Here is a 114,692-nt window from a genome sequence, read left to right as displayed (position 1 = left end):
TGCGCGTGGTCGAGGTGATCCCGGGCAAGTCCGTGGTGGGCCTGGAGATCCCCAACCAGGAGCGCGAGATCGTGGCCCTGCGCGAGTTGTTCGAGTCGCGCCATTACGCCAACGGCGGCTCGGCCCTGACCCTCGCCCTGGGCAAGGATATCGGCGGCGGGCCGGTCACCGCCGACCTGGGCAAGATGCCGCACCTGCTGGTCGCCGGCACCACCGGTTCGGGCAAGTCGGTGGCGATCAACGTCATGATCCTGTCCATGCTCTACAAGGCCACGGCCGAGCAGGTGCGGTTCATCATGATCGACCCCAAGATGCTGGAACTGTCGGTCTACGAGGGCATCCCGCACCTGCTGGCGCCGGTGGTCACCGACATGAAGGAGGCGGCCAACGCCCTGCGCTGGTGCGTGGCCGAGATGGAGCGCCGCTACAAGCTGATGTCCAGCCTCGGCGTGCGCAACATCGCCGGCTTCAACCGCAAGGTCTCGGAGGCCGCCGCGCGCGGCAAGCCGATCCCGGACCCGCTGGTCGAGGCCGCCCGCGGCGACGACGACGACACCGAGGTGCCGACCCTGGAGCCGTTGCCCGCGATCGTGGTGATCGTCGACGAACTGGCGGACCTGATGATGGTGGTCGGCAAGAAGGTGGAGGAGTTGATCGCCCGGCTGGCGCAGAAGGCGCGCGCGGCGGGTCTGCACATGATCCTGGCCACGCAACGGCCGTCGGTGGACGTGATCACCGGCCTGATCAAGGCCAACATCCCCACCCGCATCGCCTTCCAGGTGGCCTCGCGCGTGGATTCGCGCACGATCCTCGACCAACAGGGCGCCGAGAGCCTGCTGGGCCACGGCGACATGCTGTTCCTGCCGCCGGGCACGGGCATGCCCGCGCGCGTGCACGGCGCCTTCGTGGACGACCACGAGGTCCACAAGGTGGTCGAGTACCTCAAGCAGGTGGGCGCCCCCGACTACAACGAGGAAATCCTTGCCGGCGTTCCGGAGTCCGACGGCGGCGGCGGGGCCGGCGGCGACGGCGAGGAGGACGATCCGCTCTACGACCAGGCGGTGGCGGTGGTCACTCAGAGCCGCAAGGCCTCGATCTCCTACGTGCAGCGGCGACTCCGGGTCGGCTACAACCGGGCCGCGCGCCTGGTGGAACAAATGGAGGCGGCCGGCGTCGTAGGGCCGCTGGAGGGCGGCGGCAGCCGCGAGGTGTTGGCGCCCCCGCCGCCCGCGGACTGACCGCGGCCGGTTCAGACAGCGTTCAGCCGTTCCGCCTAGGCTGGGTGACAGGCACCCCCACAGGGATATCTATGCGAATCGCACGACAGTTTCTCGCCGGCCTGCTGGCCGTATGCGCGGCGACCGCCGCCACGGCGCAGCCGCGGGCCCTGGCGGATTTCTACACCGAGGTGGACGATCTGCGGGCCGACTTCGAGCAGGTCCAGGTCGACGCCGACGGCGAGGTCCTGCAATCGGCCGCCGGCATCTTCCTGCTCGACCGGCCGGACCGTTTCCGCTGGGAATACCGCGAGCCGTACCGCCAGATCATCGTCAGCGACGGTAGCGCCTTCCGTTTCTATGATGTCGACCTGGCCCAGGTCACGGTGCGCGCGGTGGACGACACGCTGCGCACGACCCCGGCCCAACTCTTGGCCGGCGGTGCCGATTTGGACCAGGCCTTCGCCATGGAGACCCTGGCCGGCAAGGGGGACGATCTGACCTGGGTACGGTTGATCCCCCGCGCCGACGACAGCGATTTCCGCGAGATACGCATGGGCCTGAGAAGTGGCCGCCCGGTCAGCCTGGAACTCGATGACCAGCTCGGCCAGACCACCCGCATCCGTTTCCACGATATCCGCGTGAATACCGGCATCGACGACGGGCGCTTCACCCTGGAAGTGCCCGAGGACGTCGACGTGGTCGACGCCCGCGGGTCGGGGAATGCGCCGTGACGGCCGGCCGCGACCTCCGGCTGGCCCGGCTGTGGCGCGGGTTGGGCTATGCCGGTATCGCGATCCTCCTGGTCGGCTGTCTTTGGCCGCAACCCGGGGTCGCCGGCGGTGCGGGCATCGACAAGCTGCTGCATTTCGCCGCCTTCGCCCTGCTGGCGGGCTGGTTCGGGGCGGTGCTCGGCATGGGCCGCTACGCCGCCGTGGCGGCCGGCCTGGCCGTGCTGGGGCTGGTTATCGAGGCGCTGCAGTGGCTGACCGGCTACCGCAGCGCGGAACTGATGGACTGGGTCGCCGATGTCGCCGGCGTCGGAGTGGGTCTGGCCCTGGCGCGGCCGCTGGTCGCGCCCTGCCTGGGATATATTGACGGCCGTGTCGCGGCAACACGAAATCGGGCTTGAGCGCGACGGCGGCGCGGAGGCGGGTCGGCCGCTGGCCGACCGCATGCGGCCGCGCGCGCTTGCCGACTTCGCCGGACAGGCGCATATCCTGGGGCCGGGCAAGCCCCTGCGCCGGGCGCTGGAGGCCGGCCGTCTGCATTCCATGATCCTCTGGGGGCCGCCGGGTACCGGCAAGACCAGCCTGGCGCGGCTCCTGGCCGAGCTGTCGGATATCCGCTTCGTGCAGATATCGGCCGTGATGGCCGGCGTGAAGGATATCCGCGCGGCGGTGGCCGAGGCCCGCGAAGCACGCGCCGCCGGCGGCCGGGGTACGCTGCTGTTCGTCGACGAGGTCCACCGTTTCAACAAGGCGCAGCAGGACGGTTTGCTGCCCTACGTCGAGGACGGGACCGTGACCCTGGTCGGCGCCACCACCGAGAATCCCTCGTTCGAGGTCAACAACGCGCTGCTCTCGCGTGCCCGCACCTATGTCCTGAAATCCCTGGACGCCGGCGACATCCGGGCCCTGATCGATCGCGCCCTGGCGGACGGCGAGCGCGGCCTGGGCGGGACGGTGACCATGGCGGAGGCCCTGCGGGACCGCCTGGCGGCGCATGCCGACGGCGACGCCCGGCGCGCCCTCAACCTGCTGGAACTGGCCGCGGACGTGGCCGCGATCCGTGCCGAGGAGGACGCGGACGACGGGGCCCGGGAAATCACCGAAACCGATCTGGACGAGGTCCTGCGCGAGGGTCTGCGTCGCTTCGACAAGGGCGGCGATTACTTCTACGACCAGATCTCGGCCCTGCACAAGTCGGTGCGCGGCACCGATCCCGACGCCGCCCTCTACTGGCTCTGCCGCATGCTCGACGGCGGCTGCGATCCCCTCTACCTGGCGCGCCGCGTCGTGCGCATCGCCAGCGAGGATATCGGCAACGCCGATCCGCGGGGCCTGCGCCTGGCGTTGGATGCTTGGGAGACCTTCGAACGCCTGGGCAGCCCGGAGGGCGAGCTGGCGATCGCCCAGGCGGTGGCTTACCTGGCCTGCGCGCCCAAGAGCAACGCCGTGTATGCCGCCTACAACGCCGCCCTGCGCGACGCGCGTGAGCGCGGCAGCCTGGAGGTGCCCCTGCACCTGCGCAACGCCCCCACCAAGTTGATGAAGGGGCTCGGGCACGGCGCCGGCTATCGCTACGCCCACGACGAGCCGGATGCCTACGCCGCGGGCGAGACCTACCTGCCGGACGAGTTGGCCGGCACCCGCTACTACGAGCCCGTCGACCGCGGCCTCGAATCCAGGATCCGGACGAAGCTCGCCCGGCTGCGCGGCGAGGATGACACGGCTGGCTGACGGTCGTGCCGCGCGCGGCCGCCGCGCGGGTGCGCTAGGCTGTGCGTCCGCAGCCAGCTATACGCTCCGCGATGGCCACAGCCGACACCATCATCGTCGCCGACGATCACCCCCTGTTCCGTTCCGCGCTGGAGCAGGCCGTCACGCAGGTCGTGACCGGCGCGGAGATCGTGTCGGTGGCCACGTTCGAGGCCCTGCAGGACGCGATCGACAGTCACGACGACGCGGACCTGCTGCTGCTCGACCTGAACATGCCCGGCTGCCGGGGTTACGCCGGACTGGTCTATGCCCGCGGCCGCCAGCCCGGGCTGCCGGTGGTGGTGGTGTCGGCCTACGAAGACCCGCAAGTGGTGCGCGGTGCGATCGATCACGGTGCCTCGGGCTTCATCCCCAAGTCCGCCGGCATGGGCACCATCGTGGAGGCCCTGACGGCGGTGCTGGACGGCGCCGTGTGGGTGCCGGGCGGGCAGCAGGGCGCGCGGCGGGGCACCACCGCGGCCGACGACACGGCCCGGCGTCTGGGCAGTCTCACGCCGCAGCAGATCCGCGTGCTGCTGATGCTCACCGAGGGCATGCTCAACAAGCAGATCGCGATCGACCTGGACATCTCCGAGGCCACGGTCAAGGCGCACATCACGGCGATCCTGCGCAAGCTGGGCGTCTACACCCGGACCCAGGCGGTGATCGCCGCGCGCAGCCTGGAGATCGACTGGGACGCGCTCGCGCAGCGCGCCCTGGCATCCGATCCCGACGCCCCCGGTAGCTGACTCAGACCGCCGCGGCCCGCGGCCCGTCGCGCAGGATGCGGGTCAACGCCGCGCGCAATGCGGCCGGCTTCACCGGCTTGTGCAGGAGCGGATGGCCGTGCGTCCGGGCGTGGCGGCGCAGCGCCGGATCGCGGTCCGCCGTGATCACGATGCCGCGCAGCTCGTCGCCCCAGCGCTCGCGCAGCTCGTCGAGCAGGGCGAGGCCGTTGCCCTCGCCGCGCAGGTGGTAATCGACGATTACCGCGTCCGGCGGATCCGCGGGCAGTGCCGCGCGTCCCGCGGCGACATCGACCCGGCAGCCCCAGCCCGTGAGCAGCGCCTGCAGGCCGTCCCGCACGCCCGCGTCGTCGTCGATGCACAGCAGCCGCAGGCCGGCCAGGGCGTCCGGCGGCGCCCAGTCGCCCGCGGCGGGCGCCGCCGCGGGATGCCGGCCGCGGGGCACGCGCAGGGAGAAGCAGGTGCCCCGTCCCGGTTCCGAGCGGACATCGATGGGATGATCCAGGAGGCGCGCCATGCGTTCGGCGATGGCCAGGCCGAGCCCCAGCCCGCGGCTGTTGCCGCGCGGGCGGTCGATCTGGTGGAACTCCTCGAAGATGGCCTGGAGCTGATCGCCGGGGATGCCGGGACCGGTGTCCCAGACCTGGATCTCCACGCTGTCGCCGCGCCGCCGGCAACCGAGCAGGATGCGGCCGTGATCCGTGTAGCGCACGGAGTTGGCGAGGAAGTTCTGCAGGATCCGTCGCAACAGGTGGCGGTCGCTGCGCACCGCGGCACGGCAGGTCACGGTGCGCAGATCGAGGCCGCGCTCGGCGGCGAGCACGCCGAACTCGGCCGCCAGGCCGTCCAGCATCGCGTCGAGGCCGAAGTCGGCGATCTCCACCTCCCAGGCGCCGGCGTCGAGCTTGGAGATATCGAGCAGCGAGGAGAGCAGTTCCTCGGCGGATTGCAGCGAGCGCTCGATATTGCCCGCCAGGGCGCGGGGATCGCCGGACCGGCCCTCGATCAGGGCCGACGCGAACAACCGCGCCGCGTTGAGCGGCTGCAGCAGGTCATGACCGGCCGCGGCCAGGAATCGTGTCTTGCTGAGGTTGGCGCGCTCGGCCTCGTCGCGGGCGCGGCGGGCCTCGCTCTCGGCGCGGGCCCGGTCGCGGTTTTCCCGACGCAACTCGGCGTTGGCGCGCGACAGGGCCCGGGTGCGCTCGGCGACGCGCTGTTCCAGGGTCTCGTTGATCTCGCGCAGGGCCGCCTCGGTGCGCTTGTGCTCGGTGATGTCGCTGAAGGTGGTGACAAAGCCGCCGCCGGGCATGGGGTTGCCGTGCATCTCCAGCACGGTGCCGTCGCGGCGGACCCGCTGGAACACGTGCGGCCGGCCCCGCTGCATGAAGTCCAGGCGTTTGCGCACGTGCTCCTCGACGTCGCCGGGCCCGCATTCCCCGCGTCCGGCGTTGTAGCGGATCAGCTCGGCCACCGGGCGGCCCACGCAGACCAGGCCCTCCGGATAGTCGAACAGCGCCAGGTAACGCTTGTTCCATGCCACCAGGCGCAACTGGTCGTCCACCACCGAGACGCCCTGGCTGATGTTGTCCAGGGCGGCGTGCAGCAGGGTGCGGTTGAAGTGCACCGCCTCGGCGGTGCGGTCCAGCACGTCCACCACATCCTCGATCGCGAGGTCCTTGTGGCGCAGCGCCGATACCAGCACCAGGCGTGCCGAGGCGCTGCCCACCACGCCCGCCAGCAGGCGTTCGCAGAAGCGGATCAGATGCGGCTCGGCGGGGGTGCCCGCGTGCAGCGTCACCTCGTGCCGGCGGGCGTAGTCCGCCAGGGCCGCCTGTGCCTGCTGCAGGCCCAGGAAACGCTGCAGCAGGACCTGCATGTCGCCGACGTTGGCGGCGGTGTGCAGGGCGGGCAGGGCCTGGGCCGTGTGCCGGGGATTGTCGAGGTCCACGAACGCGGTGGCCTGCATGCGCTCGACCAGACTGCGACCGCCGTTCAGGGAGACCGCGGCCAGCACGCCGATGTTGGCGCACAGGCTCCAGAACACGCCGTGGGTGAGCGGATCGCCGAGCGTCAACCCGAACAACGCCTGGGGCCGCAGCCAGTCGATCCCGCCCGGACCCTCGCGGACCAGGGTCTCGGCGATCCAGCCGGCCGCGGCGAGATCGGGCAGCAGCAGGGTGTAGGTCCAGACCCCGAATCCGGCCACGATGCCGGCGAGCACGCCCCGGCGCGCCAGGCCGCGCAGGTACAGGCCGCCGATCAGCGCCGGCAGGAATTGCATGATCCCGGCGAAGGAGAGCAGCCCGATGGCGGCCAGCGTGGCGAAGCTGCCGAAGTAACGGTAGTAGAGATAGGCCAGCGCGAGGATCGCCAGGATCACCCCGCGCCTTATCGCCAGGAGCAGCGCGCTGACGTCGCCGTCGCGTCCGGGGCCGCCGCGGCGCAGCAGCACCGGCATGATCATGTCGTTGCAGACCATGGTCGCCAGCGCCACGCTGGCCATGATCACCATGCTGGTGGCGGCCGAGACGCCGCCCAGGAAGGCGAGCAGCGCCAGACCGTGGGTGTCGGCCGACAGCGGCAGGGCCAGGACGAAGCGGTCGGCGTTCACGCCGCCGTCCGGGAAGATCAGCAGGCCGGCCGCCGCGATGGGCATGACGAACAGCCCGAACGCCGCCAGGTACAGCGGGAACAGCCAGCGCGCGGTGCGCAGGTCGCCCACGTCGGTATTCTCCACCACCGCCACGTGGAACTGGCGCGGCAGGCAGAAGATCGCCCCCATCGCCAGCAGGGTGGTGGTGACGAAGCTGCTGGTGATCGGCGATGCGCCGCCGTACATGGCTGCGAACCGCGGATCCCGCCAGGCCCGGCCCAGCAGATCGCCGACGCCGCCGAACAGGCCCCAGGTCACGAAGGCGCCGACCGCCAGGAAGGCGGTCAGCTTCACCACCGACTCGAAGGCCATGGCGTAGATGATCCCCTGATGGCTCTCGCTGTTGTCCACGTGCCGGGTGCCGAACAGCATCGAGAAGGCGGCCATGGTCAGGGCCACGTACAGCGCGGTGTCGCGCCAGGGCGGGGGCGGGTCGCCGCCGGTCGCCGGACCGTTCGCGGCGCCGCCGGTGAGGGTGTCGTAGGCCAGGGACACGCCCTTGAGCTGCAAGGCGATGTAGGGAAGGATGACCACCACCGCCACGCCCGTGACCAGCGCCGCGAGACCCTGGGTCTTGCCGTACCGGGAGGCGATGAAGTCCGCGATCGAGGTGATGTTCTGCTGTTTGCTGACCCGGATCATCTTGCGCAGCACCGGGGCCAGGACCACGAGCGCGAGGATCGGTCCGAGATAGATGGGCAGGAAGTCCCAGCCGCTGGAGGCCGCGCGGCCGACGTTGCCGAAGAAGGTCCAGGAGCTGCAGTACACCGCCAGCGAGAGGGCGTAGATCAGCGGCCGGCTGCCGGCACGGCCGTGCGATCGGGCCCGGGCGTCGCCGTAGTGGGCGATGGCGAACAGCACCGCCACATAGCCCAGCGATGCCAGGATCGGGATCCAGGGGCTCACGCCGCCGGTCTCCGCGCGTCCGCGCCGCTGCTAGGATAACGGCCGGGCCGGCCGCAGGCGCGCCGCGGCCGGCCCGTTCCGCCGCCGGCGCGCCGCAGGACAGGGATCGGGCCGACATGCTTTGGGATATCGTCTTCGTCGCGGCGACCGCGGCCGTCGCCTATCACGGCATCACCTGGCGCGACGAGGCCGGGGAGAGCGACACGGTGCGGCTGCTGTTCGGCTGTATCGCGCTGTTGTTCTGCCTGCGCGTGCTGTTCGGCGAGCTGCTGGACGTATTCTGAGAGGTCACATCTCATACGGCTTCTGGGCGTTGTCCGCCTCCTTCAGGCGCAGCAGCCGCTCGTCCTCGGGCTTGGCCAGCTCCGTGCGCAGATAGGCCGCGCGCTCGGCGATGGTCGGCGGCTTCTCCGGCTGGTTGCGCAGGAAGCGGGTCAGCCAGCCCGGTCCCTGCGCCAGTTCCGGCTCCAGCTCAAGGGCCCGCTCGTAGTCGGCCAGCGCCTGACGGTGCCGGCCCATGCGGTCGTTCAGGATGCCGCGGTTGGCGTACGCGGGTCCGAAGGCCGGGGCACGTCCGATGGCGCGGTCGTAGGCCGCCAGGGCCGCCTCGTCGCGGCCGAGCTGCATCAGGGCGCGGGCCTTGCCGCGCAGGGCATGGAGATGTCCCGCATCGGTCGCCAGGGCGTCCTCGTAGGCGGCCAGGGCCCGTTCGTAGGCGCCGTCCTTGAAGGCGCGGTTGCCGGCCAGGTAGGCGTTATCGCCCGGCTCACGCTGCGCGAACAGACCGTCGTAGGCGGTCCAGCCTAGCCAGAGCAGGCCCAGCGCGATGGCGGTGTATTTCAGGAAGGCGTACAGACGGTCATCCATACGGCGGCCATCCCAGCATCTGCAGGTTGAACAGCAGGGCGGTGGCGGCGCTGATGAGCACGCCCAGAAAGCGGGCGCGGGTGCCCTGGCCGCGGACCTCGTCTTCGTGCAGCGGCGCCCCGCGGCGCCGCTCCAGGCGCCGCACCGACAGCGCCCAGATCAGCCGCGTGACCGGCAGGTACAGCAGGGCCGCGAGCACGGCCACCGATCCCCAGAAATACAGCATGGCATCAGGTTACCGGCGCGGCGGAGCGGACGCAGCCGCGCCGGCCGCCGCTCAGCGTCCGCCGACCGTGCCGGAGGCGGTGTCGCCGGCGACGTCGCCGATGTCCTCCTGCAGCACCTCGATCTCGCGTTCCGGCATGGTGGACATGCGCATGTGGATCGCCAGGAACCACATCATGCCCACGCCCAGCACCCACCACAGGATCTGCCAGGCCCAGATCGAAGGCATGCCGAAGACCCAGGTGGCGGGATCGCCGGGGTCGCCGAAGATCGTGTTGCCGATCACCGCCCCCGGACCGATGGCGAAGAAGAACCAGGCCAGGGTCACGATCCAGGCCACCGGCACCAGCGGCTTCTTGGCCGCCGGCAGGCCGGCGTGCTCGCGCAGGAAATCGTGGAACACCATGCGCCGGGCGCGGTCCTCGGGATTCTGCGTGAACGCCGAGACCAGGATGGCCAGACCCAGGTTGAAGATGATGCCCCAGCCGGCGGCGTGGATGGTCAGCGGCCAGCGGCCCCAGGCCTCGATGCCGAACCACTGCACGCCGACCCGCTCGGTCAGGGTGACCGCCACGAGGCCGGCGATCAGGCCGGCGTTGACGCCCTGACGCGTGAGCCAGGGCCACCAGCAGGTGGCGATCAGGGCGGGCCACATCTGGAAGCCGTAGGCCACCGCGAGACCGCCGAGAAGCACCAGGGCGTCGGTGGCGGAGGTCGCCACCCAGAGGGCGGCGAACACGATGAATGCCACGCCCAGGCGTCCCCAGAGTTTCTGCACGTTATGCGAGGCGTTCGGTATCAGGTAGCGCTTGAGGATGTCGCGCGTGAGCATGCCGCCGGCGGTGGACATGTAGGCGGCGCCCGTGGACTGCATCGCCGCCAGGGCGCAGACCGCCAGCAGGCCCATGAGCCAGGGCAGGGTCTCGCCCATCAGGTTGATGTACTGCGGCACCAGCGCGCCCTGCTTGCCCTCGTAGTCCATCAGGTCCTGGCCGTCCAGCAGGGGGCCGAAGACGTTGGTCACGGCCTCGGGATGGGCCGCCAGGAAGCCGGCGTTGGCCCCGAGCAGGTGTGCCCCGAGTCCCTGGATCGCCGTGAACACCATCAGGATCAGGCCGATGCCCAGGGCCGAGGCCCAGACCTGCTGGATCGGGAAGGGCCGCGGATCGGTGTTGGAGTAGGCCCACATGCTGAAGGCCGGCGCCGACTGGATGCCCATCAGCGCGAACATGTAGGTCAGGATCATGATCCCGGTCCAGGCGCCGCCGGTGGCCGACGGGCCCTCGCTCACGAACTGGATCACGCCGGGGATCGCCACGTAGTGGGAATGCCCGTCCGGTGTGCGCTTGCCGTCGTACTGGGCCAGGGTGGCGATGCCGTCGTTGAGCGCGCTCCAGCCGCCGACGTTGATCAGGGCGATGCAGCCGATGATGACGATGCCCAGGGCCAGCAGGATGGCCTGGGCGCTGTCGACGTAGGCCACCGAGCGCAGGCCGCCGGTGGCGACGTACACCAGCACCACCATCGACAGCATCCACATGCCCGCCTCGATCGACAGGGCACCGTCGGTGAGCACGTTGAACAGGAAGCCCGAGGCGCGGAACTGGATGCCGGTGTAGGGAATGGAGAAGATCAGCGCCACCAGCACCACCAGCAGCCGGATCAGGTCGGAGCGGAAGTAGTCGGACATCATCTCGCCCGGCGTGACGTAGCCGAAGCGCTTGCCCAGCATCCACTGACGCTTGAGGAACATGACGCCGGTGAACGGGATGGTGATGGCGTAGAACGAGGCGTAGGCGTACTGGAAGCCGTCCACGTAGAGCAGGCCGGGGTGGCCGACGAAGGTCCAGCCGGAGAAGGAGGTCGCCGTGCCCGCCAGGACGAACACCCACAGCGACAGCTTGCGGCCGCCGATGAAGTAGTCGCTGGCCGTTTTCGCGGTGGCCATCCCCTTGAAGCCCATGTACAGGCAATATGACCAGTAGAGGCCCACGAAAACGATGAGCCACAGGATTTTCGGGTCCATGGTTCCACCCTCTCTTTATCGTTCAGTCTCCCCGGCGCCGCGTCGCCGCGGCACCCGCACCCGGTACGCAAGGTAGCAGAGCGCCGCGCGAACGCCAGCCCCGACTTTAGTCTGAGCGCGGGCGGCGGGCGCCGGCCCCGGCCTGCAAGCGTCCCCCACGGCGCCTATAATGCGCGCCGGTTCCATGCTCGGGGCAGGCGATGCTCGATTCCAAACTGCTGCGCAACGACCCGGAGGCGGTGGCCGCCGCACTGGCCCGCCGGGGATTCCGCCTGGACGTCGACCGGCTGCGTTCCCTGGAGGAACGCCGCCGCGAGCTGCAGACCCGGTCCGAGAACCTGCAGGCCGAACGCAACAAGCGCTCGAAGGCGATCGGCCAGGCCAAGGCCGCGGGCGAGGATATCGAGCCGCTCAAGGCCGAGGTGTCGGGCCTGGGCGACGAGCTGGCGCGGGCTAAGGCCGATCTGGACGCGGTGGCCGCCGAATTGGACGCCATCCGCTGGGGGTTGCCCAACCTGCCGCACGACTCGGTGCCGGACGGCGATAGCGAAGACGACAATGTCGAGGTCCGGCGCTGGGGCGAGCCCGCGGCGTACGATTTCGAGGTGCGCGACCATGTGGATCTCGGCGCGGGTCTGGCCGGCATGGATTTCGAGGCCGCGGCACAGATCACGGGCGCGCGCTTCGTGGTGCTCTCGGGCCCGCTGGCGCGGCTGCACCGCGCCCTGATCCAGTTCATGCTGGACATCCACACCCGCGAGCACGGCTACCGCGAGGTGTACGTGCCCTATATCGTGCGCTCGGAATCCCTGCGCGGCACCGGCCAGTTGCCCAAGTTCGGCGAGGACCTGTTCCGGCTGACCGACCCGGAGGACTTCTATCTGATCCCCACCGCCGAGGTGCCGGTCACCAATCTGGTGCGCGAGCGCATCCTGGAGCCGGAGCGTTTGCCGTGCCGCTTCGTGGCGCACACGCCGTGCTTCCGCGCCGAGGCCGGGGCCCACGGCAAGGATGTGCGCGGCATGATCCGCCAGCACCAGTTCGAGAAGGTGGAGATGGTGCAGGTGGTGCGCCCGGAGGAGTCCTACGCCACCCTGGAGGCCCTCACCGGCCACGCCGAGACCGTCCTGCAGCGCCTGGAATTGCCCTACCGCGTGGTGACCCTGTGCGCGGGCGACATCGGCGCCGCGGCCGCCAAGACCTACGACCTGGAGGTCTGGCTGCCGAGCCAGGACACCTACCGCGAGATCTCCTCCTGCAGTAATTTCGAGGCGTTCCAGGCCCGCCGCATGCAGGCCCGCTGGCGCGACCCGGAGACCGGCAAGCCGGCCCCCGTGCACACCCTCAACGGTTCCGGCGTGGCCGTGGGGCGGGCCCTGGTGGCACTACTGGAGAACCACCAGCAGGCCGACGGCAGCGTGCACATCCCCGAGGCCCTTCAGCCCTACATGGGCGGCGACACCGTGCTGCGTGCCGAATAAAGACTAACCACAGAGGCACAGAGGACACAGAGCATTTGAAAGGTGTGAAGTGTCGGGGACGAAATGCTTTTACATTCGTCTTGCGTGACCTGCTCTCATTAGTGCAAGTACTTCCTACTTGCCTCTGTGAGCTCTGTGTCTCTGTGGTTAATGGCTTTTATTGGCACCCAGCAAACGTATCCCACGATTACTCGCGTGGCACCTGAGGCCAGAGTTCGTCGAGCAGCCGCCGATAGCCGTCGCCGGGATGAGCCGCAGCCGCGCGTTCCACGATCTCCGGCGTCAGGTGCGGCGCGAACATCTCGATGAAGTCGGTCATGTAGCCGCGCAGGAAGGTGCCGCGGCGGAAGCCGATGTGGGTGGTGCTGGGTTCGAACAGGTGGCTGGCGTCCAGCCGCACCAGGTCCTCGTCCTCGGCGGGGTCGTAGGCCATGTTGGCGACGATCCCCACCCCCAGCCCCAGGCGGACGTAGGTCTTGATCACGTCGGCGTCCACCGCCGTCAGGACCACGTTGGGCGACAGGCCGTGGGCGGCGAAGGCCTGGTCCAGGTGCGAGCGGCCGGTGAAGCCGAAGGTATAGGTCACGATCGGGTGTGCGGCGATGTCCTGCAGCCGCAGACGCGACACCGACGCCAGGGGGTGGTCCGGCGGCACCAGCACGCCGCGGTTCCAGTGATAGCAGGGGAGCATGATCAGCTCCTCGAAGTGCTCCATGGCCTCGGTGGCGATGGCGAAATCCACCTCCCCGGAGGCCGCCCAGCTCGCGATCTGGGGCGGCGAGCCCTGGTTGAGATGCAGGGACACCCTGGGATAACGGCGCTTGAAACGCTGGATGGTCGGAGGCAGGGCATAACGGGCCTGGGTGTGGGTGGTGCCGATCGCCAGTTCGCCCGTATCCGCCGCCTGGAATTCGTCGGCCGCCCGCTTGACGTTCTGGACCTCGTTGAGGATGCGCCGCGTGATCTCCAGGATGCGCTCGCCGGCCGGCGTGACGCGATCCAGGTGCTTGCCGTTGCGGGCGAAGATCTGGACCCCGAGTTCGTCCTCCAGTAGCCGGATCTGCTTGCTGATGCCCGGCTGGGACGTGTGCAGGTGCTCGGCGGCTGCGGTGATGTTGAGATCGCGCTGGGCCACCTCGTGGATGTAGAGCAGTTGCCGCAGTTTCATGATCGGACCTCGCGCGGACGGTTTTATATATTGGAATGTTATTAAATTATAAATATATATTGCTTTTTATTAAAACGGGTAGCTGCTATCGTCGCCGCCCATGATCGAAGCGGGCTTGTTCGGTTTCACCCTCGCGGGTCTCGTCGTCGGTTTCGCCGTGGGCGTGACCGGGGTCGGCGGCGGCTCGCTGATGACCCCCATCCTGATCCTGCTGTTCGGCTTTTCGCCGTCCGCGGCGGTGGGCACGGACCTGTTGTACGCCGCCGGCACCAAGAGTTTCGGCGTCTGGCTGCACGGCCGCCAGCGGACCGTGGACTGGCGCATCGTGTCGCTGCTGGTGGCCGGCAGCGTACCCGCGGCCCTGCTCACTATCGCGGCGTTGCACACGGTGGGTATCGACGAGACCGTGGAACGGATCATGACGCTGACACTCAGCGCCGCGGTCGTGGCCACGGCGCTGCTGACCCTGTTCCGCCAGCGCCTGATGGCGATGGTCAGCGATCGTGCCGTGCCGGCCGCGGCCGGCGCCGATGTCCGCCGGCGCCTGCGTACGCCCATCACCATCGCCGGCGCCGCACTCCTGGGCGTGTTGGTCACGCTGTCGTCGGTGGGGGCGGGCGTGCTGGGCACCACCATGCTGTTCCTGCTGTATCCGCGCCTGCCCGCCGTCAAGGTCGTGGGCTCGGACATCGCCTACGCGGTGCCGCTGACCCTGGTGGCCGGCCTGGGGCACATCAGCCTGGGCACCACCGATTTCGAGGTGCTCGCCTACCTGCTGCTCGGCTCCCTGCCGGGCATTTTCCTGGGCACCCGGCTCGGTTTCCAGCTGCCGGACCGTGTGCTGCGTCCGACCATCGCCTGCCTGCTGATCCTGGTCGGCGCCAGCCTGCTTTTCGACAACGTCGCCAGCGCCTTCGCCGGCTGATGGCTTAAGCTGTTGCGGTATCCCCGACACCGGAGGCTTCTGGATCGCGATGGCGTCTGACAAGGGACGTGTCTGGCTGGTGGGCGCCGGTCCCGGCGATCCCGAGTTGCTGACCCTGAAGGCGGCCCGCCTGCTGCGCGAGGCCGACGTGGTGCTGTACGACAGTCTCATCGCCCCCGAGCTGCTGGAGATGATCCCCGAGGGCACCGAGCGCATCCACGTCGGCAAGCGCGCCAGCCGTCATACCCTGCCGCAGTCCGACATCAACGTCCTGATGGTGCGTCTGGCGGGCGAGGGCAAGCGGGTTTTGCGTCTCAAGGGCGGCGATCCGTTCATCTTCGGACGCGGCGGGGAGGAGATCGCGGAATTGGCCGATGCCGGCATCGATTTCGAGGTCGTGCCGGGCGTGACCGCGGCCCAGGGCTGCGCCGCTTACGCCGGCATCCCGCTGACCCATCGCGATTACGCCCAGTCGGTGCAGTTCGTCACCGGTCATCTCAAGGAGGGCGACCTGGACCTGGACTGGCCCGCGCTCACGAAACCGGGCCAGACCGTGGTCTTCTACATGGGTCGCACCGCCCTGGATCTGATCTGCCGGCGGCTCTACGAGCACGGCCTGCCTCGGGACTGGCCGGCGGCCATGGTCATCGACGGCGCCACGCCGTTCCAGCGGGTCGTGGTCAGCGACCTCGCGGGTCTGCCGGAGGCCGTGGCCGAGCGCGCGCCGCACGGCCCCAGCCTGATCGTCGTGGGCGAGGTGGTGCGGCTGCATCGCCGGCTGGGTTGGTATCGGGCATGAAAAAGGGCCGCCCCGCCGGGCGGCCCCGTCATTCATTACACCGCCTCGGGGCCGGTCTAGTCTTCGCCCATGAACGCGCCCAGCAACTGCAGTAGGCTCAGGAACAGGTTGTAGATCGACACGAACAGGGTGACGGTGGCGCTGATGTAATTGGTCTCGCCGCCGTGCACGATCTCGCCGGTCTGGTACAGGATCAGGCCGGACATGAGCAGCACGAACATCGCCGACACCGCCAGCGACAGGGCCGGGACATTGAAGAGCACCGCGCCCAGACCGAGGACGAACGCCACCAGGATGCCGACGAACAGGGCGCCGGCCCACTGGTTGAAGCGCCGCCCCGAGGTCAGCGCATAGGCCGACAGGCCCAGGAAGATGGCGCCGGTGCCGCCCATCGCCAGCATCACGATCTGGCCGCCGTTGGAGAAAGCGCCGATGTAGGCGCTCAGGATCGGCCCGAGGGTGTAGCCCATGAAGCCGGTCAGGCCGAACACCGTCACTAGGCCCCAGCCGCTGTTCTTGGTCTTCTCCACCGCGAACAGCAGGCCGAAGTAGCCCACCAGCGTGATGATCAGGCCCGGGTGCGGGGCGTTCACCGCCATGGCGACGCCGGCCACCGCGCCCGAGAACAGCAGGGTCAGGGACAGCAGCGCATAGGTGTTGCGCAAAACCTTGTTGGTCGCCAGCGCGGACTGCGCGCGATCGGCGGTAAGCGTGCGTTGGTCGGTCATCGCCTCTTCCGGTCGTAGGGATATCCGCTGGAAGGATATCATCGTGTCGATGGGTAGACAGCAGGCATCGCGTCGGGTTCGCAACCTCGCGCTGACGGCGGCCGTGGTGCTGGCGGCGGCGGCGCTGGTGCTCTCGCGCCAGCCGGGGCTCCCGCAACCTGTGCCGGGCGGCGCGATCCCCGGCGGGTATCCGTCGGCCCCGGCGGACACCGGTATCCGGCGCCTGGAGAATCCCGGCTTCACCGTCGGTTACTCGGCGGATCGCGGCGCGCCGTTGTGGGTGGCCTACCGGGCCCGGCACGTGGCCCGCGCGACCGTCCACGGACGCCCGGCCTTCGCCGCCGATCCGCGGGTGCCGGGTGCGCCGGGACCGGACGCGCGAGTCTTCGGCCGCGGCCACGACCGCGGTCACATGGCCCCCAATTACCTGATCGCCAACCTGTACGGCCGCGACGCCCAGCGGGCGAGCTTCCGCATGACCAACATCACGCCGCAGCGGCCGCGCCTGAACCAGCTCCTCTGGCAGCGCCTGGAGGAAATCGAGGCCGACAACCTGGCGCGGCACCATGGCGGGTTGTGGGTGACGGTCGGGCCGATCTACGACGAGGCCGGCGCGACGTTGCCGGCGGCCTTCTACCGCATCTGGACCGACGCGACGCCGGACGGGCCGCGGGCGCTGGCGTTGCGGGTGCCGCAGGACGTGCGCGGCGACGAGCGTCTGGATGCGTTCGTGGTCAGCGTCGACCGGATCGAGGCCGAGACCGGCCTGGATTTCCATCCGGCGCTGGCGCCGGATGTCGAGAAGGCGGTGGAGGCGGTGCCGGGCGACGCCGCCGAATGGGGGCTGGCGGCGCTGGCCTGTTTCCCGGCTCGCTACCGCGAGGACTGGCAGGGACGCGACGGCATCCGGTTGGATTTCGAGCGCTGCGATTGATGCCCGGGGGTCAGTCTTCCCGATCGACGATCCGTCGTGCCAGCCAGTGCAGCCCTCCGGCCGCGGCGCCGAACGGTGCCAGGGCGTCGCGGGCCTCGCGATAGAGGTCGCGGGCGCGGGCGCGGGCCGTGTCCAGGCCCACCATGCTGGTGTAGGTCGGCTTGCCGCGGGCGGCGTCGGCGCCACGGCTCTTGCCCATGGCGGCGGGATCGCCCGATTCGTCGAGGATGTCGTCCTGGATCTGGAAGGCCAGGCCCAGGCACTCGGCGTAGCGCTCCAGGGCGGCGAGCCGCGATGTCTCGGGCGCCGGCCCCGCGTGGCAGGGCATCAGCACCGAAGCCCGGATGAGAGCGCCGGTCTTGCGGCGATGCATGGTCTCGACTTCGTCGAGGCTCAGGGCGCGACCGGCGGCCGCGAGGTCGATCGCCTGGCCGCCGGCCATGCCGCGCGAGCCCGCGGCCTCGGCCAGCAGTTCGACCTGGCGCAGGCGCTGGGCCGGGTCGCCGGCCGCCTCGTCCCGCGCCAGGATCCGAAAGGCGAGGGTCTGTAGCGCGTCGCCGGCGAGGATCGCGGTCGCCTCGCCGAAGGCCTTGTGGCAGCTCGGCTTCCCCCGGCGCAGGTCGTCGTCGTCCATCGCGGGCAGATCATCGTGGACCAGGGAATAGGCATGGATCAGTTCCACGGCGGCCGCGGCGGCGTCCACCCGTTCCGCGGGACGTTCCAGGGCCTCGGCGGTGGCGTAGACGAGCAGGGCGCGCAGGCGCTTGCCCCCGTCCAGGGTGGCGTAGCGCATCGCCCGGTGGAGGTCGCGGGGCGGCTCGTCCGCCGGCGGCAGGTGGCCGTCGAGGACCGCCGCCAGCCGCGTCGGGTAGCCGGCGGCCGACTCGGCGAAGCTCATTCCCCGGGGTCGCCGTCGTCGAACGCCGCGACGGCGTCGCCATTGCCGTCCTCGCGGTCCAGGAGCTGCTGCACGCGCAGCTCGGCGGTCTTGAGCGCGTTCTGGCAATCGCGCGCCAGGGCCACGCCGCGCTCGAACTTCTCCAGGGAGGCCTCCAGGCTCAGGTCGCCGGACTCCAGGTTCTCCACCAGGGTCTCCAGCTCGGCCAGGGATTTCTCGAAGTCGGCCAGGGCCCGGTTGTCGGGGCCGGCCGCTTGGCTGTCGTCGTCGCTCATGCCGTTCGCGTCCTGATCGGGATGCCGTAGTCTACCCGCGAGGCGGGGGCGGCGTCAGGGCGGCATGCCGGGCTTGCCTGGGCGCCGCCGTTGGCTTACTGTCCGGCGCCGTCACTCCGGGCCATCCGGCCACACGCGCGCCAGGACGATCAGCGAGCATGGGTTCCAACTACGACGCCGTCGACATCGAGGTGCTATCCGGGCTGGACCCCGTGCGCAAACGGCCGGGGATGTTCACCGATACCGCCCGGCCCAACCACCTCGCCGCCGAGGTGATCGACAACAGCGTCGACGAGGCGCTGGCCGGTCACTGCCGGACCATCGACGTCACCCTGCACGAGGACGGCTCCCTGGAGGTCGCCGACGACGGCCGCGGCATGCCCGTGGACGTCCACCCCGAGCACGGCGTGCCCGGCGTCGAGCTGATCATGACCCGGCTGCACGCCGGCGGTAAGTTCTCGCACAAGCAATACCGTTTCGCCGGCGGCCTGCACGGCGTGGGCGTGTCCGTGGTCAACGCGTTGTCCACTCGCCTGACCGTGGAGGTCGTTCGCGGCGGCAGCCTCTACCGCATGGCCTTCGCCGGCGGCGAGGTCGCCGAGCCGCTGACCGAGGCCGGCGGCGCCGGCAAGCGCCGCAGCGGCACCAGCCTGCGCTTCTGGCCGGACCCGGCCTATTTCGACAACCCGCGTTTCGCCGCCGGCCGGCTCAAGCACCTGCTCCGCGCCAAGGCGGTACTGTGTCCGGGACTGACCGTGCGTTTCACCGACGCCGCGGCCGGCGAGACCGAGACCTGGCAGTACGAGGACGGCCTCGGCGAATATCTCGCGAGCGAGCTCGCCGAGGTGCCGCGGCTGCCGGAGAAACCCTTTACGGGCAGCCTGGAGTCCGAGCGCGAGGCGGTGGACTGGGCCGTGGCCTGGCTGCCGGAGGCCGGCGAGGGCGGCGGTCCGGCCGACAGCTACGTCAACCTGATCCCGACGCCGGCCGGCGGTACCCACGTCAACGGCCTGCGCGCCGGCCTGACCGAGGCGGTGCGCGAGTTCTGCGAGTTCCGCAACCTGCTGCCGCGCGGGCTGAAGCTCGCGCCCGAGGACGTCTGGGACGGCTGCAGCTTCGTGCTGTCGGTCAAGCTCGCCGATCCACAGTTCGCCGGCCAGACCAAGGAGCGCCTGGCCTCGCGCTCGGTGGCGGCTTTCGTCTCCGGTGTGGTCAAGGATGCCTTCTCGCTGTGGCTGAACCGCCATCCCGAGAGCGGCGAGGCCCTCGCCGAGCTGGTGATCGGCAACGCCCAGCGCCGGGTCAAGAAGGCGCGCAAGGTCACCCGCAAGCGGGTGGTCTCGGGGCCGGCCCTGCCCGGCAAGCTCACCGACTGCGTCTCCGACGACCCGGCCCGCACCGAGCTCTTCCTGGTGGAGGGCGACTCCGCCGGCGGCTCGGCCAAGCAGGCGCGCGACCGCGAGTTCCAGGCGGTGATGCCGCTGCGCGGCAAGATCCTCAACGCCTGGGAGGTGGACCCCGCGGAGATCCTGGGCTCCCAGGAGATCCACGACATCAGCGTCGCCCTGGGCGTGGAGCCGGGCGCGATGGACCGCTCGCGCCTGCGCTACCACAAGATCTGCATCCTGGCGGACGCCGACTCCGACGGCCTGCATATCGCCACGCTGCTGTGCGCGCTGTTCCTCAAGCATTTCCGGCCCCTGGTCGAGGACGGCCGGGTGTTCGTGGCGATGCCGCCGTTGTATCGGATCGACGTCGGCAAGGACGTGTTCTACGCCCTCGACGAGGAAGAACGCGAAGGCACGCTCGACCGCATACGCGCCGAGAAGCGCAAGGGCAAGGTCAGCGTCACCCGCTTCAAGGGGCTGGGCGAGATGAGCGCCCTGCAGCTTCGCGAGACCACCATGGCGCCGGAGACCCGGCGCCTGGTCCAGCTCACCCTGGACGAGGAGGCCGCGGACGGGCTCCTGGACATGCTGCTGGCCAAGAAGCGCGCCGCCGACCGTCGCGACTGGCTGGAGCGCAAGGGCCACGAGGCCGAGGTTTGAACTTAGTGACTAACCACAGGGACACAGAGGCACAGAGAATTAAGATATAAAACACGAAAGGCCCGAAGATCACGAAGCTGCGGGAGCGCCGCTTCGCTGCGCGAATCCGCCCGGCGCGGCGTAGCCGAGTTCCTGCAGCAAAGCTCTGTGCCTCTGTGGTTAATGAATCCATGACCGAAACGACTGAACACGGCGCCGAACGAGAAACGCTGAGCGCGTTCGCCGAGAAGGCGTACTTGAACTACGCTATGTACGTGATCCTGGACCGCGCCCTGCCCAACGTGGGCGACGGCCTCAAGCCCGTGCAGCGGCGGATCGTGTACGCCATGTCCGAGCTGGGCCTGTCGGCGGGCAGCAAGCCCAAGAAGGCGGCGCGCACCGTCGGCGACGTGATCGGCAAGTTCCATCCGCACGGCGACGCCGCCTGCTACGAGGCCATGGTGATCATGGCGCAGCCGTTCTCCTTCCGCTATCCGCTGGTGGACGGGCACGGCAACTGGGGCACGGCGGACGATCCCAAGTCGTTCGCGGCCATGCGCTACACCGAATCGCGGCTGACCGACTACGCACGCCTGCTGCTCTCGGAATTGGGGCAGGGCACGGTCGACTGGCACCCCAACTTCGACGGCACCCTGGACGAGCCGTCCGTGCTGCCGGCGCGCCTGCCCAACGTGTTGCTCAACGGCGGCACCGGCATCGCCGTGGGCATGGCCACCGACATCCCGCCGCACAACCTGCGCGAGGTGGCCGCGGCCTGCATCCGCCTGATCGAGGACCCGGACGCCGACGTGGACGCGCTCTGCGAGCACGTCCTGGGCCCGGATTTCCCCACCGACGCCGAGATCATCTCGCCGGCCGAGGAGATCGCGGCCATCTACCGGACCGGCAACGGCATCGTGCGCATGCGTGCCACCTGGCAGCGCGAATCCGGCGGCGACATCGTGATCGACGCGCTGCCGTACCAGGTCTCCGGCGCCAAGGTGCTGGAACAGATCGCCGCCCAGATGCAGGCCAAGAAGCTGCCCATGGTCGCGGACCTGCGCGACGAGTCGGACCACGAGAACCCGACCCGGCTGGTGATCGTGCCGCGCAGCAACCGCGTGGACGTCGAGCGGCTGATGGCGCACCTGTTCGCGACCACGGCGCTGGAGAAGGGCTACCGCGTCAACCTCAACGTGATCGGGCTGGACGGCCGCCCGCAGGTCAAGGATCTCAAGGGCATCCTCACCGAGTGGCTGAGCTTTCGCACGGATACCGTGCGGCGACGGCTGCAGTACCGTCTCGACCAGGTCGTGGACCGGCTGCATATCCTCGAGGGTCTGCTGGTCGCCTATCTGAACATCGACGAGGTGATCCACATCATCCGCACCGAGGACGAGCCGAAGCCGGTGATGATGGAACGCTTCGGTATCACCGGCACCCAGGCCGACGCCGTCCTCGACCTCAAGTTGCGCCACCTGATGCGGCTGGAGGAGCAGAAGATCCAGGGCGAGCGCGACGAGCTGGAGACCGAGCGCAAGTCGCTGGAGGGCATCCTGGGCTCGCGCAAGAAGCTGAGCCGCCTGATCGCCGACGAGATATCGGCCGACGCCGATGCCTACGGCGACGACCGCCGCAGCCGCCTGGTGGAGCGCGGCGAGGCCCGCGCCCTGGACGAGAGCGAGCTGCTGCCGACCGAGGCGGTCACGGTGGTGCTGTCCAGCCAGGGCTGGATCCGGGCCGCCAAGGGGCACGAGGTGGATCCGGCGGCGCTGAGTTTCCGTAGCGGCGACGAGTTCGCCGCCGCCGCCCGCGGCCGCAGCAACCAGCCGGCGGTGCTGCTGGATAGCACCGGCCGCAGCTATGCCGTGCCGGCGCACAAGCTGCCGTCCGCGCGCGGCCAGGGCGATCCCCTGTCGAGCTGGCTGAATCCGCCCGACGGCGCCGGCTTCGTGGGCGTGCTCATGGGCGAGAACGACCGCCGCTGCCTATTGGCCACGGATGCCGGCTACGGCTTCGTGGCGCGCCTGGGCGATCTGGTCTCCCGCAACCGCGGCGGCAAGGTGGTGCTGACGGTGCCCAAGGGTGCGGCCGTGCTGGCGCCGATGCCGCTGGAGGGTGCGGTCGCCGATCACGAGCTGTGCGTGGTGAGCGACGCGGGCCGCCTGCTGTGCTTCCCCCTGGCGGATCTGCCGGAGATGGCCAAGGGCAAGGGCAACAAGCTGATCGGACTCAAGAAGGGCGAACGGATCGTCGCCGTGTGTGCCCTGGCGCCGGACGCGGCCCTGCGCCTGGAGAGCGGTAAACGCCACCTGAACGTCAAGCCCTCGGACCGCGAGGGCTACCGCGGCAACCGCGGCGCGCGCGGCCGCCTGCTGCCGCGCGGCTTCCGCCAGGTGCACGCCGCCTCGGCCGCCGAATGACCCGATGCGGTTCTGTGACGAACCACGGAGGCACAAGGACAAAGCAAGATCATTAACCACAGAGTCACAGAGCGCACAGAGAATAAAAAATATGCGAGTAAGCCTGTGTTGAACTCTCTGTGTCCTCCGTGACTCTGTGGTTGGTCTTGCAATGCAATGAGACATTAACCACAGAGACACAAAGCGCACAGAGACAAAAGAGACGGGTAACCCTTCTGGATTCTCTGTGTCCTCTGTGACTCTGTGGTTCGTTTCAGGAACAGCTTGAAACCTTCCCTGTCCGCCGCTATCTAAGAGCGGGTTACGACAACGACGTCTACCGGAGTGCTTTCCCGATGACCAAGCGCATCGCTCTGTTTCTCGCCACGAATCTGGCCATCATCCTGGTGCTGACCGCCTTCATCCAGATCTTCGGCATCGACCGTTGGCTGGCGGCGCAGGGTGTGGGCAATTACACCGGCCTGCTGGTGCTGGCGACGATCTTCGGCATGGGCGGCTCGTTCATCTCCCTGGCCATCTCCAAGTGGATGGCCAAGCGGATGATGGGTGTCCGCATCATCGAGCAGCCGCGCGATTCCGCCGAGCAGTGGCTGGTGAGCACCGTGCAGCGCCAGGCCCGCCAGGCCGGCATCGGCATGCCCGAGGTCGGCGTGTTCGATTCGCCGGTGATGAACGCCTTCGCCACCGGCATGAGCAAGAACAACGCCCTGGTGGCGGTCAGCACCGGCTTGCTGCACAACATGGACCGTGACGGCGTCGAGGCGGTGCTGGGCCACGAGGTCAGCCACATCGCCAACGGCGACATGATCACCATGGGCCTGCTCCAGGGCGTGCTCAACACCTTCGTGATCTTCTTCGCCCATGTGCTGGCGCGCATCCTGATGCGTGACGAGCGCGGCGGGGGACTGGCTTACTTCGGCGTGGTGATCGCCCTGGAACTGGTGTTCGGTCTGATCGCGAGCATCATCGTGGCCTGGTATTCGCGCTACCGCGAGTTCCATGCCGACGCCGGCGGCGCCCACCTCGCCGGCCGCCGCAAGATGGTGCTGGCCCTGCAGTCGCTGCAGAAGACCTACGGCGAGAGCGACATGCCCAAGGAGATGGCGGCCTTCGGCATCTCCGGCCGCCTGGGGCAGGGCTTCGCCAAGCTGTTCGCCACCCATCCGCCCCTGGCCGAGCGCATCGCCGCGCTGGAAAGCGGCGGGCGCTGATCGGCACCGGCGTCCGGCCTCGGGGCCGGACGCCGCCAATCACGAATTACCGATAACGCCCGACGAATCAGGCCACGTTGGTGCCCGCGGCCTCGGCCTCCGGCTCCTGGACCAATTGCCCCTGCACGTAGTTGATGCCGATCTGCCAGAGGCGCGCCATGGTGTTGGCGTCGGCCACCTGCTGGGCGATCAGGCGCACACCGCGTTCGCGGGCCGCGCGGACCGCCTCGGCGACCGCCGGATCGCCCTGGTCGCCGGCCAGGGCTTCGGTGACCGTGGCGTCCAGCTTGGCGAAATCGGCGGAAATCCGTTCCAGTAGCTGGATCGACTTGCCGGTGCTGCCGAAGCGCTCGATGGCCAGCGCCACGCCCTGCGCCTCCAATCCCTCGGCGAGCTGCTGAGCCCGGCGGACGTTGCTGCGCAGCGCCTCCTCGGTGACGCTGAAGCGCAGTTCGTCGGGCGGAAAGCCGAGGCCGGCCAGGCGTCCCTCGAGCCAGTCCAGGAATTCCGGCGCCTCGTTGAGGGTGGCCTCCGAGAGCTGCAGGAAAAACGTGCCGCGGGCACCGCGCTCGTGGCGCTGCGCCAGTAATTCCAGCACCTTGCGTACCGCGATCCGGTCGATCTCCGACAGTAGTTCGTGCCGGGCCGCCGCCGCGAGGAAGTCCGCCGGCCTGATCAGGTCGCCTTGGTCGTCCGCCAGCCGCAGCAGCACGTCGAAGTGTTCCGTGTCGTCGCCCTCCAGGCTGGCGATCGATTGGTAGGCGAATGTCAGCCGGTCCTCTTGCAGGGCCCGGCGCAGGGTCTCCAGGTGCTCGCGTTCGGCGGCCTCGTCGGATACGCGATGCTCGGACTCCGCCTCCAGGACCACCTGGTTGCCGCCCGCGGCGGCGGTGTCGCGGGCTTTGCGCATGGCGCCCAGAAGCAGGGTCTCGCGGTTCTCGCCGGGCGGCGTGGCGCTCACCGCGATGGTCACCGTCAGCGACACGGAGGCGTCGTCGTCGCCGAACACCTCGTCGTCTATGGCCGCCCGCAGCCGCTCGGCATCGGCCCGGAGCGACTCCGCCGAGCGGGGCCCCGTCAATACCACGAACTCGCCGGGACCGTAGCGGAAGCAGCTATTGTCGTCGTCGACGGCATCGAGCAGGAAGACGGCGGTCTCGTCCACGATGGCATCGGCCCGCGACAGGCCCAGCCGGGACTGCAGGCCCGCGAGGTCGTCGATCACCACGAAATACAGGCCGCCGGTCTCCTCGGGACGGGAGAGGGCGTGATAGAGGGCCTGCCGCGCGTCGCCGGCGCCCGCCCGCGGTCGTGGCCGGGACTGCGGGATCAGCACCTCGACCGCGTCCTCGTCGTCGATCCGGACCAGCCGGCAGTGCATGAGCACGTCGCAGTGGGAATCGTCGGCGCACTGGCCCCGGAAACGGATGGGTTCGCCGTCGTCCTTGCCCTTGCGGCAGTCGCTGAGCTTCTTCTTGACCCGATCGCGGTCGTCGGGGACCACCAGGTCCATCAGCGGGACGCCTTCCAGCTCCGCCGGCGATTCGAACCCGAAAAGCTGGGCATAGGTGGGATTCAGCGCCGCATGGATGCCTTCCTGGAGCGTGGCGCGGGCGTCCTGGCTTTCCGTCAGAACTTCTTCCAGGCGGCGCTCGAGCCCGGCCGCCCGCTGGCGTTCGATCCCGGCCTCGGCGCGCAGGGCGACAACCTCCAGTTCGCGTCCGAGCACCACGGTCAGCAACTCGGGCGCACCCGGCGGAACCACCGCGCGGGCGCCGCCGCGGATCAGGGCGGCACGGGTATCGGTATCGGCGTCCAGCAAGAGAACCACGGGCGTGCCGGGCGCGGCGTTCAGGCACAAGCCCAGAAGGCGTTTGGGCGTGTCCTCGCCCTCGTCGTCCGGATGGCAGCAGATCAACGCGGGCGTGTGATCGGACAGATAGGTACCCAGCTCGCCCGGGCGGTCGAGCCAGTCGACGCGTACGTTGCGGCCGGCGTCGCGCAGCGGTGTCTCGATGCCGGAGGCATCCTCCTGGGACGGCGCGATGGCAAGAATCAGGGTCTCGCCGTTCTCCGGGCTCGACGCTGTCTGAGATGACAAGGCGGTAACCTCCGCGATCAGCCGTGCGTGGTGTCCGTCCGCTGGAATCCGATCAGCGTCTTGCTGGGCTCGCCCGGGATTTCACGGGCGAGACGGGGCAGCAAATAACCGGGTGTCCGCGCCGCCAGGCTCTGCCAGAGCCGTCGGGCCTCGGCCGGCGGCACCTCGAAGTGCGCGGTGCCGGCGGTGCGGTCCAGAAGGTGCAGATAGTAGGGCATCACGCCGCATTCGAACAGACGTTCGCCCAGTTCGGCCAGTACCGACTCGTCGTCGTTCACCCCGCGCAGCAATACCGCCTGGTTCAACAGGACGGCGCCGGCGTCGCGCAGCCGCGCCAGGGCCGCCGCCACCGTGGCGTCCAGCTCGCGCGGGTGGTTGGCGTGGATCACCACCACCCGCCGCAGGCGGCCGCGCCCGAACCAGTCCAGGAAGGCATCGTCGATCCGTTCCGGCAGGACCACCGGGTGGCGCGTGTGGATGCGCAGGCGGCGCAGGTGCGGGATGGCGTCCAGGGCCGTCGCCAGCTCGCCCAGGCGGCGGTCCGACAGCGACAGCGGATCGCCCCCGGACAGGATGATCTCGGTCAGGCTGGTATCCGCGGCGATGCGGTCCAGGGCCCCGCGCCAGGCGCCGCGGGCGGCGTTGGCGTCGGCGTAGGGGAAATGGCGCCGGAAGCAGTAGCGGCAGTGCACCGCGCAGGCGCCGGTGGTCACCAGCAGCGCGCGGCCGTGGTATTTGTGCAGCACGCCGTCGCCGGACAGGCTCCCCAGGTCGCCCACCGCGTCGGCCGAGAAGCCCGGCACGTCGTCGTGTTCGGCATCCAGCGGCAGCACCTGCCGCAACAAGGGATCGTCCGGATCGCCGCGCCGCATGCGGGCGGCGTAGCCGCGGGGCACGCGCAGCCCGAACAGCGCCGCCGCCCGGCGCGCCGCCGGCAGCATCCCGGCCGGTAGCGCCAGCAGGCGGATCAGCTCCGCCGGGTCGGTGATGGCGTCGCGCTGGGCCTTCTGCCAGGCCGGGGGCGTTTGCGATAGACTACGCGGCCCTTGCGGCGGCGCGGCTGCGGGTAGGGACGCGGTCGTGCTCATGCCGGCAGTGTAGGCGGGCGGGACAGCCGCGGCAAAGGGGCGCGACCGGCGCGGCGGCGACCGCCGGGCACGGATCGACAGTTAGCAATCACCAGGCAGTGGAACGACCAATGGCGACGTACAGCACCAACCAGTTCAAGGGCGGACTCAAGATCATGCTCGACGGCGACCCCTGCGCGATCGTCGAGAACGAGTTCGTGAAGCCGGGCAAGGGCCAGGCCTTCAACCGGGTCAAGATCCGCAACCTCAAGACCGGTCGCGTGATCGAGCGCACCTTCAAGTCCGGCGACACCGTCGAGGCCGCCGACGTCATGGACGTGGACCTGCAGTTCCTCTACAGCGACGGCGAGTTCTGGCACTTCATGGAGCCCAACACCTTCGAGCAGTACCAGGCGGGCGAGGCCGCCGTGGGCGATGCCGCCAAGTGGCTGAAGCCGGAGGACGTCTGCCACGTCACCCTCTGGAACAATGTGCCCCTGTCGGTCGACGCCCCCAACTTCGTAACCCTCAAGGTGACCGAGACCGACCCGGGCGTGCGCGGCGACACCTCCAGCGGCGGCAACAAGCCGGCGACCATGGAGACCGGTGCCGTGGTGCGCGTGCCGTTGTTCATCGAAGAGGGCGAAATCCTCAAGATCGACACCCGCAAGGGCGAGTACGTTTCCCGCGCCTCGGGCTGAACGCGGCGCGGCCGTGGACGACTGGCGCCCCAGCGCCGCCCCCGCGACCCTGCGGGCCCGCGCCCGGCTCCTGGCCGATATCCGCTATTTCCTCGCCGACCGGGGCGTGTTGGAGGCGGACACTCCGGCGCTGGCCTCCGCCGGCGCCACCGATCCGCATCTCCACAGCCTGCGGGCCGGCGGCGGCTATCTGGTCACCTCGCCCGAGTTCGCGCTCAAACGACTGCTGGCGGCCGGCAGCGGGCCGGTCTACCGGCTCGGCAACGTATTCCGGGCGGGCGAGTCCGGGCGCTGGCACAACCCCGAGTTCTGCATGCTGGAATGGTACCGGCCCGGCTGGGACCAGGATCGGCTGATCGCGGAGATCGGCGATCTGTTCGCCGGCCTGGGCGTGCCGGCGCCGGCGACCGCGACCTATGCCGATGTCTTCCGCGCCGCGGTCGGGTTCGATCCGCACGCCGCGGATGCCGCCGCGCTGCGGCGCGCCGCCGAGGCCGATTCGCTGGCGCCCGACGGCGCCCCGGACGATGCCGCCGGGGAGAGCGCCCGCGGATTCTGGCTGGATCTGCTGATGTCCGCCCGCGTGGCCCCGGCGCTCGGCGACGGGCGGCCGCTGGTGGTCACCGGCTTTCCCGCCTGCCAGGCGGGCCTTACCCGCGGGCACCCGGACCGGCCCGCCGAGGCGTTGCGCTTCGAGGTCTACTGGGGAGGTGTGGAGCTGGCCAACGGCGGCGAGGAACTGACCGACGCGGGCGAGCTGCGCCGTCGCACCGACGCCGACCTGGCCGCGCGCGAGGCCGCGGGCGAGCCGGGGCCGCCGCCCGACCCGTACCTCGCCGCGGCCATGGCGCACGGCCTGCCGGCCTGTAGCGGGGTCGCGGTCGGGGTCGACCGGCTGTTGGCGTTGCTGATGGGGTTCGATCGCCTGGCGGACGTGCTGCCGTTCGCCGCGGATCGGGTCTAGGTTCCCTAAACACCGTCCGCGATTCGGCCCAACGGACAGCCCATGCGCAGGGTCATGCCGGCCTGCAGGTTCTCGTCCCAGGCCACCGCGCCGGGGCCGAATAGCAGCACCACCGTGGAGCCGAAGTGGAACGCCCCCAGCTCGTCGCCGCGTTCGAGATGCACGCCTTCGCCGCCGGCGGCGAAACTGTCGTGGCGCGGCTGCCGGCGGTGGGGCGGGGTGACGTTGCCCGACCAGACCGTGCGGATGCCGCCCACGCCGAACGCTCCCACCAGCACGGCGGCCATGGGCCCGCAGGCGGTGTCGAACAGGGTCACCAGCCGCTCGTTGCGCGTGAACAGGCGCGGTATGGCGCGGACGCTGGCGGGATTGACGCCGAACAGGCGCCCCGGCACGTACAGGGTGTCGCGCAGGCCGCCGCCCACCGGCATGTGCACGCGGTGGTAGTCCGAGGGGGCCAGGTAGAGGGTCGCGTAGCGCCCCGCGAGAAAGGCCGCCGCCCATTCCTCGCGCCCCCCGAGCAGGTCGGTCACGTCGTAGGCCGCGCCCTTGACCTGGAACAGCCGGCCGCGCTCGATCGCGCCGAAGGCGCCCAGGCGGCCGTCCACCGGACAGGCGATCGCGTCGGGATCGACGGGCAACGGGCGCGCGTCCGCCGCCAGCCGCCGGGTGAAGAAGGCGTTGAAGGTCGGGTAGGCGGCCGGCTCGGCGCTCTCGGCTTCGCGCAGATCGACGCGATAGACGCGCACGAACAGCCGGATCAGGAGGTTCTTGAAGCGAGGGGCGCGCGCCTCGGCCAGACTGTGCAGCAGGCGTGACAGCAACCGCGTGGGCAGGCACCACTGCAGCAGGGCGAACAGGCGGTCGAGCGCGCCGGCCTCGGGACTCGCGCCGCCGGTATCGTCGTTCGCGGCCATGTCAGCCTCCCGTCAGGCCGGCCAGGTCCGCGGCCAGCGTGCCCGGATCGTGCGGCGGGCTGAAATACGCCACCGCCCGCGCCTCGGGGTCGACCAGCACCAGGGCGCCGCTGTGGTCGACGGTGTAGTCGCCGGCCTCGACGTCGCCGACATAGCGGAAGGGGACGTAGAGGGCGGCGGTCAGGCGTTCGATCTCGGCCCGCGGTCCGGTGACGCCGACGAAGGCGGGATCGAAGTAGTCCAGGTACGCGCGCAGCGCCTCGGGGTCGTCGCGACGCGGGTCCACCGACACCAGCACCACCTTCGGCGGCGCGTCGCCGCGCGCGGCCATGGTCTCGCGCACGCCGGCGAGCAGGCCCAGGGTGTTCGGGCACACGTCCGGGCAGTGGGTGAAGCCGAAGAACAGCAGGTGCCAGTCCCCGGTCAGCCGGTCGGTGCCGAAGGGCTCGCCCGCGGCCGACACAAGTTGCACCTCGGGCAGGGGACGCGGCTCGGAAAGCACCGTGGCGGCTTCGGCCTGCGGCGTGGCGGAACCGGCTCCCAGCAGGACCCGGCCCAGGGCCAGTCCCGCGGCGAGGGCCGCCACGGCCGCCACGATCCAGAACGCGGTACGGGTCGTCGATGTACGGGTGTTCATGGGGCGGCATTATCTCACAGCGCCGGGGCGCGGCCGGCGCCCCGGCGGCCGCTTCTGTCATAATGGCGGCGACCTTCAGCCGCATTCGGCCATGACCAAGACAGACGATTCCGACGACACGCTCCGGGACTCCCTGCTGACGCCGCGCGACTGGATTCGGTGGGGCGCATCCGCGTTCAACGCCGCCGACCTGCGCTTCGGCCACGGCAGCGACAACGCCCTGGACGAGGCCGCCCACCTGACCCTGTTCGCGCTGCATCTGCCGTTCGACATCGCGGACAGCTATCTGGATGCGCGCTTGGCGCCGTCCGAGCGCATGGCGGTGCTGGCGCTGCTGCGGCGACGGCTGGCCGAACGCCGGCCGGCGCCGTACCTCACCGGCGAGGCCTGGTTCGCGGGCCTGCCGTTCGACGTCGACGAGCGGGTGATCATCCCGCGCTCGCCGATCGCCGAGATGATCGAGGACGGTTTCCAGCCCTGGCTGGGCGAACGCGAGCCGGCCCGGATACTGGATCTGTGCGCGGGCTGCGGCGCGATCGCCATCGCCTGCGCCTATGCCTTCCCGGACGCCGAGGTCATGGCCACCGAGCTGGACGAGGGCGCGTTGGCCGTCGCCGAGCGCAATATCGAGCGCCACGAGATGGCGCCGCGCCTGAGCCTGCGCCGGGCGGACCTGTTCGACGGTCTGGACGGCGAGCGCTTCGATCTGATCGTGACCAACCCGCCGTACGTGAGCACCGAGGAGTGGCGCGGGCTGCCGGACGAGTACCGGCACGAGCCGGAATTCGCCTTCACCGGCGGCGAGGACGGGCTGGGGCTGGTCGCGCGGTTGCTGGCCGCGGCGCCCGACCACCTGACCGAGGACGGCCTGCTGGTTTTGGAGGTGGGCAACACGGCCTTCGAGATGGAGGCCCGGTGGCCGGACCTGCCGGTGGCCTGGGTCGACCTGGAGCGCGGCGGCATCGGCGTCGGCGTGATCGAGGCCGAGGACCTGTCCGCCTGGCTGGAATCCGGCGGCCTGCGGCCGGCGCGGGGGACCGGCACGTGAGCGGCAACACCTGGGGACGTTCCTTCACGGTCACGACCTTCGGCGAAAGCCACGGGCCGGCGCTCGGCTGCGTGGTCGACGGCTGCCCGCCGGGGCTGGCCCTGGCCGAGTCCGATCTGCAGCGCGACCTGGACCGGCGGCGCCCCGGCACCTCGCGCTGGGTCACCCAGCGCCGCGAGGCCGACGAGGCCCGCATCCTGTCGGGGGTGTTCGAGGGCGAGACCACCGGCACGCCGATCGCGATCCTGATCGAGAACACCGACCAGCGCTCGCGCGACTACGGCAAGATCAAGGACGTGTTCCGGCCCAACCACGCCGACTACGCCTACCTGCAGAAATACGGCCGCCGGGACTACCGCGGCGGCGGCCGCTCCTCCGCCCGCGAGACCGCGGCCCGGGTCGCCGCGGGCGCGATCGCCCGCAAGTACCTGCACGAGCGGCTGGGCATCGTCATCCGCGGCCGCCTGGCCCGGATGGGCGAGATCGCCGTCGAATGCCGGGACTGGTCGGCGGTGGACGACAACCCCTTCTTCTGCGCGGACCCCGAGCAGGTGCCGGCACTGGAGGATTACATCAACCGCCTGCGCAAGGACGGCGACTCGGTCGGCGCCCTGATCGAGGTGGAGGCGCGCGGCGCGCCGCCGGGTCTGGGCGAGCCGGTCTTCGATCGCCTGGATGCCGACCTGGCCGGGGCGTTGATGAGCATCAACGCGGTCAAGGGCGTGGAGATCGGCGACGGCTTCGGCGCCGTCGGTCAGCGCGGCTCGGAACACCGCGACGAGATGAGCCCGGACGGCTTCCTGAGCAACCACTCCGGCGGCGTGCAGGGCGGCATCAGCACGGGCCAGCCGATCGTGGCCCGGCTCGCGCTCAAGCCGACCTCCAGCATCGTGATCCCGGGACGGACCGTGGACACCGACGGCCGGGCCACCGACATGCGTACCACCGGCCGCCACGACCCCTGCGTCGGCGTGCGCGCCACGCCCATCGCCGAGGCGATGGTGGCGCTGGTGCTGATCGACCACTGGCTGCGCCACCGCGGCCAGAACGCGGACGTGGAGCCGCCGCTGGCCCCGATACCGGGCGGGGCGTGAGACCGCCGGCCGGCCGACCGCTACCGTTCCCGCCATGACCCCCGGCCTGCCCTACAAGCGGCTGGGCGCCTTCTATCTGTTCTGGTTCGGGTCGCTGGGCGCGCTGCTGCCCTACTGGAGCCTGTTCCTGCGGGATGCCGGCCATTCCGCCGAGCGCATCGGCTGGATGTTCGCCATCCTGATGGGCACCAAGATGGTGGCGCCCAACGTCTGGGGCTGGGTCGCCGACCATCACGGCCATCGCCTGCGGATCATCCGGCTGGCCACCGGCGTGGCCGCCGTGTTCTTCCTGGGCATGCCCTTCGTCGACCCGTTCTGGGCCCTGGCCCTGCTGATGGTCGGCTACGGCTTCTTCGCCAACGCCGCGCTGCCCCAGTTCGAGGCCGTCACCTTCAACCACCTGGGCACGCGCGAGCGCGAGTACGGCCGCATCCGGCTGTGGGGCTCGGTGGGCTTCATCGGCTCGGTCCTGGTGCTGGGACGATTGCTGGATATCTTCCCCTCGACGCTGGTGCCGTGGTGGATTCTCGCCGCGCTGACCGGGCTGTTCGCGGTCGCGTTGAGCGTGCCCGATCCCGGCGACGGGCGGCCCGCCCGCCACGGCGAGCGGCTCCGGCAGGTGCTCAAGCGCCCCCAGGTGGCGAGCCTGCTGGCGGTGTGCTTCCTGGTGCAGTTCAGCCACGGGCCCTATTACGCCTTCTTCTCCATCTACATGGAGGGCCACGGCTACACCCGCGGCACCATCGGCGTGCTCTGGGCGCTGGGGGTGATCGCGGAGATCGGCGTCTTCGCCATGCTGCCGCAGCTCATCGACCGTTTTGGCCTGCGCGGCCTCATGCTGGGCGCGGTCGCCGCGACCGCGCTGCGCTGGAGCCTGCTGGCGGCCTTCCCGGAGCGCGCCGGGGTCGTGGTACCGGCGCAGGTGCTGCACCTGGCGAGCTTCGGTATCCACCACGGCGTCGCGGTGAGCCTGGTCCACCGATTGTTCAGGGGGCGCCTCCAGGGCCGGGGCCAGGCGCTCTACAGCAGCCTGAGCTTCGGCGCCGGTGGCGCCGTGGGTAGCCTCTGCAGCGGCTATGTCTGGGCGGCGGCGCCACCCGCCGCGATCTATGTGATGGCCGCGGCCGCCGCGGGGCTGGCCTGGCTGATCGCATTGGCCGGGTTGCGGCATCTGCCCGGGCGGGCCTGAAGGGCCTGTTAACCCTTCCCGCGTGCGCCGCGACGGCGGGAGGCACCTCGATAAACGGCCAGCAAGAACATGGACCACAGAGGCGCACGGAGACACACGGAGGGAACGAGGCCCCTGCATATGAATATTGCCCGGAAGCCGCAAGGAAGCCTGCCCGGGACACGAGCCAGAGCTCCCGTCAAAAACCTCTGTGCGCCTCCGTGCGCCTCTGTGGTTGCATGTCCCGCCAACCAGAGCCTGTGGCGCTGGATATGCGAAGCGTTGCCAACCTACGGTCCGGAACGAACGCAGTCGGCGTTTGATCATGCATCATGATCGACGCATGGATGTCGCCGAAGTCTGGGTCTGGCTGACGGGTGCTCGGCTACCGGCCGGACGGCTCACTCGTTCCAGTTGATTTTGTATACACCCTCTGACCCGTCAATCCAGGCCCAGCGCCTGGAGCATGGCGCGGGCGGCGTTCGAGAGCCGGCGCCCGGGGTGGTAGACCGCGCCCAGGCTTCGTTGCAGCGCCAGATCCGGCATATCGAGCGGCTTCAGTTCGGGGTCGCGGATCGAGGCGGGCAGGGCGCTCCAGCCGAGGCCGACCGCGGTCAGCACCTTCAGCGTCTCCAGGTAGTTGCTCGCCAGGCGCATGCGGAACGTGACCCCGTGCGCCGCCAGGGCGTCCGCCACCAGGGCGTAGGTGGTGGTATCCGGCTCCGGCAGCAGGGCGGGGTAGTCCGCCAGGTGCCGGGGTTGGGGCGCGGCCGTCGACGCCAGCGGATGGTCGTGGGCGACGAAGATGCGCATGGGGTCCGCCCAGACCTCGCGCTGGATCAGGTCGGGCCGCGGCGGCTGCGGCAGGGTGATCACGGCCAGCTCCATGTGACCGCGGGCGACGGCGTCGCAGGCCGCCTCCGAGCCCAGGAAATCGATATCCAGATCCACGCCCGGGTAGTCGCGCACGTATCGGCGCAGCACCGGCGGCATGCGGTGCAGGCCGACGTGATGGGACAAGGCCAGGCCCAGGCGGCCCGAGACCTGCTGCGACAGACTGTCCAGGGCCCGCTGGCCGTCCTCCATCTCCGCCAGCAGCCGGCGCGCGTGCGGCAGGAAGGCGCGACCCGCCTCGGTGGGGGCGATGCCGCGGCCCACACGGTCGAACAGATCGTGGCCGAGCTGTGTTTCCAGGGCGGCGATGCGCTTGCTCACCGCCGGCTGCGTCAGGTGCAGGGCGGCCGCGGCATCGCGCACCGAGCCCAGCTCGCAGACCGCCACGAAGGCCTCCACCACGGACAGTTGCATATCGTGATCCGGACTATGATTTCCGAAAGGTTATCGTATATTTAAAAAAGATTCATTTGAGTTAATCATGGCGCGCCCCTATGCTATGCGGCGTCAGACAAACCGGATGCATGCCGTGAGCGGGAAAACCCTGTACGAGAAAATCTGGGACGAGCACACCGTCCGCGACCTGGGCGGCGGCACGGCGCTGTTGTACATCGACCGTCAGTTGGTGCACGAGGTCACCTCGCCGCAGGCTTTCGAGGGCCTGCGCCTGGCCGGGCGCGATGTCTGGCGGCGCAGCGCCAATCTCGCGGTCCCGGATCACAACGTGCCCACCATCAAGCGCATGATGGGCATCGAGGACCCGATATCGCGGGCCCAGATCGAGGCTTTGGAGAAGAACTGCGAGGACTTCGACATCCGGCTGTTCGGCATGGGCGATCCGCGCCAGGGCATCGTGCACGTGATCGGCCCGGAGCAGGGCGCCACCCAGCCCGGCATGACCGTGGTCTGCGGCGACTCGCACACCTCCACGCACGGTGCCTTCGGCGCCCTGGGCTTCGGCATCGGCACCTCCGAGGTCGAGCACGCCCTGGCGACCCAGACATTGGTGCTCAAGCGCGCCAAGACCATGCTGGTGCGGGTTGAGGGCAAGACTGCGCCCGGGATCACGGCCAAGGACATCATGCTGGCGATCATCGGCGAGATCGGCACCGCCGGCGGCACCGGCTATGTCATCGAGTACGGCGGCGAGGCGATCCGCGACCTGTCGATGGAAGGCCGCATGACCTTGTGCAACATGTCCATCGAGGCGGGCGCCCGCGCCGGCATGGTGGCGGTCGATGACAAGACGGTCGAATACGTCCGTGGCCGCCGCTACGCCCCCGAGGGCGAGGACTGGGACCGCGCCGAGCGCTACTGGCGGACCCTGGTCAGCGACGACGACGCCGAGTTCGACCGCGTGGTCACCCTGGACGCCGCCTCGATCCGGCCGCAGGTGAGCTGGGGCACGTCCCCGGAGATGGTCGCGCCGGTGGACGGCGCCGTGCCCGACCCGGATACCTGCGACGACCCCACGCGCGCCGAAAGCTGGCGCAAGGCCCTGGAATACATGGACCTGAAGCCCGGCACGCCGATCACCGACATCGCGGTGGACAAGGTGTTCATCGGCTCCTGCACCAACGCCCGCATCGAGGACCTGCGCGCCGCGGCCGTGTACCTGCGTGGCAAGCGCATCGCCGACAACATCAAGCTGGCGATGGTGGTGCCCGGTTCCGGCCTGGTGAAGCAGCAGGCGGAGAAGGAAGGACTCGATCGGGTCTTCAAGGCGGCGGGCTTCGAATGGCGCGACGCCGGCTGCTCCATGTGCCTGGGCATGAACGCCGACCGACTGGAGCCGGGCGAGCGTTGCGCCTCGACCTCGAACCGCAATTTCGAGGGTCGCCAGGGCCGCGGCGGACGCACGCACCTGGTCAGCCCGGCCATGGCCGCGGCCACCGCGGTGCACGGCCATTTCGTGGACATCCGCGAGCTGGCCGAGACCCGCGAGGCGCTGAGCGCCTGAGCCGCCCCGATCACCCGACAACCGTCCCGCGCCGCGGCGCGGGACCCGAGGGACCAGAATCATGCAACCGTTCACCACGCATACCGGGATCATGGCGCCGCTGGACCGCGCCAACGTGGACACCGACGCCATCATCCCCAAGCAGTTCCTGAAGTCGATCCGCCGCACGGGCTTCGGCTCGTTCGCGTTCGACGAATGGCGTTACCTGGACGCCGGCGGCCTGGACGTGGACCCGGCGTCCCGCCAGGAGAACCCGGACTTCGTGCTCAACGACCCGCGCTACCGCGATGCCAGCATCCTGTTGGCGCGCGAGAACTTCGGCTGCGGCTCCTCGCGCGAGCACGCCGTCTGGGCGCTGGTGGACTTCGGCTTCCGGGCCGTGATCGCCCCCAGCTTCGCCGACATCTTCTACGGCAACAGCTTCAAGAACGGCCTGCTGCCGATCGCGTTGCCCGCCGACGAGGTCGAGACACTGTTCCGGGCCGCCTCCGGCGACGAGCCGGCGCGCGCCGAGATCGACCTGCCGGCGCAGACGGTACGCCTGGAGGACGGCCGCGAGTTCGCTTTCGACATCGACGCCTACCGCAAGAACAACCTGGTTCAGGGACTGGACGATATCGGCATCACCCTGCAGTATGCCGACGCGATCCGGGACTACGAGGCCCGCCGCCGCGAGGCCAAGCCCTGGCTGTTCCGCGAATTGTAATTAATACCGTGATTCGTGATTCGTGACTGGTGATTCGCCCTTGCCGATCGCGAATCACCGATCACGAATCACCAATCACGTGACGAAGGAGACAGAATGACCGCGAAGGTTCTCGTGCTACCGGGCGACGGCGTCGGCCCGGAGATCTGCCGCGAGGCGGTTCGGGTACTGGAAGCCCTGAACCACGACCACGATCTGGACGTGACGCTGGACGAGGCCGTCGTCGGCGGCGCGGCGGTGGACGCCGTGGGCGATCCGCTGCCGGCCGACACGCTGGCGAAGGCGAGGGAGGCGGACGCCATCCTGTTCGGCGCCGTGGGCGGCGCCAAGTGGGACAAGCTCCCGCGCGAGCAGCGTCCCGAGAGCGGTCTGCTCAGCCTGCGCTCGGAGCTCGGCCTGTTCGCCAACCTGCGGCCGGCGATGCTGTATCCCCAGCTCGCCCACGCCTCGACCCTGCGCGAGGACGTGGTCTCCGGACTGGATATCATGATCGTGCGCGAGCTCACCGGCGGCATCTATTTCGGCCAGCCGCGGGCCACCCGCACCGACGTCGGCGGCCGCCGCCAGGCGGTCAACACCATGCTCTACACCGACGAGGAGATCGAGCGCATCGCCCGGGTGGCCTTCGATATCGCGCGCCAGCGCAACGGCCGCCTGTGCTCGGTGGACAAGGCCAACGTGCTGGAGGTCTCCCAGCTCTGGCGGGACGTGGTCAACGAGGTCGGCAAGGACTATCCGGACGTCGAGCTCTCCCACATGTACGTGGACAACGCCGCCATGCAGCTCGTGCGGGCGCCCAAGCAGTTCGACACCCTGGTCACCGGCAACCTGTTCGGCGACATCCTGTCGGATATCGCCGCCATGCTCACCGGCTCCATCGGTATGCTGCCGTCGGCGTCGCTGGACGAGGCCGGCAAGGGTCTGTACGAGCCGGTGCACGGCTCGGCCCCGGACATCGCGGGGCAGGGCATCGTCAATCCCCTGGCGACCGTCCTCTCCGTGGCCATGATGCTGCGTTATACCCTCGGCCGGGGCGATCTCGCGGAAAAGGTGGAGCACGCGGTGGGGCACGTGCTGGACCGCGGCCTGCGCACCCGCGATATCATGGACGACGAAAAGCAGGTCGCCGGCACCGGCGAAATCGGCGGCGCGGTCGTCGACATGCTGCAATGATATCGCATAACGGCATATTTTTCAGAATCTTGTAAACAAATTCTAACCCTGGACCTCATATGACCAAGGTATTCGATGTCGCCGTCGTCGGCGCCACCGGCGCGGTCGGCGAGACCATGCTCCGGATCCTGGAGCAGCGGGATTTCCCCGTGCGCAATCTCTACCCCCTGGCCAGCGCGCGCTCGGCCGGCAAGGAAGTTTTGTTCAAGGGTCGCAAGTACCGCATCGAGGACCTGGCCGAGTTCGACTTCGCCAAGGCCCAGATCGGTCTGTTCTCCGCGGGCGGCTCGATCTCCGCGGAATTCGCGCCCAAGGCCGCCGAAGCGGGTTGCGTGGTGGTGGACAACACCTCCCACTTCCGGCGCGAGCCGGACGTGCCCCTGATCGTGCCCGAGGTCAACGCGCACGCCATAGGCGGCTATACCCAGCGCGGTATCATCGCCAATCCCAACTGCTCCACCATCCAGATGCTGGTGGCGCTCAAGCCGCTGCACGACGCCGCCCACATCGAGCGCATCAACGTCGCGACCTACCAGGCGGTCTCCGGCTCGGGCGCCTCGGCGATCCGCGAGCTGGCCGACCAGACCGCGCGGCTGCTCAACGGCAAGGAGATCCAGCCGCCGGAAAGCTATCCCAAGCAGATCGCGTTCAACGTGCTGCCGCACATCGATGTCTTCCTGGACAACGGTTACACCAAGGAAGAGATGAAGATGGTGTGGGAAACGCGGCGCATCCTGGAGGACGACAGCATCCAGGTGAATCCGACCGCGGCGCGCGTGCCGGTGTTCTACGGCCATTCCGAGGCGGTGCACATCGAGACCCGCGAGAAGCTGACGGCCGCCCGGGCGACCGAGCTGTTGTCGAGCTTCCCCGGCGTCACGGTGCTGGATACGCGCGAGCCGGGCGGGTACGCGACCGCGGTCACCGAGGCCGCCGATACCGACGCCGTCTACGTCAGCCGTATCCGCGAGGACATCTCCCATCCCAACGGGTTGGACCTTTGGGTGGTGTCCGACAACGTGCGCAAGGGTGCGGCGCTGAACAGCGTGCAGATCGCCGAAATCCTGATCCGGGACCACCTCTGATCCGTTCCGGGTCCTGCGCATCCGCCGGGGGCAGGGAAGCCCCGCTTTTCCGCGATAAATCAAGTTCCTGCGCGTCTCCATCCATTGATGGGGTGCCCCGCGTGGGTTATAAAGGCCGTTCGAGGGGAGAATAGGATCAGCATGCGCAAGCTCATCCCGGCCGTTGTCGCACTTCTTGCCGCCGGCGCCAGCCACGCGCTCGGCTTCGGCGAATTGACGTTGCAGTCGGCCCTCAACCAGCCGTTCGACGCCAGCGTGACGCTGCTGGCCGTTAAGCCGTCGGAGCGCGATTCGGTCGAGGTCCGCATCGCCGAGCCCGAGACCTTCGAGCGCTTCGGGGTGGCGCGCAGCGCCGCGCTCGACGACATCGAGGTCGGCGTGCGGCCGGCCGGCGGCGACCGCATGCGTGTCGAGCTGCGCTCTCGACGGCCGGTGCGCGAGCCCTTCGTCACGCTCCTCCTGGTCGCCGACTGGGACGGCGGTCGCGCCCTGCGCGAGTACACGGTGCTGCTCGATCCGCCGGTGGAGGCGCCGGCCACGCGCGCCGAGAGCAAGCCCGAGCCGGCCCCCGCGCGGGACACGGCGGCGACGGGTGGTGGCGCCGAGAGCGGACAGGGTGCCCGGCCCGCCGCCTCCCCCGAGCCGGCCCCGGCGCCGCGGACAACGGCGAATGCCGAACCCGAACCGACGCCGCAACGGGCACCGAGCCCGCCCGCCGCGCCGGCCGAACGGGTGGGCGCGGAAGAACCGTCCTATCGCCGCTACGGCCCGGTGGCGCCGGACGAGACCCTCTGGAGCATCGCCTACGAGCTGCGGCCGGATCCGGCGATCTCCATGGACCAGATGCTGCTGGCCATCTATCAGTCCAATCCGCAGGCCTTCGAGGGCAACATCAACCGCATGCGCGCCGGGACCATGCTGATCATCCCGGACGCGGAAGAAATACGGCAGATCGACCGGACGGTGGCCCGCCAGGAGATCGCCGACCAGAAACGCGAATACGCACGCTCGGGGCCCGGCACCGCGGCCTCGGCGCGCGCCGAGGCGGACGACGCCAGCCGGCCGCAACCCACCGGCGAGGCGCCGCCCGGCGGTGGTGAACTTCGTCTGGAGCCGCCGAGCGACGAGGCCGCCGAGCCCGAGCCGGAAACCGCCACCGCGACCGCCACGGACGAGGGTGAGCCCGCCACCGCGGACGAAACCGCCGATGCGGGCGAGCGCATCGCGGAGAACGCCGCGGCCACCGCCCGGGCGTTGGCCGATGCGGCCGCGACGGACGGCGGCGCCGCGGACGGGCAGACCCCGGCCGGGGAAACCGCCGACATCGATGCGGCGGCGGAGACGGATGATGCCCCCGCCGGAGGCGAGAGCAAGACGCCCGATGCCGAGGGCGCGGAGACTGTCCCGGAGACGGGCGAGCCCGAGACTGCCGCGCCGGCTGCGGAGGTCGCCAGCGACCGGGACGAGGCCGAAGGTACGAGCGAGACCGGGGCCGCCGCCGGAGAGCCGGCCGCGGGCGCCGGCGAAACGGCATCGTCGGAGGCCGCGGCGGAGACCGCGCCGGTGGGCGCCGAATCGGTCATCCCGGAGGGCACGGCCGGATTGCTGACGCCGCGCAACCTGCTGCTGGCGCTGGGGGTGCTTGTTCTCGCCGGTCTGCTCGCGGTCTGGCTGCGCCGCCGCCAATACAAGCCGGTGCCCGCCGATTTCCAGGCGGAGACGATCGGTCAGGCCGGCGCGACCGCGCCGGCCTTCGATGCCGCGGACCGGGCCGACGAGGCGCAGACGGCGAGCGAGCACAGCTCGGTGCCGGAGTTGTTGGCCGATGCCGACAGCTACATCGAGCACGAACTCTACGACGAGGCGCTGGCCGCCCTCGAGGTGGGGCTCGAGGAGCATCCGGGCGAGCCGGCCCTGCGCCGAAAGATCCTGGAGGTGCAGTACTACGCCGGCGCGCGCGATGCGTTCGTGGAGGCCGCGGAGCGGCATTTCCCCACGCCCGACGAGGACGATCCGGATTGGCGGACGGTGGCCGCGATGGGGCGCGAGATCGCCCCCGACGAGCCGCGCTTCGCCGGCGTGCCGGCCGAGGCGAGTCCCGTGCACGGTCCCGGTGCGCCGGGGCCGGATGCGGATACGCCGCTGTTCGAGGACGATGCCGACTATGCCTCGGAGCCGTCGCCGGACTCGCGGCCGGACGAAGACTGGCAGCCGGAGACCCCGGCGGTCTCCACGGTCGACGAGCCCGGCGAATCCGATCGCGATGATGACGCTTTCCGTCAGGCCGACGAGGGCGAGTTCGACCTCGACTTCGATTTTGGCACGGACGACGCGCCGGCCGCCGGAGGCGGGGACGAGCGGTCCCGCGACGACCTGCCGGAGCCGGATACCGGCGAGTCCCGGGAGGATGATGCCGGGACGGCACCGGCCGCGTCCGCCGATGACGACGAAACGGCCGACGGCGGGCCGGGGGACGACGCCGGCGACCGCGATACCGCGAGTACGCCGCCGAGCCTGGACATCGACCTGTCCGATTTCGATCTCGGCGACGAGGAAACCGGCAGCGCCGCCGGCGACGAGGAACAGACCGGCGCGGACAAGGACGAGACCGCCGGCGATGACGACGAGTTCGCGGACTTCGACCTGGACGAGCTGACCCTGGACTCGGACGAGGGCGGGGACGAGACACGGACCGCCGACAAGGAGGCGGTCGGGTCGGACACCTTCGGAGAGTTGGAGGAACCGGTCGGACCCGACGAGAGCGGCGGGGACGATCTCGAGCTCGGCGAGGGTTTCGACCTGGACGATGCGGACCTCGGACGCGAAGCGCCGGCGTCCGGCGATACGCCGGAGGAAACCGGGACCGCCGGCGACGAGATGCTGTCGCCCGGGACCGAGCCGGAGGAAGGCGACGCCGGCATCGCGGACGACGAGACCGGCGAGCCGGCGGGGGCGTCCTCGGACGCGGACGACGACGAGGTCGCCACCCAGCTCGATCTCGCCCGGGCCTATCTGGACATGGGCGAGCCCGACATGGCGCGCAGCCTGCTGGACGAGGTCAAGTCCAAGGGCAATGCCGAGCAGCGGCGCGAGGCCGAGGAACTGCTGGGCAGGGCGGGCTAGCCCCGGCTTCGACCAGCGGCAGGACGATCATCGCGACGGATGCCGACTGAGCGCATCGCGGCCTGCGTCGAGTACGACGGCACCGCCTACAACGGCTGGCAGCGGCAGCCGCACGCCCCCAGCGTGCAGGCCCGCGTCGAGTCGGCCCTGTCCCGGGTCGCCGACCACCCGGTCGCCGTGGTCTGCGGCGGGCGCACCGACGCCGGGGTGCACGCCCTGGGTCAGGTGGTCCACTTCGACAGCCAGGCCCGCCGCCCCGACCATGCCTGGGTCTTCGGCGCCAACAGCAACCTGCCGTCCGATATCAGCCTGCGCTGGGCACGGCCCGTGCCGCCGGATTTCCACGCCCGCTACACGGCGGTGGCGCGCGAGTACCGCTATCTGATCCTCGATCATCCGGCGCGCTCCGCGTTGCTGGGGCGACGCGCGGCGCACTCGCGCCATCGGCTGGACGCGGCGGCCATGCACGAGGCCGCCCAGGCCCTGCTGGGCGAGCGCGATTTCAGCGCCTTCCGTGCCGCCGGCTGCCAGTCGAACACGCCCATGCGCCGGGTGGAGCGGGTGCGTGTCCGCCGCTCGGGCGATCTCGTGATCATGGATATCCGGGCCAACGCCTTCGTTCATCACATGGTGCGCAACATCGCCGGCAGCCTCATGGTGGTCGGTCGGGGTCTGCAGCCGTCGGCCTGGATCGCGGAACTCCAGGCCTCGCGCGACCGGCGCCTGGGCGGCGCCACGGCGCCGGCCCACGGGCTGTATTTCCGGCACATCGAGTATCCGCCGGCATACGACCTGCCCGAGGACACGGCCCCGCCCGCGGGCGCCCCCGCGGTGATAGAATGACGGTCTGTGCTGCGTACCCGTATCAAAATCTGCGGCATCACCCGCCCCGAGGACGCCCGGGCGGCGGCCGAAGCCGGCGCGGATGCCGTCGGCCTGGTCTTCTACGCCCATAGCCCGCGGGTCCTGGACCTGCCGGCGGCGCGCGAGGTGGTGGCCGCGGTGCCGCCGTTCGTCAGCCGGGTGGCGTTGTTCCTGAACCCGGCGGCGGCCGACGTGCAGGCGGTGGTCGATACCCTGCGGCCGGACCTGCTGCAGTTCCACGGCGAGGAATCGCCGGAGTTCTGCGGCTGCTTCGGCGTGCCCTACATGAAGGCCGTGCCCATGGGCGATCCGGACACCGATCCGGCGGCCTACGCCGAGCGTTTCGCCGACGCCCACGCGCTGCTGCTGGACAGCCACCGTGTCGGCGAGGCCGGCGGCCGCGGCGAGGGTTTCGACTGGGCCCGCGGTGGCGGGCAGGCCAAGCCGGTGGTGCTGGCGGGCGGCCTGGTGCCGGACAACGTCGCCGACGCCATCCGCCGCACCCGACCGTACGCGGTGGATGTCAGCAGCGGGGTGGAATCGGCCCCGGGCGTCAAGGACGCGGACCGGATGCGTGCCTTCGCCGAAGCCGTGAACAGGAGCGATCGTGAGCGCTGAGACCCTTCCCAAGAACGACCACGCCTGGCGCGGGTTGCCCGACGTGCGCGGCCATTTCGGCCCGTACGGCGGCCGCTTCGTGGCCGAGACCCTGATGGCGCCGCTGGACGAACTCGCCCGGGCCTATGACGACGCCCGGCAAGACCCCGAGTTCATGGCCGAGCTGGAATCCGACCTGCGCGACTACGTGGGCCGGCCGACGCCGCTGTATTACGCCGAGCGGCTCACCCGCAAGGCCGGCGGCGCGCAGATCTGGCTCAAGCGCGAGGACCTGAACCACACCGGCGCGCACAAGATCAACAACACCGTGGGCCAGGGCCTGCTCGCCGCGCGCATGGGCAAGACCCGCGTGATCGCCGAGACCGGCGCGGGCCAGCACGGGGTGGCCAGCGCCACCGTGGCCGCGCGCCTGGGGCTCAAGTGCGTGGTCTACATGGGCAGCGAGGACATGCGCCGGCAGTCGCCCAACGTCTTCCGCATGCGGCTGCTGGGGGCCGAGGTGGTGCCGGTCGACGCCGGCTCCCGCACCCTCAAGGACGCCCTCAACGAGGCCCTGCGCGACTGGGTCGCGAACGTGGACGACACCTTCTACATCATCGGCACGGTCGCCGGTCCGCATCCGTACCCGGTGATGGTCCGCGACTTCCAGGCCGTGATCGGCCGCGAATCGAGGGCCCAGATGCAGGAGCGCCGCGGCCGGCTGCCGGACGCGCTGGTGGCCTGCGTCGGCGGCGGCTCCAACGCCATCGGCCTGTTCCACCCGTTCCTGGACGACGAGGACGTCGCCATTTACGGCGTCGAGGCCGGCGGTGACGGCATCGCCAGCGGTCGCCACGCGGCGCCGCTGTCCGGCGGCCGCTCCGGGGTGCTGCACGGCAACCGCACCTACGTCATGCAGGACGAGAACGGCCAGATCAGCGCCACCCATTCGGTCTCGGCCGGCCTGGATTATCCGGGCGTCGGCCCCGAGCATGCCTGGCTCAAGGACATCGGCCGCGCGCGCTACGTGAGCGTCACCGACAGCGAGGCCCTGGCCGCCTTCCACGACCTGACCCGCATCGAGGGCATCATGCCGGCGCTGGAAAGCGCCCACGCGGTCGCCTACGCGATGAAGCTGGCGGCGGAGATGTCGCCCGAGCAGACCATCCTGGTGAACCTGTCCGGGCGCGGCGACAAGGACGTGGCGACCGTGGCCGAGGCCGAGGGTATCGAACTGTGAGCCTGCTGGCGCAACGCTTCGAGGCCCTGCGGGCCGACGGCCGCAAGGCACTGATCCCCTACATTACCGCGGGCGATCCCGAGCCCGGCGCCACCGTCGGCCTGCTGCACGCCCTGGTGGCGGCCGGCGCCGACGTGCTGGAGGTCGGGGTGCCGTTCTCCGATCCCATGGCCGACGGTCCCGTGATCCAGGGCGCCTGCGAGCGGGCCCTGGCGCACGGCACCAGCCTGCGCGACGTGCTCGCCATGGTCGCCGAGTTCCGCGAGCGCGACGCCGAGACCCCGGTGGTACTCATGGGCTATCTCAATCCGGTGGAGGCGATGGGCCTGGCGCGCTTCGCCGCGGCCGCCGCCGAGGCCGGTGTGGACGGCGTACTGGTGGTCGACCTGACCGCCGAGGAGGCGCCCGAGGTCACGCCGGTGCTGGCGGAGGCGGGCCTGGACGCGGTACGCCTGATCGCGCCGACCACCTCCGAGGCGCGTCTGGCCACCATCTGCGACCAGGCCGCCGGGTTTCTCTACTATGTCTCGCTCAAGGGCGTGACCGGTGCCGCCAGCCTGGACGTGGGCGCCCTGGACGCGCGCCTGGAGGCCGTGCGCCGGCACACGACGCTGCCGGTGGCCGTCGGCTTCGGCGTGCGCACGCCGGAGATCGCGGCGGCCGTCGCCCGGGTCGCGGACGCGGTGGTGGTCGGCAGCGCCCTGGTGGCGCGGATCGCCGAGCTCGCCGGGCAGGATGCGGCCCGCGAGCGGATCGAGGACGAGGTTTCGTCGCTGCTCGCCGACATGCGGCGGGCGATGGACGCGACAGCGGTATCGGAGGCTTCCGAATGAGCTGGCTGGAAAAGCTGATGCCCTCGCAGATGCGCAGCGACAGCGCGGCGAGCAAGAAGAATGTTCCCGAGGGCCTCTGGACCAAGTGCGGCGCCTGCGGCGCGGTGCTCTACCGCGCGGAGCTGGAGCGGGCCATGCAGGTCTGCCCCAAGTGCAATGCCCATCAGCGCCTGTCCGCGCGCGAGCGGCTGGCCTGGTTCCTGGACGAATCGCCGCGCACCGAGGTGTCCGGCGGTCTGGAGCCCAAGGACCCGCTCAAGTTCCGCGACAGCCGCAAGTACCGCGACCGCCTGAGCCAGGCGCAGCGCGACACCGGCGAGCGCGAGGCCCTGGTCGCCATGCAGGGTGAGCTCAACGGCCTGCCGCTGGTCGCCTGCGCGCTGGATTTCCGCTTCATGGGCGGGTCCATGGGCAGCGTGGTGGGGGAGAGCTTCGCCCGTGCCGCCAACGTCAGCCTGGGCAAGGGTCTGCCGTTCGTGTGTTTCGCCGCCAGCGGCGGGGCGCGCATGCAAGAGGGCCTGTTCTCGCTGCTGCAGATGGCCAAGACCAGCGCCGCCCTGACGCGGCTGTCCGAGCGCGGCATCCCCTATGTCTCGGTGCTCACCCATCCGACCATGGGCGGCGTCGCCGCCAGCTTCGCCATGCTCGGCGACGTGATCATCGCCGAGCCGGGCGCGCGCATCGGCTTCGCCGGACCGCGGGTGATCGAGCAGACCGTGCAGCAGAAGCTGCCCGAAGGTTTCCAGAGCAGCGAGTTCCTGCTGGAGCACGGCGCCATCGACATGATCGTCGATCGCCGCGACATGCGCGACAAGGTGTACGGCCTGCTGGCGATGTTCACGCACCGCCAGGTCGAGGCGGAGCCGGCCGCGCAGTGAGCGTGCCCGCGGATGACGCCGGCCGGCGTCTCCGGGCGTGGATGGCGCGGATCGAGTCCGCGCATCCGCGCAGCATCGACATGGGCCTGGACCGTGTCGGCGCGGTCGCCGACCGGCTCGAACTGAGACCGTTCCCCGCCACCGTCCTTACCGTCGCCGGCACCAACGGCAAGGGCAGTTGCGCCATGATCCTGGAACGGCTGCTGTCCGCGGCCGGCCGGCGCGTGGGCACCTACACCTCGCCGCACCTGGTGCGCTACAACGAGCGCGTCCGGGTGGCCGGCACGGAAGCCGACGACGACGCCCTGTGCGAGGCCTTCGAGGCGGTGGAGGCCGCGCGCGGCGACATTCCGTTGACCTATTTCGAATACGGCACCCTCGCGGCACTGCTGGTCTTCCGTGCCGCCGGGGTGGACACCGCCGTGCTGGAGGTGGGCATGGGCGGCCGCCTGGACGCCGTCAATATCCTCGACGCGGACGTCGCCGCCATCACCAGCATCGGCCTCGACCATGCCGACTGGCTGGGTGACACGCGCGAGGCCGTGGGCCGCGAGAAGGCCGGCGTGCTGCGCGGCGGCCGGCCGGCGGTCTGCGGCGACCCGGACCCGCCCGCGAGCGTGCTCGCCGCGGCCCGTGAGATCGGCGCCGAGCTCCATCTCGTCGGCCGCGACTTCGCCCTGGACGTCGGCGACGACGGCTGGCACTGGCGGGACTGGCGGGGCGCGACGGCGACCCTGCCGCCGGCGGACGAGCTGCTGCCGGACAACCTGGCGACGGCCCTGGCGGTGCTGACCGCCGCGGAAGCGATGCCGGCGCCGGATGTCCTGTCGTCGGCACTGCGCGGCTACGCCGTGCCCGGACGCCGGCAGACGGTGCCGGGCGAGGTGCCCGTGGTGCTGGACGTGGCCCACAACGCCGAGGCTGCCGCCGTGCTGGCGGCATGGCTGGCGCGGCGCCCGGTCGCCGGGCGCACCCACCTGGTGCTGGGCATGCTACGCAACAAGCCGGTGGCGGCCGTCGCCGCGGCGCTCGCGCCGCACGTGGACGGGATTCTCGCGGCCGGACTGCCCGGCGTGGACCGCGGCCTGTCCGGGGCCGAGCTGGCGGCGCGCTTGCCGAATCCGGCCGCGGTGCACGAGGATGTGGCGCGGGCACTGGCGGCCGCCCGGGCGCGGGCGGCCGCCGGCGACCGTATCCTGGTTTGCGGCTCGTTCTACACGGTCGGGGCGGCGATGGAGGCGATGGCATTGTGAACGAGGTGATGAAGCGGCGGCTGACGGGAGCCGCGGTCCTGGTGGTCCTGGGCGTGCTGGTACCGTTCGGGCTGGTGCAGTGGCTGGACGGCACCGACACCGGTGGCGGCGAGGACGTGCGCGTCTACGAGATCACCCCGGACGGCGGGGCGCGGCCGATCTCGGAGACCGCGTCCGATCCGGGCGCGGCCACGGGCGGCGGCAACGCCGCGGATACCGCGGACCGGGGCGAGCCGGCATCGGCGGTTCCGTCTGAACCCGAGTCCGAAGCCGAGCCCGGCCCGACCGTCGATGACCGGGAAACGACCGCGGACGCCGAGCCCGCCCCCGCCCCCGAGCCCGAGCCCGAGCCCGTCAACGTACCGACCGGCCCCGCGCCGCCCGCCGAGGACGAACCGGCCGGTCCCGCTTGGTCCGTGCAGGTCGGCAGCTTCCGCTCGGAGGACAACGCCCGCGGCCTGATGCAGACCCTGGCGGCGGATTTTCCGGCGTTCTACGCCGAGGGCGAGGTGGACGGCACCACCTACTACCGCGTGCGGGTCGGCCCCTATCCGAGCGAGGCCGAGGCCGAGAGCGCCGCCGAGGCGCTCAAGGCGCGCGGCCGCAGCGCCCAGGTCCGGCGGGAATCGCCCTGAACGCGCGCCGACCAGGCGTAGTTTGCTAAAATATGACCATGAGCCATCCCCGGGCCGGGGCATGATCTGGATCGATTACGCGATCCTCGCCGTCGTCGCCTTGTCCGCGATCATCGGACTGTTCCGCGGCTTCTTCCGCGAGGCGGTGGGACTGGCGACCTGGATTCTCGCCTTCTGGCTGGCCTATCGCCTGGCGGGATTCGGCGCCGGCCTGCTGGAGGCCTGGATTTCCGTGCAATCGGTGCGGCTCGGCGCGGCGTTCGGCATCGTGTTCATCTCGGTCCTGGTGCTGGGCGCGATCATCAATCACCTGATCGGTAAACTCGTCTCGGAGACCGGTTTCACGGGCACGGACCGCGCCCTCGGCGGCGTCTTCGGGGTTCTGCGCGGTATCGCCGTGCTGGTCCTGCTGGTGCTGCTGGCGGGCCTGACGCCGGTGCCGCGGGATGCCTGGTGGCACCAATCGGTGTTCGTCGGGCACCTCCAGGCGGGCGCCGTCTGGGTGCGGGACCGGCTGCCGGCCGATCTCGCCGCCGCGATCGATTTCCGGGAGGCCGGCGACGGCGCGCAGGACGCGCCACCGGCCGGCTAGCGCCTCATTCACAACGTGGGCAGACATCATGTGCGGTATCGTCGGCATCGTATCCAACGGCCCGGTCAATCAGGAGCTCTATGACGCCCTGACCGTGCTGCAGCACCGCGGACAGGACGCCGCCGGCATCATCACCACCGACCACGGACGGCTGTTCCTGCGCAAGGACAACGGCCTGGTGCGCGACGTCTTCCGCACCGATCACATGCTGCGTCTGCAGGGCAACGCCGGGGTGGGGCACGTGCGCTACCCGACGGCGGGCGCGGAATCCTGTGCCGAGGCACAGCCGTTCTACGTCAATACGCCCTACGGCATCTGCCTGTCCCACAACGGCAACCTCACAAACGCCGGCCAGCTCAAGGAAGAGTTGTTCATGGCCGACCGCCGGCACCTGAACACCGATTCCGACTCCGAGATCCTGCTCAACGTCTTCGCCCACGAACTGATGCAGCGCGGCCGCCTGCGCCTGACCGAGGACGACGTGTTCGAGGCCGTGGCCGGCCTGCATCGACGCTGCCGGGGCGCCTACGCGGCGGTGGCGATGATCACCGGCTACGGGCTGGTCGGCTTCCGCGATCCCCACGCCATCCGCCCGGTCGTCTACGGCAAGCGCGAGACTCCGGCGGGCACCGACTACATGATCGCCTCCGAAAGCGTGGCCCTGGACGCGCTGGGCTTCGAGCGCATCGCCGAAATCGGTCCCGGCGAGGCCGTGGTGATCACCCTGGACGGTCAGATCCACGTGCGCCAGTGCGCCGAGCATCCGGTCTACTCGCCGTGCCTGTTCGAGTGGGTCTACCTGGCCCGCCCGGATTCGGTGATCGACGACGTCTACGTCTACAAGGCCCGCCTGCGCATGGGCACCTACCTGGCCGACAAGATCCGGCGGGAGTGGCCCGACCACGACATCGACGTGGTCATCCCCATCCCCTCGACCTCGCGCACGGCGGCCGTGGAGCTGGCCTCGCAGCTCGACGTGAAATACCGCGAGGGCTTCATCAAGAACCGCTATATCGGCCGCACCTTCATCATGCCGGGCCAGGAACAGCGCAAGAAGTCGGTGCGCCAGAAGCTCAATCCGATCGACCTGGAATTCGCCGGCAAGAACGTGCTGCTGGTGGACGACTCCATCGTCCGCGGCACCACCTCGCAGCAGATCATCCAGATGGCCCGCGAGGCCGGCGCCCGCAAGGTCTACTTCGCCTCCGCCGCGCCGCCGGTACGCTATCCCAACGTCTACGGCATCGACATGCCCGCCGGCAGCGAACTGATCGCCCACGGCCGCGACGACGACGAGGTCTGCGACATCATCGGCGCCGACCGCCTGATCTATCAGGGCCTGGACGACCTGCGCCGGGCCGTGAGCAAGGGCAATCCCCATATCGAGCGCTTCGAGGATTCGGTCTTCACCGGCGAGTACGTCACGGCCGACATCAGCGAGGACTATCTTCAGCAGCTCGAACTGTTCCGCTCCGACGCCGCCAAGGAGCGTCGCCGCGACACCGAGGCGGCGGGCCTGGAGCTGCACAACGCCCGATGAGATACGCGTGATTGGTGATTGGCAGGAAGGATTAAAGACCCGCCGCGAATCACAAATCACCAATCACGAATCACCCTAAAACCACGGCCTACAGGGACTGGTGCAAAGCCCCGATCTTGACCGGGCCCCCAATAGGGTCTAACTTACTCCCTGCGAAGTGCGCCGATTTGTGACCAGCTTGCGGGCGCGTAAGAAATGCCGCTAAAAGGGGAAGGCCCGCTTCGCACGCGGGTTTTTTTGTGTCTGGCTTCACCTGCGCCGAAACGTGCAACCGCCGTTCCCTCTCCTGCGAGAGAGCGCAGGTTGTTCCCTCTCCCCGTCGGGGAGAGGGTTAGGGTGAGGGGAGGCGCCATAAAAAAACCCAAAAAACGAACCACTTGCGACAGGTTTTCGAGAACATGTCGAACAACGACCAGAACCACTGGGGCACCGCCACGCGAGGTGTGCGGGTAGGCGCCGAACGCACGCCCGAGGGCGAGCACAGCTTCCCCATCTACGCCACGTCCAGTTTCGTGTTCGAGTCGGCGGCGCAGGCCGCCGCCCGCTTCGGCGGTGACGAGCCGGGGAACATCTACTCGCGCTTCACCAATCCCACCGTGCGTGCCTTCGGCGAGCGCCTGGCGGCGATGGAGGGGGGCGAGACCTGCGTGGCTACCGCCTCCGGCATGTCCGCGATCCTGTCCACCTGCCTGGCGCTGCTCAACCAGGGCGAGCACATCGTGGCCGCGCACACCCTGTTCGGTTCCACCATCGGTTTGTTCAACAATCACCTGGCGCGCTTCGGCGTGACCACGAGCTATGTCTCGCCCACCGATCTCGACGCCTGGCGCGAGGCGATCACGCCGGCGACCCGGATGCTGTTCGTGGAAACGCCCTCCAATCCCCTCACCGAGATCGTCGACCTCGCGGCGCTGGCCGAAATCGCCCGCGACAACGGCTGCCTGCTGGTGGTGGACAACTGCTTCTGCACCCCGGCGCTACAGCGCCCGATCGAGTTCGGCGCCGATATCGTGGTGCATTCGGCCACCAAGTTCATCGACGGCCAGGGCCGTTGCCTGGGTGGGGCCGTGATCGGCGACGCCGAGACCGTGGGCGAAAAGGTCTTCGGTATCCTGCGCAGCGGCGGCGCCAGCATGAGCCCGTTCAACGCCTGGGTGTTCCTGAAGGCGCTGGAGACCCTGGAAGTGCGCATGCGCGCCCACACCGCCGCCGCCCAGACCCTGGCCGAATGGCTGGAGGCCCAGCCGGCGGTCGAACGGGTCTATTATCCCGGCCTGGCATCGCATCCCCAGCACGAGCTCGCGGCGCGCCAGCAGGACGGCTTCGGCGGCCTGCTGTCGTTCGATGTCCGCGGCGGCCGCGACGCGGCCTGGCGTCTGATCGACAGCACCCGCATGCTCTCGATCACCGCCAACCTGGGCGACACCCGCACCACCATCGTCCACCCGGCAACGACGACGCACTCGCGCATCTCCGCCGAGGAACGCGCCCGCGCCGGCATCGGCGACGGCCTGGTGCGCATCTCCGCGGGGCTGGAAAACGTCGAGGACATCATTGCCGATCTGGAACCGGGACTGGCAGCCTGAAAACTGGAGCGAATCCCCTGTCAGGTCAGAGTCTCGCGCCGAAAGCCGCTGTCATCCAGGATCAGTACCTCGCCGCGGTCCTCGTGCCAGTCCGCCAGCACCAGGCGGTGGGCCGGGGCGCCGTCGACCTCGATCTCGTGGTCGGCGGGGCGGTGGGTGTGGCCGTGGATCAGCAATGGCACGTCATAGCGGTGCATCAGCAGGCGCACGGCTTCGTCGTTGACGTCCATGATGCCGGCGGCCTTGCGGCGGTTGCCGGCGCGGCTGCGGGCGCGGGCGTAGCGCGCGATCAGGCGGCGCAGCCACAGCGGCAGGCGCAGCATGCGGGCGCGCCAGCGGGGGTCGTTGTAGCGCGAGCGGAAGCGTTGGTGGGCGTGGTCGTCGGTGCAGAGCAGATCGCCGTGCGAGACCAGCGCCCGCCGCGTGCCGGTTGCGGTCGGCAGTTCGACCACGGCGGGGTCGTCGAGAATGGTCAGACGGCAGGCGGCGGCGAAATCCGGGCCCACCGCGAAGTCGCGGTTGCCGCGCATGAAATAGACGGCGGTGCCGTGTTCGGCCAGCGCGGCGATGGCGTCGATCGTGTCCGCGAACTCGGCGAGGCCGCCGTCGTCCCCGACCCAGACTTCGAACAGGTCCCCCAGGATGTACAGGGCGTCGGCCTCGCGCGCGGGGCCGGCGAGGTAGCGGTGCAGGATGGCGGCGATACCGGGCCGCTCGCGCTGGAGATGCAGGTCGGCGATGAAGTGGACGCTCACGCGTCCGCCTCGACCCGGACCGTCTCGATGGTGGGCAGCGGCCGCGGCACGTCGCTGCGCAGCGGTCCTGCCGGACCGGTGGGCAGGGCGGCGATGGCGTCGACCGTGTCCATGCCCTCGACGACACGCCCGAACACCGTGTAGCCGTACTGGCCCTCGGCGGCGTCCAGGGCGGTGTTGTCGGCCAGGTTGATGAAGAATTGCGAGGTGGCCGAATGCGGATCGGGCGTGCGCGCCATGGCGACGGTGCCGCGCCGGTTGCGCAGGCCGTTGTCGGATTCGTTGCGTACCGGGGCGCGGCCGGGGCGGCGCTGGGCCAGGCCGGTGTCGTGGCCGCCGCCCTGGATCATGAAGCCCGCGATCACGCGGTGGAACACGGTGCCGTCGTAGAAACCGTCGCCTGCGTACGCGAGGAAGTTGGCGACCGTGCGCGGCGCGGCTTCGCCGTCCAGTGCCAGGACGATGTCGCCGTGGTCGGTCGCCAGGGTCACGCGGGGCGCGGCCGGCGGTTGCTGCCGGAAAAGGTTCTTCAAGGCTGTCATCAGGCGACCGCGCGTTCGGTTGCCGCCGGCGGCCGGCTGGCGGCGAGGGCGTCCGTGAGCACCTCGGGACCGGCGTCGTGGCGGTGGGCGTTCTCGCTCAGGTAGCGCCGCCAGCGGCGGCCGCCGGGCCGGCCGTGGAACAGCCCCAGGACGTGGCGCGTGATCCGCTGCACGGGGGTGCCGGCGGCGTATTCGCGTTCCAGGTAGGGCAGCAGGGCCGCGACCACGTCTTCGCGGCTGCGCGGCGGTGCGTCGTCGCCGTGGAAACGGCGGTCCACGTCCGCCAGCAGGTACGGCCGCTGGTAGGCCGCCCGTCCCAGCATCACGCCGTCGACGTGGGCGAGCTGGGCCTCGGCGGTGTCGAGGTCCTCGATACCGCCGTTGAGTTCCACGCGCAGGTCCGGGAAATCCCGCTTGAGGCGGTGCACGCGGGCGTAATCCAGGGGCGGCACCTCGCGGTTGGCCTTGGGGCTGAGCCCCTGTAGCCAGGCCTTGCGGGCATGCACGATCAGTGTCGGGCAACCGGCCGATGCCACCGCCTCGGCGAAGGCGGCGAGGAAGTCGTAGCTGTCGTCGCGGTCGACGCCGATCCGGGTCTTGACCGTCACCGGGATCGCCACCCGCGCCCGCATCGCCGCCACGCAGTCGGCGACGCGCATCGGCTCGCGCATCAGGCAGGCGCCGAAGCGGCCGTTCTGAACCCGGTCCGAGGGACAGCCGACGTTGATGTTGACCTCGTCGTAGCCGGCGTCCTCCGCCATGCGGGCGCATTCGGCCATGGCCGACGGCTCGCAGCCGCCGAGTTGCAGGGCCACGGGATGCTCGTCGGGATGGAAGCGCAGGTGCGCGTCGGCGTCGCCGTGCAGCAGCGCGCCGGTAGTGACCATCTCGGTGTAGAGCAGGGCGCGGCGCGTGATCAGGCGCAGGAAATACCGGTCGTGCCGGTCGGTCCAGTTCATCATCGGGGCCACGCTGATGTGGTGGCGGCTCGTGTTGTCGGTGGCGGCGATCATGCGCGCATTATCGCAAATCGGCCCGCGCGGGCCGAATCGGTGAGGCCCTTCAGGGGATCGTCACCGGACCCGAAAGCGATCGCGGCAGGCGGTTTCCCTCGGCGTCGGGCAGGCCGGCGCGCAGACGGACCAGGTACTCGCCGGACGCGGGGAGCGGGAAATACAGCACGTGGTCGCTGGCGGCGACCCGCCAGCGACCCTCGACGCGGCGGCCGCCGGGCCGGTAAACGCTCAGGTATTCGTTGAATCGGCCGTCCTTGTCGAAGCGCCCGGTGAAGAGCAGGGCGATCGCGGGACCGCCGCCCGGGGCGTTGTTGAAGGCGCCGGCATGGTTCAGGCGCAGCGCGGCACCGGTGGGCTGGTTCCGCCACCAGGCTATACCCGATGAGCCGGCCTTGGCGTCGTCGGTGCCGTCAGCGGTCGACGGCGCGGCTGCGTCGGACGGTTGCGAGGGCGCCGCGTTGTCTTCTTCCTCGTCGGGCTCCAGCGTGATCCCGCCGGAGAAGCCGGTGTCGGCGGCGAAAACGGGCGGGAGCAGCAGCGACAGGGCGATCAACAGGACGCGGGTCAGGCCGGCGCCCCGGTCGGGGATGGGCTCGCGTTCCCGATGATGCGGCGCCTTCCGGCATCGCATGGGGCCGCGCGGCGGGGGCTACGGCGCGGTCGGGTCGACCCGCTGGTCTTCCGGCGCCTGCTTCGCCTTCTGCTCCTCGACCACCGGCGGCTTGTCCGGGACCACGGAGGCCAGTTGCGGCTCGGACTGCGGCACGGTGGTCTCGAGAATGAAGTAGGTGCCGGCGGCGACGGCGGCCACGGCGAGCACCACCAGGATGGTATCCTTGCGCATATCGGTCCTTTCGGCTGGTCTGTCAGTCGTCCGTCGGCAGCTTAACCAGCAGTCCATGTATCGTCTAGTCCGATCCGCCCTGTTCGCGCTCGACGCCGAGCGCGCCCACGACCTCACGCTGGCGTCCCTCGCCCGCGCCGCGCCCGTCGCCCGCGCCGGCTACGGCGCCCGGGTACCGGCCGCGCCCGTCACCGTCATGGGATTGCGGTTCCCGAACCCCGTGGGGCTGGCCGCCGGCCTGGACAAGGACGGCCGCTGCATCGACGGCCTCGCCGCCCTGGGTTTCGGCTTCCTGGAGGTGGGGACGGTGACGCCGCGTGCACAGCCGGGCAATCCCCGCCCGCGGCTGTTCCGGCTGCCGGACCGGCGCGCCATCATCAACCGCATGGGTTTCAACAACCGCGGCGTCGATTACCTCCTGGAGCGCATCGCGGCCAGTCGCTACCGCGGCATCCTGGGGATCAACATCGGCAAGAACTTCGACACGCCGATCGAGCGGGCGGTGGACGATTACCTGTTCTGCCTGCGCAAGGTCTACGCGCACGCGTCCTACGTGACCATCAACATCTCCTCGCCGAACACCGCCGGGCTGCGGGACCTCCAGGGCGGCGAGGCCCTGGGCGGGCTGCTGGCCGCCCTCAAGGGCGAGCAGTCGGCGCTGGCCGATCGCCACGGCCGTTACGTCCCCCTGGCGGTGAAGGTGGCGCCGGACCTGGACGAGGCGGGCATGGACGCGATCGCGGGGGCGGTGGTCGACCACGGTGTCGACGCGGTCATCGCCACCAACACCACCATCGCCCGCCCCGGCCTGGAGGACGACCCGCTGGCGGCGGAGCAGGGCGGGCTCAGCGGCGCGCCGCTGCGGCCGCTGGCGGATGCGACCCTGGCCGGACTGGTCCGGCGCCTGGACGGCGCGGCGCCCGTCATCGGGGTCGGCGGCATCATGACGGGCGACGATGCCCGCGCCAAGATCGACGCGGGCGCCAGCTTGGTCCAGGTGTATACGGGGCTGATCTACCGCGGACCGGGATTTGTTCGCGAGTGCGCGGCGGCGCTGGCGCCGACCGCGTGATCGCGGGCGGTATTCAGCCCGCGGCGCGATCCAGCAGATCGCCGAACAACCGGCCGATGGCGTCGATGCTGTCGACCAGCCGGTGGCCGTCGTCGTAGAGATGCAGCTCGGCGCACCGCGGCTCGGCGAAGCGCAGGGCGCGCTCCGGCGGCACGATGTCGTCGCGCCAGCCGTGCGCCACCACCGTGAGGGACGGGCAATCCGCCGGCTCCTCGTCGAAACCGGGGAAATACAGGGCGGGCGCGAGCAGCAGTAGGCCCTGCGGGCGCAGGCGTTCGCAGGCGCGGGCGGCGACATAGCCGCCGAGGCTGGAGCCGCACAGGACCAGGCGGTCGGCCGCGGGCGGGTCCGCCAGCAACTCCTCCAACCGGCGGTGGGGATCGTGGGTATGCTGGAAATCGGGCGAGACCGCCCGCCAGCCGCGTCCGGCGGCGATGTCGGCGAGATGACGGATCTTGGTGCCCCAGGGACCGCTTTCCTTGCCGTGCAGGAAGCAGACGAGCTTGTCGGTATCGCTCATGGCGCTGACGTTCGACCTCCGGTTGCGGCGGTGTTAAATATAGGGGGACATGAACGGCTCCGCGAGACTACGCCCATGACCCGGAAGGCGCCAACCGACCGGCGCCGCGGGCGGGAGCGCGAGCCGCTTTCGATCACCCTCAGCGTGACCGTCCGCACCGGCCCCGAACCGGCGGACCGTCATGAACTGATGCGGGATCGCGAGTTGCGCCTGGCGCGCAATGTGTTCTTCTACCGGGACAGGATCATGCGCTATTTCGTCGGCGCGCTCTGGCGCGTCGCGCTGGCGAGCCCCAAGGTCTACCGCGAGATCGCGCCCGGTCTCGCGACGATGCGGGACAAGCGCCGCGACCGGACAACGTGAGATATCTCCAGATACTGAATATCGCCTGCCTGATCGCCGGGGCCTCGATGACCCTGGTGCTCAGCGTGGTCACCCTGATCATGGCCCTGTACCAGGAGGAGGCGGCCCAGGTGGGCGGCAGCTTCGCCGGCGTGGCGGCCGCGACCGTGGTGTTCGCGCTGTTCGGGCTGGCCGCGGCGGCCGCCGTCTGGGGCATGCGGCGCGGCGCCGCATGGCGCTGGATCGCGCAGGGCGTCTTGTTCGCGGTGATCGCGCTTCTCGTGACCTATCTGCGCAACCTGGCATGAGGGCGCCGTGACCGAACGGCTGCCGCCGCGCTGGTTTCCGGGGGCGCTGATACCCGTCGCCGCGGGTCTGGCCTGGCTGGCCATCGGCTGGCGCACGGACCTGGCCTTCGGCGTGCTCGCGAGCGTGCCCGGCGGTCTGATGTTGGGGGCCGGCGTGGCCCTGTTCCTCTGGCCCGGCGACCGCCAGATCACCCATTACATGGCCCTGGGCGCCGGTCTCAGCCTGCCCCTGGGCCTGCTGGCGTTGCCCTGGGCGGGAGTGTCGGCCGGTCTCCTGTTCCTGGCCCTTGGCGTGCTGAGCTTCGCCGCCGCCGGTCGCGCGGCGCTGCTCCTGCAGCCGGTGCCGTCGGGCGCGCCGGCACCGGAGCGGAACGCACGCATGGCCCGCAAGGCGGCCCTCGACGAGGCGGTGCTGGCGTATTTCCTGAGTGCCGCGCGCATCCCCGGCGGCAGCCAGGTCGAACGCGATCTGGACGAACTGGAGCAACTCGAGCGGTTGGCGGAGCGCGAGGGCTGGCTCGCCGAGCCGGCCTCGTTCCACGCATCGCCGCCGCCGGCCGAGCCGGAGATCCGCGCGCGCCGCGCGGCGCGCCGGGATTTCCTGCACCTGCGGTTCGACAGCGGCTATCGTCCGCATCCCGGCTTGCCGGGCGCGCAGCGCTGGCTCGGTCATGCCGCCAATCGCCGCGCGCATGCGTGGGTATTCCGGTACGAGGGTGCGCCGCGGCCCTGGGTACTGGGCATCCACGGCTACCGCATGGGCATGCCCTGGCTGGATTTCAGCCTGTTCGACATCGATGTCCTGCACCACCGCCTGGGCTTCAACGTCGTCCTGCCGGTGCTGCCCCTGCACGGTCCCCGGTGCCATCACCGCCTGAGCGGCAGCGATTTCCTGGACGGGCCCATGGCCGACCTCCTGCACGCCGAGGCCCAGGCTCTCTGGGACCTGCGGCGGGTCCTGGGCTGGTTGCGCGAGTCCGAGCGCGCGCCCGCGGTGGGGGTACTGGGCTATAGCCTGGGCGGTTACAACGCCGCCCTGCTGGCGGCGATGGAGCCGGATCTGGCGACGGTGATCGCCGGCATCCCGCTCGCGGATATCCCCGGTGCGCTCTGGCACCACATGCCGCCGGTGCACCTGCATTTCATCGAGTCGCGCGGGATCACGCGGGAGCGTCTCGGCCGCCTGCTGTCGCCGGTCTCGCCGCTGGCCTTGGCGCCGCGGGTGCCGCGGGAACGCCTGGGCCTGTTCGCCGCCGCCGGGGACCAGATCGTGCCGCCCGCGCAGCCGCTGTCCCTGTGGCGGCACTGGGGCGAGCCGGATTGCCACTGGTACCAGGGCTCGCACATGAGCGTGCGCCGCGAGGCGTCGACGGCGCGCTTCGTGAGCGATCGCCTGGCCGTTCTCGGCACGGGGTCCGTTGCGGAAGCCGTCGCGGACCGCGCCTGAGGCCGCCGCGCCTCCACGAACGGTTGTCGCGCGCGGGCGCAGGCGCGAGAATGACATCCGCATGAACCCACTATTATGACAGTCCGCGTCGTCCGCACCGCGATCGAAGCCTGGAGAGAGCATTGAAAAACGCCGTGATCACCGGCACGGGGCTCTACACCCCGCCCGAAGCCATCTCGAACGACGAGCTGGTGGCCGCCTTCAACCAGTACGTCGAGCATTACAACGCCGAGAACGCCGACGCCATCGCCGCGGGCGAGCTGGAGCCGCTGCAGCCCTCGGACAGCGACTTCATCTACAAGGCGTCCGGCATCCGCAGCCGCTACGTGATGGAGAAGGGCGGCATCCTCGATCCCGAGCGCATGCGTCCGCGTTTCCGTACCCGCGGCAACGACGAGCCGTCGTTGATGTGCGAGATGTCCCTGGCCGCGATCGACGAATGCCTGGCGAACGCCGGCCGCGAGCCGGGCGACGTGGACGCCGTGATCACCGCCTGCTCCAACCTGCCGCGTCCCTACCCGGCGCTGGCGGTGGAAATCCAGGAGTACCTGGGCGGCGGCGTCTTCGGCTTCGACATGAACGTGGCCTGCGCCTCGGCCGCCTTCGGCCTCCAGACCGCGGCCAACATGATCGCCGGCGGCAGCGCCCGCCGCGTGCTCATGGTGAATCCCGAGATCTGCAGCGCGCATCTCAACTTCCGCGACCGCGACAGCCACTTCATCTTCGGCGACGTCTGCACGGCCGCGCTGGTCGAGGCGGAAGACGTCGCGGACGGCGGCTTCGAGATCCTGGGCACCCGGCTCAAGACCAAGTTCTCGAACAACATCCGCAACAATTTCGGTTTCCTGAACCCGTCCGAGGAGCCGCAGCGCAGCAACGCCGACCGGCGCTTCGTGCAGAACGGCCGGCGGGTGTTCAAGGACGTGGGGCCGATGGTGGCCGAGCTGATCACCGGCCACGTCAACGACCTCGGCCTGGCCGCCGGCGACATCAAGCGCCTCTGGCTGCACCAGGCCAACATCAACATGAATTCCCTGATCGCCCGGCGCGTGCTCGGACGGGACCCGGAAACCGGCGAGATGCCCTCGGTGCTGGACGAGTACGCCAATACCAGCTCGGCCTCGCCGGTGATCGTGTTCCACAAGTACCACGACGACCTCGCATCCGGCGACGTCGCCGTGCTCTGCGGCTTCGGCGCCGGCTATTCGGCCGGCAGCGTGGTCCTGCGCCGGAATTGATAAAGCCATGAACCACAGAGACACAGAGCACACAGAGAACTACACAGAAAAGTAATAACAAGAATATCTTCCGCTCTGTGTTCTCTGTGTCTCTGTGGTTGTTTTTTTGGATATATTCACGACATCGGATCGAGAGCCGCTTATATGACCGGCGACGCGCCGCAGCGCAAATACCGCAAGGATTACCGGCCGCCGGCCTATCTGATCGACGAGGTCGAGCTCGACATCGACATCCGTGACGGCCACACGGATGTATCGTCGCGCCTGTCGGTGCGGCCCAACCCCGACGGCGACGGCGGCCCGCTGGTGCTGGACGGGCGCGAGATGACCCTGACCTCCCTGGCCGTGGACGGACGCGCGCTGGGGGAGGGCGACTACCGCCTCGACGGCCGCTCGCTGACGATCGGCGCGCCGCCGGCCGCGGCCTTCGAATTGACCGTGGGCAACCGCATCGAGCCGGAGGCGAACACCGCCCTGGAGGGGCTGTACCGCTCGGGCGAGATCCTGTGCACCCAGTGCGAGGCCAACGGCTTTTCCCGGATCACCTATTTCCCGGACCGGCCGGACGTGATGGCGCGCTACCGCGTGCGCCTGGAGGCCGATGCCGATCGTTATCCCGTGCTGCTCGCCAACGGCAATCGCGTCGAGGCGGGCGAGGCCGGGGCGGGGCGGCATTACGCCGTGTACGAGGACCCGTTCGCCAAACCCTGCTACCTGTTCGCGGCGGTGGCCGGGGACCTCGCCTGCGTGACCGATACGTTCCGTACCGCCTCCGGCCGCGACGTGGCCCTGCAACTCTATACCGAGCACGGCAACGAGGACCGCTGTGGTCACGCCCTGGCGTCGCTCAAGCAGGCCATGGCCTGGGACGAGCGGGTCTACGGCCTGGAGTACGACCTCGACGTCTACATGATCGTCGCCGTCGGCAGCTTCAACATGGGTGCGATGGAGAACAAGGGCCTGAACATCTTCAACACGGCCTGCATCCTCGCCACGCCCGAGACCGCCACCGACCGCGACTTCGCCACCGTCCGCGACGTGGTGGCGCACGAATACTTCCACAACTACACTGGCAACCGCGTCACCTGCCGCGACTGGTTCCAGCTCTCGCTCAAGGAGAGCCTGACGGTGTTCCGCGAGCAGCAGTTCGCGGCCGACCACGGCTCGCCCGGCGTGACCCGGATCGAGCAGGTACGGCTGCTGCGCGAGATCCAGTTCCCGGAGGACGCGGGGCCCAACGCCCATCCCGTGCGGCCCGAGTCGTACGTGGAGATGAACAACTTCTACACCATCACCATCTACGAGAAGGGCGCCGAGATCATCCGCATGATGGCGCGCATCCTCGGCCGCGATGCCTTCGTGGAGGCGGTACGCCACTACCTGCGCAAGCACGACGGCCGGGCCGTGACCATCGAGGATTTCGTGGTCGCGCTGGAGGAGAGCGCCGGCGTCGATCTGGGCCAGTTCCGGCGCTGGTACGAGCAGCCGGGCACCCCGCGGATCAGCGCCGAGGACCAGTGGGACGCCGATACCGGCGAGTACCGCCTGACCCTGCGCCAGCATCCGCCTTCCGTGGCGGGGCCGGAGGGCGCGCCGCCGCTGCACGTGCCCGTCGCCCTGGGGCTGGTGGACCCCGAGACCGGCGCGATCGAGGACGCCGGCCTGCTGGAACTGCACGACAGCGAGGCGACGTGGCGCTTCCCGGGGCGAGAGCGCGCGCCGGTGCCGTCGCTCCTGCGGGGATTCTCGGCCCCGGTTCGCCTGGACTGCGACGACGGCCGCGAGCGGCTGCTGACGTTGCTGGCGCACGACGACGATCCGGTGGCGCGCTGGGAGGCGGCACAGCGGCTTTTCCTGGACGCCATGCGCGCGGACATGGCGGCGCGGCGCGAGGGGCGCGAGCCGTCGCCCGCGGACGATGCCCTGATCGGGGTCGTGCGGGACCTGTTGCGGCACCCGCCCGAGGACCGGGCGCTGCTGGCCGAGATGTTGTCCCTGCCGGGCGAGGCCCAGCTCGCCGAGCTGTTCGAGCCGATCGACGTCGCCGCCGTCGTGGCCGCCCGCGACGCCCTGCGGCGGCGCCTCGGCGAGGCGTTGTACGCGGAGTGGGGCGAGCTGCTGGCGGCCTGCGCCGACAGCGGCCCCTACCGCTTCGAACCGGCGGCCGTGGCACGCCGGCGGCTGGCGGCGCTCGCCCTGGACTACCGTGCCGCCCTGGATACGCCCGAGGCTCGCGCCGAGGCGTTGGCGCACTACCGCGCGGCCGACAACATGACCGCGACCATGGCCGCCCTCAACGCCCTGCGCGATGCCGACGGCCCCGAGCGGGCCGAGGCCTACGACGATTTCGAGGCGCGCTGGCGCGACGATCCGCTGGTGCTGGACAAGTGGTTCTCGCTGCAGGCCGGCTGCCGCCTGCCGGGAACCGCGGACCGGATCCAGGCGTTGCTGTCGCATCCGCGCTTCGATCTGTCGAATCCCAACCGGGTGCGGGCTGTCCTGGGTGCCTTCGCGCGGGCGAACCTGCCGGGGTTCCATGCCGCGGACGGCGGTGGTCACCGCCTGTTCGCGGACCGGATCCTGGAGCTGGACCAGATCAACCCGCAGATCGCCGCGCGCCTGGCCACCCAGCTCGCGCCCTGGCGGCGTTACGCGGCGCCGCAGGGCGAGAGCATGCGCTCGCAACTCGAACGGTTGGCGCAGGCCGGCCCGTCCAGCGATCTGCGCGAAATCGTGGAGCGGGCGCTGGAGTCTTGAGTCGCCGCGATCCTAAAGGGAGTGCGATCAATGGGTTGCGTGGGGGTGATACGACCCGGTGTCACGTTGCTGTAATCTTTCCTGGCTAGCTTGAGCGCGGGTTCAGGCATGAAACAGCAGACCATGCAGCACAAACACATTCTCGTGGTCGAGGACGAGGCACCGATCCGCGACATGATCCGTTTCGCGCTCGAGCGCGCCGATTTCCGCGTCAGCGAGGCGGAGGACGCCCAGGGCGCGCGGCTGGCGATTGCCGAGGACCGGCCGGACCTGATCCTGCTCGACTGGATGTTGCCCGGGGTATCGGGCGCCGAGTTCGCGCGCGAGGTACGCCGCGACGAACTCACCCGCAACATGCCCGTCATCATGGTCACCGCCCGGGTCGAGGAGGACGACCGCGTCCGCGGCCTCAACCTCGGCTGCGACGATTACGTGGTCAAGCCGTTCTCCTCCTCGGAGCTGGTGGCGCGGGTACGCGCCGTGCTGCGACGCACGCTGCCGGGCGGCGAGGACGAAACCATCGAGGTCGAGGGCCTGCGCCTGGACGCCGCCAGCCAACGCGTCTCCGCCGGCGAGGACCCGGTCCGGCTGGGTCCCACCGAATTCCGCCTGTTGCGTTTCTTCATGAGCAACCCGGAACGGGTCTACTCGCGCGAGCAGATGCTCGACCGTGTCTGGGGCCAGAACGTATTCGTCGAGGAACGCACCGTGGACGTGCACATCCGGCGGCTGCGCAAGGCCCTGGCGCCGTTCGGCTTCGACCGGTTCATCCAGACCGTGCGCGGCAGCGGCTACCGCTTCTCGACCAAGGCCGGGTGAGGACCCGGCCGGCCGCGTTGTGAGTATCCCCAGCGTCGGTCTCGGCACCGCGTGGCGGCGCGAGATCGTCGCCCTGTTGTTATGGCTGGCGCTATGGGGGCTGACCGGGCTGCTGCTCGGGTACGCCCTGGCCGCGCTGCTGATCGGGATGTCGCTCTATCTGGCGCTGCACCTCGCCAGCGCCTACCAGCTCCACCGCTGGCTGCGCTCGGACCAGCGCATGCCGCCCGAGGGCCTGGGCATCTGGCAGGAGATCTTCCTCGAGTTCTACCGGCTCAAGCAGCGCAACAGCAAGCGCAAGAAGCGGCTCAAGAACATCCTCAGCGAATTCCAGGCCTCCACCGCCGCGCTGCCGGACGGGGCCGTCGTGATCGACAGCCAGGGCCGGATCGTCTGGTTCAACCAGGCGGCGGCCGCGCTGCTGGGCCTGCGCAGCGCCCAGGACGTGGGGCAGCGCGTGGTCAACCTGGTGCGCCACCCGCGTTTCGCCGAATACCTGGCCACGCACGGGGCCGAGGGCAGCGAGGTGGAGGTGCCGTCGAGCGTCAGCGACGACGTGATCCTGTCGCTGCGGATCATCCCCTACGGCAACGAGCAGCGCCTGCTGATCGCCCGCGACATCTCCCATCAGAAGCAGCTCGAGGCGACCCGGCGCGATTTCGTCGCCAACGCCTCGCACGAGCTGCGCACGCCGTTGACCGTCTTGCGCGGCTACCTGGAGATGATGGAGGAGGAGATCGGCGAGACCGGCGCCCTGCGCCGCTGGAAGGGGCCGATCGGCGAGATGGGCCAGCAGGCCGCCCGCATGGGCCGGATCATCGAAAACCTGCTCAAACTGGCCCGCGTGGAGGCCGAAGGATTGCAGCAGCGCCAGGAGGTGGTGGACGTGCCGGCCATGATCCGGCGCCTGGTCGCGGACGCCCAGCGCACGGACCAGAAGGACCTGCATTTCGCCACCGACATCGACGAGTCGCTGTGCCTGTTCGGCCGCAGCGGCGAGCTCGAGAGCGTGTTCGCCAACCTGATCGGCAACGCCGCCCAGTACACGCCGGCCGAGGGCGACATCGACGTCCGCTGGTGGCGGGACGACAACGGCGTCTACTTCGAGGTGAGCGACAGCGGCATCGGCATCGAGGCCAAGCACATCCCGCGGCTCACCGAACGCTTCTACCGCGTGGATGCCGGACGCCACGCCAGCTCCGGCGGCACCGGCCTGGGCCTGGCCATCGTCAAGCATTGCCTGGAGCACCACGAGGCGGAGCTGGACATCGCCAGCGAGCCCAATACCGGCAGCACGTTCACCTGCCGTTTCCCCGCCCAACGCGCCCAGGCCCGGCAAGCGGCCTGATCGCACGCGCCCTCCCTGCGTCGATACCCCGGCGCTGTCACCAAACGGTCACAAAAGTTTTACAAAGTGGTCATGCCGCGGGAATACATTTGCCGCGGCTCACAACATCGAGCCGACGACACAGAAGGGAGTGGACACCCATGAAGCTTACTCTTGCGAACGTTTCCGGCGCCCTGGTCGGCGCGGCCGCCGCGGCGGCGCCGATGCTGGCCGCGGCCGGCGTCACCCTCTACGAGGAAGGCGACAAGTACGTCGAGATCGGCGGTCGCCTGCAGGCGCAGTACATGCGCGTCGACCCGGACCAGCGCGACAGCGAGGATGATTTCTTCCTGCGTCGCCTGCGGCTCTATGTCGAGGGCAGCGTCACCAAGGACACCTACGGCATCTGGCAGGTGGATTTCGGCGACAGCTCCGACGATCCCGAGGTCAAGGACGCCTATATCCGCTACAGCGGCCTCTCGGTAGGCCACATCACCGTCGGCAACCACTACGTGCCGTTCTCGCGCGAGGCCCTGACCTCGTCCAAGCGGCAGCAGTTCGTGGAGCGCCAGTTCGTGGGCGACCACAACTACGGCGTGCCGGACCGGGAGATGGGTATCTCCTACACCGCCAAGAATGACACTCTCATCGGCCAGGTCGGCGTCTACCAGGCCGGTATTGATCCCGACTCCAGTCTGAACAAGGTCGACTTCGAGAGCCGGGTGAGTTCCGACGCCGAGTACTTCGGCAACCTGATCGCCGGCCGCGTCGACTTCAACCCGTTCGGCCACTTCAAGCTGGCCCAGGGCGCGTTCGGCGAGGAGATGAAACTGGGTATCGGCATCAACGCCTTCACCTGGAGCAACGACGAGGACGTCGATTTCGGGACTGGCAGCGGCGAGGTCGAAGACCAGTACGAGGACATCACCGGCGCCGGCATCGACGCCGCCTTCCGGTCGGGCTACCTGTCCGTGGATGCCGCCTACCAGAGCTTCTCCGCGGAGCTGGACGCCGACTCGGCCAGCTTCGGCGCGCCCACCGGCATGGTGGACGCGAACGGCGACGCCGATTTCGAGACGTACATGGTGAAGGGCGGCTACATGCTCGTCCCGAGCCGCTTCGAGGGGGTGCTGGGCTACTCCGCGCTCGACGCCGACGCCTGGGACGAGACCGACACCCGCATCTCGGTGGGCGGCAACTACTTCCTGAACAAGCACAACGCGAAGATCCAGGTGACCTACGAGTTCGGGCAGGATATCGAGGGCGTGGACGGCGACGACGCCGACACCCTCTACATCCAGTTCCAGCAGGTCCTCTGAAGAGGTTCGACTGCCGGGAAGTCGCTCTCGTATCCGGCCCCGGCAAGCCTGCCGGGGCCTTTCCTTTTTCCGTCAGCCAGGCGCAACAATCATGTCATCCGGCTGTCACGCGCGGGGACACGCATTTGTCATCGAGCCGTCATGCGGGTGCGTTGCAATGTCTCCGCCCCGTGAGCAAGCCGCAACCCGGGCCGGGAGGGCCGCAATGAGCGAACGCATCTACAACGTCCTGTTCCTGTGCACGGGCAATTCCGCCCGCAGCATCATGGCCGAGGCGATCCTGAACCGGATGGCCGGCGAGCGGTTCCGTGCCCACAGCGCGGGCAGCTACCCCAAGGAGGCCGTCCATCCGATGACCCTGCGGTTGCTACGGCAACTCGGCATCGCCACCGAGGGACTGCGCAGCAAGAGCTGGGACGAGTTCGCGGGCGCGGACGCACCGCCCATGGATTTCGTCTTCACCGTCTGCGACCGGGCCGCCAGCGAGCCGTGTCCGGTCTGGCCGGGCCAGCCCGTGACCGCCCACTGGGGCACGCCGGATCCGGCGGCCGCCGAGGGCGACGAACGGCAGCGGCTGCAGGCCTTCCGCGCGGCCTATCGCGAATTGGAGCAGCGTCTCCGTCTGTTCGTGAACCTGCCGCTGGACAGGCTCGACCGCCTGCGTCTCCAGGGCGAGGTCGAGGCGATCGGCCGTCGGGGTGTCGACCGCGATTGACACGGGTTAAGATATACGGATATTCGTATATGCATATTTATCCGCCGCCGGAATCATGTCCGTGAACGTCAGCGACGTCTTCCGCCTCCTGGGCGAGGAAACCCGGTTGCGCAGCCTGCTGTTGCTGGCCGCGGAAGGCGAGCTCTGCGTGTGCGAGCTGACCTGGACCCTGGACGTGGTCCAGCCCAAGATTTCGCGCCACCTCGCCCAACTCCGTGCCGGCGGGCTGGTGCGGGACCGGCGCGACGGGCAGTGGGTCCACTATCGATTGGCGCCCGACCTGCCCGACTGGGTCCACGCCATGATCCGCGCGGCGGAACAGGGGGCGGCCGGGTCCCTGGCCGACGACCGCCGGCGCCTGCGCGCCATGCCGGACCGGCCCGCCATGCGCTGCGCCGGCTAGCGCGACGATTCGGAGATGACGATGCCGGACACGGCGAATAACGCGGACGCGACGATGCCCCCCTCGGAGGGCATGAATTTCTTCGAACGTTACCTGACCCTGTGGGTGGCCCTGTGCATCGTGGCGGGCGTGGTCCTGGGCCGTCTCTTGCCGGCGGTGCCGGGAACCCTGGCGCAATGGGAGGTCGCGCACGTCAACCTGCCGGTCGCGGTGCTGATCTGGCTGATGATCTACCCGATGATGGTGAAGGTGGACTTCGCCGCCGTCGTCCGGGTGCGGCGCGAGCCCCGCGGGCTGGCGGTCACCTCCACGGTGAATTGGCTGGTCAAGCCGTTCTCGATGTTCCTGTTCGCCTGGCTGTTCCTGGAAGTGCTGTTCGCGCCGTGGATACCGGCGGACCTGGCGTCGCAATATGTCGCGGGGGCGATCCTGCTGGGTGCGGCGCCCTGCACGGCGATGGTGTTCGTGTGGAGCTTCCTGACGCGCGGCGACGCGGGTTACACCCTGGTGCAGGTGGCGCTCAACGACCTGATCATGCTGTTCGCGTTCGCGCCCATCGTGATCCTGCTGTTGGGCGTGTCCTCGATCCCGGTGCCCTGGGACACGCTCGCGATCTCCGTGGGACTGTATATCCTCATTCCGCTGGTGGCGGGCTACGCCACCCGCCGGTTCGTCATCGGGCGCCGCGGGCGGGCCTGGTTCGAGGAGGTTTTCCTGGACCGTGTCGGCCGGCTGCCCGTGCTCGGACTGCTCGGCACCCTGGTGCTGCTGTTCGCCTTCCAGGGCGGCGTGATCCTGGCCCATCCCCTGCATATCGCGTTGATCGCGGTGCCGTTGATCGTCCAGACGTTCTTCGTCTTCGCGCTGGCCTATGCCTGGGCCTGGCGCTGGCGGCTGCCGCATTGTGTCGCCGCGCCGGCGGCGCTGATCGGCGCCAGCAACTTCTTCGAGCTTGCCGTGGCCACCGCCATCGCCTTGTTCGGGCTCGATTCCGGAGCCGCATTGGCGACGGTGGTCGGCGTGCTCGTGGAGGTACCGCTGATGCTGGCGCTGGTCCGTATCGCCAACCGCAGCTCGGGCGCCTTCCCGGCAACCCCGGCCGGCGTCCGGGCCTCGGCATGACAGCCTTTTCCGGCTGTCACACAACTGTAATATTCCCGACATAAAGTCTTCACCGAACCCGAGCAGACTCCCGGTGGCGGCGGATTTCCCGCCCGACACCCACCAGGGAGATCGATATATGACCGGCAAGACTTTCCGCAGGTTCGGCGCGGCCGTCGTGGCGCTGGCCGCCATCGGCGCGGCCACCGGCGCGCAAGCGCGCGATCAAATCCGCATCGTGGGCTCGTCCACGGTGTATCCCTTCGCCAGCTACGTCGTGGAGGAGCTGGGCGCGACCACCGATTATCCGACCCCGGTGATCGAGTCCACCGGCTCGGGCGGCGGCATGAAGCTGTTCTGCCAGGGCGTGGGCGAGACGCACCCGGACATCACCAACGCCTCGCGCCGCATGAAGCCCTCCGAGTTCGAGATGTGCCGCGATAACGGCGTCGAGGACATCGTCGAGATCAAGATCGGCTACGACGGCATCGTGCTGGCCTACCAGAAGGGTCAGCCGCAATGGGCGCTCACCCGCGAGCAGATCACCCTGGCGGTGGCCGACAAGGTGCCGATGGACGGCGAGCTGGTGGCCAACCCCTACGAGACATGGTCGGACATCGACGCCTCGCTGCCGGACAAGGAGATCCTGGTGATGGGCCCGCCGACCTCCTCGGGCACGCGCGACGCCTTCGAGGAGCTGGTGATGGAGCACGGCTCGGAGAACATCGACGGCTACGGCGGCGCCTACACCAAGATCCGCCAGGACGGCGCCTACGTGCCTTCGGGCGAGAACGACAACCTGATCGTGCAGAAGCTGGCGCAGAACGCCGACGCCATCGGGATATTCGGTTACTCCTTCCTGGAGGAGAACCGCGACAAGGTGGCCGCGGCCACCATCGACGGCGTGGCGCCGGAGCGCGCCGCGATCGGCTCCGGCGAGTACCCGGTGTCGCGCTCGCTGTTCTTCTACGTGAAGAAGGCGCACATCGGCGAGGTACCGGGTCTGGTCGAGTACGTGGACCTGTTCGTGAGCCCGCAGATGATCTCGGACGAGGGCTACCTGAAGGGTCTGGGCCTGATCTCCCTGCCGGCGGCCGATCAGGCGCGGATCCGGCAGCGCTGGGAGAATCGCGCCAACCTGACACTGTCCGACTTGCAGTAGGCGGCCGGTTTCGCCGCCGCGGGAGGCCGGCCGTTTTCGGGCCGGCCTCCCGAGGCTGCTAAGATTCGCACCGACGCCGCTGCCGGGACCAACGGGGAAGGGAATTTTGGATACCTCGCAGATCTTGATGATTTTCTTCGGCGGCCTGCTGCCGCTGACCGCCTTCGCCTATTACCTGGGGCGACGCCGGGCGGTCGCCTTCACCACCCACGGCACCCGCATGCACTCGCTGCCGGGACAGTACGGCACGGTGGTGGCGGTATGGGTGGCGTTGCCCGCGCTGGCGCTGGCGTCGGTGGCCGCGGTCGCCGGCCTGGCAGGCGTGGAGGTGCCCGCGGCGCCGTTCGTGTTCGTCGCCTGCCTGCTCGTGGCCGCGGGCGGGCTCGGCCTGGGTCTCCGGACCGTGCATCCGCGGATGCGGGCGCGCACGGCGATCGACCGGATGATGTATTTCCTGCTGCTCGGCGCCTCGCTGATCTCGATCCTGACCACCTTCGGCATCGTGATCTCGATCCTGTTCGAGTCGCTCAAGTTCTTCAGCATGGTGAGTGTCTGGGAGTTCGTCACCGGCACCACCTGGAGCCCGGTCGCCCATTACCGGGCGGGACAGGTCACCGCCGAGTCCCAGTTCGGCGCGGTGCCGCTGTTCGCAGGCACCTTCATGATCACCCTGATCGCCATGGCCGTGGCCGTGCCCATCGGTCTGTTCTCGGCGATCTACATGTCCGAGTACGCCTCCTTCAAGGTCCGGTCCACGGCCAAGCCGATGCTGGAGATCCTGGCCGGTATCCCCACCGTGGTCTACGGCTTCTTCGCCGCCATCACGGTCAGTCCGCTGGTGGTATCCGTTGCCGATTCACTCGGTCTGGATGCTTCGGCGACCAACGCGCTGGCACCGGGACTGGTCATGGGCATCATGATCATCCCGTTCATCTCGTCGCTGTCCGACGACGTGATCAACTCCATCCCGAATTCCCTGCGCGAGGGCTCCTACGCCCTCGGCGCGACCAAGTCCGAGACCATCAAGAAGGTCCTGCTGCCGGCCGCCTTCCCCGGCATCATGGCGGCCACGCTGCTGGGCGTGTCCCGCGCGCTGGGCGAGACCATGATCGTGGTGATGGCCGCCGGGCAGCGCGCCAACCTCTCCGCCAATCCGCTGGAGGACATGACCACGGTGACCGTGCGCATCGTGTCCGCGCTCACCGGCGACCAGGCGTTCGACAGCCCCGAGACCCTGTCCGCCTTCGGCCTGGGCCTGGCGCTGTTCGTCGTCACCCTGGTCCTGAACCTGGTCTCCATCATCGTCATCCGGCGTTTCCGCCAGAGCTACGAGTAGCCGCGCATGAGTGAACCGATTCGCCTCACGCCCTCGCCGCAATTGCGGCGCCGCTACCGCGCCGAGAAGCGCTTCAAGGCTTATTGCATCGGCGCGCTGCTGCTGGCGATGGCCTTCCTGGTCCTGTTCTTCACCGACATGATCCGGCAGGGCCACATGGCGTTCGTGCAGACCGAGATCCAGGTCGAGGCCGCCTACAACGAACGCAGCGTGGATTTCGCCAAGCGCGCGGTGGACGAGGACGTGGCGCCGCTGGTGAGCCGGGCCTGGTTCCGCAGCCTGCCGCGCCGGGTCGAGCACCGGCCGGAGTTGATGGGCACCACGCGCACGGAATGGGTCACCGCCAAGGCCGATATCGACCAGTACCGCAAGGGCAATGTCGACACGCTGCCGCCGGAGACCCTGGCGGTCTACGAGCGGCTGGATCGCGAGGGCCGCGTCGGCTACGGGTTCAACACCAACTTCTTCACCAACGGCGACTCCAAGATCCCCGAGAACTCGGGCCTGTGGTCGGCCTTCGTCGGCTCGTTCTACGTGATGCTGATCGTGCTGACGATCAGCTTCCCGATCGGCGTGATGACGGCGATCTACCTGGAGGAGTTCGCCCCCGACAACCGCTTCACCCAGGCCATCGAGATCAATATCAACAACCTGGCCGCGGTGCCGTCGATCCTGTTCGGCCTGCTGGGCCTGGGCATCTTCATCAATTTCTTCGGGGTCCCGCGCTCGTCGGCCCTGGCCGGCGGTCTGACGCTGTCGCTGATGACGCTGCCGATCATCATCATCAGTACCCGCGCGGCGCTGCGCGCGGTACCGCAGAACATCCGCCACGGCGCGCTCGCGGTGGGGGCGTCCCGCTGGCAGACCGTGCGCGACCACGTGCTGCCGGTCTCGCTGCCGGGCATCCTCACGGGCACCATCATCGGCGTGGCCCAGGCCATGGGCGAGACCGCGCCGCTGATCATCGTCGGCATGATCGCCTATATCCCGGACGCGCCGGATTCGATCACCTCCGCGGCCACCGTGCTGCCGGCGCAAATCTTCACCTGGGCGGGCATGCCCGAGCGCGCGTATGTCGAGCGCACCGCGGCGGGTATCCTGGTCCTGCTGGGCCTGCTGATCAGCCTGAACGCCTTCGCCGTCTACCTCCGTCACCGTTTCGAGCGGCGCTGGTAGTTGCCATTCGCTATCGAGGTCAAAGATGCTAATGCGAAATCTCACGCGGAAGGATACCGCCGCGATGGCCAGTCCCAAGATCGACCGACGCCGACAAGTCCGTGACGCCAAGGTCCGGGTCCGCGACCTGAGCCTGTGGTACGGCGACACCCAGGCCCTGTTCGGCGTCGATCTCGATGTCGCCGAAAACGAGGTCACCGCCCTGATCGGGCCGTCCGGCTGCGGCAAGTCCAGCTTCCTGCGGTGCCTCAACCGCATGAACGACCTGGTGCCCAGCGTGCGTATCGAGGGCACGGTCGAGATCGAGGGGCAGAACATCTACGATCCGTCCGTGGACGTCGTGGAGCTGCGCTCGCACATCGGCATGGTGTTCCAGAAGCCGAACCCGTTCCCCAAGTCGATCTACGAGAACATCGCCTACGCCCCGCGTATCCTGGGCCTGGGCGCCCGCCGCTCGGAGCTGGACGAGATCGTCGAGCGCAGTCTCAAGCGCGCCGGTCTCTGGGACGAGGTCAAGGATCGCCTGGAGACGCCCGGACTGGCCCTGTCCGGCGGCCAGCAGCAGCGCCTGTGCATCGCGCGCGCGATCGCCGTGAGTCCGTCGGTGGTGCTGATGGACGAGCCCTGCTCGGCCCTCGATCCGGTCGCCACCGCGACCATCGAGGAGCTAATCGACGAGCTCAAGGACAACTACACCATCGTGATCGTGACCCACAACCTCCAGCAGGCGGCGCGCGTGGCGGGGTATACGGCGTTCTTCCACCTGGGCAAGATCATCGAGTTCAACGACACGGACACGTTGTTCACGAACCCGCAGGAGAAGAAGACCGAGGACTACATCACCGGCCGCTACGGCTGACGCCCGGCCCGACGACACAACGAGAGCCACTATGGAAAAGGTCGGAATCGAAAAGCACACCTCACGCCAGTTCGACGTCGATCTGGAGGATGTCCGCGAGCAGGTGCTCACCATGGGCGGCCTGGTCGAGCAGCAGATCGCCGACGGCGTGCGCGCGCTGGTCGACGGCGAGGGCGGTCTCGGCGAGGAGGTCGCCCGCGGCGATTACAAGGTCAACAGCCTCGAGGTCGAGATCGACGAGCACTGTACCCGCATTCTCGCCCGGCGCTCGCCCCAGGCCGGCGACCTGCGCCTGATCCTGGCGATCGCCAAGACCACCACCGATCTCGAGCGCATCGGCGACGAGGCCGAAAAGATCGGCCGCCTGGCCGCCCACCTGGCCAGCTACAACCGACCCAAGAGCGCCTTCCGCCAGATCGAGCAGCTCGGCCGCCACGTCCGCGAGATGGTCCGCGACGCCCTGGATGCGTTCGCGCGCATGGATACCGAGGCCGCGGTCCGGGTGGCGCAGGCCGACGGCGAAGTGGATCGCGAGTACGAAGGCCTCGTGCGCCAGTGCATCACCTTCATGATGGAGGATCCGCGCAACATCCAGCACATGCTGGACGTCATGTGGGCGGTCAAGGCGCTGGAGCGCATCGGCGACCACGCCACCAACATCGGCGAGTACGTGATCTACTTCGTAGAGGGCAAGGACGTGCGCCATACCAGCATCGAGGATATGGAAGAGGTCGCCACGGGCGGCCACAAGGACCGTCGCTGACGATCCGTCCGCGGCATCGCGGGGGCCCCGCCGGGGATGGCCCGGCGGGGACTTTTGCTATCATCACCCGCTGTTTGCCTGAACCGCGCCACCCGAGCCCTTGAGCCGAAAAGCCCGCGAACGGCGCCTCTGGCGCCGGCTCCTGCCGTATCTCCTGCTGGTCGGCTGCCTGGCCGCGGCGGCGGCCGCGCTGTACCTGGTCTATCTCGACGGCCAGGTCCGCGCCCGCTTCGAGGGCGCCCGCTGGACCCTGCCGGCCAAGGTCTACGCCGATCCGCTGGAACTGTATGCCGGGCGCAAGCTGGACGCCGCCGGGCTGGTGGCGGCGCTGGAGCGCCAGGGTTACACCCGCAGCGACGACCTGGACGGTCCCGGCCGCTATCGCCGCAAGCCCGGCGCGATCGAGGTGCACACCCGCGCGTTCCGTTTCTGGGACGGCCCGCAGCCGGCGCGCAAGGCCCGCGTGCGCTTCCGGGGCGAGCGGATAACCGGCCTGCAGAGCCTGGCATCCGGCGGCGAGGATCCGGTGCTGCTGCGTCTCGATCCGCTGCTGATCGGCAGCATCCATCCCGCCAAGGCCGAGGACCGTATCCTGGTCCAGCTCGGGGATGCGCCGCCGTTGCTGGTGGCGGGTCTGATCATGGTCGAGGACCGGCGCTTCCTGGCGCACCACGGCATCTCGCTCAAGAGCATCGCCCGCGCGGCCTGGGCGAACCTGCGCGCCGGCGGGGTGGTGCAGGGCGGCTCCACCATCACCCAGCAACTGGTCAAGAACTTCTACCTGTCCAACCGCCAGACCCTGACCCGCAAGGCCAAGGAAGCCCTGATGGCGGTGCTGCTGGACGCGCACTACGGCAAGGAGGCGATCCTCGAGGCCTATCTCAACGAGGTCTATCTCGGCCAGGACGGCGCGCGCGCCATCCACGGCTTCGGTCTGGCGAGCTATTTCTATTTCCAGAAGCCGCTGCAGGAACTGGCCACGCACGAGATCGCGCTGCTGATCGCGATGGTCAAGGGGCCCAGCTACTACGACCCGCGCCGGCATCCGGAACGCGCCGAGAACCGGCGCAATCTGGTGCTCGGCATCTTCCACGACGCCGGCTTCATCGACGAGACGGCGCTGACCAAGGCCCGCAACCGGCCCCTGGGGGTGACCGCCAAGGCCCCGCGCGGCACCACCCAGTACCCGGCCTTCATCGACCTGGTCCGGCGCCAGCTCCAGGGGCAGTACCGCGACCAGGACCTCACCGAGGAGGGTCTGCGTATCTTCACCACGCTCGATCCGTCGGCCCAGGCGGCGGTGGAGGCGCGCGTTTCCGGCGGCCTCGCGGATCTGGAGCGTGGCCGCGGGATCGAGAACGGCACCCTGCAGACGGCGGCGGTGGTCACCAGCGTCGAGGGCGGGCGCGTGCTGGCGCTGGTGGGCGGGCGCGACGCGCGCTTCGCCGGTTTCAACCGGGCCCTGGACGCCCAGCGTCCGATCGGCTCGCTGATCAAGCCGATGGTGTATCTCACGGCGCTCGACCGGCCGCGGCACTACAACCTGATCACGCCGTTGGACGACCGCGAGCTGGAGGTGCGCCTGCCCAACGGCGATGTCTGGCGGCCGCGCAACTACAGCATGGAATCGCACGGCGAGAACGTCCCCCTGCACGCCGCGCTCACCCACAGCTACAACCAGGCCACCGCCCGGCTGGCCCTCGACCTGGGCCTGCCCGACGTGGTGGAGACGTTGACCGCGCTGGGCTATCCGGGCGAGCCGGTGCCGTTGCCGTCGCTGGCGCTCGGCGCCATCGACATGGCGCCCCTGGAAGTGGCCCAGATCTACAACACGCTGGCGGGCGGCGGCTACTACACCGAGCTCAAGGCGATCCGGGCGGTCACCACGCGCGACGGCGACCCCCTCAACCGTTACCCTCTGCGCATCAAACGGGTCTATGACGAGCAGTCCGTCTACCTGCTCAACTGGGCGTTGCGGCGCGTGGTCGAGCACGGCACCGCGCAGTCGGCGTCCTACACGCTGCCGGGTGGTCTCAAGGTCGCCGGCAAGACGGGCACCACCGACGACTTGCGCGATAGCTGGTTCGCCGGCTTCGCCGAGAACCGGGTCGCGGTGGTCTGGGTGGGCCGAGACGACAATCAGCCCGCGGGCCTGACGGGCGCGAGCGGCGCATTGCAATTGTGGGCGCGCACCATGCGCGACCTGGAGCCGGCGAGCTACAGTCCCCTGCGGCCCGAGGGCATCGAGACCGTGCCGTTACTGCTCGACACGGACGAGGATGCCGGCGACGCCGCGACCGGGAACGGCGAGGGTGATGTTTCCGTGGCCGCCGGCCTGTTCGGCGAGGCGCGCGATTGCAGCGCGGCGGTCGAAGTGCCCTTCATCGCCGGTAGCGTGCCCGCGGACATCGAGCCCTGCGAGCCGGCGGCCGGCCGCGACGCGGACGCGGATCAGCATCAGGAGACACCGGATGAACCCGGGCGAGACGAACAACGCGGCAACTGGTTCCTGGATCTCTTCCGCTAGGTTGGAGCGGACCGGCGCCGGCATCCTGGCGGCGGCCCTCGTCGGGCTGCTGCTCGCGGGCTGCGCGCAGCGCCCGGTCGCGCCGCCGCCGCCGGATCGTGACGCACCGGATGCCGAGGCGCCGGCGCCCCGGCCCCTGCCCGATGCCGACGAACCCCGGGACGAGCCGGCGCCGTCCTCCGGGGAACAGGCGCCGCCGCCGCCGCGCACCGCCGCCGACGCCAGCGGTCCGGCCGTGCTCGCCTTGCTCGGCCGCGCCGACGAGCAGGCCGCGGCCGGCGAGTTGGACCTCGCCGCGGCCACGGTCGAGCGCGCCCTCAACGTGGAGCCGCGCAACCCCTTCCTGTACCAGCGGCTGGCGGCCCTGCGGCTGGCCCAGGACCAGCCCGGACAGACCGAGGCCCTGGCGCGCAAGTCCAACAGCCTGGCCGGCGACAATCCCTACGTGCAGGCGCGCAACTGGGAGCTGATCGCGCAGTCCCGGCGCATGCGCGGCGACAATGTCGGCGCCGACGCGGCCTCGGCCCGCGCCGAGTATTACCGCGGCCGCACGAGCCGATGACCGCGGCGACCGGCGATCTGTTCGGCGCCGAGGGGCCGCTGGCGCACGAGCTGCCGGGCTATGCCCCCCGCGCGGTGCAGGAACGGATGGCGGCGGCGGTGGCCGAGGCCCTGGGCGGCGGCAACCGGCTGCTGGTCGAGGCCGGTACGGGCACCGGCAAGACCCTGGCCTACCTGGCCCCGGCGCTGGCCTCCGGCCGCAAGGTGATCGTGTCCACCGCCACCCGAAACCTGCAAGACCAGATCTACCGCAAGGACGTGCCCGTAGTGCGCCGCGCCCTCGGCCGGCGGCTGCGGGTGAGCCTGCTCAAGGGGCGCGGCAATTACCTGTGCCGGCACCGCCTGGACCTGGCCGAGGCGGCGGGCGACCGTCGGCTGGCGGGCCGGTTGCACGCGGTCCGGGAATGGGCCGCGCGCACGGCCACCGGCGATCTCGCCGAGATCGGCGACGTCGGCGACGGCAATCCCCTGTGGCCGCGGATCACGTCCACCACCGACAACTGCCTGGGCGGGCAATGCCCGGAATACGAGAACTGCTGGGTGTTGGCGGCCCGGCGCGCGGCCCAGGCGGCGGACGTGGTGATCGCCAACCACCACCTGCTGTTCGCCGATCTGGCCCTGCGCGAGGAAGGATTCGGCGAAGTGCTGCCGGGCGCCGACGCCGTGATCCTGGACGAGGCCCACAAGCTGCCGGAGATTGCCGGACGTTTCTTCGGCCAGGCATTGTCCGGCCGCCAGCTTCGCGATCTCGTGCGCGACGGTCACGCCGAATGCGCCGAGTTGGGCGGCGACATGCCCGACCTGGACGCGACGCTGCGGGCGCTGGAGATCGCGGAAGACGGCTTCCTCGCCGCGCTCGAACGGCTCGGGGGCGGCGCGGGCCGTGCCTGGCCCGATCTGGCGCGTGACACGGGACTGCTGGGTGCGGCCGATGACCTGGACCGCGCGCTCGACGAGGCCGGGGAGGCCGCGCGCGCCGTCGCCGAGCGCAGTGACGTGCTCCAGGCGCTGGCGCAGCGCATCGCCGACCTGCGGGCGCGCCTGGGCCTGCTGCGCGAGGCGGATCCGGCCCGCGTGAGCTGGATCGAGCGCCGCGGCGCGGGCTGGATGTGGCACGCCACGCCGCTGGACGTGGCCGAGCCGTTCGGGCGGGCGCTGGCGGCGCATCCCGGCGCCTGGATATTCACCTCGGCCACGCTCAGCGTGGACGGCCGCCTCGACTATTTCGCCGGCCGCCTGGGTCTGGAGGAGGCCGACACCCTGATCCTGGACAGTCCCTTCGATTATCGCCGCAACAGTCTGTGCTACCTGCCCGAGGGGATGCCGGCGCCGCGTTCGCCGGGTTACGACGAGGCGGTGATCGAGTCGGTTCTGCCGCTGATCCGGGCCGCCGGGGGCGGTGCCTTCCTGTTGTGTACCAGCCATCGTGCCGTGCGCCGCTACGCCGAGTTGCTGCAGCACCGCGGCGTGGGTCCGCTGCTGGTCCAGGGCGAGCACGGCCGCGGCGAGCTGCTGGACCGCTTCCGCGCCCGCGACGACGCCGTGCTCATCGGTACCGGCAGCTTCTGGGAAGGCGTCGACGTGCGCGGTCGCGGGCTGCGGCTGGTGATCATCGACCGCCTGCCGTTCGCGTCGCCCTCCGATCCGGTGCTGGCGGCGCGCACCGCCGCCATGCGCGAGCGGGGGGAGGACCCGTTCATGTCCTTCCAACTCCCGCAGGCGGTGATTGCCCTCAAGCAGGGGGCGGGGCGCCTGATCCGGGATGACGACGATCGTGGCCTGCTGGCGATCTGCGACCCCCGGTTGGCGGGCAGCGGCTATGGCCGCGTGTTCCGCGAGAGCCTGCCGCCCATGCCCGTGACCCGGGACGCGGCGGCCGCGGCCGATTTCCTGCGGGCGTTGGCCGCGGCATGAGGATCCTGGCCCTGGATGCCGCCACGGAGGCCTGCTCGGCGGCGTTGTGGCGCGACGGCGAGATGGCCGAGCGCTTCGAGATCGCGCCCCGCCGGCATGCCGAGCTGCTCCTGCCGATGGCGCGCGAGCTGCTGGCGGAGGCGGGCCTGCGCCTGACCGACCTGGATGCGATCGCCTTCGGGCGCGGCCCCGGCGCCTTCACGGGCGTGCGCATCGCCACCGGCGTGGTGCAGGGGCTGGCCTACGGCGCCGGCCTGCCGGTGGCGCCGGTCTCCGATCTCGCCGCCCAGGCGGCCCGCTGCGCGCGCGAGCGCGGCGCCCGCCGCGTGCTGTGCCTGCAGGACGCGCGCATGCGCGAGGTCTACTGGGGGGCGTTCGAGTGCGGCGATCCGGACAGGCCGGAGCCGGCGGGACCGGAGCGCGTCAGCGAGCCCGCGACGCTGTCCCCGGAGCGCTTCGACGCGGATTGGCACGGCGCCGGCAACGGCTGGGAGGCCTACCCCGAAGCCTTGGCCGGTCTGCGGGAACGCCTGGGTGAGGTGGGGGCGGTCACCCATCCCCACGCCGCCGACATCGCGCGCCTGGCCGCGGTCATGGTCGAACGCGGCGAGACCGTGGACGCCGCGCACGCCGTGCCCAGCTACGTGCGCGACGACGTCGCGCGCAAGCCCAAGGATTCAAGCTAACCACAGAGGCACAGAGGACACAGAGACAAGACGGAAGACAGGAGGCAAAAAGAATCACGCCGCCATGCGGATATGGTTCTGAAGGTCGGTGCTCTTTATATCCCGTGTTTTTTTCGCTCTGTGTTCTCTGTGCCTCTGTGGTTTTTCTTAGATGGCCCCGGTCTCACGGAGCAGCCCGGCGAGCGCCTCCGCGAGCCGGTTGTAGCCCGCGGCGTTGGGATGGATGCGGTCCGATCGCAGGTGCGATTCGCCGAGGATGTCGGTGAGGGTGTCGTCCAGTACCGGCACGCCGTAGCGTTCGCCCAGGTCCCCGTACAGGGGATGGCCGCTGAGCAGCAGTTTGGGCTGGGGTACCTCGATCAGTACCACGGGGATGCCGCGGTCGCGGAGGCGCTCGATCATGGCGGCGAGGTTGGCGCGGACCGCGTCGTCCGGCTTGCTACGCAGGAAGTCGTTGCCGCCCAGGCAGAGCAGCACCAGGTCCGGCCGGACTTCCGCGAGCACCCCCGGTAGCCGCTCGCGGCCCTCGGCGGTGGTTTCGCCGGGTATGCCGGCGTTGACCACCTCGCGGTCGATCAGACGCGCCAGCACGGCCGGATAGCTGTTTTCGGGCGTCGCGCCCGTGCCGTGGGTGATGCTGTCGCCGAAGGCGAGCACCGTGGCGTCCGTGGGCAGCAGGGGCAGGGCGGGCGGCGATCCGCCGCAGGCGGCCAGCAGCAGGACCGCTTGCAATGCCAGCGCCACGTGTAGATAGTGGCGGAGCCATGATTTACCGACTCGAAGACCGGACACCCCGGCTACCCCCGGAAGGCGAGTATTTCGTCGCGGATAATGCCACGCTGATCGGCAGCGTGATACTGGAACGTAACGCCAGCGTGTGGTTCAACGCCGTCATCCGCGGCGACAACGAGCCGATCACCGTGGGTGAGAACAGCAACGTCCAGGACGGCTGCGTGCTGCACACCGATCCCGGCTGTCCGCTCACCATCGGCCGCGACGTGACCGTGGGCCACAAGGTGATGCTGCACGGCTGCACCATCGGCGACGGCTCGCTGATCGGCATCAACGCCGTGGTCCTGAACGGGGCCGAGATCGGGCGCAACTGCCTGATCGGCGCGAACGCCCTGGTGCCGGAGGGCAAGAAGATCCCCGACAACAGCCTGGTGCTCGGTGCCCCGGGCCGGGTCCAGCGCGAGCTTACGCCGGAGCAGATCGAGCAGATGCAGCACGGCGCAAGCCATTACGTGGAAAACTTCAAGCGTTACCTGAAGTCCCTCCAGCCGTTGTAGCGCCCGATCAGGGCGGCTCGGGGCACAGGTAGATGTCGAAGCGCGCGCCGCGGGTGTCGATCCGCAGATCGGGCGGCGCCAGCGCCGGCGCCCGCCGGTGGCGCTTGGCCACGACCCGGCGCCCGGCCCGGGCGCGGGCGACGGCGAGCAGGCGCTCCGGGTCCTCGTCGTCGCCCACCACCGTGTCCAGGGTCTGCATCGGCTGCTTGGGCAAGGCCCGGCGCCCGGCATCCCCGAACATCGGGTCCAGGTAGATCACATCGGCCACCGGGGCGGGGCGGGCCGCCAGCCAGTCGGTCGCGTCGCCCGCCACCAGCCCGTGCCAGCCTTGCAGCCGTTCCGGGCTCTCGCGCATCGCCCGTGCCAGACCGTCCTCGATCAGGGCCCGCATCACCGGATGGCGCTCGGCCGCGCGCACTTCGCAGCCCAGGCCCAGCAGCACCGCGCTGTCGCGGGCGAGGCCGCAGGTGGCGTCGAACACGGACTGGACGGGCCGGCGGTGCAGACCCAGGGCGCGGGCGAGAGCGGAACGGCGCCCGCCTTGCAGGCGGCGGTCGACGTCGGCGCCGGTGAAGTCGGCCCGCAGCGGGGGCGTGCGGGGCGCGGCCGCGTCGCAGAGGCCGAGGCCGTCGGCGTCGAGGGCCAGGAACACGCCCCGTGGGGGCGGAGCGGTGAGGACGGGCAGGCCCAGCGCGCGGCCGAGGTCGGCCGCGCGCTCGTCGGCATCGGCGTCCGGGGCGCGGACGACGATGCCGGCCGGGCCGTTGCCGGCGGTCAGGACAGCCGGCTGGCGTCGAACATGGAGGACAGCTTCTGCGCCAGCATGATGTCGCCGTCCACCTGGAGCTTGCCGGTCATGAACGCGGTCATGCCGTTGAGCTCGCCGGTCAGCAGGTCCACCAGGTCATCGTCCTCCATCTTGAGGGTGACGTCCGGGTCCGAGGCCTCGCCCTCGTGGACGGTGCACTTGCCGCCGGTGATCTCGGCGTACATCGGCGTCGAGATCGCGTACTGGATGGTGCATTCGGTGTCGCCGGCCGCGTCGGCGTCGAAGGCCGCCGGCATCTTCTCGATCAGCGCCTTGGCATCGCTCATTGTGTCTGTCTCCTGTTGGACTGGGAGTTGTCGTCGCGAGCGGGTTATGATGCGCAAGTCGGATGCGAAAGGCCATAGATAATCCAAATTGCCTTGTCACATTCATCGGGCGGCCAAACGCTCTGGCCACGCAGCTTGTAAAAGGTAACGCGAAGTACATCGATAATGCAGGACACGGCAAAAAAGAGTCCGGGCAATGCCCTGGAAGCGCTGCGCGGGCACAGCGTGGTGGTGGCCGATACCGGCGAATTCGAGGCCATCCGGGCGTTCGCCCCGACCGACGCGACCACGAACCCGACCCTGGTGCTGGCGGCGGCGAAGCTGCCCGAGTACGAGGGCCTGGTGGCGGATGCCGTCGCTCACGGGCGGGCCGCGTCCGGCGACCGGGCCGCGGCGGCCGCCAGCCGCCTGATGACCCTGTTCGGGCGCGAGATCGTCGGCGTGGTGCCGCGCTACGTCTCCACCGAGGTGGATGCGCGGCTGTCGTTCGATACCGCCGGCACCGTCGCCCAGGCGTACCGCCTGCTTGCCGCCTACGACGAGCTGGGCGTGGACCGCGACCGCATCCTGATCAAGATCGCCAGCACCTGGGAGGGGCTGCGGGCCGCGCGCGTGCTGGAGTCGCAAGGCGTGCGCTGCAACCTGACCCTGATGTTCTCGCCGGTGCAGGCGGCCGCCGCCTGCGACGCCGGCGCCACCCTGATATCGCCCTTCGTGGGCCGGATCACGGACTGGTACAAGGCGCACGAGGGGGTCGAGGCCTACGCACCGGAGGCCGACCCCGGCGTGCTCTCGGTACGCCGCATCCACGGCTACGTGAAGGCGTACGGCTATCCCACCCAGGTGATGGCCGCCAGCTTCCGCAACCGCGACCAGATCCTGGCCCTGGCCGGCTGCGATCTGCTCACGATCTCGCCCAAGCTCCTGGACGAGCTCGCCGGCCTGTCCGGCCCGGTACCGCGGCGCCTGCCGGACGCCGGCGCCGAGCCGGCCCGCATGCGCACCGACGAGGCCGCCTTCCGCCGCGCCCTGAACGACGACGCCATGGCCACCGAGAAGCTCGCCGAGGGGATACGCCGGTTCGCCGCGGACCAGGAAGCCCTGGAGGCGATGCTGGCGGCGCAACTCTAGTTGCGCGCGAAGGGAATCCACCGATTACACGGATTACACGGATACGAGAGCTGTTCTTAAAGACTCTGTGTAATCTGTGAAATCCGAGGATACGTTTGGTGGCGCCTCGGAGCGCCTTGGCACCTCCGTGGAAGCTATCCGCAGATTCACGCCGATGGACGCCGATAAAGAACAGTCCAACAATCTGCGTTCATCGGCGTCCTCTGCGGATCAAGACAGAGTCCTGAACCGGCACGGGGCCCACCGCGAAGCGCCCCGGCGCGCGAAAAGACTATCCACCGATTACACGGATTGCACCGATTCAAGAGTTTGTCTTGAGGATTCCGTGTCATCCGTGAAATCCGTGGATGTGTTTGGCGGATGTTCAGAGCATCTTGAAGAAGGCTATCCGCCGATGGACGCGGATGAACGCCGATAGGGTGGTCAGAACAATCTGCGTCCATCGGCGTCCTCTGCGGATTGAAACAGAACCTTGAACCGGCACGGCGCCCACCGCGAAGCGCCTCGGCGTACGAAAAGACTATCCACCGATTACACGGATTGCACCGATTCAAGAGTTCTTCTTGAGGGCTCTGTGTCATCCGTGAAATCCGTGGATGTATTTGGCGGACGTTTCGGTAATTCTGAAGAAGGGCCATCCGCCGATTGACGCAGATAGACGCCGATTAAAGAGCACTCCGAAAATCTGCGTCCATCGGCGTTCTCTGCGGATTAAAACAGAGCCTTGAATCGCCACGGCGCCAACCGCGAAGCGCCCCGGTGCGCGACGAACCGATCTAGAAGAGGGAATCCACGGATTGCGCAGATTGCACGGATTCAAGGGGCTGTTCTTGAGAACTCCGTGTCATCCGCGAAATCAGTGGATGTACTCGGGGCAGGGCCGTCTCGGCGACCCTGAAGAAAGGCAATCCGCCGATTGACGCAGATAGACGCCGATTAAAGAGCACTCCGAAAATCTGCGTCCATCGGCGTTCTCTGCGGATTAAAACAGAGCCTTGAATCGCCACGGCGCCAACCGCGAAGCGCCCCGGCGCGCGACGAACCGATCTAGAAGGGGAGTCCACGGATTGCGCAGATTGCACGGATTCAAAGGGTTGTTCTTGAGAACTCCGTGTAATCCGTGAAATCAGTGGATGTGTTCAATCGTCCAGATACTCCATCACCGCTCGGTACCCGGACTCGGTGAGCAGCACGGCGTTGACACTGTTGGCGTAGACCCGGCCGTCGCGGCGCAGGGCCTCGATCTCGGGGCCGTCCTGGTCGCCGTTGAGGTAGAAGAAGTCGCGGCCCTCGTCGAACCCGTCGCGGAGCTGCTTGAAGGCCATGAACGCGCTTCCCTTGGCCGACCCGCGGGTCTCGTCGATTTCCTTGAGGCTCCAGGTTTTCTCGCGCTTGGCCATGCGTTGAGGCTTCGGGTGGCGAATCTGGCGCAACGCTATCACCGCCCCCGGAGAGGGTCAATTGGGCTTTTCACGCCGTGACGACCCTTGTCGGAAGTCGTTATAGTCCGGTTACGAGGGGCCCGGAGAACACGGCAACCCGATCCATCGCAGGGGAGTGGACTATGCAGGTGAAGGAGCTTGTCCAGCATTGGCGTTCCGAGGCGGGCGAACCGCGGACCGACCGCGAGTACGCGTTGCGTCTGCCGCTCTACGACGCCGCCAAGGTCGCGGCCTTGACGGAGATGTTTCCGGGACTGACCGAGGAGCGCATCCTGACCGACCTCCTGTCGGCGGCACTGGACGATCTGAGCGCTTCCTTCGCCTACGTCCGCGGCGACCGCGTGGTGGCGCACGACGAGGAGGGCGATCCCATCTACGAGGACGCGGGGCTCACGCCGAGCTTCCATGAACTCACGCGGCGGCATGCCGAGCACCTCAAGGGCGGCTCCGGAGGATCGTCATAAGCCGGCCCGTCGAGCGCTTGGACTGGCGATCGCACCTGACGTCGTCGCTGGCGGCGACCAGCGACCGTCCGCCGCGGCCGTTGGCGTCGCTCGGGCTGCCGCCGGAGGGGCGCCACCTGCTCGACAACGACAAGCTCGCCGCCTTGCGTCCCGCCGCCGTCCTGGTGCCGGTGGTGCCGGTGGTGTCGGCCGGGGACGATCCCGGCGTACTCCTGACGGTGCGTTCGCATCGTCTGCGCAAGCACGCCGGCCAGATCAGCTTTCCCGGCGGCAGCGCCGATCCCGGCGACCGCGGACCGCTGCACACGGCGCTGCGGGAATCCCACGAGGAGATCGCCTTGCCCCGTGACCGGGTCGAGGTGCTCGGCTACCTGGACGATTATCCGACCATGACCGGCTTCCGGGTCACGCCGGTGGTGGGCGTGGTCGAGGACACGGCCGCGGTGCGGCCCGACGGCGTGGAGGTCGCGGAGATATTCGAGGTGCCGCTGTCCTTCGTGCTCGATCCGGGCAGCTACGAGCGCCGGCACCTGGAACGCGGCGGCGTGCGTCTGCCGTACTGGGGGCTGACCTGGGGCGATCGTTTCATCTGGGGTGCCACCGCGGCCATGCTGCGAGACCTGATGCTGAAGGTCCGCGGTCGAGGCTGACCCGCGAATTTTGCGTCACGGCCGGATTTGCCTAGACTGCATCCGATAACAAGACCGCCGGGGGAGACATAACCATGAGAATCGGTCTGGTGGTGGACTCGGGTTGCGACCTGCCCAAGTCCTTTATCGACGAGCACGGCATCCTGGTGCTGCCGATCTCGATCCGGATCGGCGACGAGTTGTTCGTCGACGACCGCGATCCGCAACGGATCAAGGATTTCTACCAGCGCCACGCGCTGGACAAGTCGCACGACGCCGAGTCGGTGCCGTACTCGGTGGAACAGATCAAGGATCTGTTCCTGGAACGCGTGGTGGTCGACTTCGACTACGCCCTGGTCGAAACGGTGCCCAAGAGCCGCAGTCCGATCTTCTCCAACGCCACCGAGGCGTCCCATGCCATCCTGCGGGAATACAAGCCCATCCGGCGGCAGGCGGGGGTCGAGGGGCCGTTCGCGCTGCGGGTGATCGACAGCCAAACGCTGTTCGCGGGGCAGGGCGTGCTCGCGGCCGAGACCATCCGCCTGATCAAGGCCGGGGTCAAGGTCAACGAGATCCGTCAGCGCATCGAGGGGCTGGCCTCCAAGGCCACCGGCTACGGCGTGGTGCCGGACATCTACTACCTGCGCGAGCGCGCCCGCAAGAAGGGCGACAAGAGCGTCGGCTGGCTCGGGGCCTTCCTGGGCACGGCCCTGGATATCAAGCCCATCCTCTGCGCGCGCGCCGACGAGACCTTCCCCGCGGCCAAGGTGCGCGGCTTCGAGAACGGCGTGCAGACAATGTTCGAGCACGCCGCCAAGTGCGTCGAGCGCGGGCTGCTCGCACCCGTGGTCTGCGTCAGCTACGCCGGCGACGCCGAGGCGGCCAAGCAGTTGCCCGGCTACGAGCGGCTGGCGCGCGCCGCCGAGGCGCACGACGTGCAGCTTCTGACCGCCTCCATGAGCCTGACCGGCGGGGTCAACATCGGCCCCGGGGCGGTCAGCGTCGGTTTCATCTCCGAGCCCGTGCCGCTGGAGACGTAGCCCGGCGGGCGCCGCCTACGACGATTTCGGCGGCTCGTCTCCGCCCAACAGCGGCTTGATCAGGTCCATCGGCAGCGGGAACACGATGGTCGAGTTGTTCTCGCCGGCGATGTCGATCAGGGTCTGCAGATAGCGGAGCTGGATCGCCTGCGGCTGGCGCGAGAGTTGTTCCGCGGCGCCCTCCAGGTTCTTGGCCGCCTGCATCTCGCCCTCGGCGTGGATCACCTTGGCCCGCCGCGAGCGCTCGGCCTCGGCCTGGCGCGCGATCGCGCGGATCATGCTCTCGTCGAGATCGACATGCTTGATCTCGACGTTGGCCACCTTGATGCCCCAGGCGTCGGTGTGCTTGTCCAGGATCTCCTGGATGTCGGCGTTGAGCTTGTCGCGCTCGGCGAGCATGTCGTCCAGCTCGTGCTGGCCCAGCACCGAACGCAGGGTGGTCTGCGCGAGCTGACTCACCGCGTCGTAGTAGTGCTCCACTTCGATGATCGCCTTGTCCGGGTTCACCACGCGGAAGTAGACCACCGCGTTGACCTGGACCGAGACGTTGTCGCGCGAGATCACGTCCTGGGTGGGCACGTCCATGACCACCACCCGCAGGTCGACCTTGATCAGCCGCTGCACGAAGGGAATGATCAGGATCAGGCCCGGCCCCTTGACGCCGGTGAAGCGGCCGAGCGTGAACACCACGCCCCGCTCGTACTCCGGCAGGATCTTGATGGCGCTGAAGACGAACGCCAGCAGCAGCGCCAGCAGCACGATTCCGAAATTGAACATCATGGCAACCTCCTTGCTTGATGGGATGCCGGTTTGAGTGGGAACCGGGTCATTCCGCCGGAACCACGGTGACCGTGAGACCGCTCACGGCCGTGACACGGACCCGCTGACCGCGCCGCACGGGCGTGTCGGCGGTCGCCCGCCAGTTCTCGCCGTGCACGAAGACGCGGCCGCGGCCGTCGAAATCCTCCAGCGCCTCGCCCACGGCGCCGACCATGCCCTCGCTGCCGGTGGCCACGCGCCGCGCGCGCGAGCGCATGAACAGATATACGATCAGGAACAGCACGATGGCCGAGGCCGTGGCGGTGGCGCCGATGATCGCCAGCGGCACCTGGTAGCCGGGCACGCCGGTGTCCATGAGCATGATCGAGCCGAAGACGAAGGCGGCGACGCCGCCGAGCCCGAGTATGCCGAAACTGGGCGCGAATGCCTCCGCGACCATCAGGGCCACCCCGAGACCGATCAGGGCCAGGCCGGCGAAGTTCACCGGCAGGATCTGGAAGGCGAACAGGGCCAGCAGCAGGCAGATGGCGCCGGTCACACCGGGTACGAAGCTGCCGGGGTTGTAACCTTCCAAGATCAGGCCGTAGATGCCGATCATCATCAGGATGTAGGCCACGGTCGGATTGGTGATCACCGCTAGCAGCTTCATCCGCCAGTCGGGCTCGCGCTCGATCAGCGCCAGGTCCGAGGCGGCCAGCGTGACATCCTCGCCCGCGACGGTGACGGTACGTCCGTCGATCGCCGCGAGCAGGGCCGGGGTGCTTTCCGCCACGAGGTCGATCACGTCGCGTTCGGCCGCCTCCCCGGCGCTCAGGCTGGCACCCTCGCGCACCGCCTTTTCCGCCCAGTCGGCGTTGCGCCCGCGCCGTTCGGCGAGGCCGCGGATGTAGGCGACGGCGTCGTTGACCACCTTGCGCCGCATCGCCGTCTCGTTGTCGGCAACGGGCTCTTCGCCGGTGTTCCCGGCATCGCCGTCGGCGGGCGGCTTGCCCTCGCCGCCGCCACCGCCGCCGAAGGGGCCGCCGCCACCGCCGATCGACACCGGCGTGGCCGAGCCCAGGTTGGTCGCCGGCGCCATGGCCGCGATGTGCGTGGCGTACAGGATGTAGGTGCCGGCGCTGGCGGCACGGGCGCCGGACGGCGCGACGTAGCCCACGACCGGCACCCGCGCGGCCAGGACCGCCTTGACGATCCCGCGCATCGCCTGGTCGAGCCCGCCCGGTGTGTCGATGCGGAGCAACACCAGTTCGGCGCCCTCCGATTCGGCCGCCTCGATGCCGCGCTCGACGTAGCCCTGGGTGGCCGGGCCGATCGGTCCCGTGATCGCCAGCACATGCGCGGCGCCGGCCGCGAGGCCCGTCGTGGCGGGCAAAACCGCCAGGCATGCGGCTGCAAGGGCGTGCCGGATGAGTCGCCGCAAGCGTCCGTGACCGTCGTGCATCGTGCGTCCCCCGTACCTCGTTGCGGGACCGGCGCCATGGTCGTCGTCGGTGCCGCCCGGATCGCAACCCGTCGTGAAGGCTGAAGAATTCAGGCTAATGGTATGACAAACCTAGCCGATACAGGCATCCTATCGCCATGCCGCAAAAAATGAGGGGGCCGATCGGTGCCGGATATCGACGAACGCAGTCTCGAATTTCTCTTTACCGCGGTCTGTAACCGGCAATGGCGACCTTTCCTCCAGGCGCTGGCAAAGGAAATGAACGCGCAACTTCCCGATACGGAGCGCCGGGGCCTGTTCTACGCGATGGGCCGGCGCATGGTCGAATATCTGCCCACCCCCGACGCGAGCGACCTCAAACGGCTGGAAGCCTCCATCAACGAGGCCTGGCGCGCCATCGACTGGGGTCTCGTCCAGGTGGACGAGACCGACGACTTCATCTCCATCACGCATTACTGCTCGCCCCTGCGCGCGGCGTTCGGCGCCGAGTCCCTCGTCTGGACGCCGGCCCTGCTGGAGGGCGTCTACGCGGAATGGTTCGCGGCGCTGGGCGCCGGCGAGGACCTGGTGCTCCGCCAGCACGGCGATGTGACCGGCGCGGATGACGCGATCGAATACCGCCTGGCCCCGGACGCACAGGCCTGAGGCCGTGGGTCGGGACCAGGGATGGAGGGACTGCCGGGAGGCGATAAACGTGGTCCCCGGGGGAATGCGCCGGCCACCGGTCCGACGCCGTCTCCCCGGACGGGCCTGCAGAAGAAGCGCTGAGTTCATATGAGCGAGCAACGTCACGATATCAAGGCCTTGTTCCGGCGGCTCGGGGTCGAGGATCAGCACTACCACGACTATCGGACCGAGGCCGAGAAGCAGCGCGAGGCGGACAGCCGCGCCCGCTGGCCGTTGCTTGCCCAGCTCGTGCGCATGCACGGCGGCCGTCCGGAGACCCTGGAGCCGCCACGGGTCCGGCAATCGCATGTCGAATCCGAATCCGACGGCAGCACCGTGATCCGGCCGCGCCGCGTGGAGGAGGGCGAGGACGCCCACCGTGCCGGTTTCCGGCATTCGGCCCCCGTCACGGAGCGGTCCGCCCCGAAACCGGCCGAGCCCGCGCCGTCGCCGGCGGAGCCGGCGCGGACCGCCGCTCCGGAATCCGCCGGACCGACCAAGCCGGCGCCGGCCGCCGGCGGCGGCTGGTGGGGCCGCCTCGGCGGAGCGCCCAAGGACTCCGCCAAGCAGGCCCCGAAGGATTCCCCGCAGGAAAGTCCGAAGGAAGCCTCGCGGGAGGCGCCGGAGGACGTGCCGAAGGAGCCGGCGCAGGCGTCCCGGCCGGTTGCGCCGGCGCGTCCGCCGGAACGGGACATGCCGTCGCGGACGCAAGATTGCGGGCGGCCTGCCGATAAGGAGGGAAGCGGCGTGGCCGGGGTGTTCCAGCGGCTGCGTAGCAAGGCGCCGGCGGACCCGGAGCCGGCGCGGGACGACAGTCCGCTGTCCACCCTGGCGCGGCGACTGGGCGACGGCCGGGGCGGGGCGCCACCGGGCGAGTCCCGGTCCGTATCGGATGCCGATAGCGACCGGGATCGCGGCTGATGCGGGTAGTGGCGATGGTCTCGCCGAAGGGCGGCGTCGGCAAGACGACCCTGACGGCCAATCTGTCGGTTTTGTGGCGTGCGAGCGAAGAGGGGGCCGGACGTACGTTGGTGATCGATCTGGATCCGCAGAACGCCTTGCGGCTGCATTTCGGCATTTCGCCGGAGGAGCCGCGCGGCCTGGCGACGACCGTCGCCGAGGGCGGCGGCTTCGACGACGCCATTTTCCAGACTCGTTATGGCGTGGATTGCCTGCCCTACGGCCGTTCCGACCGTGCCCTGCGGGCCGAGGTCGACCGGCGCATGCGGGAGAAGCCCGACTGGATCGCACGCAACCTGGCCGAGCTGGAGTACGACGTCGTCCTGATCGACAACCCGCCGGGGCCGAACCTGCAGATGGCGCAGGCGGTGCGGGCGTCGGACACGGTGCTGATGGCGTTTCTCTCGGATGCCGCGTCGTTCGCCTCACTGCATCTGATGCAGGACTATCTGCGCGACATGAGGCCGAATCTTACGAAGTCGCCGGTCAAGGGGTTCATCGTCAATCAGCTCGATCCGCTGCGGCCGTTGAGCCGGGACGTGGTCGACCTGATGCGTGACGGGGTCGGGGACGACGGCACGGTCTGGGTCGTCCACTACGACGTGTCGGTCGAGGAGGCCCTGGCCTGCGGCGAGCCGCTCGGCTTGCGGGCGCCGGACTCGGTCGCGATCAGGGACATGCAGGAAATCGTCGAATGGCTGCGAACCAACCAGAACTGAACGACGCGCCGGCCGACCGCGAGTCGGGCTGGCTGTCGCACCTGACGCGCCCGGCGGTGACGTGGGCGGTGGCCGCGCTGGCGATCGTCGTGGGCTATTTCCTGGTCACCACGCCGCTCTCGCTGGAAGGCCAGACCTTCCTGGCCGTGGCTTGCATCGTGCTGGCACTGATCGTGCGCCGCGATCAGCACCACCTGGCGTCACTGATCCTGATCGGATTGTCGCTGTTGAGCAGCTCGCGCTACATGTACTGGCGCATCACCGAGACCCTGGGCGTGGGCGATCCCGGGGTGACGGCCTTCGACCTGTTCTTCACCTTCGGTCTGCTGGCCGCCGAGCTCTACGCCCTGTTCGTGATGGTGATGGGCTATTTCCAGACCCTGCAGCCGCTGTCCCGCAAGCCCAGCGAGCTGCCCGACGACCGCGACCTGTGGCCGACCGTGGACCTGTTCATCCCCACCTTCAACGAACCGCTGGAGGTGGTCCAGCCCACGATCATGGCGGCGCTGGACGTGGACTGGCCGCGCGACAAGCTCAACATCTACGTCCTCGACGACGGCGGCCGCCACGATTTCCGCGAACTGGCCGAAACCCTGGGCGTGGGCTATATCGCGCGCGAGGGCTCCGAGAACGCCAAGGCGGGCAATATCAACTATGCCCTGGCGCGTACCGACGGCGAGCTGGTCGCCATGTTCGACGCCGACCATATCCCGACGCGCTCGTTCCTGCAGGTCACCGTGGGCATATTCATGGAGGACCCGCGCATCGCGCTGGTCCAGACGCCGCACCATTTCTTCTCGCCGGACCCCTTCGAGCGCAACCTCAAGACCTTCCGCAAGGTCCCCAACGAGGGCGAGCTGTTCTACCGTCTGATCCAGGACGGCAACGATTTCTGGAACGCCACCTTCTTCTGCGGCTCCTGCGCGATCATGCGGCGCGCCGCGCTGGACGAGATCGGCGGCGTCGCCGTGGAAACCGTCACCGAGGACGCCCACACGGCGTTGAAGCTACACCGGCGCGGTTGGCACAGCGCCTATTACAACGTCCCGCAGGCGGCGGGACTGGCCACCGAGTCGATCTCCGGGCACGTGGGCCAGCGCATCCGCTGGGCGCGGGGCATGGCGCAGATATTCCGGCTCGACAATCCGTTGCTCGGGCGGGGGCTGTCGATCGCGCAGCGTCTGTGCTACCTGAACGCGATGTCGCACTTCTTCTACGCGCTGCCGCGGATCGTCTTCCTGACCGCGCCGCTGGGCTACCTGCTGTTCGAGGTGCACATCTTCCAGGCCTGGGCCTTCATGATCGCGGCCTACGCGGTCCCCCACCTGTTCCTGGCCTGGATGACCACGTCGCGCCTGCAGGGACCGTTCCGGCACTCGTTCTGGGCCGAGGTCTACGAGACCGTGCTCGCCCCCTACATCTGGCGCCCGACGTGGCTGGCCGTGATCAACCCCAAGCTCGGCAAGTTCAACGTGACCGCGAAGGGCGGTCTGATCCGCGACGAGTACCTGGACCTGACCACGGCCAAGCCGTACCTGATCCTGTTCGCGATCAACGTCATCGGCCTGGGCTTCGGCGTGGTGCGCCTGGTCCACTGGAACAGCTTCGAATGGCCCACCGTGGTCCTGAATCTGGTGTGGGCCATCTACAACACGCTCCTGCTGGGCGTGGCGATCGCGGTGACGCGGGAACGCCAGCAGTTGCGCCGGACCACCCGCGTGGCGGTGCAGATGCCCGCCTACATGCGCCTGCCGAGCCGGCGCCTGGTGCAGGCCGAGACCATCGACCTGTCCGAGGGGGGCGTTGCCATCCGGCACGCCGGTCGCTCGGATCTGCATCCCGGTGACGAGGTGTGGGTGGCCCTGCTGCCCGAGCACGAGGAGGTATACGTGCCGAGCAAAGTGATCAGCGCGGACGACGGGTTCGTGCGTCTGGAGTTCGAGGATATGGATTTGCAACAGCGCCGGCATCTCATCTACTGCCTGTACGGACGCGCGGACGCCTGGCTCGACTGGGCCGCCGCACGCGATCGGGACCGTCCCTGGCACGCGTTCAAGGAGATCCTCAAGTACGGGCTGGGCGGCATCTTCCTGCTCGGCGGGGAGTTGCGGCGCCGCGCCCGGCGGCGTCTGTCGCGGGGGCGCCGGGCGGCGCCGGCCGCGGCCTCGCTGGCGGCCGTGCTGCTGCTCGGGGCGCTGTCCGGCGGGCCGGCACAGGCCCAGGGCGACACCGAGGTACGGCCGGTGGAACCGCGCGAGCGCCTGTACACCCTGGGCGAGCTGGGCGTGTCCGAGCCGGTCCGGCTCAACGGCGTCAACACGACCCGCGACGTCGGCTTCGCGGTGCGCGCCGACGAGGTCGTGACCGACGCCACCCTCAACCTGCGCCTGGCGCACTCCGACAGCCTGCTGTACGACCTCAGCCAGTTCCACGTCTACGTCAACGGCGAGCTGATCCATTCCGTGGACCTCGACGACGAGACGGCCGAGGGCATCGACCGCAGGATCGATATCGATCCCCGTCTGCTGGTGGATTACAACCAGCTTAGATTCGAGTTCCTCGGGCACTACACGGAAGAGTGCGAGGACCTGTTCCACAACACCCTCTGGGCGCTGATCAGCGATCGCTCCACGCTCAAGCTCGATACCCGGCCGCTGCCGCTGGCGGATGACCTGTCGATGCTGCCGCGGCCGTTTTTCGACCGTCGCGACGCCGGCCATCTGCTGCTGCCGTTCGTGTTCGCCCAGCCGCCGGACGCGGCCATGCTGGAAGCGGCCGGTACCGTCGCTTCGTGGTTCGGCGGTCTCGCCGCCTACCGCGGCGCCGACTTCCCGGTCTCCATCGGCCACCTGCCGCAGGGCAACGCCGTGGTGTTCACGCGCGGCGCGGCGCCCTTCGACGGGATCTCGCTGCCGGAGGGCGGCGGCGCCCGCATCGCCATACGGCCGAACCCCGTGAACCCGCGCGCCAAGCTGCTGGTCATCGTCGGCGCCGACGCGCAGGCCCTGCAGGCCGCCGCGCGCGCGCTGGTGCTGGGCTCGGAATCCCTGGTCGGCGCCAACGCCTATGTCGACCAGCTCCGGGAACCCGACCCGCGCGAGCCCTACGACGCGCCGCGCTGGCTGCCGTCGGACGAGCCGGTGCCGCTCGGCGACCTGGTCTCCGACGAGGCCCTGCAGGTGGACGGCTACCTCCCGGACCCGATCCGGGTTCCCATGCTGACCCCGCCGGACCTGTTCACCTGGCGTTCCGAAAGCATCCCGCTGGACCTGCGCTACCGGTTCACCCAGATCGCCAACGCCAAGGGCGAATCGACCCTGAACGTCAGCTTCAACGGCGGCTTCGTGCGGGCCCTGCCGGCGCACTACGACCCGATCTGGCCGGTAGCGCAGTTCCGCCGCTGGTTCCCGGCCGTGCGCCACGACGAGATGCGCGAGAAAGTGATGCTGCCCGCGCGCAAGGCCGGCGGTCCGGACAACCTGGCCATGCAATTCCACTTCGAGCCGGTGTCGACCGATTGCCGCCGGGTGATCCAGAACGTCGAAGGCGCGGTGTCGCCGCAGTCCACCATCGATATCTCGCACCTGCCGCACTACACGCGGATGCCGGAACTCGGCCATTTCGTGAACGCCGGCTTCCCGTTCACGCGTCTGGCCGACCTGTCCGACACCGCCGTGGTGATGCCCAGCGACTGGTCGCCGCCCGCGGTGGAGGCCTACCTGACGCTGATGGGCGCGTTCGGCAACTTCACCGGCTATCCGGCCATCCGGCTCCAGGTGGTGCGCCCGGACCTGGTCGAGCAGGTGGCCGGCAAGAACCTACTGGTGCTGGGCTCGGCCGACACCCAGCCCCTGCTCAGTGAATGGGGCGAGCACATGCCGTTGAGCATGGGCGAGGACGGCCGGGTCGAGCTGCGTACCCTGGGCTTGATCGACCGCCTCACGGCGACCGTCATGTTCGACGACTCGGCCGAGCAGGCGCGCCGGCACGCCGGCAACGTGATCGCTCGCAGCGAGGGGGCCGTGAGCGCCCTGATCGGGTTCGAGTCGCCGCTGGACTCGGGCCGCAGCGTGGTGGCCCTGGCGGCCCATAGCGGCGAAAAGCTCTCCGATCTCACGCGGAAAGTGCTCGACCCCGCACAACGGGCCCAGATCGAGGGCGACCTGGCCCTGTTCACCGGCAAGGACGTCAGCGCCTACCGCATCGGCGACGATTACCATGTCGGCGACCTGCCGATCCTGAGCTGGCTGCACTGGACCCTGTCCAAGCACCCGGTGTTTCTGTTCATCGTGATGGCGCTCCTGGTGGTCCTGGTGGCACTGACCGTGCGCCAGTTCGCCCGTAGCGGCCGGGCGCGCCGGCTAAGCGGGCGATGAGATGGATCGGCCGGACACTCGCGATGCTCGGCATGATCGTGACGGCCCTTTCCGGCGGTTGCGGGGTCACGGCCGACACCGAGGTGGAATGGCCCCTGTGGGAGCGCTTCGCCGAGCGCATGATGCAGACCGACGGCCGCATCGTGGACTGCAGCGTGGACGACTGCCGGAGCACCTCCGAGAGCCAGTCCTACGGCCTGTTCTTCGCCCTGGTCGCCAACGACCGGCAACGCTTCGACACGATCCTGAAGTGGACCGTGGACAACCTGGCGCAGGGCGACATGTACCGCACCCTGCCGGCCTGGCTCTGGGGCGAGCGCGAGGACGGCACCTGGGGCGTGATCGACGACAACTCGGCGACCGATTCCGACCTCTGGATCGCCTACGTGCTGCTCGAGGCCGCGCGGCTCTGGCACGAACCGCGCTATGCCGAACTGGGGCGTGCGGTGGCGGACAACGTGGTCGCGGAGGCGATGGTGGACCTGCCGGACGGCGGGCCGATCGTGCTGCCGGCGCCCAAGGGCTTCCACCTGCAGCCGGGCGTGTGGCGCTTCAATCCCAGTTACATCCCGCCGTTTTTGATGCGCGGGCTGTCCTGGCACGACCCGGAAGGCCCCTGGCGCTTCGTCGCCGCCACCCACCAGAAGCTCCTGGACGCGGCGAGCCCCGAGGAGTTCGCCCCGGACTGGTATATCTACGACCGCGAGCAGGGCGTGCGCGCGGACACGGTCAAGGGACCGATCGGCAGCTACGACGCCATCCGCGTCTACCTGTGGTCGGGCATGTCCAGCGGCGCGTATGCGCCGAACCGGGCGATCGGCGGCATGGAACGCGCCTTGCGCCGGCATGAGCACCCGCCGGAGCGCGTGAACGTGCTCACCGGCGAGACCTACGGCGTGGGCCCCGTGGGCTTCTCCGCGGCGCTGCTGCCGTATCTGGCGCGGCGTAACGCGCGCGACGCCTTCCTGCGTCAGAAGGCGCGGGTCGACGAGGCCCTGGCCGACGGCAAGCTCAAGGAGCTGCCGTATTACGACCAGGTCCTGATGTTGTTCGGCCTCGGCCGGACCGAAGATTATTACCGATTCAGCAACGAGGGGTTGTTGATGCCCCGATGGAGCCGGCAGTGAAAGCCCATTACCGGATAGCGGTCGCGGCCGTCGTGGTCGCGGCCGGCCTGTGGACGGCGGCGCCCCCGGCGGCGGCCGCCGAGGACGAAGGGATCGAGCGGGTCATCGAGCAGGCGCGGTTCTGGGAGGCCCGCGGCCGCTACGGGCGTGCCGCGGACGCCTGGCAGAAGGTCCTGGCCAGCGACCCGGACAACCCGGAGGCCCTGGCCGCCCTGGGGATCAACGCCGCGAACGCCGGCCGCGAGGACGAGGCCCGCGCCTACCTGAGCCGCCTGGAAGCCGCCGCCCCCGACCATCCCGGCACCGCGGAGCTGCGCGAGGCCCTGTCGATGACGGGGCTGGATCAGGGGGCCCTGCAGCGGGCGCGGGCCGCGGCCGAGGCCGAGCGTTACGAGGACGCGGTAAACGCCTACCGGGCCTACTTCAGCGGCCGCGAGCCCAATGGTCGCGTGGGTCTGGAGTATTACCAGAGCCTGGCCGCCACCGAGGGCGGCTGGCCCGAGGCCCGCGCCGGCCTGCAACGGCTCGCCAACGAGCATCCCGACGATCCCGTCTACGAGCTGGTGCTGGCCCGGCAGCTCACCTACCGTGCCGACACACGGCGCGAGGGCATCCGCCGGCTGGCCGGTCTGGAGGACGAGGAGGCGGTCGCCGAGAGCGCCGGCGCCGCGCGCCGCCAGGCGCTGCTCTGGCTCGACGCCAAGCCCGGCGATATCCCGCTGTACCGCGCCTACATGCGTGCCCATCCGGACGACACCGAGGTCGCGGCCCGCCTCGACAGCCTGCAGCAGGCCGCGGAGACGGCGTCCGAGGAGCCCCGTCTCTCCAAGACGGACGCCCTGGTGCGCGACGGCTTCGCGGCCCTCGACCGGGCCCGGCTGGAAGAGGCCGAGACGGCCTTCCGGAACGCGCTCACCGAGTCCCCGGGCAACGCCAGCGCCCTCGGCGGTCTGGGCTTGATCGAATTGCGCCGCGAGCGTTTCGGCGAGGCCGAGGACCTGCTGCGCCAGGCGACGCAGGCGGCGCCGGGATCGGCCGGCCGCTGGCGCGACGCCCTCGCCACCGCCAGCTTCTGGTCCGGCGTGCGCCGGGCCGACGCCGCACGCGACGCCGGCGAGATGGACCGGGCGCTGGATCTGTACCGCGCGGCCCTGGAGAAGCGGCCGGGCGAGCATGCCGTGCGGCTGAGTTATGCCGACACCCTGGCGCGCGCCGGCCGCTACGGCGAGGCCGAGAAGCAGTTCCGGCAGGTGCTCGCGAAGGACAAGGACAACAGCGATGCCCAGCGCGGCCTGATCGGCGCCCTGCAGGCCCAGGGCGATACCGACGCCGCGATCGCCTACATCGACTCGCTGCCCGAGGACGTGCGCCAGAGCATCGGCGGCGTGGCGGCGCTGCGCGCCGAGCGCCTGCGCAAGGAGGCGGCCGACGTCCGCGAGGCCGGCGACCGGCAACAGGCGGAATCGCTGCTGCTGGAAGCGATGTCCCTGGATCCGGCGAATCCCTGGGTCCGGCTCGACCTGGCGACGCTCTACCAGTCCCTGGGCCGCGACCACGAGGCCAACAGCCTGGTCGACGGCCTGCTGCGCTCCGGCGACGCCGTGCCGCAGGCCCTCTACGTCAAGGCCCTGATCAAGGCTCGGCAGGAGGCCTGGGGCGACGCCCTCGGCCTGATGGAACGCATCCCCGAAAGCGCCCGCACCGCGGACATGCGCCAGCTCCAGAACCGGCTGTGGGCGCACTACCAGGTGGAGCGTGCGCTGAGCTACTACCGCAACGGCCGCGGGCAGCAGGCACGCGAACTGCTCGCCGAGGCGCGCGCCGCCGCGGACGACAATCCCGAGCTGCTGGGCGCCGTGGCCCGCGCCTATGCCGAGATCGGCGATTCCGAGGCGGGCCTCGACCTGATGCGCCAGCTCCTGGCCCGGTCGACGGAGCCCGATCCGGACCTGCGGCTGGAATACGCCCGACTGCTCCTGGAGTTGGGCCAGACCGTGGAGTACCGGGCCCAGTTGCAGCGGCTGCGCCAGGAGGAGGAGATGATGACCCCGGCGCAGCGCGAGCGCTTCGCCGACCTCCAGGCCCTGTACGCCGTGCGCGAGGCCGACCGGCTGCGCGAGGAGGGCTATTTCGCCGACGCCTTCGAGACCCTGCAGCCGCACCTGAACCGTTCGCCGCGCGATCCCGCCCTCAACGGCGCGCTCGCGCGTCTGTACGCCGACTTCGGCGAGCCCGAGGCGGCGCTGTCGATCTACTACGATATCCTCGACGAGCACCCGAACGACCAGGGTGCGCTGCTGGGGGCGGCGCGCGCCGCGCGCGACGCCGGCCGCTACCAGGAGGCCGAGGACCTGGTCGACGACGCCATGCGCGTGTATCCGGACGACCCCGAGGTCTATGTGATCGCCGGACGCCTGGCGCGCGACCGCGGCCAGAGCCAGCGCGCGGTGGACATGTTCCGCCAGGCGATGGAATTGGAGGCCGCCACCGCCCAGGGGCGCGAGGAAGCCTACACGGCCGGCGAGGGCGGCACCCGCAATCCCTTCGGCGAGCCGCAGTTGCGCCGCAGCGGCTCGGGCGGAGTCCGGCGCGACAGCTTCCGGCCGGAGCCCGAGCCGCGCGTCGGCCGCGGCCTGTCGGGCGCGGATGCCATGCGCATGGCCGCGCGCCCGGCCCCGGCGAGCCGGCCGGCGCCCGCGCAGTACTATCCCGAAGACAACGAAGAGGCCTACGAGCCGCCGGTCCGGCGTTATCCCGCGGCCGACCGGGACAGGTCGCCGGAGCGCACCTATCCGCGCACCGAGCGCGCGCCGCGGCGGCCCGACACCAGCGGCCTGCGCCGGATGGTGACGGAGGCCGAGAACGATGTCGCCCGCGAGATCCGCGAGATCGAGGCCGAGAACAGTAGCTGGGTCGCCGGCGGCATGGCGCTGCGCCAGCGCGACGGCGAGGACGGCCTGGGCGAGCTCACCGAGGTCAATGTCCCGGTCGAGGCCAGCTTCTCCGCGCTCGACACCGGCCGCCTGCGCCTGCGCGCGGTGCCGGTGACGCTCAACTCCGGCGATCTCAATCCGGGCGTGGCCACCGGCTTCGGCGCGCTGCCGCTGGCCGAGGCGGTCAACGGCGAGGGCTCGGCGGAGGCCATCGTGCAGGGCGGCGGCTACGATCAGTCCGACAGCGGCATCGCCGTGGGCGTGGTCTACGAGGTCGGCGACTGGGCCCTGGACATCGGCACCAGCCCGCTCGGTTTCACCCGCGAGAACGCGGTCGGCGGCGTGCGCTGGCGACCGCAGTGGGACAACGTCTACCTGGACCTGCGCGCGGGCCGGCGGGCGGTCACCGAGAGCCTGCTGTCCTACGCCGGCACGACCCAGAAGGGCGTCGCCCTGGACGACGGCAACCAGATCGGCGAGTTCGACTTCGGCGGCGTCACCCGCAACGGCGTGCGCGGCGACATCACCCTGGACCAGGGCGATGCCGGTCTCTACGGCAACTTCGGCCTCTACTACCTGGAGGGCGAGTACGTCGCCGACAACACCCAGATCGAGTTCGGCGGCGGCTACTACCGGCATGTGGTGGACCGCGAGAACAACCGCTTCACCATCGGCCTCAACCTGAGCGCGTTCTTCTACGACGAGAACCTGGGCGAGTTCACGGTGGGCCACGGCGGCTACTTCAGCCCGCAGTTCTACGCGCTGCTGGGCGTGCCCATGAGCTGGACCGGACGCAACGACCGCATGACCTACTCGCTGGGCGGCTCGATCGGCCTGCAGAGCTTCGAGCGCGATGCCGCCGACATCTTCCCGGAGAACTTCGGCGGCCTGCAGACGCGGCTGGCGGCGGCCGGGGGCCTCGACGGCCGCACCAGCTACTCCGGTGACGACGAGACCGGTCTCGGTTTCAACGTCAAGGGCGAGATGGAATACCTGATCACCCCGCAAATCTCGCTGGGCGCCGGCGGCGGGTTCGACAACGCCAAGGATTACAACGAGTTCTCGGTCATGGCCTATCTGCGCTACTGGTTCAAGCCCCAGGTGCCCGACAGCCTCGGCTCGCCGCGCATGCTGGCGCCGTTCTTCACCGGCGGGGGCGATCCGGCATGGTAAGCAGGGGATACGGCACGGCCGGCGCGCTCGCCGGCGCGGTTCTGGCGCTCTCGGCATGCGCCCTGGGCGGGAGCGGCCCGGACACCGCCGAGGCGGACGGCACGCCCACCCCGGCGGCCTTCGCGGAGCCGGGCTCGGCGGTGCCGCCGTCGAAGGCCCCGGAGGGCCCGCCCGACCTGCCGGTGAACCCCTTCGACCCGGCGGCGTTGAACAATCTGGCCATCGAGCACGCGGAGCGGGGCGACCTGGGCAAGGCCCAGGAACTCCTGGAACGGGCCGCCAAGCTGGACCCGGACAACGAGGACATCGCCGCCAACCTGGCGGATATCCGGCGGATGCGCGAGAGCGTGGCCTCGCCCGGTCCCTCGTCGGGCGGTACGTCGGCGGCGTCGCAGACGCCCGGCTACGCCGATTATGACGACTACGGCGATCCGGCATCGCGCGGGGCCGGCATGATGCCGCCCCCGCCGCCGCGCTGGTAGATTCCCCGGCTCAGCCCTGGAGGGCGTCGTAGAGCTCGGCGTACTGCTTGCTGACCTTGTGCCCCGGCGCCAGGTAGACCAGCGGCACCGAGGCCTCGTGCGACTCCCGTACCTTCACCGACGAGGTGATCGCCGCGTCCAGCAGCGGGTGACCTTCGGCCTTGAGCTCGGCGATCACGCGCGCCGGCAGCTTGGCCTGGGTCTGGAACTGGTTGACCACGATGCCGTCGACGGCCAGGGCCGGATTGTGGTCCTCCTGGATCTCGTCGATGGTGTCGAACAGGTTGTACAGCGCCTGCCGGGCGAAATCGTCGCAGTCGAACGGCACCAGGCAGTGCGTGGCCGCGATCAGCGCCGACTGCGAGTAGAAGTTCAGGGCCGGCGGGGTGTCGATATAGATCGCGTCGTAGCCCTCCAGCTTGTCCAGGGCCTGGCGCAGCTTGTAGATCTTGTGCTTGGCCTCCAGCTTGACCCGCAGTTCCTCCAGGTCGGGATGCGCCGCCATCAGGTGCAGGTTCTCGAAGGGGGTCTCGGTGATGAAGGCGCTCAGGTCGTCGGACTGGCGACCGCGCTTGAGGGTCTCCTCGAAGTAATCGGCGGTGCCGGCCTCGGCCTGGGCCTCGCCGGACGACAGCAGGTACTGGCTGGCGTTGCATTGCGCGTCGAGGTCCACCACCAGCGTCTTTCTGCCGCGCGACGCGGAGATCGCCGCCAGATTGCAGACGATGGTGGTCTTGCCGACGCCGCCCTTCTGATTGAACACCACGCGGCGCATGGCCGTCTCCTTGGAATCCGGACTACGGGGTAGGAACGCGTCCGAGCTTACCGCCTCGCCCCGGGCGCGTCGAGGGGACCGGGCGCGTCAGGCGGCCCGCGCCGCGGCGGCGATCGCCGGCAGCCAGGCGCTCGCGGGGCCGGCCAGGCGGTGGGCGGCGCGGGTCGACAGCGGTGTGGTGTCCGGGTTGATCTCGACCACGTCGAGACCGGCGGCCAGCGCCTGCTCGGGGATCGCCGCGGCCGGATAGACCAGGTTGGAAGTGCCGGCCACCAGCACCAGATCGGCGGCGGCCAGGGCCCGCTCGGCCGCCTCGAGGGCGGCCATGGGCAGGGTCTCGCCGAACCAGACCACATCCGGGCGGAGCAGGGCGCCGCAGTCGGGGCATTCCGGTGGCGGTCCGTCGCCGACAGCGTCGGCCTCGCGCTGGAAACCGCAGTCGCCCGCGCAGCGCTCGCGCCAGAGATTGCCGTGCAGCTCGGCCACGCCGGCGGCGCCGGCCGCCTGGTGCAGGCCGTCCACGTTCTGGGTCACGACGCGGCAGTCGGCGAGGGCGGCCTGCAGGTCGGCCACGGCGCGGTGGGCGGCGTTGGGGCCGCCGTCCCGGATCAGCCCGCGGCGCCAGCGGTACCAGTCCCAGACGCGTTGCGGATTGTCCGCGAAGGCCTCGGGGGTGGCCAGGTCCGCGGGCGAGAATCGCGCCCAGAGCCCGGTCTGGGCCTCGCGGAAGGTGGGGATGCCGGACTCGGCGGAGACGCCGGCGCCGGTCAACACGAGGGTGGACGGCCCCGCCGCGAGACACGCGGCGAGACCGTCCGGCAGATCGTTGGGACTGGCTGTGGCCTCAGCCACCGTCCACGGCGATCTCGCTGATCTGGACCTGCGGCTCGATGTCGGTGTAGTTGGGCACGTCCGCCATCACCGCCTCGCCGGCGGTGGCGAAGGCCTTCTGGAAGGCATCGGCCGACTCGAAGTACAGGTGCGCCGCGGCCACGAAGGGCGGCGGGCCGCCGTCCGGGCCGGGCAGGCCGCGGTCGGCCTCGGCGCGGACCAGGCCGTGCGGGCCCATCTTCTCGCGCACCAGATCGAGGTGGTTCTTCTGATAGTAGTCGTGGTCGAACCGCGCGCCGTCGCGGTGGGGGTACAGGGCGGAAACTCGCAGCATTGCTCCTCCGTTCGGGTTATGAAATCGGGCGTCACCTTAGCTCATTGGCCGCCGCCGCGCATGCCGCCCTTCCACTGGATGCGGTAGAGATCGTGGCGCCGGTCCAGCAGGTTCTGCACCGTGCCCGAGGTGCGGGCCTCGCGCAGCACGTCCAGCCGCAGGTCGGCGATCGCCACCATCTCCACCTGCGGCGTGGTGTCCGCGGCGACGCCGTCGCGCGCGAACGGGTAGTCGCAGGGGGTGATGATCGCGCTCTGGGCGTAGTGGATGTCCATGGCGTGCACCCGCGGCAGGTTGCCCACGTTGCCGGCGGTGGCGACGTAGATCTGGTTCTCCACCGCGCGCGCGTGCGCCGAGTAGCGCACCCGCAGGTGGCCGGCGCGGTCATCGGTGGAAAAGGGCACGAACAGCAGGTGGATGCCCTGGTTGGTCAGGTGACGGCCCAGCTCCGGGAACTCGCTGTCGTAGCACACCAGCACGCCCACCGGGCCGCAGTCGGTCTCGATGGCGTTCAGGGAGTTGCCGCCGCGCAGGTTCCACCAGTGGCGCTCGCCCGGCGTCGGGTGGATCTTGGGCTGACGGTGCTCCGAGCCGTCCCGCAGGTAGATGTAACCCATGTTCAGGAGATCGTCGCCCTCCCAGCTAGGGTGCGAGCCGGCGATGATGTTGATGTTGAAGCGCACCGCCAGATCGCTCATCACCGAACGGTACTCGTCGGTGTAGTCGGCCAGCCGCCGCACCGCCGCGTAGTGCTCCAGCGGCTCGTTCTCGATCGACAGGAGCTGGACCGTGAACAGTTCCGGGAACACCACGAAGTCGCAGCGGTTGTCCGACATCTCGCGCACGAAATAAGTCACGATCTGGCGGAACTCGTCGAACGAGCGGATGCTGCGCTGCAGGTACTGGACCGTGGCCACCCGCACCGTCGACGGCAGTTGCAGGTGCACGTGGCTGTCGCCCGGGATCGGCTGTTTGAACTTGTGCTCCGGGTTGCGCCAGATCAGGTGCGAGGCGTAGCCCATCGACTCCTTGTCGCCGGGCATGTAGTCGGGCAGCACGCCCAGGACCTCGTAACCGTTGTTGAGCTGGAAGGTCAGGACCCGGTCGCGCAGTTCCTTGTTCGCCACCTGGGCCACATAGGCCTCGGCGCTGCCGACCTGGCGGAAACGCCGCCGCAGCCCCGGCAGGCGGCCGCCGAAGACGATGCCCTTGAGCCCCAGCTTCACGCACAGGGCGGCGCGTTCCTTGTACAGCCGCTGGCCGATGCGCAGGCCGCGGTACTCGGGGTCCACGCAGACCTCGTAGCCGTACAGGTAATCGCCGTCGATGTCGTGCGTGGAGCCGTAGCCGCCGCCGGTGATCTCCTCCCAGGTATGCGGTGCCAGCACCTGGGATTCCGGCAGGCAGATGGTGGCGCAGTAGCCCACGACCTTGCCCTCGTACTCGGCCACGAGCTGGCCGGCGGGGAAGTTGTTGAGCTGGCCGCGAATCTCGTCGCGGGAATAGGGCGTCTGGCGCGGGTACGCCCGCTGCGCCAGGGCTTGGATCGCGTCGATGTCTCTCTGCCGCGCCTGGCGTACCACCAGGCGGGAACGGGAACGTCGGCGTTGGGCCATGATTCATATCCTCCGGCGCGCCATTGTAGACGCAAGGGCGGCAATCGCAACGATGATATTGTAATGCTCCGCATTACGTTGTAATGTCTGGCATGACATGATTCGTTCGTTCCGGCATCGGGGCCTTGAGCGGTATTTCACACGCAGCGATCGTCGGGGTATCCCGGCCGAGTTCACGGCCCGCCTGTCACGGTTGCTGGATCGCCTGGACGCCGCCACGCGGCCCGAGGACCTGAATCTACCGGGCTACCGCTTCCACCCGCTCAGGGGCCGGCGTCGTGGCACCTACGCGGTGCGGGTATCGGGCAATTGGCGATTGACGTTTCGTTTCGACGGCGGCGATGCGATCGACGTGAATCTGGAGGACTATCACTGATGGACAGCCTGCGAGACCCTGACCGCAAACCGACGCATCCGGGCGAGGCACTGCGCGAGGACGTATTGCCCGAGCTCGGCATGACCCAGACGGAATTCGCGCGGCGCCTGGGCGTGTCGCGCCTCACCGTGAGCGAACTGCTCCACGAACGCCGGCGCGTCACGCCCGAGATGGCCGTGCGCCTCGGCCGCTTGCTGGGCACCAGCGCGGAGTCCTGGTTGGCCATGCAGAATGCCGTCGATCTCTGGCAAATCCGGCAGGCCGAGGTGATCGACGTCGAGCCGCTCGACGCGGCCTGATTCGCGAGTCATGCGGTATGGCGGCGGGAGAGGGAGTCGAACCCCCAAGGCCTTTCGGCTCGACTGATTTCAAGTCAGCTGCAGTCGCCAATCTGCTTGTCCCGCCGGGAGAATACGCGCCCGCCGCGGTCGGCGGCGGCGCGGCGACATCATAACCGCGCGCGGCCGGGCTGCCCAGGTTGTCGGGGCGTCCTGGGGGGCGCTCGGGCACCGCACTCACTCTGACAGGGCCGCGACCATGCGTTTGCGGGTGGCGGCGTCCGGCAGCGGACCGCGGCCGGCGGCGACGTTCTCGGCGGCGTGTCCGGGGTCGCTGGTCGCGGGGATGGCGCAGGTCACGGCCGGATGCCCGAAGATGTACTTGAGGAAGAATTGCGCCCAGCTCCGGCAGTCGAGGTCGGCGGCCCAGCCGGGCAGCGGCCGGTCGCCGACACGGCCGAATAGCCGCCCCTTCTCGAAGGGCTCGTTGACGATGACGGCCACGCCGTTGTCGGCGCAGGCCGGCAGCAGCCGGTCCTCGGCGTTGCGGGCGGCGATGTTGTAGTTGAACTGCACGAAATCCACCGGGTGGCGCTCGATCAGCCGCGCCAGGTCGTCGTGGCGGGCGTCGGTGTAATGGGTGAGGCCGACGTAGCGCACGCGGCCCTCGGCCTTCCAGGCCGCCAGCGTCGCCAGGTGGGTCTCCAGGTCGAGCAGGTTGTGCACCTGCATCAGGTCCATGGTTTCCACGCCCAGGCGCTCGAAGGAGCGCGTCATCTGCTCGCGGCCGCTCTCGGCGCCGCGGGTCCACACCTTGGTGGCCACGAACAGGCGATCGGTCACGCCCAGATCGGCGGCGGCGCGTCCCAACACGGTCTCGGCATGACCGTACATGGGCGAGGAATCCACTACGCGGCCGCCGCCGGCGACGAAGGCCTCCAGCACGGCCCGGCGCCGGGCCACGGCCTCCGCGTCGGTCGGATCGATGTCGAAGGTGCGGGCGGTGCCCAGGCCGCTGATCGGCAGGCTCTCGTCGGTGCCCGGGATCGGGCGCCGGACCATGTCGTCGGCGGCGGCCTCGCCGGCCGCGCGCAAAGCGCCGGCCGGGAGGGCGGTCAGCCCGGTCGCCGCGGCCAGGCCCTTGAGGGTGCGGCGGCGGCCGTGGTCGGTGCGATGTCGTGTGCTCATGGCTCGTCTCCGTGCAGGGCGGAATCGCCGGCCGGTGCGGCCGTCTCCCGGCGCGCCTGGGCCCGCGCCAGGCCGAGCGCCAGCGCCAGCCAGGCGCCGGCCAGGGGCAGGGCGACCCAGGCGGCGCCGGCCACGCCCAGGCCGAGCGCGGACAGGCCCGCGTAGAGCCAGCCGCTGAGGGCGTCGCCGCCCCGGTAGACCAGTGTATCGATCACGTTCTTGGCCTTGTACTTGTCGTTGCGCGCCACGACCGTGAACAGGGTCTCGCGGGCCGGCCGGGCGACCGCGTAGTTGCCCGCCCGGCGCAGCACCTGGAACGCCGCCAGCACGCCCAGCGCCGGCAGCAGGGCCAGCGCCAGGAAGCCGACCAGACAGATCGCCGGCAGCAGGCCGAGGGCGGTGCCCAGGCCGAAGCGCCGGATCAGGCGATGGGTGACGAATAGCTGCAGGGCCACGGTGAGGGTGTTGGTGCCGAAGTCGATGGCGGCGAACACGGCGGTGCGGGCGTCGTCGTCGGCGAAGCGGTCGGCCACCAGCGCCGCCTGCTGGAAATAGAGGAAGGTCGCCAGGGTGGTGTAGAGCCAGATGAAGGCGCCGATGCCGAGCAGGTAGGGCGAGGCCGCCAGGCGCCGCACGCCCTCCCAGACGCCGCCGCCCAGGCCGCCCGGTTCGCCGCGCGCGGCGGTGCCTTCGCGGCGCACCGCCCAGTGCCGCAGGCGCGCGATGCACAGCAGGGCCACCCCGAGCAGGGCGGCGGAGGCGGGCAGCAGCGCCGCGGTGCCGATCAGGGGTGCCAGCAGGCCGGCCGCGGCCGGCCCCGCGATCGCGCCGGCGCTGCCGCCGGCGGCGATGAACGCGAACAGCCGCCGGCCCTGGCCGGCACTGAAGATGTCGGCCATGAAGCTCCAGAACACCGACACCACGAACAGGTTGAACACGCTGATCCAGACGAAGAAGGCGCGCTCGGTCCACAGCCCCCCGGTGCCGCTGGCCAGCAGCAGGTAGAACACCAGGATCACGCCGATGCACACGGCGTAGACGGTCGGCAGCAGCACCCGTCGCGGGTAGCGCGAGGCGAGCCAGGCGTAGGCCGGCACCGCCGCCAGCATGGCCGCGAAGGTGGCGGTGAACAGCCAGGGAAGCCGGGCGCCGCCGGATTCGGCGCCCATGGTGTCGCGCACCGGTCGCAGGAGGTAGTAGCCGGCCAGCAGGCTGAAGAAATAGAGCGCGGCCCACAGGGCCGGCGCCGTCTCGCCGGGACGCGGCGGCAGCCAGCGGGCGACGGCGCGGCGCGGGCGGTCAGCCGCCGGCATCGGCCGTCCGGCGCTGGTGCCACGAGAGCAGGGTCATCAGCAGCGCGGGCAGGAAGGTGACGGCGATCACCATCGTGAACAGCAGCCCGAACAGCACGATCGCGCCGACGCCGCGGTAGAGCTCGGTGCCGGCGCCGGGCAGCAGCACCAGCGGCGCCAGGCCGAAGGCCGTGGTGATGGTGGACATCAGGATCGGCCGCAGGCGGGATTCCACCGCCGCGCGCACGGCCTCGCGCGGGGCCATGCCCATCTCGCGCAGGTTGTGGCGCGTCTGGTCCACGATCAGGATCGGGTTGTTGACCACCGTGCCCACCAGGATCAGGAAGCCGAGCATGGTGATCATGTCGAAGGGCTGGCGGATCGCCTCGATCCCGATCAGCGGCAGCCAGCCGCCGGCGACGTTGAGCAGCCACAGCCCGGCGATGCCGCCGGCGATGCCCAGCGGGACCGCGGTCAGGATCAGCAGGGGGTAGCCCCAGTGGGTGAAGATCGCCACCAGCAGCAGGTAGCTGATGAGGATCGCCACGACATAGTTCGAGCTCAGGGCCTCGCGGGTGGCCTGTAGCTGGTCGCTGGCGCCGGAGATGTCCACGGTCACGGAGGCCGGGATGGCACCGGCGTCGCGCATCGCGCCCAGCACCTCCCGCTCGACCGTGGCCACGCCGGTCTCCAGGGCCACCGAGCGCGGCGGGATGATATTGAGGGTGACCGTGCGCCGACCGTCGAGGCGGCGGATCACGTCGGTGTCCACGGTCTCGGTGACGTCCGCCAGCGCGCTGACCGGGAGCACGCCGCCGGCCGGGGTGTGCACCGGCAGGTCACGCAGGGCATCGATGTCGGCCGGCGGCCCCGCGCGGTCGTAGAGGTAGATGTCGACCTTGTCGTTGGCGAGCAGGAACTCGTCGACGTAGGCGCCGTCGGCCAGGGCCGAGACCGCGAAGCCGACGTCCTCGGTGTCCAGGCCGAGCTCGGCGATGCGCGCCTGTCGCGGGCGGATCTCCAGCAGCGGCTGGGACAGGGACAGCGTGGCCGGATCGGCGCGGATCTGCGGGCGTTCGAAGGCCGCGTCCGCGCGCCGGTAGGCCTCGTCGGCGACCGCGTAGATCTCGGCCAGCGACGGTCCGGAGATGTCCAGGTTGACGCTGCGCGTGCCGCCGTCGTTGCTGCTGATGATGGAACCGCGCGCGGCAAAGGCCCGCATGCCGGGATAGCTTTCGAAGGCCTCGGTGTAGGCCCGCATCATCGCCTCCATGTCGTCCGGCGCCACCGGCTCGCTGATGATGCGTATCCCGTCGGGCGAGACCCGCATGTTCACGTAGCGCAGGGGCGGGATATCGGTCTCGCCGCGCCGGAACGGCCCCGGATCGGCCTGGACGTGCGGCAGGAAACGCGCGTGCAGTTCCGTCGCGATTTCCGACATGGTGGTCAGGTTGTAGCCGGGCGGCGGGGTCATGCTGGCGAAGACCTTGGCCTCCTCGCCCTCCGGCAGGTACTCGGCCGGCGGCGTCAGCAGCACCAGCACGGCGGCCATGCCGGCGACGGTGCCGCCCAGGCACAGGTAGCGCCGGCGCGGCGAGGCGATCAGCCCGTCCACGCCCGCGAGCACGCGGGTCTGCCAGCGCGGGGTGCCGTCGCCGCCGCCAATGCGGCGGAAGGGCAGGCGGCTGGCGGCGGCAGGCACCACCGTGATCGCCACCAGCATGGACGCCAGGATCGCCGACGAGATCGCGATCGAGATATCGGAGTAGAGCTGACCGGCCTCCTCCTGGATGAACAGCACCGGCGTGAACACCAGCACCGTGGTCAGGGTGGAGGCCAGCACCGCCGGCCATACCCGGCGCACGCCGGCGACCGCGGCCTGAAAGCGGTCGAGGCCGCGGCGGCGTTCGCGCTCGATGTTCTCCAGGACCACGATGGTGTTGTCCAGGGTCATGCCGATGGCGAAGGCCACCCCGGCCAGGGAGATGACGTTGATGGTGCGTCCGGTCAGCAGCAGGCCCAGGAAGGCGGCGATGGTGCACACCGGGATACCGATCACGCCCACCAGGGTGGCCGGGACGGAGCGCAGGAACAGGAACATCACGGCGGTGGCCAGCAGGGCGCCCAGGATCAGGTTGCGCCAGACGTTGCCCAATGAGTCCTGCACGTAGCGCACGTCGTCGCTGATCAGGCCGATCTCCAGGCCGGCCGGCGCCAATACCCGCTCGTTGAGGGCGGCGACCTCCTCGGCCATGGCGTGCTTGATCGCGATCACGTTGGAGCCGGTCTCGCGCCGCACCGCCAGGGTGATGTTGGGCACGCCGTCGACATAGGCCTCGCTGCGGATCTCGGCGTGGTCCAGGCGCACCTCGGCGACATCGCGCAACCGGGTCACGGCGTCGCCGCGGCGTGCCAGCACCAGGTCCGCCAGGTCGGCGGCGTCCTGGGCCCGGCCCACGGTGCGCAGCAGGTAGCGGCGCTTGCCGCTGTCGATGTCGCCGCCGGAGATGTCGCGGTTGCGGGCGCGCACGGCGTCGCGCACCTCGGTCGGCGACAGGCCGCGGGCGGCCAGTCGCCGCGGATCGATGCGGATCTGGATCTGGCGCTCGGCACCGCCGCGCAACTCCACCTGGGCGATGTTGGCGACGCGCTCCATGCGGGTGCGGACGTTGTCGTCCACGAAGTCCCGCATCATGTCCATGTCCACGCCCGCGGGATTGCCCGGCAGCGGCGTGACCCGGTAGTACATGAAGGCGTTCTGCGAGAACGACGTCGCGAACAGGCGCGGCTCGTCCACGTTCTCGGGATAGTCCGGGACCTGGGTTAGGGCGTTGTTGGTGCGGATCAGTGCCTCGTTGACGTCGATCCCGAAGGGAAACTCCAGCTCGATCTCGGCCTCGCCGGTGCGCGCCACCGAGATCATGCGCTGCAGGTTGGGCACGTTGCGCAGGTACTCCTCCTGCTCGATCAGGATCTCCTTCTCCACGTCCTGTGGCGTGGCCCCCGGCCAGCTTGTCTGCACGGTGATGGTCCGCACCTCCAGGTCCGGGATCATCTGCACCGGCACGCGGAAGGCGGCCACCACGCCCAGCACGCACACGATGAGCACGACGACCGTGAGCAGGGTGCCGCGCCGAACCAGCGCATCGAAGCCCATGCCGCGCCCTCCGCCGTCAGCCGCCGGGCTCGATCACGTCGACCCGCTGGCCCTCGCGCAGCGACTCGTTGCCGCGCACCACCACGCGGTCGCCGGCCGCCACGCCCTCGCGAATCTCTGCCACGCCGGCGTCCGTGCGGCCGACCTTGACCCGGCGCTCGTGCACCACCGGGCCGTCGTCGCCCTCGGCGACCACCCACACGCGGGTGCCGCCGTCCGGATAGCGCAGCAGGGCGTCGCGGGGCACGGCCGCGACCCGCTCGCCGGTGGCGATGCGGAAGCGGGCCTGTGCCGACATCCCGGGCGCCAGCCGGCCGTCCGGGTTGTCCACGCGGATGCGCACCAGGAAGGTCCGCGCCACGGGATCGGCCGCGGCGACGTCCACCGAGACCTCGGCCTCGATGCGGGCGTCCGGATCGGCGTCGGGGATCACCGTGACGTCCGTGCCGAGCGCGATGCGGCCGAAATATTCCTGGGGCGCCTGCACGTCCAGCCGCAGGGGATCGGTGGCGACCAGCTCCAGGACCGTGGCGCTGGTGTCGGCCCATTCGCCGACCTCGGTGTGCCGAGCCCTGATCACCCCCGAGAACGGCGCGGTCAGGCTGTGCCGGCGCAGGCGCTCCGCCTGGCGTTCGGCCTCGGCCTGGAGCCGCTGCACGGCGGCGCGGCGGATGCGGACCTCGGCCTGGGCGGCCTCCAGCTCGGTGCGGGCGATGGTGCCCTGGCGGGCCAGGGGCGCGCGTTCGTCGCGCACGCGCTCGGCTTCGGCGAGCTGGCCGCGGGCCTCCTCGATCTGCGCCCGGAGCTGCCGCAGGGTCAGTTCCTCCAGGGCCCGGTCCAGCTCGATCAGGGTGTCGCCGGCCTCGACGCGGTCGCCGGCGTCCACGTGCACGGCCGCCACCAGGCCGGCGATCTGCGGGGCGAGGTCGGCGTCGCGCGGAGAGGTGAGGGTGCCGCTCAGGGGCAGGGTCTGCACCCAGGGCTTCTGGCGCACCTCGGTCACGGCGACGCGGTCGGTCTGGGCGGCCGCCGCCGTCGACGCCAGCAGCGTCAGCACGGCGGCCAGGGCGATCGGGCGCCTCATGGCTCTCCTTGCAGCGATATCGTCGGATCGGCGCCCTCCGGCGGCGCCACGGACAGTATGCCGGCATTCCGGCTCTGTCTCGACTTCGGTACGCTGATCGCAAAGACAGGGATGCGCACGCGACGCGTCCGGGGAGGGAGAGCACATGAGCAAACGGCTGCGCATGACCGACGGCGCTTGGTTCCTGGCGGAAAGCCCGTCCACGCCGGTCCATGTCGGCTGCCTGGCGATCTGCACGCGGCCGGCGGGTGCCGGCCCCGATTACCTGCGCGATCTGGTCCGCGACTGGGGCGAGGTCCGGCGCTACGCACCGCCGTTCAACTACCGCTACCGCGCCTGGCCGGTGCCGCACTGGCAGGAACTGGCGGATGCCGACATCGACCTGGACTACCACCTGCGGCACTCGGCGCTGCCGCGTCCGGGTGGCGAGCGCGAGCTGGGCGTGCTGGTCTCGCGCCTGCATTCGCACGCCCTGGACCGTAGCCGGCCGTTCTGGGAATGCCACGTCATCGAAGGCCTGGAGGGCGACCGCTTCGCCCTCTACATGAAGATGCACCATTCCCAGATCGACGGCATCGGCGGCATCCGGCTGATGGAGCGGATGATGTCGCCGGACCCGGACGTCCGCGGCCACGAGCCGCCCTGGGCCATCGGCATGGCGACCGGCGGCGGCACCGGCAAGGGCGACACCGCGGTGGGCGGCGCCCGTCTGCGCGAAGCCGTGCGCGGCACCCGCGCCCTGGCCGGGGTATTCGGGCGGCTGGGCCGCGAGGCAGTCACCGACGAACACCCGGAGACGGCGGTGCCGTTCGAGGCCCCGATGACCATCCTCAACGGCCGCATCAACGCCCCGCGCCGCTTCGCCACCCAGCATTACGCGCTGGCGCGGCTGCGGGCGGTGGCCGATGTCGCCGATGTCACCGTCAACGACGTCTTCCTGGCGATCTGCGCGGGCGCGCTGCGCCGCTATCTGGACGAGCAGGGTGCCCTGCCGGGACGCACCCTGACCGCGGCGCTGCCGGTGTCCGTCAGGCCGGCGGACGATCACGCCATGGGCAACGCCATCAGCTTCATCCTGGCCAAGCTGGCCACGGACGAGGCCGATCCCGGCACCCGCCTGCGGGCCATCCACGCCTCCACGACCGCCGCCAAGGGCGAGCTGCAGCGGCTGCCGCGCTCGGCCATGGACCCCTACACCATGCTCTACCTGGGGCCGTACCTGACCCAGATCATGCTCGGGCTGGGCGGCTACACGCGACCGATGCACAATGTCGTGATCTCCAACGTGCCCGGCCCGCGCGAGAGGCTGTACTTCAACGGCGCCCGCATGGAGCAAATCTATCCGGTGTCGCTGCTGCTCAACGGCCAGGCGCTGAACATCTCGGTGGTGAGCTATGCCGGCCGGTTCAACCTGGGCTACACCGGCTGCCGCGACAGCCTGCCGCACATGCAGCGGCTGGCGGTCTATACCGGCGAAGCATTGGAAGAGTTGGAGGCGGCCGTGGGCGTGGCGGCGCCGGGCCCGGATGCGGGCACGGCGGATACCTGATCCGGCTCTTCTCCCAGGTGAGGGGAGAGGGCCAAAGCTTGCCCCGGACTTGATCCGGGGGTGAGGGGGCGACAAACCCGGCCTTCTCCCCCAAGGAAGTAGCAAGAGGGTGCAGGAGAAACGCGGACGCGATGACCTGTCCCCTCTCCCCCTCATGGGGGAGAGAATCCTGGCGCCGCCTCGCGGCGCACTCCTCAACCCGGTCTTCTGCCTCGAGGGGAGAAGGGGCAAGATGCTCTCAATCATTCCCTCTCCCCCGCGAGGGGGAGAGATTCTATGTCTCGGGTCAAGCGGTCTGCGTTCGGCTGGCA

The 114,692-nt window shown here is 69.9% G+C and carries 101 protein-coding genes, 1 tRNA gene, 1 pseudogene and 1 riboswitch (1 of these 104 running past the window's edge); of the genes and pseudogenes, 69 read left to right on the top strand and 34 right to left on the bottom strand.

The features are described 5' to 3' along the window. The 5 genes from PC39_RS09530 to PC39_RS09510 form a co-directional block, all read left to right on the top strand. Positions 1-1,238, top strand: partial view of a DNA translocase FtsK gene (locus PC39_RS09530; RefSeq protein ID WP_353253152.1) — the 3' portion only. 1,099 nt of this gene lie to the left of the window's left edge; the window shows 1,238 of its 2,337 coding nt (coding positions 1,100-2,337); its start codon lies beyond the left edge, outside the window; its stop codon occupies positions 1,236-1,238. 71 nt (positions 1,239-1,309) lie between these two features. Next, positions 1,310-1,951 (top strand): outer membrane lipoprotein periplasmic chaperone LolA, encoded by a 642-nt coding sequence (gene lolA, locus PC39_RS09525; protein ID WP_353253151.1) that lies wholly within the window; start codon positions 1,310-1,312, stop codon positions 1,949-1,951. Further along, complete coding sequence (locus PC39_RS09520; RefSeq protein WP_353253150.1) at positions 1,948-2,349, top strand: VanZ family protein; 402 nt, start codon at positions 1,948-1,950, stop codon at positions 2,347-2,349. Before lolA ends, PC39_RS09520 begins: the two co-directional genes overlap by 4 nt. 43 nt (positions 2,350-2,392) lie before the next feature. Then, on the top strand, positions 2,393-3,679 hold the full coding sequence (locus tag PC39_RS09515; RefSeq protein ID WP_353253220.1) for a replication-associated recombination protein A: 1,287 nt from the start codon (positions 2,393-2,395) through the stop codon (positions 3,677-3,679). Between the two features lie 71 nt (positions 3,680-3,750). Next, the gene (locus PC39_RS09510; RefSeq protein ID WP_353253149.1) at positions 3,751-4,446 is read left to right on the top strand and encodes a response regulator; all 696 of its coding nucleotides are present in this window, start codon (positions 3,751-3,753) and stop codon (positions 4,444-4,446) included. 1 nt (position 4,447) lies between these two features. Here PC39_RS09510 and PC39_RS09505 read toward each other — a convergent pair whose 3' ends face one another. Next, positions 4,448-8,002: a PAS domain-containing hybrid sensor histidine kinase/response regulator gene (locus PC39_RS09505; protein ID WP_353253148.1), complete on the bottom strand. Its 3,555-nt coding sequence runs from the start codon at positions 8,000-8,002 to the stop codon at positions 4,448-4,450. A 116-nt stretch (positions 8,003-8,118) separates the two neighbouring features. Here PC39_RS09505 and PC39_RS09500 point away from each other — a divergent pair, with 116 nt between their 5' ends. Continuing rightward, positions 8,119-8,286: a hypothetical protein gene (locus PC39_RS09500; RefSeq protein WP_353253147.1), complete on the top strand. Its 168-nt coding sequence runs from the start codon at positions 8,119-8,121 to the stop codon at positions 8,284-8,286. A gap of 4 nt (positions 8,287-8,290) precedes the next feature. Here the strand turns inward: PC39_RS09500 and PC39_RS09495 are convergent, their stop codons facing one another. From PC39_RS09495 to PC39_RS09485, 3 genes are read right to left on the bottom strand one after another with little or no spacing between them, the layout of a single operon-like run. Next, positions 8,291-8,869: a tetratricopeptide repeat protein gene (locus PC39_RS09495; protein WP_353253146.1), complete on the bottom strand. Its 579-nt coding sequence runs from the start codon at positions 8,867-8,869 to the stop codon at positions 8,291-8,293. Next, a complete protein-coding gene (locus PC39_RS09490) occupies positions 8,862-9,095 on the bottom strand; it encodes a hypothetical protein (RefSeq protein ID WP_353253145.1) in 234 nt (77 codons plus the stop codon). Before PC39_RS09490 ends, PC39_RS09495 begins: the two co-directional genes overlap by 8 nt. A 51-nt stretch (positions 9,096-9,146) precedes the next feature. Continuing rightward, entirely contained in the window at positions 9,147-11,120 is a 1,974-nt protein-coding gene (locus PC39_RS09485; protein WP_353253144.1) for a sodium:solute symporter family protein, read from the bottom strand. 200 nt (positions 11,121-11,320) lie between these two features. Here PC39_RS09485 and serS point away from each other — a divergent pair, with 200 nt between their 5' ends. Then, positions 11,321-12,601, top strand: a complete 1,281-nt coding sequence (gene serS, locus PC39_RS09480) for a serine--tRNA ligase (RefSeq protein WP_353253143.1) — start codon at positions 11,321-11,323, stop codon at positions 12,599-12,601. Positions 12,602-12,788: 187 nt separating this feature from the next. On the opposite strand, the gene cysB is transcribed toward serS, so the two are convergent. Further along, positions 12,789-13,769 (bottom strand): HTH-type transcriptional regulator CysB, encoded by a 981-nt coding sequence (gene cysB / locus PC39_RS09475; protein WP_353253142.1) that lies wholly within the window; start codon positions 13,767-13,769, stop codon positions 12,789-12,791. 103 nt (positions 13,770-13,872) lie between these two features. On the opposite strand from cysB, the gene PC39_RS09470 reads away from it, so the two are divergent. Beyond that, the gene (locus PC39_RS09470; protein WP_353253219.1) at positions 13,873-14,694 is read left to right on the top strand and encodes a sulfite exporter TauE/SafE family protein; all 822 of its coding nucleotides are present in this window, start codon (positions 13,873-13,875) and stop codon (positions 14,692-14,694) included. Positions 14,695-14,758: 64 nt separating this feature from the next. Further along, positions 14,759-15,493: pseudogene (cobA, locus tag PC39_RS09465) on the top strand (uroporphyrinogen-III C-methyltransferase); the annotation flags it as partial. Positions 15,494-15,549: 56 nt separating this feature from the next. Here the strand turns inward: cobA and PC39_RS09460 are convergent. Beyond that, on the bottom strand, positions 15,550-16,221 hold the full coding sequence (locus PC39_RS09460) for a Bax inhibitor-1/YccA family protein (protein WP_353253141.1): 672 nt from the start codon (positions 16,219-16,221) through the stop codon (positions 15,550-15,552). Positions 16,222-16,270: 49 nt separating this feature from the next. On the opposite strand from PC39_RS09460, the gene PC39_RS09455 reads away from it, so the two are divergent. Next, positions 16,271-17,155, top strand: a complete 885-nt coding sequence (locus PC39_RS09455) for a DNA/RNA non-specific endonuclease (RefSeq protein ID WP_353253218.1) — start codon at positions 16,271-16,273, stop codon at positions 17,153-17,155. Between the two features lie 10 nt (positions 17,156-17,165). Here PC39_RS09455 and PC39_RS09450 read toward each other — a convergent pair whose 3' ends face one another. Then, positions 17,166-18,053: a polyprenyl synthetase family protein gene (locus PC39_RS09450; protein ID WP_353253140.1), complete on the bottom strand. Its 888-nt coding sequence runs from the start codon at positions 18,051-18,053 to the stop codon at positions 17,166-17,168. Next, positions 18,050-18,328, bottom strand: a complete 279-nt coding sequence (locus PC39_RS09445) for an exodeoxyribonuclease VII small subunit (RefSeq protein ID WP_353253139.1) — start codon at positions 18,326-18,328, stop codon at positions 18,050-18,052. The genes PC39_RS09450 and PC39_RS09445 overlap by 4 nt, the downstream gene beginning before the upstream one ends. 158 nt (positions 18,329-18,486) lie before the next feature. Between PC39_RS09445 and parE the strand changes: the two genes are divergently transcribed. The 3 genes from parE to htpX all read left to right on the top strand — a co-directional run bounded on the left by parE (position 18,487) and on the right by htpX (position 23,989). Beyond that, positions 18,487-20,376 carry a DNA topoisomerase IV subunit B gene (parE, locus tag PC39_RS09440; RefSeq protein WP_353253138.1) on the top strand — a complete coding sequence of 630 codons (1,890 nt, stop codon included), beginning with the start codon at positions 18,487-18,489 and terminating at the stop codon, positions 20,374-20,376. Positions 20,377-20,546: 170 nt separating this feature from the next. Further along, on the top strand, positions 20,547-22,778 hold the full coding sequence (parC, locus tag PC39_RS09435) for a DNA topoisomerase IV subunit A (protein WP_353253137.1): 2,232 nt from the start codon (positions 20,547-20,549) through the stop codon (positions 22,776-22,778). A gap of 335 nt (positions 22,779-23,113) precedes the next feature. Further along, positions 23,114-23,989, top strand: a complete 876-nt coding sequence (gene htpX, locus PC39_RS09430) for a protease HtpX (RefSeq protein WP_353253136.1) — start codon at positions 23,114-23,116, stop codon at positions 23,987-23,989. 67 nt (positions 23,990-24,056) lie between these two features. Here htpX and PC39_RS09425 read toward each other — a convergent pair whose 3' ends face one another. Together PC39_RS09425 and epmB are read right to left on the bottom strand one after the other, a co-directional pair. Further along, the gene (locus PC39_RS09425; protein WP_353253135.1) at positions 24,057-26,090 is read right to left on the bottom strand and encodes a sensor domain-containing phosphodiesterase; all 2,034 of its coding nucleotides are present in this window, start codon (positions 26,088-26,090) and stop codon (positions 24,057-24,059) included. 17 nt (positions 26,091-26,107) lie between these two features. Continuing rightward, positions 26,108-27,178: an EF-P beta-lysylation protein EpmB gene (gene epmB, locus PC39_RS09420; protein WP_353253134.1), complete on the bottom strand. Its 1,071-nt coding sequence runs from the start codon at positions 27,176-27,178 to the stop codon at positions 26,108-26,110. Between the two features lie 110 nt (positions 27,179-27,288). Between epmB and efp the strand changes: the two genes are divergently transcribed. Further along, the gene (gene efp, locus PC39_RS09415; protein ID WP_353253133.1) at positions 27,289-27,858 is read left to right on the top strand and encodes an elongation factor P; all 570 of its coding nucleotides are present in this window, start codon (positions 27,289-27,291) and stop codon (positions 27,856-27,858) included. Between the two features lie 13 nt (positions 27,859-27,871). Then, positions 27,872-28,822 carry an EF-P lysine aminoacylase EpmA gene (gene epmA / locus PC39_RS09410; protein WP_353253132.1) on the top strand — a complete coding sequence of 317 codons (951 nt, stop codon included), beginning with the start codon at positions 27,872-27,874 and terminating at the stop codon, positions 28,820-28,822. Positions 28,823-28,827: 5 nt separating this feature from the next. Here epmA and asd read toward each other — a convergent pair whose 3' ends face one another. Together asd and PC39_RS09400 are read right to left on the bottom strand one after the other, a co-directional pair. Further along, positions 28,828-29,739 carry an archaetidylserine decarboxylase gene (gene asd / locus PC39_RS09405; protein WP_353253131.1) on the bottom strand — a complete coding sequence of 304 codons (912 nt, stop codon included), beginning with the start codon at positions 29,737-29,739 and terminating at the stop codon, positions 28,828-28,830. Between the two features lies 1 nt (position 29,740). Next, positions 29,741-30,376: an SCO family protein gene (locus PC39_RS09400; RefSeq protein WP_353253130.1), complete on the bottom strand. Its 636-nt coding sequence runs from the start codon at positions 30,374-30,376 to the stop codon at positions 29,741-29,743. A gap of 91 nt (positions 30,377-30,467) precedes the next feature. Between PC39_RS09400 and prmB the strand changes: the two genes are divergently transcribed. From prmB to PC39_RS09385, 3 genes are read left to right on the top strand one after another with little or no spacing between them, the layout of a single operon-like run. Further along, positions 30,468-31,424, top strand: coding sequence for a 50S ribosomal protein L3 N(5)-glutamine methyltransferase (gene prmB, locus PC39_RS09395; RefSeq protein WP_353253129.1), 957 nt, complete (start codon positions 30,468-30,470; stop codon positions 31,422-31,424). Next, a complete protein-coding gene (gene aroC / locus PC39_RS09390; protein WP_353253128.1) occupies positions 31,421-32,518 on the top strand; it encodes a chorismate synthase in 1,098 nt (365 codons plus the stop codon). Before prmB ends, aroC begins: the two co-directional genes overlap by 4 nt. Positions 32,519-32,552: 34 nt before the next feature. After that, positions 32,553-33,707, top strand: coding sequence for an MFS transporter (locus PC39_RS09385; protein WP_353253127.1), 1,155 nt, complete (start codon positions 32,553-32,555; stop codon positions 33,705-33,707). Between the two features lie 420 nt (positions 33,708-34,127). Here the strand turns inward: PC39_RS09385 and PC39_RS09380 are convergent, their stop codons facing one another. Further along, the gene (locus tag PC39_RS09380) at positions 34,128-34,994 is read right to left on the bottom strand and encodes a LysR family transcriptional regulator (protein ID WP_353253126.1); all 867 of its coding nucleotides are present in this window, start codon (positions 34,992-34,994) and stop codon (positions 34,128-34,130) included. Between the two features lie 115 nt (positions 34,995-35,109). Here PC39_RS09380 and leuC point away from each other — a divergent pair, with 115 nt between their 5' ends. The 15 genes from leuC (at position 35,110) to PC39_RS09305 (ending at position 52,645) form a co-directional block, all read left to right on the top strand. Beyond that, positions 35,110-36,540 carry a 3-isopropylmalate dehydratase large subunit gene (gene leuC, locus PC39_RS09375; protein WP_353253125.1) on the top strand — a complete coding sequence of 477 codons (1,431 nt, stop codon included), beginning with the start codon at positions 35,110-35,112 and terminating at the stop codon, positions 36,538-36,540. A gap of 61 nt (positions 36,541-36,601) precedes the next feature. Further along, the gene (gene leuD, locus PC39_RS09370; RefSeq protein WP_353253124.1) at positions 36,602-37,246 is read left to right on the top strand and encodes a 3-isopropylmalate dehydratase small subunit; all 645 of its coding nucleotides are present in this window, start codon (positions 36,602-36,604) and stop codon (positions 37,244-37,246) included. 96 nt (positions 37,247-37,342) lie between these two features. Continuing rightward, positions 37,343-38,419 (top strand): 3-isopropylmalate dehydrogenase, encoded by a 1,077-nt coding sequence (leuB, locus tag PC39_RS09365; protein ID WP_353253123.1) that lies wholly within the window; start codon positions 37,343-37,345, stop codon positions 38,417-38,419. A gap of 59 nt (positions 38,420-38,478) precedes the next feature. Next, positions 38,479-39,504, top strand: coding sequence for an aspartate-semialdehyde dehydrogenase (locus PC39_RS09360; RefSeq protein WP_353253122.1), 1,026 nt, complete (start codon positions 38,479-38,481; stop codon positions 39,502-39,504). Positions 39,505-39,645: 141 nt separating this feature from the next. Beyond that, on the top strand, positions 39,646-42,627 hold the full coding sequence (locus PC39_RS09355) for a FimV/HubP family polar landmark protein (protein ID WP_353253121.1): 2,982 nt from the start codon (positions 39,646-39,648) through the stop codon (positions 42,625-42,627). Between the two features lie 39 nt (positions 42,628-42,666). Then, positions 42,667-43,470: a tRNA pseudouridine(38-40) synthase TruA gene (gene truA, locus PC39_RS09350; RefSeq protein WP_353253120.1), complete on the top strand. Its 804-nt coding sequence runs from the start codon at positions 42,667-42,669 to the stop codon at positions 43,468-43,470. Positions 43,471-43,476: 6 nt separating this feature from the next. Continuing rightward, a complete protein-coding gene (locus PC39_RS09345) occupies positions 43,477-44,109 on the top strand; it encodes a phosphoribosylanthranilate isomerase (RefSeq protein WP_353253119.1) in 633 nt (210 codons plus the stop codon). Continuing rightward, positions 44,099-45,328: a tryptophan synthase subunit beta gene (trpB, locus tag PC39_RS09340; RefSeq protein WP_353253118.1), complete on the top strand. Its 1,230-nt coding sequence runs from the start codon at positions 44,099-44,101 to the stop codon at positions 45,326-45,328. The genes PC39_RS09345 and trpB overlap by 11 nt, the downstream gene beginning before the upstream one ends. Then, entirely contained in the window at positions 45,325-46,161 is an 837-nt protein-coding gene (gene trpA / locus PC39_RS09335) for a tryptophan synthase subunit alpha (protein WP_353253117.1), read from the top strand. Before trpB ends, trpA begins: the two co-directional genes overlap by 4 nt. After that, positions 46,158-47,039, top strand: a complete 882-nt coding sequence (gene accD, locus PC39_RS09330; protein WP_353253116.1) for an acetyl-CoA carboxylase, carboxyltransferase subunit beta — start codon at positions 46,158-46,160, stop codon at positions 47,037-47,039. The genes trpA and accD overlap by 4 nt, the downstream gene beginning before the upstream one ends. Further along, entirely contained in the window at positions 47,036-48,292 is a 1,257-nt protein-coding gene (folC, locus tag PC39_RS09325) for a bifunctional tetrahydrofolate synthase/dihydrofolate synthase (RefSeq protein ID WP_353253115.1), read from the top strand. Before accD ends, folC begins: the two co-directional genes overlap by 4 nt. Beyond that, complete coding sequence (locus tag PC39_RS09320; protein ID WP_353253114.1) at positions 48,289-48,927, top strand: SPOR domain-containing protein; 639 nt, start codon at positions 48,289-48,291, stop codon at positions 48,925-48,927. Before folC ends, PC39_RS09320 begins: the two co-directional genes overlap by 4 nt. A gap of 61 nt (positions 48,928-48,988) precedes the next feature. Beyond that, positions 48,989-49,519, top strand: coding sequence for a CvpA family protein (locus tag PC39_RS09315; protein WP_353253113.1), 531 nt, complete (start codon positions 48,989-48,991; stop codon positions 49,517-49,519). 28 nt (positions 49,520-49,547) lie between these two features. Continuing rightward, a complete protein-coding gene (gene purF / locus PC39_RS09310) occupies positions 49,548-51,059 on the top strand; it encodes an amidophosphoribosyltransferase (RefSeq protein WP_353253112.1) in 1,512 nt (503 codons plus the stop codon). A 149-nt stretch (positions 51,060-51,208) separates the two neighbouring features. Then, positions 51,209-51,285, top strand: a riboswitch (SAM riboswitch). 172 nt (positions 51,286-51,457) lie between these two features. Further along, positions 51,458-52,645: an O-succinylhomoserine sulfhydrylase gene (locus PC39_RS09305; protein ID WP_353253111.1), complete on the top strand. Its 1,188-nt coding sequence runs from the start codon at positions 51,458-51,460 to the stop codon at positions 52,643-52,645. Positions 52,646-52,665: 20 nt separating this feature from the next. On the opposite strand, the gene PC39_RS09300 is transcribed toward PC39_RS09305, so the two are convergent. Genes PC39_RS09300 through PC39_RS09280 form a run of 5 tightly spaced genes read right to left on the bottom strand, consistent with a single transcriptional unit; the run spans position 52,666 to position 55,802 of the window. Further along, a complete protein-coding gene (locus PC39_RS09300; protein WP_353253110.1) occupies positions 52,666-53,400 on the bottom strand; it encodes a UDP-2,3-diacylglucosamine diphosphatase in 735 nt (244 codons plus the stop codon). Next, positions 53,397-53,942, bottom strand: a complete 546-nt coding sequence (locus PC39_RS09295; protein ID WP_353253109.1) for a peptidylprolyl isomerase — start codon at positions 53,940-53,942, stop codon at positions 53,397-53,399. The genes PC39_RS09300 and PC39_RS09295 overlap by 4 nt, the downstream gene beginning before the upstream one ends. Next, complete coding sequence (gene dusA, locus PC39_RS09290) at positions 53,942-54,955, bottom strand: tRNA dihydrouridine(20/20a) synthase DusA (RefSeq protein ID WP_353253108.1); 1,014 nt, start codon at positions 54,953-54,955, stop codon at positions 53,942-53,944. Before dusA ends, PC39_RS09295 begins: the two co-directional genes overlap by 1 nt. A gap of 49 nt (positions 54,956-55,004) precedes the next feature. Next, positions 55,005-55,589, bottom strand: a complete 585-nt coding sequence (locus PC39_RS09285; RefSeq protein ID WP_353253107.1) for a hypothetical protein — start codon at positions 55,587-55,589, stop codon at positions 55,005-55,007. Between the two features lie 18 nt (positions 55,590-55,607). Further along, positions 55,608-55,802, bottom strand: coding sequence for a hypothetical protein (locus PC39_RS09280; protein ID WP_353253106.1), 195 nt, complete (start codon positions 55,800-55,802; stop codon positions 55,608-55,610). Between the two features lie 55 nt (positions 55,803-55,857). On the opposite strand from PC39_RS09280, the gene PC39_RS09275 reads away from it, so the two are divergent. Further along, positions 55,858-56,874, top strand: a complete 1,017-nt coding sequence (locus PC39_RS09275) for a quinone-dependent dihydroorotate dehydrogenase (protein WP_353253105.1) — start codon at positions 55,858-55,860, stop codon at positions 56,872-56,874. Positions 56,875-56,887: 13 nt separating this feature from the next. On the opposite strand, the gene PC39_RS09270 is transcribed toward PC39_RS09275, so the two are convergent. Beyond that, entirely contained in the window at positions 56,888-57,394 is a 507-nt protein-coding gene (locus PC39_RS09270; RefSeq protein WP_353253104.1) for a YqiA/YcfP family alpha/beta fold hydrolase, read from the bottom strand. Positions 57,395-57,469: 75 nt separating this feature from the next. On the opposite strand from PC39_RS09270, the gene PC39_RS09265 reads away from it, so the two are divergent. The 20 genes from PC39_RS09265 to tsaB all read left to right on the top strand — a co-directional run bounded on the left by PC39_RS09265 (position 57,470) and on the right by tsaB (position 80,154). Further along, on the top strand, positions 57,470-57,757 hold the full coding sequence (locus PC39_RS09265) for a hypothetical protein (protein WP_353253103.1): 288 nt from the start codon (positions 57,470-57,472) through the stop codon (positions 57,755-57,757). Beyond that, a complete protein-coding gene (locus PC39_RS09260; protein ID WP_353253102.1) occupies positions 57,754-58,044 on the top strand; it encodes a hypothetical protein in 291 nt (96 codons plus the stop codon). Before PC39_RS09265 ends, PC39_RS09260 begins: the two co-directional genes overlap by 4 nt. A 7-nt stretch (positions 58,045-58,051) precedes the next feature. Next, the gene (locus PC39_RS09255) at positions 58,052-59,491 is read left to right on the top strand and encodes a S9 family peptidase (protein WP_353253101.1); all 1,440 of its coding nucleotides are present in this window, start codon (positions 58,052-58,054) and stop codon (positions 59,489-59,491) included. A 122-nt stretch (positions 59,492-59,613) separates the two neighbouring features. Next, positions 59,614-60,729: a beta-ketoacyl-ACP synthase III gene (locus PC39_RS09250; protein ID WP_353253100.1), complete on the top strand. Its 1,116-nt coding sequence runs from the start codon at positions 59,614-59,616 to the stop codon at positions 60,727-60,729. Between the two features lie 144 nt (positions 60,730-60,873). After that, positions 60,874-63,486 carry an aminopeptidase N gene (gene pepN, locus PC39_RS09245; protein ID WP_353253099.1) on the top strand — a complete coding sequence of 871 codons (2,613 nt, stop codon included), beginning with the start codon at positions 60,874-60,876 and terminating at the stop codon, positions 63,484-63,486. Positions 63,487-63,609: 123 nt separating this feature from the next. After that, complete coding sequence (phoB, locus tag PC39_RS09240) at positions 63,610-64,305, top strand: phosphate regulon transcriptional regulator PhoB (protein WP_502950874.1); 696 nt, start codon at positions 63,610-63,612, stop codon at positions 64,303-64,305. A gap of 19 nt (positions 64,306-64,324) precedes the next feature. Beyond that, positions 64,325-65,653 carry a phosphate regulon sensor histidine kinase PhoR gene (phoR, locus tag PC39_RS09235; protein ID WP_353253097.1) on the top strand — a complete coding sequence of 443 codons (1,329 nt, stop codon included), beginning with the start codon at positions 64,325-64,327 and terminating at the stop codon, positions 65,651-65,653. A 140-nt stretch (positions 65,654-65,793) separates the two neighbouring features. Continuing rightward, positions 65,794-66,951 (top strand): porin, encoded by a 1,158-nt coding sequence (locus PC39_RS09230; protein WP_353253096.1) that lies wholly within the window; start codon positions 65,794-65,796, stop codon positions 66,949-66,951. Positions 66,952-67,156: 205 nt separating this feature from the next. After that, the gene (locus PC39_RS09225) at positions 67,157-67,666 is read left to right on the top strand and encodes an arsenate reductase ArsC (RefSeq protein ID WP_353253095.1); all 510 of its coding nucleotides are present in this window, start codon (positions 67,157-67,159) and stop codon (positions 67,664-67,666) included. A 55-nt stretch (positions 67,667-67,721) separates the two neighbouring features. Further along, positions 67,722-68,069 carry a metalloregulator ArsR/SmtB family transcription factor gene (locus tag PC39_RS09220; RefSeq protein WP_353253094.1) on the top strand — a complete coding sequence of 116 codons (348 nt, stop codon included), beginning with the start codon at positions 67,722-67,724 and terminating at the stop codon, positions 68,067-68,069. A gap of 72 nt (positions 68,070-68,141) precedes the next feature. After that, positions 68,142-69,191: an ACR3 family arsenite efflux transporter gene (arsB, locus tag PC39_RS09215; protein WP_502950871.1), complete on the top strand. Its 1,050-nt coding sequence runs from the start codon at positions 68,142-68,144 to the stop codon at positions 69,189-69,191. Between the two features lie 118 nt (positions 69,192-69,309). After that, on the top strand, positions 69,310-70,332 hold the full coding sequence (locus tag PC39_RS09210; protein ID WP_353253092.1) for a PstS family phosphate ABC transporter substrate-binding protein: 1,023 nt from the start codon (positions 69,310-69,312) through the stop codon (positions 70,330-70,332). Between the two features lie 106 nt (positions 70,333-70,438). After that, on the top strand, positions 70,439-71,668 hold the full coding sequence (pstC, locus tag PC39_RS09205) for a phosphate ABC transporter permease subunit PstC (protein WP_353253091.1): 1,230 nt from the start codon (positions 70,439-70,441) through the stop codon (positions 71,666-71,668). 6 nt (positions 71,669-71,674) lie between these two features. Continuing rightward, complete coding sequence (gene pstA, locus PC39_RS09200) at positions 71,675-72,844, top strand: phosphate ABC transporter permease PstA (protein WP_353253090.1); 1,170 nt, start codon at positions 71,675-71,677, stop codon at positions 72,842-72,844. Positions 72,845-72,908: 64 nt separating this feature from the next. Then, positions 72,909-73,703 (top strand): phosphate ABC transporter ATP-binding protein PstB, encoded by a 795-nt coding sequence (gene pstB / locus PC39_RS09195; RefSeq protein ID WP_353253089.1) that lies wholly within the window; start codon positions 72,909-72,911, stop codon positions 73,701-73,703. Between the two features lie 31 nt (positions 73,704-73,734). After that, positions 73,735-74,466 (top strand): phosphate signaling complex protein PhoU, encoded by a 732-nt coding sequence (phoU, locus tag PC39_RS09190; protein WP_353253088.1) that lies wholly within the window; start codon positions 73,735-73,737, stop codon positions 74,464-74,466. Positions 74,467-74,566: 100 nt separating this feature from the next. Beyond that, entirely contained in the window at positions 74,567-76,993 is a 2,427-nt protein-coding gene (gene mrcB, locus PC39_RS09185) for a penicillin-binding protein 1B (RefSeq protein ID WP_353253087.1), read from the top strand. A 1-nt stretch (position 76,994) separates the two neighbouring features. Continuing rightward, positions 76,995-77,555: a hypothetical protein gene (locus tag PC39_RS09180; RefSeq protein WP_353253086.1), complete on the top strand. Its 561-nt coding sequence runs from the start codon at positions 76,995-76,997 to the stop codon at positions 77,553-77,555. Next, positions 77,552-79,468 carry a DNA repair helicase YoaA gene (gene yoaA, locus PC39_RS09175; protein WP_353253085.1) on the top strand — a complete coding sequence of 639 codons (1,917 nt, stop codon included), beginning with the start codon at positions 77,552-77,554 and terminating at the stop codon, positions 79,466-79,468. The genes PC39_RS09180 and yoaA overlap by 4 nt, the downstream gene beginning before the upstream one ends. Beyond that, entirely contained in the window at positions 79,465-80,154 is a 690-nt protein-coding gene (gene tsaB, locus PC39_RS09170) for a tRNA (adenosine(37)-N6)-threonylcarbamoyltransferase complex dimerization subunit type 1 TsaB (protein ID WP_353253084.1), read from the top strand. Before yoaA ends, tsaB begins: the two co-directional genes overlap by 4 nt. Before the next feature lie 147 nt (positions 80,155-80,301). Here tsaB and PC39_RS09165 read toward each other — a convergent pair whose 3' ends face one another. Further along, the gene (locus PC39_RS09165) at positions 80,302-80,898 is read right to left on the bottom strand and encodes an arylesterase (RefSeq protein ID WP_353253083.1); all 597 of its coding nucleotides are present in this window, start codon (positions 80,896-80,898) and stop codon (positions 80,302-80,304) included. Positions 80,899-80,918: 20 nt separating this feature from the next. Here PC39_RS09165 and PC39_RS09160 point away from each other — a divergent pair, with 20 nt between their 5' ends. After that, positions 80,919-81,443: a gamma carbonic anhydrase family protein gene (locus PC39_RS09160; protein WP_353253082.1), complete on the top strand. Its 525-nt coding sequence runs from the start codon at positions 80,919-80,921 to the stop codon at positions 81,441-81,443. A 7-nt stretch (positions 81,444-81,450) separates the two neighbouring features. Here PC39_RS09160 and PC39_RS09155 read toward each other — a convergent pair whose 3' ends face one another. Both PC39_RS09155 and PC39_RS09150 read right to left on the bottom strand, forming a co-directional pair. Then, the gene (locus PC39_RS09155) at positions 81,451-82,095 is read right to left on the bottom strand and encodes a class I SAM-dependent methyltransferase (protein ID WP_353253081.1); all 645 of its coding nucleotides are present in this window, start codon (positions 82,093-82,095) and stop codon (positions 81,451-81,453) included. Positions 82,096-82,217: 122 nt separating this feature from the next. Next, positions 82,218-82,538, bottom strand: coding sequence for an SCP2 sterol-binding domain-containing protein (locus PC39_RS09150; RefSeq protein WP_353253080.1), 321 nt, complete (start codon positions 82,536-82,538; stop codon positions 82,218-82,220). A 165-nt stretch (positions 82,539-82,703) separates the two neighbouring features. Between PC39_RS09150 and tal the strand changes: the two genes are divergently transcribed. Continuing rightward, positions 82,704-83,669 (top strand): transaldolase, encoded by a 966-nt coding sequence (gene tal / locus PC39_RS09145; protein WP_353253079.1) that lies wholly within the window; start codon positions 82,704-82,706, stop codon positions 83,667-83,669. A gap of 1,139 nt (positions 83,670-84,808) precedes the next feature. On the opposite strand, the gene PC39_RS09140 is transcribed toward tal, so the two are convergent. Further along, the gene (locus tag PC39_RS09140) at positions 84,809-85,069 is read right to left on the bottom strand and encodes a hypothetical protein (protein WP_353253078.1); all 261 of its coding nucleotides are present in this window, start codon (positions 85,067-85,069) and stop codon (positions 84,809-84,811) included. A 164-nt stretch (positions 85,070-85,233) separates the two neighbouring features. Between PC39_RS09140 and PC39_RS09135 the strand changes: the two genes are divergently transcribed. From PC39_RS09135 to PC39_RS09125, 3 genes are all read left to right on the top strand, one after another. Beyond that, positions 85,234-85,575 carry a type 1 pili tip component gene (locus PC39_RS09135; protein ID WP_353253077.1) on the top strand — a complete coding sequence of 114 codons (342 nt, stop codon included), beginning with the start codon at positions 85,234-85,236 and terminating at the stop codon, positions 85,573-85,575. Between the two features lie 17 nt (positions 85,576-85,592). Further along, positions 85,593-86,225 carry a CoA pyrophosphatase gene (locus PC39_RS09130; protein ID WP_353253076.1) on the top strand — a complete coding sequence of 211 codons (633 nt, stop codon included), beginning with the start codon at positions 85,593-85,595 and terminating at the stop codon, positions 86,223-86,225. A 74-nt stretch (positions 86,226-86,299) separates the two neighbouring features. After that, positions 86,300-87,244 carry a DegV family protein gene (locus PC39_RS09125; protein ID WP_353253075.1) on the top strand — a complete coding sequence of 315 codons (945 nt, stop codon included), beginning with the start codon at positions 86,300-86,302 and terminating at the stop codon, positions 87,242-87,244. A 15-nt stretch (positions 87,245-87,259) separates the two neighbouring features. On the opposite strand, the gene PC39_RS09120 is transcribed toward PC39_RS09125, so the two are convergent. After that, complete coding sequence (locus tag PC39_RS09120; protein ID WP_353253074.1) at positions 87,260-88,024, bottom strand: slipin family protein; 765 nt, start codon at positions 88,022-88,024, stop codon at positions 87,260-87,262. 46 nt (positions 88,025-88,070) lie between these two features. Then, positions 88,071-89,465: an NfeD family protein gene (locus PC39_RS09115; protein ID WP_353253073.1), complete on the bottom strand. Its 1,395-nt coding sequence runs from the start codon at positions 89,463-89,465 to the stop codon at positions 88,071-88,073. 165 nt (positions 89,466-89,630) lie between these two features. On the opposite strand from PC39_RS09115, the gene bcsD reads away from it, so the two are divergent. The 7 genes from bcsD (at position 89,631) to PC39_RS09080 (ending at position 101,901) form a co-directional block, all read left to right on the top strand. Beyond that, positions 89,631-90,110, top strand: coding sequence for a cellulose biosynthesis protein BcsD (bcsD, locus tag PC39_RS09110; RefSeq protein ID WP_353253072.1), 480 nt, complete (start codon positions 89,631-89,633; stop codon positions 90,108-90,110). 129 nt (positions 90,111-90,239) lie between these two features. Next, positions 90,240-91,052, top strand: a complete 813-nt coding sequence (bcsR, locus tag PC39_RS09105; protein WP_353253071.1) for a BcsR/BcsP family cellulose biosynthesis protein — start codon at positions 90,240-90,242, stop codon at positions 91,050-91,052. Beyond that, positions 91,052-91,810, top strand: a complete 759-nt coding sequence (bcsQ, locus tag PC39_RS09100; protein WP_353253070.1) for a cellulose biosynthesis protein BcsQ — start codon at positions 91,052-91,054, stop codon at positions 91,808-91,810. The genes bcsR and bcsQ overlap by 1 nt, the downstream gene beginning before the upstream one ends. Further along, positions 91,786-96,186 (top strand): UDP-forming cellulose synthase catalytic subunit, encoded by a 4,401-nt coding sequence (gene bcsA / locus PC39_RS09095; RefSeq protein WP_353253069.1) that lies wholly within the window; start codon positions 91,786-91,788, stop codon positions 96,184-96,186. The genes bcsQ and bcsA overlap by 25 nt, the downstream gene beginning before the upstream one ends. Further along, on the top strand, positions 96,183-97,313 hold the full coding sequence (gene bcsZ, locus PC39_RS09090; RefSeq protein ID WP_353253068.1) for a cellulose synthase complex periplasmic endoglucanase BcsZ: 1,131 nt from the start codon (positions 96,183-96,185) through the stop codon (positions 97,311-97,313). The genes bcsA and bcsZ overlap by 4 nt, the downstream gene beginning before the upstream one ends. Further along, on the top strand, positions 97,310-101,419 hold the full coding sequence (locus tag PC39_RS09085) for a cellulose biosynthesis protein BcsC (protein ID WP_353253067.1): 4,110 nt from the start codon (positions 97,310-97,312) through the stop codon (positions 101,417-101,419). Before bcsZ ends, PC39_RS09085 begins: the two co-directional genes overlap by 4 nt. Then, positions 101,413-101,901, top strand: coding sequence for a tetratricopeptide repeat protein (locus PC39_RS09080; RefSeq protein WP_353253066.1), 489 nt, complete (start codon positions 101,413-101,415; stop codon positions 101,899-101,901). Before PC39_RS09085 ends, PC39_RS09080 begins: the two co-directional genes overlap by 7 nt. 10 nt (positions 101,902-101,911) lie before the next feature. Here the strand turns inward: PC39_RS09080 and PC39_RS09075 are convergent, their stop codons facing one another. The 4 genes from PC39_RS09075 to PC39_RS09060 form a co-directional block, all read right to left on the bottom strand. Next, complete coding sequence (locus PC39_RS09075) at positions 101,912-102,676, bottom strand: ParA family protein (protein ID WP_353253065.1); 765 nt, start codon at positions 102,674-102,676, stop codon at positions 101,912-101,914. Between the two features lie 87 nt (positions 102,677-102,763). Continuing rightward, entirely contained in the window at positions 102,764-103,528 is a 765-nt protein-coding gene (locus PC39_RS09070) for an SIR2 family NAD-dependent protein deacylase (RefSeq protein WP_353253064.1), read from the bottom strand. Continuing rightward, a complete protein-coding gene (locus PC39_RS09065; protein WP_353253063.1) occupies positions 103,521-103,841 on the bottom strand; it encodes an EthD family reductase in 321 nt (106 codons plus the stop codon). The genes PC39_RS09070 and PC39_RS09065 overlap by 8 nt, the downstream gene beginning before the upstream one ends. A gap of 41 nt (positions 103,842-103,882) precedes the next feature. Further along, on the bottom strand, positions 103,883-105,457 hold the full coding sequence (locus tag PC39_RS09060) for a GNAT family N-acetyltransferase (protein ID WP_353253062.1): 1,575 nt from the start codon (positions 105,455-105,457) through the stop codon (positions 103,883-103,885). 97 nt (positions 105,458-105,554) lie between these two features. Between PC39_RS09060 and PC39_RS09055 the strand changes: the two genes are divergently transcribed. Beyond that, positions 105,555-105,833: a type II toxin-antitoxin system RelE/ParE family toxin gene (locus PC39_RS09055; RefSeq protein ID WP_353253061.1), complete on the top strand. Its 279-nt coding sequence runs from the start codon at positions 105,555-105,557 to the stop codon at positions 105,831-105,833. Continuing rightward, positions 105,833-106,132, top strand: a complete 300-nt coding sequence (locus tag PC39_RS09050; RefSeq protein ID WP_353253060.1) for a HigA family addiction module antitoxin — start codon at positions 105,833-105,835, stop codon at positions 106,130-106,132. Before PC39_RS09055 ends, PC39_RS09050 begins: the two co-directional genes overlap by 1 nt. A gap of 18 nt (positions 106,133-106,150) precedes the next feature. Here the strand turns inward: PC39_RS09050 and PC39_RS09045 are convergent. The 5 genes from PC39_RS09045 to PC39_RS09025 form a co-directional block, all read right to left on the bottom strand. After that, a tRNA-Ser gene (locus tag PC39_RS09045) sits at positions 106,151-106,238 on the bottom strand. Positions 106,239-106,348: 110 nt separating this feature from the next. Next, positions 106,349-107,299 (bottom strand): aldo/keto reductase, encoded by a 951-nt coding sequence (locus tag PC39_RS09040; protein ID WP_353253059.1) that lies wholly within the window; start codon positions 107,297-107,299, stop codon positions 106,349-106,351. Then, entirely contained in the window at positions 107,296-108,612 is a 1,317-nt protein-coding gene (locus PC39_RS09035; RefSeq protein WP_353253058.1) for an NTP/NDP exchange transporter, read from the bottom strand. Before PC39_RS09035 ends, PC39_RS09040 begins: the two co-directional genes overlap by 4 nt. Next, positions 108,599-111,748 carry an efflux RND transporter permease subunit gene (locus tag PC39_RS09030; protein ID WP_353253057.1) on the bottom strand — a complete coding sequence of 1,050 codons (3,150 nt, stop codon included), beginning with the start codon at positions 111,746-111,748 and terminating at the stop codon, positions 108,599-108,601. Before PC39_RS09030 ends, PC39_RS09035 begins: the two co-directional genes overlap by 14 nt. A gap of 16 nt (positions 111,749-111,764) precedes the next feature. Continuing rightward, on the bottom strand, positions 111,765-112,832 hold the full coding sequence (locus tag PC39_RS09025) for an efflux RND transporter periplasmic adaptor subunit (RefSeq protein WP_353253056.1): 1,068 nt from the start codon (positions 112,830-112,832) through the stop codon (positions 111,765-111,767). Between the two features lie 145 nt (positions 112,833-112,977). Here PC39_RS09025 and PC39_RS09020 point away from each other — a divergent pair, with 145 nt between their 5' ends. Continuing rightward, on the top strand, positions 112,978-114,381 hold the full coding sequence (locus PC39_RS09020; RefSeq protein WP_353253055.1) for a WS/DGAT/MGAT family O-acyltransferase: 1,404 nt from the start codon (positions 112,978-112,980) through the stop codon (positions 114,379-114,381). Positions 114,382-114,692 lie beyond the last annotated feature (311 nt).

It is taken from the genome of Salinisphaera sp. PC39 (assembly GCF_040361335.1).
Classification (GTDB): domain Bacteria; phylum Pseudomonadota; class Gammaproteobacteria; order Nevskiales; family Salinisphaeraceae; genus APNM01.
The sequence above is the reverse complement of the archived record's forward strand: the minus strand, read 5'-3'. Positions and strand labels throughout refer to the sequence as shown.

Excerpts from the sequence above, each read along its gene's own strand:
- lolA (WP_353253151.1), top strand. The coding sequence starts at position 1,310 with ATGCGAATCGCACGACAGTTTCTCGCCGGCCTGCTGGCCGTATGCGCG.
- PC39_RS09515 (WP_353253220.1), top strand. The coding sequence starts at position 2,393 with ATGCGGCCGCGCGCGCTTGCCGACTTCGCCGGACAGGCGCATATCCTG.
- PC39_RS09510 (WP_353253149.1), top strand. The coding sequence starts at position 3,751 with ATGGCCACAGCCGACACCATCATCGTCGCCGACGATCACCCCCTGTTC.
- PC39_RS09500 (WP_353253147.1), top strand. The coding sequence starts at position 8,119 with ATGCTTTGGGATATCGTCTTCGTCGCGGCGACCGCGGCCGTCGCCTAT.
- PC39_RS09495 (WP_353253146.1), bottom strand. The coding sequence starts at position 8,869 with ATGGATGACCGTCTGTACGCCTTCCTGAAATACACCGCCATCGCGCTG.
- PC39_RS09490 (WP_353253145.1), bottom strand. The coding sequence starts at position 9,095 with ATGCTGTATTTCTGGGGATCGGTGGCCGTGCTCGCGGCCCTGCTGTAC.
- PC39_RS09485 (WP_353253144.1), bottom strand. The coding sequence starts at position 11,120 with ATGGACCCGAAAATCCTGTGGCTCATCGTTTTCGTGGGCCTCTACTGG.
- serS (WP_353253143.1), top strand. The coding sequence starts at position 11,321 with ATGCTCGATTCCAAACTGCTGCGCAACGACCCGGAGGCGGTGGCCGCC.
- cysB (WP_353253142.1), bottom strand. The coding sequence starts at position 13,769 with ATGAAACTGCGGCAACTGCTCTACATCCACGAGGTGGCCCAGCGCGAT.
- PC39_RS09460 (WP_353253141.1), bottom strand. The coding sequence starts at position 16,221 with ATGACCGACCAACGCACGCTTACCGCCGATCGCGCGCAGTCCGCGCTG.
- PC39_RS09455 (WP_353253218.1), top strand. The coding sequence starts at position 16,271 with ATGGGTAGACAGCAGGCATCGCGTCGGGTTCGCAACCTCGCGCTGACG.
- PC39_RS09450 (WP_353253140.1), bottom strand. The coding sequence starts at position 18,053 with ATGAGCTTCGCCGAGTCGGCCGCCGGCTACCCGACGCGGCTGGCGGCG.
- PC39_RS09445 (WP_353253139.1), bottom strand. The coding sequence starts at position 18,328 with ATGAGCGACGACGACAGCCAAGCGGCCGGCCCCGACAACCGGGCCCTG.
- parE (WP_353253138.1), top strand. The coding sequence starts at position 18,487 with ATGGGTTCCAACTACGACGCCGTCGACATCGAGGTGCTATCCGGGCTG.
- parC (WP_353253137.1), top strand. The coding sequence starts at position 20,547 with ATGACCGAAACGACTGAACACGGCGCCGAACGAGAAACGCTGAGCGCG.
- htpX (WP_353253136.1), top strand. The coding sequence starts at position 23,114 with ATGACCAAGCGCATCGCTCTGTTTCTCGCCACGAATCTGGCCATCATC.
- epmB (WP_353253134.1), bottom strand. The coding sequence starts at position 27,178 with ATGAGCACGACCGCGTCCCTACCCGCAGCCGCGCCGCCGCAAGGGCCG.
- efp (WP_353253133.1), top strand. The coding sequence starts at position 27,289 with ATGGCGACGTACAGCACCAACCAGTTCAAGGGCGGACTCAAGATCATG.
- asd (WP_353253131.1), bottom strand. The coding sequence starts at position 29,739 with ATGGCCGCGAACGACGATACCGGCGGCGCGAGTCCCGAGGCCGGCGCG.
- PC39_RS09400 (WP_353253130.1), bottom strand. The coding sequence starts at position 30,376 with ATGAACACCCGTACATCGACGACCCGTACCGCGTTCTGGATCGTGGCG.
- prmB (WP_353253129.1), top strand. The coding sequence starts at position 30,468 with ATGACCAAGACAGACGATTCCGACGACACGCTCCGGGACTCCCTGCTG.
- PC39_RS09385 (WP_353253127.1), top strand. The coding sequence starts at position 32,553 with ATGACCCCCGGCCTGCCCTACAAGCGGCTGGGCGCCTTCTATCTGTTC.
- PC39_RS09380 (WP_353253126.1), bottom strand. The coding sequence starts at position 34,994 with ATGCAACTGTCCGTGGTGGAGGCCTTCGTGGCGGTCTGCGAGCTGGGC.
- leuD (WP_353253124.1), top strand. The coding sequence starts at position 36,602 with ATGCAACCGTTCACCACGCATACCGGGATCATGGCGCCGCTGGACCGC.
- leuB (WP_353253123.1), top strand. The coding sequence starts at position 37,343 with ATGACCGCGAAGGTTCTCGTGCTACCGGGCGACGGCGTCGGCCCGGAG.
- PC39_RS09360 (WP_353253122.1), top strand. The coding sequence starts at position 38,479 with ATGACCAAGGTATTCGATGTCGCCGTCGTCGGCGCCACCGGCGCGGTC.
- PC39_RS09355 (WP_353253121.1), top strand. The coding sequence starts at position 39,646 with ATGCGCAAGCTCATCCCGGCCGTTGTCGCACTTCTTGCCGCCGGCGCC.
- truA (WP_353253120.1), top strand. The coding sequence starts at position 42,667 with ATGCCGACTGAGCGCATCGCGGCCTGCGTCGAGTACGACGGCACCGCC.
- accD (WP_353253116.1), top strand. The coding sequence starts at position 46,158 with ATGAGCTGGCTGGAAAAGCTGATGCCCTCGCAGATGCGCAGCGACAGC.
- PC39_RS09315 (WP_353253113.1), top strand. The coding sequence starts at position 48,989 with ATGATCTGGATCGATTACGCGATCCTCGCCGTCGTCGCCTTGTCCGCG.
- purF (WP_353253112.1), top strand. The coding sequence starts at position 49,548 with ATGTGCGGTATCGTCGGCATCGTATCCAACGGCCCGGTCAATCAGGAG.
- PC39_RS09305 (WP_353253111.1), top strand. The coding sequence starts at position 51,458 with ATGTCGAACAACGACCAGAACCACTGGGGCACCGCCACGCGAGGTGTG.
- PC39_RS09295 (WP_353253109.1), bottom strand. The coding sequence starts at position 53,942 with ATGACAGCCTTGAAGAACCTTTTCCGGCAGCAACCGCCGGCCGCGCCC.
- dusA (WP_353253108.1), bottom strand. The coding sequence starts at position 54,955 with ATGATCGCCGCCACCGACAACACGAGCCGCCACCACATCAGCGTGGCC.
- PC39_RS09285 (WP_353253107.1), bottom strand. The coding sequence starts at position 55,589 with ATGCGATGCCGGAAGGCGCCGCATCATCGGGAACGCGAGCCCATCCCC.
- PC39_RS09280 (WP_353253106.1), bottom strand. The coding sequence starts at position 55,802 with ATGCGCAAGGATACCATCCTGGTGGTGCTCGCCGTGGCCGCCGTCGCC.
- PC39_RS09275 (WP_353253105.1), top strand. The coding sequence starts at position 55,858 with ATGTATCGTCTAGTCCGATCCGCCCTGTTCGCGCTCGACGCCGAGCGC.
- PC39_RS09270 (WP_353253104.1), bottom strand. The coding sequence starts at position 57,394 with ATGAGCGATACCGACAAGCTCGTCTGCTTCCTGCACGGCAAGGAAAGC.
- PC39_RS09265 (WP_353253103.1), top strand. The coding sequence starts at position 57,470 with ATGACCCGGAAGGCGCCAACCGACCGGCGCCGCGGGCGGGAGCGCGAG.
- pepN (WP_353253099.1), top strand. The coding sequence starts at position 60,874 with ATGACCGGCGACGCGCCGCAGCGCAAATACCGCAAGGATTACCGGCCG.
- phoB (WP_502950874.1), top strand. The coding sequence starts at position 63,610 with ATGCAGCACAAACACATTCTCGTGGTCGAGGACGAGGCACCGATCCGC.
- PC39_RS09230 (WP_353253096.1), top strand. The coding sequence starts at position 65,794 with ATGAAGCTTACTCTTGCGAACGTTTCCGGCGCCCTGGTCGGCGCGGCC.
- PC39_RS09225 (WP_353253095.1), top strand. The coding sequence starts at position 67,157 with ATGAGCGAACGCATCTACAACGTCCTGTTCCTGTGCACGGGCAATTCC.
- PC39_RS09220 (WP_353253094.1), top strand. The coding sequence starts at position 67,722 with ATGTCCGTGAACGTCAGCGACGTCTTCCGCCTCCTGGGCGAGGAAACC.
- arsB (WP_502950871.1), top strand. The coding sequence starts at position 68,142 with ATGAATTTCTTCGAACGTTACCTGACCCTGTGGGTGGCCCTGTGCATC.
- PC39_RS09210 (WP_353253092.1), top strand. The coding sequence starts at position 69,310 with ATGACCGGCAAGACTTTCCGCAGGTTCGGCGCGGCCGTCGTGGCGCTG.
- pstA (WP_353253090.1), top strand. The coding sequence starts at position 71,675 with ATGAGTGAACCGATTCGCCTCACGCCCTCGCCGCAATTGCGGCGCCGC.
- pstB (WP_353253089.1), top strand. The coding sequence starts at position 72,909 with ATGGCCAGTCCCAAGATCGACCGACGCCGACAAGTCCGTGACGCCAAG.
- phoU (WP_353253088.1), top strand. The coding sequence starts at position 73,735 with ATGGAAAAGGTCGGAATCGAAAAGCACACCTCACGCCAGTTCGACGTC.
- yoaA (WP_353253085.1), top strand. The coding sequence starts at position 77,552 with ATGACCGCGGCGACCGGCGATCTGTTCGGCGCCGAGGGGCCGCTGGCG.
- tsaB (WP_353253084.1), top strand. The coding sequence starts at position 79,465 with ATGAGGATCCTGGCCCTGGATGCCGCCACGGAGGCCTGCTCGGCGGCG.
- PC39_RS09160 (WP_353253082.1), top strand. The coding sequence starts at position 80,919 with ATGATTTACCGACTCGAAGACCGGACACCCCGGCTACCCCCGGAAGGC.
- PC39_RS09150 (WP_353253080.1), bottom strand. The coding sequence starts at position 82,538 with ATGAGCGATGCCAAGGCGCTGATCGAGAAGATGCCGGCGGCCTTCGAC.
- tal (WP_353253079.1), top strand. The coding sequence starts at position 82,704 with ATGCAGGACACGGCAAAAAAGAGTCCGGGCAATGCCCTGGAAGCGCTG.
- PC39_RS09140 (WP_353253078.1), bottom strand. The coding sequence starts at position 85,069 with ATGGCCAAGCGCGAGAAAACCTGGAGCCTCAAGGAAATCGACGAGACC.
- PC39_RS09135 (WP_353253077.1), top strand. The coding sequence starts at position 85,234 with ATGCAGGTGAAGGAGCTTGTCCAGCATTGGCGTTCCGAGGCGGGCGAA.
- PC39_RS09125 (WP_353253075.1), top strand. The coding sequence starts at position 86,300 with ATGAGAATCGGTCTGGTGGTGGACTCGGGTTGCGACCTGCCCAAGTCC.
- PC39_RS09120 (WP_353253074.1), bottom strand. The coding sequence starts at position 88,024 with ATGATGTTCAATTTCGGAATCGTGCTGCTGGCGCTGCTGCTGGCGTTC.
- PC39_RS09115 (WP_353253073.1), bottom strand. The coding sequence starts at position 89,465 with ATGCACGACGGTCACGGACGCTTGCGGCGACTCATCCGGCACGCCCTT.
- bcsR (WP_353253071.1), top strand. The coding sequence starts at position 90,240 with ATGAGCGAGCAACGTCACGATATCAAGGCCTTGTTCCGGCGGCTCGGG.
- bcsQ (WP_353253070.1), top strand. The coding sequence starts at position 91,052 with ATGCGGGTAGTGGCGATGGTCTCGCCGAAGGGCGGCGTCGGCAAGACG.
- bcsA (WP_353253069.1), top strand. The coding sequence starts at position 91,786 with ATGGCTGCGAACCAACCAGAACTGAACGACGCGCCGGCCGACCGCGAG.
- bcsZ (WP_353253068.1), top strand. The coding sequence starts at position 96,183 with ATGAGATGGATCGGCCGGACACTCGCGATGCTCGGCATGATCGTGACG.
- PC39_RS09080 (WP_353253066.1), top strand. The coding sequence starts at position 101,413 with ATGGTAAGCAGGGGATACGGCACGGCCGGCGCGCTCGCCGGCGCGGTT.
- PC39_RS09075 (WP_353253065.1), bottom strand. The coding sequence starts at position 102,676 with ATGCGCCGCGTGGTGTTCAATCAGAAGGGCGGCGTCGGCAAGACCACC.
- PC39_RS09065 (WP_353253063.1), bottom strand. The coding sequence starts at position 103,841 with ATGCTGCGAGTTTCCGCCCTGTACCCCCACCGCGACGGCGCGCGGTTC.
- PC39_RS09060 (WP_353253062.1), bottom strand. The coding sequence starts at position 105,457 with ATGGCCCAACGCCGACGTTCCCGTTCCCGCCTGGTGGTACGCCAGGCG.
- PC39_RS09055 (WP_353253061.1), top strand. The coding sequence starts at position 105,555 with ATGATTCGTTCGTTCCGGCATCGGGGCCTTGAGCGGTATTTCACACGC.
- PC39_RS09050 (WP_353253060.1), top strand. The coding sequence starts at position 105,833 with ATGGACAGCCTGCGAGACCCTGACCGCAAACCGACGCATCCGGGCGAG.
- PC39_RS09040 (WP_353253059.1), bottom strand. The coding sequence starts at position 107,299 with ATGAGCACACGACATCGCACCGACCACGGCCGCCGCCGCACCCTCAAG.
- PC39_RS09035 (WP_353253058.1), bottom strand. The coding sequence starts at position 108,612 with ATGCCGGCGGCTGACCGCCCGCGCCGCGCCGTCGCCCGCTGGCTGCCG.
- PC39_RS09030 (WP_353253057.1), bottom strand. The coding sequence starts at position 111,748 with ATGGGCTTCGATGCGCTGGTTCGGCGCGGCACCCTGCTCACGGTCGTC.
- PC39_RS09025 (WP_353253056.1), bottom strand. The coding sequence starts at position 112,832 with ATGAGGCGCCCGATCGCCCTGGCCGCCGTGCTGACGCTGCTGGCGTCG.
- PC39_RS09020 (WP_353253055.1), top strand. The coding sequence starts at position 112,978 with ATGAGCAAACGGCTGCGCATGACCGACGGCGCTTGGTTCCTGGCGGAA.